108 protein-coding genes, 1 pseudogene and 1 riboswitch (1 of these 110 cut by a window edge) are annotated in these 114,818 nt (G+C 61.4%); of the genes and pseudogenes, 40 read left to right on the forward strand and 69 right to left on the reverse strand.

What is annotated here, in order from left to right; genetic code table 11:
* Positions 1 to 57: 57 nt before the first annotated feature.
* The gene (locus AB8A33_RS21550) at positions 58 to 453 is read right to left on the reverse strand and encodes an META domain-containing protein (RefSeq protein WP_439096003.1); all 396 of its coding nucleotides are present in this window, start codon (positions 451 to 453) and stop codon (positions 58 to 60) included.
* A 167-nt stretch (positions 454 to 620) separates the two neighbouring features.
* On the reverse strand, positions 621 to 2,288 hold the full coding sequence (locus AB8A33_RS21555) for an L-lactate permease (protein ID WP_439094637.1): 1,668 nt from the start codon (positions 2,286 to 2,288) through the stop codon (positions 621 to 623).
* 277 nt (positions 2,289 to 2,565) lie between these two features.
* Between AB8A33_RS21555 and AB8A33_RS21560 the strand changes: the two genes are divergently transcribed.
* Positions 2,566 to 4,311, forward strand: a complete 1,746-nt coding sequence (locus AB8A33_RS21560) for an ABC transporter ATP-binding protein/permease (protein WP_439094638.1) — start codon at positions 2,566 to 2,568, stop codon at positions 4,309 to 4,311.
* Between the two features lie 14 nt (positions 4,312 to 4,325).
* Here AB8A33_RS21560 and AB8A33_RS21565 read toward each other — a convergent pair whose 3' ends face one another.
* From AB8A33_RS21565 to AB8A33_RS21590, 6 genes are all read right to left on the reverse strand, one after another.
* Entirely contained in the window at positions 4,326 to 4,838 is a 513-nt protein-coding gene (locus tag AB8A33_RS21565; protein WP_439094639.1) for an HPP family protein, read from the reverse strand.
* A gap of 69 nt (positions 4,839 to 4,907) precedes the next feature.
* On the reverse strand, positions 4,908 to 5,912 hold the full coding sequence (locus AB8A33_RS21570; RefSeq protein ID WP_439094640.1) for a TorF family putative porin: 1,005 nt from the start codon (positions 5,910 to 5,912) through the stop codon (positions 4,908 to 4,910).
* A gap of 466 nt (positions 5,913 to 6,378) precedes the next feature.
* Positions 6,379 to 6,978 carry a hypothetical protein gene (locus AB8A33_RS21575; RefSeq protein WP_439094641.1) on the reverse strand — a complete coding sequence of 200 codons (600 nt, stop codon included), beginning with the start codon at positions 6,976 to 6,978 and terminating at the stop codon, positions 6,379 to 6,381.
* A 100-nt stretch (positions 6,979 to 7,078) separates the two neighbouring features.
* The gene (glcF, locus tag AB8A33_RS21580) at positions 7,079 to 8,392 is read right to left on the reverse strand and encodes a glycolate oxidase subunit GlcF (protein WP_439094642.1); all 1,314 of its coding nucleotides are present in this window, start codon (positions 8,390 to 8,392) and stop codon (positions 7,079 to 7,081) included.
* Positions 8,393 to 8,404: 12 nt separating this feature from the next.
* Positions 8,405 to 9,643 (reverse strand): FAD-binding protein, encoded by a 1,239-nt coding sequence (locus AB8A33_RS21585; RefSeq protein ID WP_439094643.1) that lies wholly within the window; start codon positions 9,641 to 9,643, stop codon positions 8,405 to 8,407.
* 12 nt (positions 9,644 to 9,655) lie between these two features.
* Positions 9,656 to 11,149, reverse strand: a complete 1,494-nt coding sequence (locus AB8A33_RS21590; RefSeq protein ID WP_439094644.1) for an FAD-linked oxidase C-terminal domain-containing protein — start codon at positions 11,147 to 11,149, stop codon at positions 9,656 to 9,658.
* A 203-nt stretch (positions 11,150 to 11,352) separates the two neighbouring features.
* Here AB8A33_RS21590 and cycA point away from each other — a divergent pair, with 203 nt between their 5' ends.
* Positions 11,353 to 11,748, forward strand: a complete 396-nt coding sequence (gene cycA, locus AB8A33_RS21595) for a cytochrome c-550 CycA (protein ID WP_439094645.1) — start codon at positions 11,353 to 11,355, stop codon at positions 11,746 to 11,748.
* 69 nt (positions 11,749 to 11,817) lie between these two features.
* On the opposite strand, the gene AB8A33_RS21600 is transcribed toward cycA, so the two are convergent.
* The 21 genes from AB8A33_RS21600 to AB8A33_RS21700 form a co-directional block, all read right to left on the reverse strand.
* Positions 11,818 to 12,492, reverse strand: coding sequence for a TetR/AcrR family transcriptional regulator (locus tag AB8A33_RS21600; RefSeq protein ID WP_089261951.1), 675 nt, complete (start codon positions 12,490 to 12,492; stop codon positions 11,818 to 11,820).
* A 172-nt stretch (positions 12,493 to 12,664) separates the two neighbouring features.
* Positions 12,665 to 12,982, reverse strand: coding sequence for an AzlD family protein (locus AB8A33_RS21605; protein ID WP_068733575.1), 318 nt, complete (start codon positions 12,980 to 12,982; stop codon positions 12,665 to 12,667).
* Entirely contained in the window at positions 12,979 to 13,728 is a 750-nt protein-coding gene (locus AB8A33_RS21610) for an AzlC family ABC transporter permease (RefSeq protein ID WP_439094646.1), read from the reverse strand. Before AB8A33_RS21610 ends, AB8A33_RS21605 begins: the two co-directional genes overlap by 4 nt.
* 112 nt (positions 13,729 to 13,840) lie before the next feature.
* Positions 13,841 to 14,965: a ribonucleotide-diphosphate reductase subunit beta gene (locus tag AB8A33_RS21615; RefSeq protein WP_439094647.1), complete on the reverse strand. Its 1,125-nt coding sequence runs from the start codon at positions 14,963 to 14,965 to the stop codon at positions 13,841 to 13,843.
* A 161-nt stretch (positions 14,966 to 15,126) separates the two neighbouring features.
* Positions 15,127 to 18,060 carry a ribonucleoside-diphosphate reductase subunit alpha gene (locus AB8A33_RS21620; RefSeq protein ID WP_439094648.1) on the reverse strand — a complete coding sequence of 978 codons (2,934 nt, stop codon included), beginning with the start codon at positions 18,058 to 18,060 and terminating at the stop codon, positions 15,127 to 15,129.
* A 119-nt stretch (positions 18,061 to 18,179) separates the two neighbouring features.
* Positions 18,180 to 18,396: riboswitch (cobalamin riboswitch) on the reverse strand.
* 49 nt (positions 18,397 to 18,445) lie between these two features.
* A complete protein-coding gene (locus AB8A33_RS21625; protein ID WP_439094649.1) occupies positions 18,446 to 19,693 on the reverse strand; it encodes a glycosyltransferase family 87 protein in 1,248 nt (415 codons plus the stop codon).
* A 165-nt stretch (positions 19,694 to 19,858) separates the two neighbouring features.
* Positions 19,859 to 21,775, reverse strand: a complete 1,917-nt coding sequence (gene ftsH, locus AB8A33_RS21630) for an ATP-dependent zinc metalloprotease FtsH (RefSeq protein ID WP_439094650.1) — start codon at positions 21,773 to 21,775, stop codon at positions 19,859 to 19,861.
* 233 nt (positions 21,776 to 22,008) lie between these two features.
* On the reverse strand, positions 22,009 to 23,040 hold the full coding sequence (gene tilS / locus AB8A33_RS21635) for a tRNA lysidine(34) synthetase TilS (protein WP_439094651.1): 1,032 nt from the start codon (positions 23,038 to 23,040) through the stop codon (positions 22,009 to 22,011).
* Positions 23,041 to 23,138: 98 nt separating this feature from the next.
* Positions 23,139 to 24,158, reverse strand: a complete 1,020-nt coding sequence (ybgF, locus tag AB8A33_RS21640) for a tol-pal system protein YbgF (RefSeq protein WP_439094652.1) — start codon at positions 24,156 to 24,158, stop codon at positions 23,139 to 23,141.
* Between the two features lie 164 nt (positions 24,159 to 24,322).
* Entirely contained in the window at positions 24,323 to 24,817 is a 495-nt protein-coding gene (pal, locus tag AB8A33_RS21645; protein WP_068733555.1) for a peptidoglycan-associated lipoprotein Pal, read from the reverse strand.
* Positions 24,818 to 25,088: 271 nt separating this feature from the next.
* Positions 25,089 to 25,826 (reverse strand): N-acyl amino acid synthase FeeM domain-containing protein, encoded by a 738-nt coding sequence (locus AB8A33_RS21650; RefSeq protein ID WP_439094653.1) that lies wholly within the window; start codon positions 25,824 to 25,826, stop codon positions 25,089 to 25,091.
* Between the two features lie 164 nt (positions 25,827 to 25,990).
* A complete protein-coding gene (locus tag AB8A33_RS21655; RefSeq protein ID WP_439094654.1) occupies positions 25,991 to 28,318 on the reverse strand; it encodes a putative bifunctional diguanylate cyclase/phosphodiesterase in 2,328 nt (775 codons plus the stop codon).
* Between the two features lie 186 nt (positions 28,319 to 28,504).
* Positions 28,505 to 29,854, reverse strand: coding sequence for a Tol-Pal system beta propeller repeat protein TolB (tolB, locus tag AB8A33_RS21660; protein WP_439094655.1), 1,350 nt, complete (start codon positions 29,852 to 29,854; stop codon positions 28,505 to 28,507).
* Positions 29,855 to 29,898: 44 nt separating this feature from the next.
* On the reverse strand, positions 29,899 to 30,924 hold the full coding sequence (gene tolA / locus AB8A33_RS21665) for a cell envelope integrity protein TolA (RefSeq protein ID WP_439094656.1): 1,026 nt from the start codon (positions 30,922 to 30,924) through the stop codon (positions 29,899 to 29,901).
* Between the two features lie 52 nt (positions 30,925 to 30,976).
* Positions 30,977 to 31,450: a biopolymer transporter ExbD gene (locus AB8A33_RS21670; protein ID WP_439094657.1), complete on the reverse strand. Its 474-nt coding sequence runs from the start codon at positions 31,448 to 31,450 to the stop codon at positions 30,977 to 30,979.
* A 37-nt stretch (positions 31,451 to 31,487) separates the two neighbouring features.
* Positions 31,488 to 32,201 (reverse strand): protein TolQ, encoded by a 714-nt coding sequence (tolQ, locus tag AB8A33_RS21675; RefSeq protein WP_068733549.1) that lies wholly within the window; start codon positions 32,199 to 32,201, stop codon positions 31,488 to 31,490.
* A gap of 392 nt (positions 32,202 to 32,593) precedes the next feature.
* The gene (locus tag AB8A33_RS21680; protein ID WP_439094658.1) at positions 32,594 to 33,073 is read right to left on the reverse strand and encodes a DUF2852 domain-containing protein; all 480 of its coding nucleotides are present in this window, start codon (positions 33,071 to 33,073) and stop codon (positions 32,594 to 32,596) included.
* A gap of 107 nt (positions 33,074 to 33,180) precedes the next feature.
* Positions 33,181 to 33,885: a TetR/AcrR family transcriptional regulator gene (locus AB8A33_RS21685; protein WP_309947441.1), complete on the reverse strand. Its 705-nt coding sequence runs from the start codon at positions 33,883 to 33,885 to the stop codon at positions 33,181 to 33,183.
* Positions 33,886 to 34,044: 159 nt separating this feature from the next.
* On the reverse strand, positions 34,045 to 34,470 hold the full coding sequence (locus tag AB8A33_RS21690; RefSeq protein WP_115034017.1) for a YciI family protein: 426 nt from the start codon (positions 34,468 to 34,470) through the stop codon (positions 34,045 to 34,047).
* Positions 34,471 to 34,513: 43 nt separating this feature from the next.
* Entirely contained in the window at positions 34,514 to 34,930 is a 417-nt protein-coding gene (locus tag AB8A33_RS21695; RefSeq protein ID WP_439094659.1) for a YciI family protein, read from the reverse strand.
* A 268-nt stretch (positions 34,931 to 35,198) separates the two neighbouring features.
* On the reverse strand, positions 35,199 to 36,140 hold the full coding sequence (locus AB8A33_RS21700; RefSeq protein WP_439094660.1) for a LysR substrate-binding domain-containing protein: 942 nt from the start codon (positions 36,138 to 36,140) through the stop codon (positions 35,199 to 35,201).
* Positions 36,141 to 36,216: 76 nt separating this feature from the next.
* Here AB8A33_RS21700 and AB8A33_RS21705 point away from each other — a divergent pair, with 76 nt between their 5' ends.
* Both AB8A33_RS21705 and AB8A33_RS21710 read left to right on the forward strand, forming a co-directional pair.
* On the forward strand, positions 36,217 to 36,810 hold the full coding sequence (locus tag AB8A33_RS21705) for an isochorismatase family protein (RefSeq protein ID WP_439094661.1): 594 nt from the start codon (positions 36,217 to 36,219) through the stop codon (positions 36,808 to 36,810).
* A 35-nt stretch (positions 36,811 to 36,845) separates the two neighbouring features.
* Entirely contained in the window at positions 36,846 to 37,607 is a 762-nt protein-coding gene (locus tag AB8A33_RS21710) for a pirin family protein (RefSeq protein WP_439094662.1), read from the forward strand.
* 47 nt (positions 37,608 to 37,654) lie between these two features.
* On the opposite strand, the gene AB8A33_RS21715 is transcribed toward AB8A33_RS21710, so the two are convergent.
* Together AB8A33_RS21715 and AB8A33_RS21720 are read right to left on the reverse strand one after the other, a co-directional pair.
* Entirely contained in the window at positions 37,655 to 37,987 is a 333-nt protein-coding gene (locus AB8A33_RS21715) for a nuclear transport factor 2 family protein (protein ID WP_439096004.1), read from the reverse strand.
* 37 nt (positions 37,988 to 38,024) lie between these two features.
* On the reverse strand, positions 38,025 to 38,672 hold the full coding sequence (locus AB8A33_RS21720; protein WP_439094663.1) for a glutathione S-transferase family protein: 648 nt from the start codon (positions 38,670 to 38,672) through the stop codon (positions 38,025 to 38,027).
* A 331-nt stretch (positions 38,673 to 39,003) separates the two neighbouring features.
* Between AB8A33_RS21720 and AB8A33_RS21725 the strand changes: the two genes are divergently transcribed.
* The 3 genes from AB8A33_RS21725 (at position 39,004) to AB8A33_RS21735 (ending at position 44,532) form a co-directional block, all read left to right on the forward strand.
* The gene (locus tag AB8A33_RS21725; RefSeq protein ID WP_439094664.1) at positions 39,004 to 41,199 is read left to right on the forward strand and encodes a TonB-dependent siderophore receptor; all 2,196 of its coding nucleotides are present in this window, start codon (positions 39,004 to 39,006) and stop codon (positions 41,197 to 41,199) included.
* Between the two features lie 98 nt (positions 41,200 to 41,297).
* Positions 41,298 to 42,101: an SDR family NAD(P)-dependent oxidoreductase gene (locus AB8A33_RS21730; RefSeq protein ID WP_439094665.1), complete on the forward strand. Its 804-nt coding sequence runs from the start codon at positions 41,298 to 41,300 to the stop codon at positions 42,099 to 42,101.
* A gap of 184 nt (positions 42,102 to 42,285) precedes the next feature.
* Complete coding sequence (locus tag AB8A33_RS21735; protein WP_439094666.1) at positions 42,286 to 44,532, forward strand: TonB-dependent siderophore receptor; 2,247 nt, start codon at positions 42,286 to 42,288, stop codon at positions 44,530 to 44,532.
* Positions 44,533 to 44,565: 33 nt separating this feature from the next.
* On the opposite strand, the gene AB8A33_RS21740 is transcribed toward AB8A33_RS21735, so the two are convergent.
* The 7 genes from AB8A33_RS21740 to AB8A33_RS21770 all read right to left on the reverse strand — a co-directional run bounded on the left by AB8A33_RS21740 (position 44,566) and on the right by AB8A33_RS21770 (position 49,889).
* Positions 44,566 to 45,048 (reverse strand): anthrone oxygenase family protein, encoded by a 483-nt coding sequence (locus tag AB8A33_RS21740; protein ID WP_439094667.1) that lies wholly within the window; start codon positions 45,046 to 45,048, stop codon positions 44,566 to 44,568.
* 40 nt (positions 45,049 to 45,088) lie between these two features.
* Complete coding sequence (locus AB8A33_RS21745) at positions 45,089 to 46,288, reverse strand: multidrug effflux MFS transporter (RefSeq protein WP_439094668.1); 1,200 nt, start codon at positions 46,286 to 46,288, stop codon at positions 45,089 to 45,091.
* Positions 46,289 to 46,540: 252 nt separating this feature from the next.
* Positions 46,541 to 46,948 carry a VOC family protein gene (locus AB8A33_RS21750; RefSeq protein ID WP_439094669.1) on the reverse strand — a complete coding sequence of 136 codons (408 nt, stop codon included), beginning with the start codon at positions 46,946 to 46,948 and terminating at the stop codon, positions 46,541 to 46,543.
* A gap of 15 nt (positions 46,949 to 46,963) precedes the next feature.
* Positions 46,964 to 47,365 (reverse strand): DoxX family protein, encoded by a 402-nt coding sequence (locus tag AB8A33_RS21755; protein WP_439094670.1) that lies wholly within the window; start codon positions 47,363 to 47,365, stop codon positions 46,964 to 46,966.
* 78 nt (positions 47,366 to 47,443) lie between these two features.
* Positions 47,444 to 48,745, reverse strand: coding sequence for an RNA polymerase sigma factor (locus AB8A33_RS21760; protein ID WP_439094671.1), 1,302 nt, complete (start codon positions 48,743 to 48,745; stop codon positions 47,444 to 47,446).
* A complete protein-coding gene (locus tag AB8A33_RS21765) occupies positions 48,742 to 49,107 on the reverse strand; it encodes a YciI family protein (protein WP_092139199.1) in 366 nt (121 codons plus the stop codon). The genes AB8A33_RS21760 and AB8A33_RS21765 overlap by 4 nt, the downstream gene beginning before the upstream one ends.
* A 122-nt stretch (positions 49,108 to 49,229) precedes the next feature.
* Positions 49,230 to 49,889, reverse strand: coding sequence for a TetR/AcrR family transcriptional regulator (locus AB8A33_RS21770; protein WP_439094672.1), 660 nt, complete (start codon positions 49,887 to 49,889; stop codon positions 49,230 to 49,232).
* Positions 49,890 to 49,989: 100 nt separating this feature from the next.
* Between AB8A33_RS21770 and AB8A33_RS21775 the strand changes: the two genes are divergently transcribed.
* Positions 49,990 to 50,640, forward strand: coding sequence for a glutathione binding-like protein (locus AB8A33_RS21775; protein ID WP_439094673.1), 651 nt, complete (start codon positions 49,990 to 49,992; stop codon positions 50,638 to 50,640).
* Here AB8A33_RS21775 and phnE (AB8A33_RS21780) read toward each other — a convergent pair whose 3' ends face one another.
* The 4 genes from phnE (AB8A33_RS21780) to phnC form a co-directional block, all read right to left on the reverse strand.
* Complete coding sequence (phnE, locus tag AB8A33_RS21780) at positions 50,641 to 51,489, reverse strand: phosphonate ABC transporter, permease protein PhnE (RefSeq protein ID WP_439094674.1); 849 nt, start codon at positions 51,487 to 51,489, stop codon at positions 50,641 to 50,643.
* Complete coding sequence (gene phnE / locus AB8A33_RS21785; RefSeq protein WP_439094675.1) at positions 51,486 to 52,370, reverse strand: phosphonate ABC transporter, permease protein PhnE; 885 nt, start codon at positions 52,368 to 52,370, stop codon at positions 51,486 to 51,488. Before phnE (AB8A33_RS21785) ends, phnE (AB8A33_RS21780) begins: the two co-directional genes overlap by 4 nt.
* Before the next feature lie 80 nt (positions 52,371 to 52,450).
* Complete coding sequence (phnD, locus tag AB8A33_RS21790) at positions 52,451 to 53,389, reverse strand: phosphonate ABC transporter substrate-binding protein (protein WP_092139207.1); 939 nt, start codon at positions 53,387 to 53,389, stop codon at positions 52,451 to 52,453.
* 111 nt (positions 53,390 to 53,500) lie between these two features.
* A complete protein-coding gene (gene phnC / locus AB8A33_RS21795; protein WP_439094676.1) occupies positions 53,501 to 54,310 on the reverse strand; it encodes a phosphonate ABC transporter ATP-binding protein in 810 nt (269 codons plus the stop codon).
* 224 nt (positions 54,311 to 54,534) lie between these two features.
* Here phnC and AB8A33_RS21800 point away from each other — a divergent pair, with 224 nt between their 5' ends.
* The 3 genes from AB8A33_RS21800 (at position 54,535) to AB8A33_RS21810 (ending at position 57,151) form a co-directional block, all read left to right on the forward strand.
* A complete protein-coding gene (locus AB8A33_RS21800; RefSeq protein WP_439094677.1) occupies positions 54,535 to 55,185 on the forward strand; it encodes a chloramphenicol acetyltransferase in 651 nt (216 codons plus the stop codon).
* Positions 55,182 to 56,369 carry an alpha-D-ribose 1-methylphosphonate 5-triphosphate diphosphatase gene (locus AB8A33_RS21805; protein ID WP_439094678.1) on the forward strand — a complete coding sequence of 396 codons (1,188 nt, stop codon included), beginning with the start codon at positions 55,182 to 55,184 and terminating at the stop codon, positions 56,367 to 56,369. The genes AB8A33_RS21800 and AB8A33_RS21805 overlap by 4 nt, the downstream gene beginning before the upstream one ends.
* Before the next feature lie 80 nt (positions 56,370 to 56,449).
* Positions 56,450 to 57,151: a DUF1045 domain-containing protein gene (locus AB8A33_RS21810; RefSeq protein ID WP_439094679.1), complete on the forward strand. Its 702-nt coding sequence runs from the start codon at positions 56,450 to 56,452 to the stop codon at positions 57,149 to 57,151.
* A gap of 4 nt (positions 57,152 to 57,155) precedes the next feature.
* On the opposite strand, the gene zigA is transcribed toward AB8A33_RS21810, so the two are convergent.
* Complete coding sequence (zigA, locus tag AB8A33_RS21815; RefSeq protein ID WP_439094680.1) at positions 57,156 to 58,367, reverse strand: zinc metallochaperone GTPase ZigA; 1,212 nt, start codon at positions 58,365 to 58,367, stop codon at positions 57,156 to 57,158.
* Between the two features lie 181 nt (positions 58,368 to 58,548).
* Entirely contained in the window at positions 58,549 to 59,631 is a 1,083-nt protein-coding gene (locus tag AB8A33_RS21820; RefSeq protein WP_439094681.1) for a diguanylate cyclase domain-containing protein, read from the reverse strand.
* Positions 59,632 to 60,092: 461 nt separating this feature from the next.
* On the opposite strand from AB8A33_RS21820, the gene AB8A33_RS21825 reads away from it, so the two are divergent.
* Positions 60,093 to 61,595: a sensor histidine kinase gene (locus tag AB8A33_RS21825; protein ID WP_439094682.1), complete on the forward strand. Its 1,503-nt coding sequence runs from the start codon at positions 60,093 to 60,095 to the stop codon at positions 61,593 to 61,595.
* A gap of 4 nt (positions 61,596 to 61,599) precedes the next feature.
* Here the strand turns inward: AB8A33_RS21825 and ggt are convergent, their stop codons facing one another.
* The 8 genes from ggt to AB8A33_RS21865 all read right to left on the reverse strand — a co-directional run bounded on the left by ggt (position 61,600) and on the right by AB8A33_RS21865 (position 71,881).
* A complete protein-coding gene (gene ggt, locus AB8A33_RS21830) occupies positions 61,600 to 63,177 on the reverse strand; it encodes a gamma-glutamyltransferase (RefSeq protein WP_439094683.1) in 1,578 nt (525 codons plus the stop codon).
* 9 nt (positions 63,178 to 63,186) lie between these two features.
* Entirely contained in the window at positions 63,187 to 63,489 is a 303-nt protein-coding gene (locus tag AB8A33_RS21835) for a hypothetical protein (RefSeq protein ID WP_439094684.1), read from the reverse strand.
* Positions 63,490 to 63,513: 24 nt separating this feature from the next.
* Positions 63,514 to 65,532, reverse strand: a complete 2,019-nt coding sequence (locus tag AB8A33_RS21840; protein ID WP_439096005.1) for a primary-amine oxidase — start codon at positions 65,530 to 65,532, stop codon at positions 63,514 to 63,516.
* A gap of 73 nt (positions 65,533 to 65,605) precedes the next feature.
* A complete protein-coding gene (locus AB8A33_RS21845) occupies positions 65,606 to 67,216 on the reverse strand; it encodes a dipeptide ABC transporter ATP-binding protein (protein ID WP_439094685.1) in 1,611 nt (536 codons plus the stop codon).
* Positions 67,213 to 68,103: an ABC transporter permease gene (locus tag AB8A33_RS21850; protein ID WP_439094686.1), complete on the reverse strand. Its 891-nt coding sequence runs from the start codon at positions 68,101 to 68,103 to the stop codon at positions 67,213 to 67,215. The genes AB8A33_RS21845 and AB8A33_RS21850 overlap by 4 nt, the downstream gene beginning before the upstream one ends.
* The gene (locus tag AB8A33_RS21855) at positions 68,100 to 69,050 is read right to left on the reverse strand and encodes an ABC transporter permease (protein ID WP_439094687.1); all 951 of its coding nucleotides are present in this window, start codon (positions 69,048 to 69,050) and stop codon (positions 68,100 to 68,102) included. Before AB8A33_RS21855 ends, AB8A33_RS21850 begins: the two co-directional genes overlap by 4 nt.
* A gap of 4 nt (positions 69,051 to 69,054) precedes the next feature.
* Positions 69,055 to 70,647, reverse strand: a complete 1,593-nt coding sequence (locus AB8A33_RS21860; RefSeq protein WP_439094688.1) for an ABC transporter substrate-binding protein — start codon at positions 70,645 to 70,647, stop codon at positions 69,055 to 69,057.
* Positions 70,648 to 70,681: 34 nt separating this feature from the next.
* Positions 70,682 to 71,881 (reverse strand): serine hydrolase domain-containing protein, encoded by a 1,200-nt coding sequence (locus AB8A33_RS21865; RefSeq protein ID WP_439094689.1) that lies wholly within the window; start codon positions 71,879 to 71,881, stop codon positions 70,682 to 70,684.
* 206 nt (positions 71,882 to 72,087) lie between these two features.
* On the opposite strand from AB8A33_RS21865, the gene AB8A33_RS21870 reads away from it, so the two are divergent.
* Entirely contained in the window at positions 72,088 to 72,858 is a 771-nt protein-coding gene (locus AB8A33_RS21870) for a hypothetical protein (protein ID WP_439094690.1), read from the forward strand.
* Positions 72,807 to 73,091, forward strand: a complete 285-nt coding sequence (locus AB8A33_RS21875) for a helix-turn-helix domain-containing protein (protein WP_439094691.1) — start codon at positions 72,807 to 72,809, stop codon at positions 73,089 to 73,091. Before AB8A33_RS21870 ends, AB8A33_RS21875 begins: the two co-directional genes overlap by 52 nt.
* Here the strand turns inward: AB8A33_RS21875 and AB8A33_RS21880 are convergent.
* Both AB8A33_RS21880 and AB8A33_RS21885 read right to left on the reverse strand, forming a co-directional pair.
* A complete protein-coding gene (locus tag AB8A33_RS21880; protein ID WP_439094692.1) occupies positions 73,088 to 74,110 on the reverse strand; it encodes an NAD(P)H-dependent flavin oxidoreductase in 1,023 nt (340 codons plus the stop codon). The genes AB8A33_RS21875 and AB8A33_RS21880 overlap by 4 nt on opposite strands.
* Positions 74,111 to 74,244: 134 nt before the next feature.
* Positions 74,245 to 74,453: pseudogene (locus AB8A33_RS21885) on the reverse strand (efflux RND transporter permease subunit); the annotation flags it as partial.
* A 72-nt stretch (positions 74,454 to 74,525) separates the two neighbouring features.
* On the opposite strand from AB8A33_RS21885, the gene AB8A33_RS21890 reads away from it, so the two are divergent.
* Complete coding sequence (locus AB8A33_RS21890) at positions 74,526 to 74,948, forward strand: hypothetical protein (RefSeq protein WP_439094693.1); 423 nt, start codon at positions 74,526 to 74,528, stop codon at positions 74,946 to 74,948.
* A gap of 10 nt (positions 74,949 to 74,958) precedes the next feature.
* Here the strand turns inward: AB8A33_RS21890 and AB8A33_RS21895 are convergent, their stop codons facing one another.
* Positions 74,959 to 76,170 carry a glycosyltransferase gene (locus AB8A33_RS21895; RefSeq protein ID WP_439094694.1) on the reverse strand — a complete coding sequence of 404 codons (1,212 nt, stop codon included), beginning with the start codon at positions 76,168 to 76,170 and terminating at the stop codon, positions 74,959 to 74,961.
* Positions 76,171 to 76,434: 264 nt separating this feature from the next.
* Here AB8A33_RS21895 and AB8A33_RS21900 point away from each other — a divergent pair, with 264 nt between their 5' ends.
* The 8 genes from AB8A33_RS21900 (at position 76,435) to AB8A33_RS21935 (ending at position 84,957) form a co-directional block, all read left to right on the forward strand.
* Positions 76,435 to 77,373, forward strand: coding sequence for a LysR family transcriptional regulator (locus tag AB8A33_RS21900; protein ID WP_439086373.1), 939 nt, complete (start codon positions 76,435 to 76,437; stop codon positions 77,371 to 77,373).
* 104 nt (positions 77,374 to 77,477) lie between these two features.
* Positions 77,478 to 78,368 carry a shikimate dehydrogenase gene (locus tag AB8A33_RS21905; RefSeq protein WP_439094695.1) on the forward strand — a complete coding sequence of 297 codons (891 nt, stop codon included), beginning with the start codon at positions 77,478 to 77,480 and terminating at the stop codon, positions 78,366 to 78,368.
* A gap of 61 nt (positions 78,369 to 78,429) precedes the next feature.
* A complete protein-coding gene (locus AB8A33_RS21910) occupies positions 78,430 to 79,572 on the forward strand; it encodes an ABC transporter substrate-binding protein (RefSeq protein ID WP_439094696.1) in 1,143 nt (380 codons plus the stop codon).
* 168 nt (positions 79,573 to 79,740) lie between these two features.
* Entirely contained in the window at positions 79,741 to 80,616 is an 876-nt protein-coding gene (locus AB8A33_RS21915; protein ID WP_439094697.1) for a branched-chain amino acid ABC transporter permease, read from the forward strand.
* A complete protein-coding gene (locus AB8A33_RS21920; protein WP_439094698.1) occupies positions 80,613 to 81,608 on the forward strand; it encodes a branched-chain amino acid ABC transporter permease in 996 nt (331 codons plus the stop codon). Before AB8A33_RS21915 ends, AB8A33_RS21920 begins: the two co-directional genes overlap by 4 nt.
* Positions 81,605 to 82,348: an ABC transporter ATP-binding protein gene (locus tag AB8A33_RS21925; protein WP_089262045.1), complete on the forward strand. Its 744-nt coding sequence runs from the start codon at positions 81,605 to 81,607 to the stop codon at positions 82,346 to 82,348. The genes AB8A33_RS21920 and AB8A33_RS21925 overlap by 4 nt, the downstream gene beginning before the upstream one ends.
* 12 nt (positions 82,349 to 82,360) lie before the next feature.
* On the forward strand, positions 82,361 to 83,101 hold the full coding sequence (locus tag AB8A33_RS21930) for an ABC transporter ATP-binding protein (RefSeq protein ID WP_439094699.1): 741 nt from the start codon (positions 82,361 to 82,363) through the stop codon (positions 83,099 to 83,101).
* On the forward strand, positions 83,098 to 84,957 hold the full coding sequence (locus AB8A33_RS21935) for a bifunctional sugar phosphate isomerase/epimerase/4-hydroxyphenylpyruvate dioxygenase family protein (RefSeq protein WP_439094700.1): 1,860 nt from the start codon (positions 83,098 to 83,100) through the stop codon (positions 84,955 to 84,957). Before AB8A33_RS21930 ends, AB8A33_RS21935 begins: the two co-directional genes overlap by 4 nt.
* Before the next feature lie 15 nt (positions 84,958 to 84,972).
* On the opposite strand, the gene AB8A33_RS21940 is transcribed toward AB8A33_RS21935, so the two are convergent.
* From AB8A33_RS21940 to mnmA, 3 genes are read right to left on the reverse strand one after another with little or no spacing between them, the layout of a single operon-like run.
* A complete protein-coding gene (locus tag AB8A33_RS21940; protein WP_439094701.1) occupies positions 84,973 to 85,344 on the reverse strand; it encodes a hypothetical protein in 372 nt (123 codons plus the stop codon).
* Positions 85,345 to 85,395: 51 nt separating this feature from the next.
* The gene (locus AB8A33_RS21945; RefSeq protein ID WP_089262053.1) at positions 85,396 to 86,034 is read right to left on the reverse strand and encodes a class I SAM-dependent methyltransferase; all 639 of its coding nucleotides are present in this window, start codon (positions 86,032 to 86,034) and stop codon (positions 85,396 to 85,398) included.
* Between the two features lie 17 nt (positions 86,035 to 86,051).
* Positions 86,052 to 87,248, reverse strand: a complete 1,197-nt coding sequence (mnmA, locus tag AB8A33_RS21950; RefSeq protein WP_439094702.1) for a tRNA 2-thiouridine(34) synthase MnmA — start codon at positions 87,246 to 87,248, stop codon at positions 86,052 to 86,054.
* Between the two features lie 319 nt (positions 87,249 to 87,567).
* Between mnmA and AB8A33_RS21955 the strand changes: the two genes are divergently transcribed.
* The 8 genes from AB8A33_RS21955 (at position 87,568) to flbD (ending at position 95,546) form a co-directional block, all read left to right on the forward strand.
* On the forward strand, positions 87,568 to 89,094 hold the full coding sequence (locus AB8A33_RS21955) for a flagellar hook-length control protein FliK (protein WP_439094703.1): 1,527 nt from the start codon (positions 87,568 to 87,570) through the stop codon (positions 89,092 to 89,094).
* A 10-nt stretch (positions 89,095 to 89,104) separates the two neighbouring features.
* Positions 89,105 to 89,818 (forward strand): flagellar hook assembly protein FlgD, encoded by a 714-nt coding sequence (locus AB8A33_RS21960; protein ID WP_439094704.1) that lies wholly within the window; start codon positions 89,105 to 89,107, stop codon positions 89,816 to 89,818.
* A gap of 145 nt (positions 89,819 to 89,963) precedes the next feature.
* Positions 89,964 to 90,239, forward strand: coding sequence for a CtrA inhibitor SciP (sciP, locus tag AB8A33_RS21965; RefSeq protein WP_002714638.1), 276 nt, complete (start codon positions 89,964 to 89,966; stop codon positions 90,237 to 90,239).
* Positions 90,240 to 90,410: 171 nt separating this feature from the next.
* A complete protein-coding gene (gene fliF, locus AB8A33_RS21970) occupies positions 90,411 to 92,024 on the forward strand; it encodes a flagellar basal-body MS-ring/collar protein FliF (protein WP_439094705.1) in 1,614 nt (537 codons plus the stop codon).
* A 5-nt stretch (positions 92,025 to 92,029) separates the two neighbouring features.
* The gene (gene fliG / locus AB8A33_RS21975; protein WP_439094706.1) at positions 92,030 to 93,121 is read left to right on the forward strand and encodes a flagellar motor switch protein FliG; all 1,092 of its coding nucleotides are present in this window, start codon (positions 92,030 to 92,032) and stop codon (positions 93,119 to 93,121) included.
* Positions 93,121 to 93,741 (forward strand): FliH/SctL family protein, encoded by a 621-nt coding sequence (locus AB8A33_RS21980; RefSeq protein WP_439094707.1) that lies wholly within the window; start codon positions 93,121 to 93,123, stop codon positions 93,739 to 93,741. The genes fliG and AB8A33_RS21980 overlap by 1 nt, the downstream gene beginning before the upstream one ends.
* A gap of 21 nt (positions 93,742 to 93,762) precedes the next feature.
* Positions 93,763 to 94,107 (forward strand): flagellar motor switch protein FliN, encoded by a 345-nt coding sequence (gene fliN / locus AB8A33_RS21985; protein ID WP_439094708.1) that lies wholly within the window; start codon positions 93,763 to 93,765, stop codon positions 94,105 to 94,107.
* A gap of 53 nt (positions 94,108 to 94,160) precedes the next feature.
* The gene (flbD, locus tag AB8A33_RS21990; RefSeq protein ID WP_439094709.1) at positions 94,161 to 95,546 is read left to right on the forward strand and encodes a sigma-54-dependent transcriptional regulator FlbD; all 1,386 of its coding nucleotides are present in this window, start codon (positions 94,161 to 94,163) and stop codon (positions 95,544 to 95,546) included.
* 57 nt (positions 95,547 to 95,603) lie between these two features.
* Here the strand turns inward: flbD and AB8A33_RS21995 are convergent, their stop codons facing one another.
* Positions 95,604 to 95,759 carry a hypothetical protein gene (locus tag AB8A33_RS21995; RefSeq protein ID WP_439094710.1) on the reverse strand — a complete coding sequence of 52 codons (156 nt, stop codon included), beginning with the start codon at positions 95,757 to 95,759 and terminating at the stop codon, positions 95,604 to 95,606.
* Positions 95,756 to 96,142 (reverse strand): DUF4345 domain-containing protein, encoded by a 387-nt coding sequence (locus AB8A33_RS22000; RefSeq protein WP_439094711.1) that lies wholly within the window; start codon positions 96,140 to 96,142, stop codon positions 95,756 to 95,758. The genes AB8A33_RS21995 and AB8A33_RS22000 overlap by 4 nt, the downstream gene beginning before the upstream one ends.
* A gap of 174 nt (positions 96,143 to 96,316) precedes the next feature.
* On the opposite strand from AB8A33_RS22000, the gene AB8A33_RS22005 reads away from it, so the two are divergent.
* The 6 genes from AB8A33_RS22005 to AB8A33_RS22030 all read left to right on the forward strand — a co-directional run bounded on the left by AB8A33_RS22005 (position 96,317) and on the right by AB8A33_RS22030 (position 100,386).
* On the forward strand, positions 96,317 to 97,426 hold the full coding sequence (locus AB8A33_RS22005) for an ATP-dependent DNA helicase (protein WP_093759443.1): 1,110 nt from the start codon (positions 96,317 to 96,319) through the stop codon (positions 97,424 to 97,426).
* A 119-nt stretch (positions 97,427 to 97,545) separates the two neighbouring features.
* Entirely contained in the window at positions 97,546 to 97,935 is a 390-nt protein-coding gene (locus AB8A33_RS22010) for a BA14K family protein (protein WP_439094712.1), read from the forward strand.
* A gap of 217 nt (positions 97,936 to 98,152) precedes the next feature.
* Positions 98,153 to 98,869, forward strand: coding sequence for a peptide-methionine (S)-S-oxide reductase MsrA (msrA, locus tag AB8A33_RS22015; protein WP_439086383.1), 717 nt, complete (start codon positions 98,153 to 98,155; stop codon positions 98,867 to 98,869).
* Between the two features lie 41 nt (positions 98,870 to 98,910).
* Entirely contained in the window at positions 98,911 to 99,324 is a 414-nt protein-coding gene (gene msrB / locus AB8A33_RS22020) for a peptide-methionine (R)-S-oxide reductase MsrB (protein WP_439094713.1), read from the forward strand.
* A gap of 150 nt (positions 99,325 to 99,474) precedes the next feature.
* Positions 99,475 to 99,855 carry a hypothetical protein gene (locus tag AB8A33_RS22025; protein WP_439094714.1) on the forward strand — a complete coding sequence of 127 codons (381 nt, stop codon included), beginning with the start codon at positions 99,475 to 99,477 and terminating at the stop codon, positions 99,853 to 99,855.
* Positions 99,856 to 100,101: 246 nt separating this feature from the next.
* A complete protein-coding gene (locus AB8A33_RS22030) occupies positions 100,102 to 100,386 on the forward strand; it encodes a hypothetical protein (protein WP_068733430.1) in 285 nt (94 codons plus the stop codon).
* A 38-nt stretch (positions 100,387 to 100,424) separates the two neighbouring features.
* Here AB8A33_RS22030 and AB8A33_RS22035 read toward each other — a convergent pair whose 3' ends face one another.
* Entirely contained in the window at positions 100,425 to 100,943 is a 519-nt protein-coding gene (locus tag AB8A33_RS22035; protein ID WP_439094715.1) for a DUF4112 domain-containing protein, read from the reverse strand.
* Positions 100,944 to 101,116: 173 nt separating this feature from the next.
* Here AB8A33_RS22035 and AB8A33_RS22040 point away from each other — a divergent pair, with 173 nt between their 5' ends.
* Entirely contained in the window at positions 101,117 to 101,629 is a 513-nt protein-coding gene (locus AB8A33_RS22040) for a PAS domain-containing protein (RefSeq protein WP_439094716.1), read from the forward strand.
* A gap of 5 nt (positions 101,630 to 101,634) precedes the next feature.
* On the opposite strand, the gene AB8A33_RS22045 is transcribed toward AB8A33_RS22040, so the two are convergent.
* Positions 101,635 to 102,864, reverse strand: coding sequence for a GGDEF domain-containing protein (locus AB8A33_RS22045; protein ID WP_439094717.1), 1,230 nt, complete (start codon positions 102,862 to 102,864; stop codon positions 101,635 to 101,637).
* 271 nt (positions 102,865 to 103,135) lie between these two features.
* A complete protein-coding gene (locus AB8A33_RS22050; protein ID WP_439094718.1) occupies positions 103,136 to 103,963 on the reverse strand; it encodes a lytic murein transglycosylase in 828 nt (275 codons plus the stop codon).
* 1,005 nt (positions 103,964 to 104,968) lie between these two features.
* Between AB8A33_RS22050 and AB8A33_RS22055 the strand changes: the two genes are divergently transcribed.
* Entirely contained in the window at positions 104,969 to 105,205 is a 237-nt protein-coding gene (locus AB8A33_RS22055; protein WP_068733419.1) for a hypothetical protein, read from the forward strand.
* Positions 105,206 to 105,347: 142 nt separating this feature from the next.
* Here AB8A33_RS22055 and AB8A33_RS22060 read toward each other — a convergent pair whose 3' ends face one another.
* The 6 genes from AB8A33_RS22060 to dnaG form a co-directional block, all read right to left on the reverse strand.
* On the reverse strand, positions 105,348 to 107,441 hold the full coding sequence (locus AB8A33_RS22060) for an AAA family ATPase (protein WP_439094719.1): 2,094 nt from the start codon (positions 107,439 to 107,441) through the stop codon (positions 105,348 to 105,350).
* A gap of 166 nt (positions 107,442 to 107,607) precedes the next feature.
* Positions 107,608 to 108,015, reverse strand: a complete 408-nt coding sequence (locus AB8A33_RS22065; protein WP_439094720.1) for a DUF4345 domain-containing protein — start codon at positions 108,013 to 108,015, stop codon at positions 107,608 to 107,610.
* 331 nt (positions 108,016 to 108,346) lie between these two features.
* Positions 108,347 to 108,694 (reverse strand): hypothetical protein, encoded by a 348-nt coding sequence (locus AB8A33_RS22070; RefSeq protein ID WP_439094721.1) that lies wholly within the window; start codon positions 108,692 to 108,694, stop codon positions 108,347 to 108,349.
* Entirely contained in the window at positions 108,691 to 109,626 is a 936-nt protein-coding gene (locus AB8A33_RS22075) for a non-homologous end joining protein Ku (RefSeq protein ID WP_315840697.1), read from the reverse strand. The genes AB8A33_RS22070 and AB8A33_RS22075 overlap by 4 nt, the downstream gene beginning before the upstream one ends.
* A gap of 257 nt (positions 109,627 to 109,883) precedes the next feature.
* Positions 109,884 to 112,016, reverse strand: coding sequence for an RNA polymerase sigma factor RpoD (gene rpoD / locus AB8A33_RS22080; protein WP_439094722.1), 2,133 nt, complete (start codon positions 112,014 to 112,016; stop codon positions 109,884 to 109,886).
* Between the two features lie 250 nt (positions 112,017 to 112,266).
* Positions 112,267 to 114,300, reverse strand: coding sequence for a DNA primase (gene dnaG, locus AB8A33_RS22085; RefSeq protein ID WP_439094723.1), 2,034 nt, complete (start codon positions 114,298 to 114,300; stop codon positions 112,267 to 112,269).
* Between the two features lie 425 nt (positions 114,301 to 114,725).
* Between dnaG and AB8A33_RS22090 the strand changes: the two genes are divergently transcribed.
* On the forward strand, positions 114,726 to 114,818 hold the 5' portion of the coding sequence (locus AB8A33_RS22090) for a chlorite dismutase family protein (protein WP_439094724.1). It continues 465 nt past the right edge of the window; 93 of the gene's 558 nt are visible here — the first part of the coding sequence; it begins with the start codon at positions 114,726 to 114,728; its stop codon lies beyond the right edge, outside the window.

Raw genomic sequence — 114,818 nt, forward strand, 5'->3', positions numbered from 1 at the left:
ATCCACCCTCTCCCGCAAGGGAAGAGGGGAAGTGGAGCGCCTGCGCAGCTCGAGCTATCAGTTCGTATTCAACCGAAACCGCAGTGACTTCGGACCGACGAACGTCACACTGTCACCCCGCCGCTGCCAATTGGTGGCCGCGCCGAGATCGACAAGTAGCTGATCATCCAGCGTGGCCTGCGCATCTGAACAGCTGCGATTATCCATCGCGCCGGCCACGAAGACGACCGTATTGCCGGCGACCGAGAACTGGCCCTTTCCGCCCTTGCACCACAACTCCACGCGCGCCTCGCCGGCGTCGCCGATTTCCAGATTGGGAATCCGCTTCGAGCCGGGCTGACGCTGCGCATCCAGGGTCATTTCCATGCCGAATGGAAACTCGTCGGCGGCATGCACAGGGACGGCAGTCAGAAACGCAGCACCGGCAAGAGCGGCCCGCAGTAAAGTGGTCATGGCAGTCATATGAATTCTCGGCGTGATGGGATCGGCGACAATGGCCGCGGTTCTACGCGCGGCCGCGCTGGTTGACCAGAACCGTCGGGAAACAATATGGCGCGACAACGAAAAATCCCCGCGGCCTTGCAGCCACGGGGATTCGTCATTGTGACGTTGCGTGCGCCCTACGGCGCCAGAACCATCAGCGTAAACGGATAGACATAGGCCTGCAGCATCACGAACAGGCCGACCATGCAGGCCAGCACGATCGAGTGCCAGAACACGAAGCGCAGGATTGTGCCCTCATGCCCGAACCAGTTGGTCGCGGTGGACGCCACAACGATCGATTGCGCGTCGATCATCTTGCCCATCACGCCACCGGACGAGTTCGCCGCGCTCATCAGGATCGGCGACAGACCGAGCTGTTCGGACGTGATCCTCTGCAGGTTGCCAAACAGCACGTTCGACGCAGTGTCCGAACCGGTGAGCGCCACGCCGAGCCAGCCAAGCAGTGTGCCGAAGAACGGGTACAGCACGCCGGTCGCGGCGAAGGCCAGACCGAGCGTCGCGTCGACGCCCGACAGGCGCGTGAGCGTGCCGATGGCCAGCATCGCCGAGATGGTGATCAGCGAGTAGGCGCAGATCTTGATGGTGCGGCCATATTCCACAATCATCTTCGCAGGCGAGAAGCCCATGATGAAGCCGGAGATGATCGCAGCCAGCAACATGCCGCTGCCGGTATAGGAAACGTAAGTGAACGCGAACACCGCGCCTTCCGGCGTCGGCTTGGCGGCCACCGGCGGCACCTTGTTGATCATGTTGTGCAGCTCAGGCACTGGAAAATTCCAGGAGAAGATCGGATTGACGATCCCCTTGAACCAGTTGGTGCCCCAGACCAGCAGGATAACGCAGAGGATGATCCACGGGGTCAGTGCACTCCAGACCTGAGCCGAGGTCAGCTTCTCCGTGCTCATCGGCTTCACCGGCGGCACAGTGGATGCGGAGTCGTCGTGCTGGCGCAACGCAGCCGAGGTCCAGATCGTTTTGGGCTGCCAGACCTTCAGGAACAGGATCAACGCGCCCATCGAGATCAGCGAGGCGCCGATGTCAACGATCCACGGATTGATGAAGTTCGAGATCACGAATTGCGGGATCGCGAAGGAGAGCGCGGTGACGAGGATGGCGGGCCAGACTTCCTTCATGCCCTTCCAGCCGGCGAAGGCCCAGACCACCCAGAACGGGACGATCATCGAGAAGACCGGCAACTGCCGACCGACCATCGCACCCAGAACGAAGGGATCGAAGCCGGTGACAGTGGCGAGGCCCTGGATCGGCGTGCCGAGCGCGCCATAAGCGACGGGCGCGGTGTTCGCGATCAGCGACAGGCCCGATGCTGCCAGCGGCGAGAAGCCGAGGCCGATCAGCACGGCACCGGTGACGGCCACCGGCGTACCGAAGCCCGACGCGCCCTCGAAGAATGCGCCGAACGAAAACGCGATCAGCAGGATCTGCAGGCGGCGGTCATTGGTGACGCCGCCGATGGCGCGCTGCAGCACCTCGAAGCGACCGCTATCGACCGTGAGGCGATACATGAAGATGACGTTGAGGACGATCCAGCCAATCGGGAAGAAGCCGGTGACGATACCGAGCGCAGATGCGCGAAGCGACATGTTGGCAGGCATCGTGAATGCGTAGATCGCCACAAGATTGGCCAGCACCAGCGCGATGATCGCAGCGATATGCGCCTTGACCTTGTTGGTGGCGATTAGCACCAGCAGGACGACCACCGGTATCGCGGCTACAAGCGTCGAGATCGCGGAGCTATTGAATGGATTGTAGACCTGATTCCACATGGTCGTTCTCCCCCTTTATATTATTGCAGCGGCTCGATCGTTATCGATCGGCAAATTGCTGATTGTTCACTTGCGAGGGCATCCACGATCGGTCAAAGCCGATAGCGCCCATAGGCTACGCGAAGGCGAGGCCCCCATGCTTCGCTTTTGGTCATGCTAGGGTGAATCACAGTTTCGCGACAAGGTGCCGCAGGCCATCAAACCAGCTACTTTAGTCTAAACGCTGGAATTCATTTCTGATCTTAAGGGCTTAGGGCCCTCCTTCCGGAGACGACCTGTGAATAACATCCGCTCCACGCTCGCGACCGTCTGGCGGATCGCGGTTCCTTATTTTCGTTCCGAGGATAAATGGGCGGGACTCGGACTCCTCACGGCGGTGATCGCCATCGAGCTGGCGGTGGTCGGTCTCAGCGTTCTGTTCAATCGCTGGAACAACACCTTCTACAACGCACTGCAGGACAGAAACCTCGACGTCTTCACCTATCAGCTCGCTTACTTCAGCGTGCTTGCCGCGATCAACATCGCACTCAAGGTCTATCAGCTCTACCTCAACCAGTGGCTCCAGATCCGCTGGCGGCGCTGGATGACCGAGCGCTATCTCGGCAACTGGCTCGCCGATGCCAACCACTATCGCATGCAGCTGCAGGGCGATGCTGCCGACAACCCGGATCAGCGCATCGCCGAAGACGTGAAGCTGTTCGTGGAGAAGACGCTCGACATCGGCATCGGCCTGCTGAGTTCGATCGTTACGTTGGTCTCCTTCGTGATCATCCTGTGGGGCCTGTCCGACGCGGCGCCGCTGCATATGTTCGGTCGGGATATCCCGATTCCCGGCTATCTCGTCTGGGGCGCGCTCGTCTATGCCGTGATCGGCACCGCGTTGACGCACTATATCGGCGCCCCATTGATGGCACTGAATTTCCAGCAGCAGCGCTATGAAGCGGACTTCCGCTTCAATCTGGTGCGTGCGCGCGAAAATGCCGAGCAGATCGCTCTGCTGCGCGGCGAACCGATCGAGCGCCAGCGACTCTCGACCCGCTTCCAGCTGGTCGTCGGCAACTGGATCGACATCATGCGCCGCACCAAGAAGCTGACATCCTTCACGGTCAGCTATCAGCAGATCGCGATCATCCTGCCATATGTTCTGGTCGCGCCAGCCTATTTTGCGGAAAAGGTTCAGCTCGGTGCCGTGATGCAGACCGCGGATGCGTTCGGCACCGTGCAGGGTGCGCTATCATTCTTCGTCACAGCCTATCGCACACTGGCGGAATGGCAGTCCGGCGTGATGCGCCTTGATGGCTTCGAGACAGCCATTGCCAACGTACAGGCGCTGACGACCAAGGCTGATATCGTTCACGCCACTGAGACCGGCACCAGTGACATCGCGCTGAGCGATCTGACGCTCACCCTCCCCAATGGCACTCCCATGGTGCAGACGCCGGGTTTCAGCTTCCGCCGCGGGGAGCGCACACTGTTTACGGGCCCATCGGGCTCCGGAAAATCCACGCTGTTTCGCGCCATCGCCGGCATCTGGCCCTTCGGCAAAGGCAAGATCTCCATCCCCGCGGATGCGGCGATCATGATGCTGCCGCAGCGGCCGTATTTTCCGGTCGGTACATTGCAGGATGCGGTGGCCTATCCTGCCGAGACCGACGCCTTTAGCCCACAGGAGGTCGCCGATGCCGTCAGGGCCGTGGGTCTGCCTGCACTGGCGACCCGGCTAGACGAAGATGGCCACTGGAATCGTATGCTGTCGCTCGGTGAACAACAGCGTCTCGGCGTCGCCCGCGCGTTGCTGCAAAAGCCGCAATACCTCTTCCTGGATGAAGCTACCGCGTCGCTCGACGAACCCTCGGAAGAAGCACTTTATCGGCTGCTCGAAGACAAACTACCGGGCACGACCATCGTGTCGATCGGCCACCGCAACACGCTCGATGCCTTGCATCAGCGCAAGGTGTCGCTAACGCGGTCCGGCGATCACTTCGCGCTGGGAGATGCAAAGACCAGGGCGGAAACCGCCTGAGGAATGGCGCTCCTCTAAAGCCAGTGCCGCGGCCAGTCCCGGCCTGCCGCATAGCGATGCCACACAAAGGTGAAGCTCGCGAGCAGCAGCGCGCCGACCAGCACCGGCGCGAGCAGGAACGTCCACGGTAGTGCGTGAGACACGACAAGCAACGGGTTGATCCCGGCAGGCGGGTGGAATGTGCCGGTGACATACATCGCCAGCACGGCAAGACCGACTGCCATGGCGGCCGCCCAGGCATGCGGCCCCGTCAGTTTGAGCACCGCCAGCCCCACCAGCGTCGCGATCAGGTGTCCTCCGATCAGCGCGCGCGGCTGTGCCGGTTCGGCTTCCGGAGAGCCGATCACGAGGACGATCGAGGTCGCAAAAGGGATGATGACCAGCGGATAATGCGCAACTGCCGAGAAGAACTCCATCACACCGATGGCAATTCCCGCCCCCAGCCCGGCAACGGCGCCGGCCAGCGCATTGCGATGATTATTGCGACGGATCGTCTTCGCTGCGCGCCGCAACCAGTCCCGATTCATGGAAGCTCTGTCCCAAAAGAAAAGGGGCGGCAGATTGCTCTGCCGCCCCTTCGATCTCAGTCGAAGTTCTTACTTCAGGTTCGACATCGCGGTCAGGTCAGCCGAGAGCTTGACGATGCCGGTCGCGCCGCACCAGTTTGAGCCAATGCCAGGAGCCGGATTGATGGCAGTGACAAAGCCGGTCTGGCTTGCAGTGAAGTCGCCGGTGAATGCGTTACAATCACCCTTCGACATGTTGGTGTCGCTGTAGCGCAGGTCGAGCGTGAAGACCTTATAGGTGAAGCCGATGCCGACGTTCCAGGTATTGTAATCCGGATACTTGATGCCGCCGTTGCCGAGGCCGAGCGGGATCGAATAGAAGGCGTCCGTCACGCCCAGCCACTGACGACCAAATTCACCCGACACATACATGCCGACGCCCGACGAACCGAACCAAGTCGACGGAGCGATCGCCTTACCGGTGATCGAAGCGTAGGTACCGTCAGCACCCGAATTCAGGTAGCTCGGGGTGTAGTAAGCGTTACCGCCGAGCGAGAAGTAGTCATTGAAGGTGTAGTTGAGCTTCGCATAGGCTTCATAGAAGCTCACATCCTTCTTGAGGACGTTGCCGTTCAGCAGCGCATTGGCACCCGAGTTCGCGCCGCAAACACCTGCCTGGCCACCCTGGACGGAGTCGATGCACTGACCGCCGGGATAACCATAGTACCAGAAGCCGAAGTCAAACGCGGCCGCACCCCAGGTCGGGCGGATACCGACGTAGCCGTCGAGTTCCATCGAGGCGCGGTTGGTGAACGAAATGCTCGAACCCGACACACCTGCGTAGAGCTGGACATCCTTAGTGACGTTGTAGCGCGGCTCGAAGTAAGCGGTGACCGACGGTTTGTGGTTCGACTGGGTGATGCCACGGAAGACGTAGTCGTTGGTGATCGACGAACCGAACGCGATGTCCCAAGGATCGAAAGCGGCCACAATCGGAGGCGCCTTCTTGTACATCTTCGCGCCCAGATCGGCTGCGGAAGCCGCGCTCATCCCCATGGCGAGCACCGCAGCAGAGGCGACAACAATCTTCTTCATGACATTCCCCATCACTTTTGAAACCAGAGGCAGTTCCGTGTCCGAAAGACGGCGAGACCGCGAAATTCATCGACTGAACGCAACTTTGAGGCGCAAAGCCGGAGTGGTGAAGGAAAAAAAACGAGCAAGTGCCGCCTTAATAGGCGTTCTGACGTTTCCGTGAGAGGTTGTGGCGCGGTGTTGCAAAAGCACAACGGTTTTGGAGGGATTCCAGTCCAAAAATACCGCACAAAGGAATTATCAGTGGCTGGGAATTGCGGATCTCCGCTAGGTCGCAAGCAGATTGATCCCCCTTCAGGGCTTGTTAGACAGGATCGTTCGAATCGCCCGCAAATTCGGGACACCCGGCATCGGTTGAGACACGCTATGCGGACAGAGCCAGACCAAGCAAAAAACCGCAGCGGCGAGCGCTGCGGTTTTCCGGAGTCTATCGGCGAGTCACGAACGCGGACTTAATCCGGTTCGACTATCTGGTTTCGTCGTGATCGGGCGACGTATCGCCGGGAGATTCGATTGCCGTCGTCTCGTCGGACGAGTGCCCTTCGACCGGTGACGGATCATGCTCCGGCGTCGCCCAGCTCGGTGTCTCAGCGATTGCCGGTGCGACCGGCTTGGGCTTGGGAGCACGCGGCTTGCGCGGCGGCTTCGGCGGCATGGCAACCGGTGCGGAAGCTTCGACCACGGCCGGCGCGGGCGCCGTACTTGTCAGGAGCGCGGAAGGAACCTTTACGGCCTTCTTGGCAGCTTTCTTCGGTGTCGCTTTCTTGGCAGCCTTTTTCGGCGCCGCCTTCTTCACTGCCTTTTTGGCGGAAGCTTTCTTCGGCGCCTTCTTGGCAGACTTCTTCGCGGCTTTCTTAACGGTCTTCTTGGTGGCTTTCTTGGCCGCCTTCTTCACCGTCTTCTTGGCTGATTTCTTCGCAGCCTTCTTGGCCGCTTTTTTCACAGTCTTTTTCGCAGATTTCTTGACTGACTTCTTGGAGGACTTCTTCGCGGGCTTCGCCGCCGTCAGAAGCTTCTTCTTTTTCTTGTCCTTCTTGTCTTTCTTCGACTTCTTGCCTTTAGCCATCGTGGTCCTCCTGTTGGCGCCGATCCAAAAGGGACCAGCGTTTCAAGTCTTCCGCGCCAGCGCGGGGCCAGTTTAACGCGGGGCCAATGTCACAATTAGATCAGTTCAATCCTGGCCTGGGACCGCCTGTCGCCCAATCGAGTAGCTCAATCGTATGTACGACCGGGACTGACGTCCCTCCGGCGATCTGAACCATGCAGCCGATGTTGCCGGCAGCGATGATATCCGGCTTGACCATCGCGATGTTGGCGACCTTTCGATCGCGCAACCGACTCGCAATATCAGGCTGGAGAATGTTGTACGTCCCCGCCGAACCGCAACACAAATGGCTCTCTGGGATATCTTTCACCACGAATCCATTCTTGGAAAGCAATTCTTTGGGAGCCTGTGTGATTTTCTGCCCATGCTGCAGCGAACACGCCGAGTGATAGGCGACGACGAGGTCGCTTTGTTTGTCAGGCTTTGGCAGATCCATAGCGCTGACATACTCGCTGATATCCTTCGCCAGCGCAGAGACCTTGGCGGCCGGCGCGGCAAACTCCAAGTCCTCGCGCAGCATGTAGCCATAGTCCTTGATGACGGTTCCACAGCCGGACGCCGTGACCAGGATGGCGTCGAGACCGCCCCGGTCTGCCTCCCCGAGCCAGACGCCGATATTGGCCCTGGCCCGCGCCAGCGCATCCCCGTCGCGGCCGAGATGATGGGTCAGCGCACCGCAGCACTGTTCGTCCCGGACCAGCACGACCTCCACGCCATGGCGGGTCAAAAGGCTGATGGCGGCCTGGTTGATCCGCGGCGCCAGCACCTGCTGGGCGCAGCCCTGCAGGAGTGCGACACGGCCACGGCGAGCGCCGATAGCAGGAAAGACGCTGCCGCCGGACGGGCCAGCGGCGGGGAGCTGTGCCGGCGCCATGGTCAGCATCGCCTTTACGCGGCTAAGCAGGTTCGGGTTGGATTGCTTGCTGGTCGAGGGCAGCAGCACCGCCAGCGGTCGCGCCAGCCGGGCCATGATCATGCTCAGGCGAAACAGACCAGGACGCGGCAGCACCCAGGCCAGCACGTCACGCAGCAACCGCTCGGAGAGCGGCCGGGTATAGTCCTTCTCTATCTTGACCCGCGCCTGATCGACCAGATGCATGTAGTTCACGCCGGACGGGCAGGTCGTCATGCAGGCGAGGCAAGAGAGGCAACGATCGACATGCTTGACCACCTCCTGAGTCGGCTTCTGATCCTTTTCCAGCATCTCCTTGATCAGGTAGATGCGGCCGCGCGGACTATCGAGTTCGTCGCCGAGCAGCACATAGGTCGGACAGGTCGCCGTGCAGAATCCGCAATGTACGCATTTGCGCAGGATCTTGTCGGCCTCGGCAATATCCGGATCGGCCAGCTGGGTCGGAGTGAATTCGGTCTTCATGCCACAAGTCTTTCAAGTACCAAGTCCACGCGACATCCGGCCGCGATTGAGAATGTTTTTTGGATCGAAACTGTTGCGCACTCGCTCGCCGAGCGCAGCAATGCCCTGGGGCTGCGGGTGAAACACGTCGACCGCACGGCGCACATCTTCCGGCGCGCGGATCAGCGTCGCATGGCCACCGGCTGCATTGACCAGCTTGCGGAGTTGCACTGCCTGCGCATCGGCCGATGGCGGTAGTGCAGCCCAGATCAACCCGCCGCCCCAATCATAGAGGACCTCGCCTTGCGAGCCCTTGGCGATAGCTTGGCCAAGCGCACCGCCGGATGCCGGCGGCGTCACGATGCGCCACACCGGCCACATCGCACGGGGCCCGCTTGCCGCAAACGGCGTCACGTCACGGACAGCCGCCCACAATACCGCGGATGCAGCGTCTTCAAGTATCTCGGCCACGCCGAAGGACTTCAGCGTCGTGCTCAGTGACACCGCGCGCTGCGACGCGGACGCGGTGATACCTTCAAGGCGGATCAGCGTGACCGACTGGTCGGGCGACGCGATCTCGCCAAGCGTCCCCTGCGTAGTGCGCAACGCCGAGCCCGGCAGATGCGCCGCACCCGACACATCGAATGGCGACCCCAACGCCACGGTCATCGCCTTGTTGGCTGCGATATCATCGAGCCCGCACAGCACCAGCGTGCGCTCGCTCTCCGCCCGCGGCATGACCTTGAGGGTCACCTCCGTCATCACGGACAGCGTGCCCCACGCACCGGCAAGCAGCTTGCAGACATCGTAGCCGGTGACGTTCTTCACCACCCGACCGCCAGCCTTGTAGCTGTCGCCGAAGCCGGACACCGCATGCACGCCGAGCAGATGATCGCGCGCGCCGCCGGCCTGAATGCGCCGTGGCCCGGCGAGCCCGACCGAGATCATGCCTCCGATGGTGCCTATATCCGGCGTGCCCAGGAGCTGTGACGTGTTCATCGGCTCGAACGAAAACTGCTGATTCTTGGAATCGATCAGTGACAGCACGTCGGCCATGGGAGCGCCGGCCTGTACGGTGAGGATCAATTCGTTCGGCTCATAGGACGTCACCGCGTTCAGCGCTGACACATCAAGCACCGCATTGGTCGCCACCGGCTGGCCGACCATGCGCTTGCTGCCATGACCGACAATCTCCAGCGGCTGCTCGCTGGCGATCGCCGCGCGCACCGCCTGCTCGACGTCCTGAGCGTCTCTGACTTTCAAAATATCCACGGAAACGTCCAACTAAAATCGCGGCAAATCAGGAAAAGCGAGCTTGCCGCCATGCACGTGCACACGGCCAAGTTCCGCACAGCGATGCAATGTCGGGAACACCTTGCCGGGATTGAGTAGACCCTGCGCGTCGAACGCGCATTTGATGCGTTGCTGTTGATTGAGATCGACCTCGCTGAACATCTCCGGCATCAGGTCGCGCTTTTCGATGCCGACGCCGTGTTCGCCGGTCAGCACGCCGCCGACCTCGACGCACAGCCTCAGAATATCTGCGCCGAAATCTTCCGCGAGTTGCAACTCGCCCGGCTTGTTCGCGTCGTAAAGGATCAGCGGATGCAGATTGCCGTCGCCGGCATGAAACACGTTGGCGACGCCGAGGCCGTATTTTGCAGACATCTCCTTCATGCGGCGCAGGACGAGCGGCAAAGCCGCGCGAGGAATCGTGCCGTCCATGCAGAGATAATCCGGCGAGATACGACCGACGGCAGGGAATGCCGCCTTGCGGCCGGACCAGAACAGCAGGCGTTCCTGTTCGGAGGTCGATATCTGGCAGGTGGTCGAGCCGCAGCCGAGCGCGATCTTCTCGACGCGCTTGATGAGTTCGTCGACCTCGACACTAGGGCCATCGAGTTCGATGATCAGCAGCGCTTCGACATCGAGCGGATAGCCTGCATGCACAAACGCTTCCGCCGCATGGATCGCCGGCTTGTCCATCATCTCCATGCCGCCGGGAATGATGCCGGCGCTAATGACATCGGCAACGCATTGGCCGGCATGCTCGACCTCGGCAAAGCCGATCATCAGCGCACGCGCTGTTTCCGGCTTCTGCAGGATGCGCACGGTGATTTCGGTGATGACACCCAGCAGACCTTCGGAGCCGGTAATGATCCCCATCAGGTCGTAGCCCGATGTCTCTGCGGTCTTGCCGCCAACGCGAATGACTTCGCCCGACATCAATACGATCTCGCAGCCGAGCAGATTGTTGGTGGTCATGCCGTATTTGAGGCTGTGCACGCCGCCGGAATTCTCCGCGACATTGCCGCCGATCGAACAGGCGATCTGGGACGATGGATCCGGCGCGTAGTAGAAGCCTGCATGCGCCACCGCCTGACTGATGGCGAGATTGGTGACGCCGGGCTCGACGACCACGGCGCGGTTGTCGAAATCGATCTCGCGCACGCGCTTGAACTTGCCGAGACCAAGCAGCACCGCGTCGGCCAGCGGCAGCGCGCCACCGGATAGTGACGTGCCGGAACCGCGCGGCACGACCTTGATGCCGTTGTCGTGACAATATTTCAGAACTTTGGAGACTTGCTCAGTCGTATCCGGCAACACGACGACCATCGGCGGCTGGCGATAGGCCATCAGCCCATCCGACTCATAGGGCAGCATTTCCGCAGCACTGGAAATCACGCCCTCACCCGGCACCAGCTTTCGCAATGCAGCGATAATGGCCTCGCGCCTTGCGAGGACAGCCTGATCCGCCGCAGGCATCATGATGGTCATTGAACGCGCACTCCCGAAGATCGCAGCGATCGCTCGGCTGCCTTGCAATGAATCAACCACGTCCGGGCGGCTTTGGGTAGCTTACCAAAGCATGACGCGTCACATGCGCCGGAACGCGCGACGGCCGCCATCGCACTTGTGGACTACTCGGGGCGTGTGCAACAAACTAAACTGGAAAGCCAACAAACAAAAAAGAGCCATCCATGAAGTCTGTCACGTTCGGCGCCCTGATCGTCCTCGCCGCCTCGACCGCCTCCTCCTTCGCACTTGCACAGGACGTCGCCGCCGGGAAATCCTCCTTCAACAAGTGCCTCGCCTGCCACGCCATCGGCGAAAACGCCAAGAACAAGGTCGGTCCGGAACTCAACGGGTTGACCGGCCGCAAATCCGGCACCGCTGAGGGCTATTCATATTCGGACGCCAACAAGAATTCCGGCATCACCTGGGATGAAGCGACATTCAAGGAATACATCAAGGACCCGAAGGCCAAGATCCCGGGCACCAAGATGGCCTTTGCTGGCATCAAGAAGGAAACCGAGGTCAACGACCTCTGGGCCTTCCTCGCGCAGTTCGACAAGGACGGCAAAATCAAGCCGTAGGCGCTGAAGCCTTTTGTTTTGACGCGCTTTCTTGACGCGAACCGGCCCCCCACTTCGCTTGAAAACGCGCTAGGCGCCGGCCGCCATCTTGGTCGGCAACACGGCCTGCACCACGAGGCCGCGGGCACGGGCATCCATCACGCCGACGGCCCGCAGCGCCAGCAGCGTGACGGTCTGCACCGCGTCGCGCAGCTTGGCCTGATCCTCCAGATTGTCCGGCGCCATCGGCCCGACCAGCGCTTCATGTAACGCGCCGAGCAGTGCGGCGGCTGCGAGCGCCGTGTCCTGCGCCGGCAAATGGCCGGCGCGAATGGCGGCTGAAATGCGGGATTCGATTTCGCCGGCGATCTCGCGGCGACTGGCCAGTCGCGACTCCGTCACATCGACCTCGACCGGCTCGGCCAAGATGCCCCACGACAATTTGCGGTGAGAGACGACATGCACGGCCACCGTGGTCACCGCAGCAGCGAGCGCCGATGACGGTCCCGGCGCGGCATCCGCAGCCCGGCGGATCGCGGCGAGTTCGTCGCGCGACACGTCAGCGATAAGTTCAGAAATCAGATCGGCCTTGGACGGGAAATAACGGTAGACCGTGCCCGCCGCGACGTTGGCGCGAACCGCAACCGGCGCGATCTGGACCGCCGCCATGCCACCTTCGGCACAGGTTTCGCGCGCCGCCGCCAGAATGGCGCTGCGCCGCGCCGCAAGCCGCTTCACGACTTGATGGGTCCGTCGGTAAACCATGAGCGTTCTCGTCCCCGGCACCTCTTGGCCAACCTGACGGCTGTCACAAATAAGGTGCGTAACTTCAAGGTTTTGAGCGAACTCCGAGGTGCTCGCGATAAGAACTGAACACTAGTTCAGACTCATTGACAAGGTGTTTTGCGCATGGCGGGATTCAACTTTTCGGGTAGGCCTAGCCGCCAAATCCGAGCGCGCGGGCGGCCGCAGCCACGGCCATGCCGGTGATGACGGCAATGAAGTCGTTGCGGCGGATGATGGTCACAGCCATGGCGGCCAGAATGGCGAATACCACCACCGGCCCGCCGTTGACGGCCACTGGCAGCGCGGCAGCAACGATGATCGAACCCGGCAATGCGTCGAGCATCCGCCGCACCCGCGGCGTCACATTGACGTAACCCATGAGCCAGTAGCCACCGAGGCGCGAGGCCACCGTGACCGCCGTCATGACAGCGAAAGCGATCATGACATCGCTGCGCAAGAATTCCGTCATGCGGGTACATCCGTCGGACGTTGCGGCTCGGGCTCATCCATCAGCCCGGCACTGATCGCACCTGACAACGCACCGGCGATGATGAACCACCAGCCGGGCACCAACCAATGCACCGCGAGGGCAACGACGCCCGACACAACCCAAGGAATGGCACAGCGGGGACCCTTCCATGCGGGCACCAGCATCGCGGCATAGAAGGCCGGCATCACCAGATCGACGCCATACTTTCTCGGGTCAGTGAGTTGCTCGGCGAGCAAGAAGCCCGGGATCGCCGAAAACAGCCAGGTGAAATACAGCACGATACCGCCGCCGAGATAGAACGACGCATCGGCCCCGCCATGATCGCGATAGCGCATCGCGGCGAGCCAGCCGCCGTCGGTCACCAGCAGCATCGACGGATAGGCCTGCCAGGCCGGCAGCGTGCCGAACCACGGGCGCAGCGTCGCACTCATCAGGAAGAAGCGGATGTTCACCGTGAGCGTCAGCAGCGCCAGCGTCGCGATCGCGCCCGGCGTCAAAACATCAGGCCATGACTGCACCGCAACAAATTGCGATAGCCCGCCATAGACCGTCGCCATCATCACTTCGACTTCGACGAGCGAGAGGTTCTTCTGCGCACACAACGCACCGAACGCCATGCCGAAAGCGAGCGTGCCGGGCAGCATCGGCCCGATAGCGATGATGCCGGGCACGATAGCAGCCGTCGACCAATAGGCTGGTGCTTTAGGGATGTGGGTGGCGTGCATCGACTGATCCGCGTGATGCCGAAAGGCGAGATCATGCCTGCGGGCATCACGCGATCAGGTCAAGCGATGCGGATTCATATGCGCCATGCAGCGGCGGATATGAGACCAAAGACTACTCCCAGTTCAGCGCGCCACCATTTTGGTATTCGATCACCCGGGTCTCGAAGAAGTTCTTCTCCTTCTTCAGGTCCATGGCTTCCGACATCCACGGGAACGGATTTTCCGTCTCGTTGAACACCGGCGCGAGGCCGATCTGGGCGCAGCGACGGTTGGCGATGAAGTGCATATAGGTCTCGCACAGCGCCGCATTCAGTCCGAGGAAGCCACGCGGCATGGTATCTCGACCATAGGCTGCTTCAAGCTCGGCGGCCGTGCGGATCATGTCGCGGATTTCCTCCTGGAACGCCTTGGTCCAGAGATGCGGATTCTCGATCTTGATCTGGTTGATGACATCGATACCGAAGTTCAGGTGAATCGATTCATCGCGCAGGATGTACTGATACTGTTCGGCGATACCGACCATCTTGTTGCGGCGGCCGAGCGACAGGATCTGCGCAAAGCCGGTATAGAACCACATGCCTTCGAAGATCACATAGAAGGCGACAAGATCGCGCATGAAGGCCTGATCGGTCTCCGGTGTACCGGTCTTGAAGTCGGGATCGTCGAGATGCTGGGTGTGCTTGAGAGCCCAGGCCGCCTTCTCGGTGATCGACGGCACCTCGCGATACATGTTGAACAGCTCGCCCTCATCGAGGCCGAGACTCTCGACGATGTACTGGAATGTGTGGGTGTGCACGGCTTCCTCGAACGACTGTCGCAGCAGATATTGCCGGCATTCCGGATTGGTGAGGTGACGATAGATCGCCAGCACGATGTTGTTGGCGACAAGACTTTCCGATGCCGCGAAGAAGCCGAGATTACGCTTGATCGCGCGGCGCTCGTCCTCGGTCAGGCCATCGCGTGACTTCCACAGCGCGATATCGGCCTGCATCGAGACTTCGGTCGGCATCCAGTGATTGTTACAGCCGGCGAGATACTTCTCCCACGCCCATTTGTATTTCAGCGGCAGCAGTTGGTTGACGTCAGCACGGCAATTGATCATGCGCTTCTCGTCCACCGAGACGCGGCCGCCGGAGCGATCGATGGTGCCGAGACCGGTTTGATCGATGGGTGTTTCCGGGAGCGGGATGAAGGCGGGCGCCTTGGAGGCGGATGAAGTGTCGGACCAGTCGAGCATAAAAGATATCCTTGGAAATCGGTCGCGCCGAGCGCGGAGAGAGCGAAATGTTTTGTGCCGTGATTGCGAGCGAAGCAAAGCAATCCAGACGCCTCAAGACGAAAGACTGGATTGCTTCGTCGCCAAGAGGCTCCTCGCAATGACGCTGAGTGAAGCGTGCCTTACTGGCACGCCTCGCATTCGGGATTGTCGATCGAGCAGGCCATTGCGACGTTCAGCTCTGGCGCGGTGACGGCAGACGGCTGAACGAGGATCGGCGCCCCCGCCGTCTTCGCTGCTGCGACCGTTGCTGACACGGCATTGAGCTTGCCGTCGGTGCCCTTCAGCGTCGACTTCTCCACATGCGTGGCACTGCGCGAGCGCAGGTAGTAGGTCGTCTTCAATCCCAGCGTCCAGGCCAGGCGATAGAGCTGGTCGAGCTTCTTGCCGGATGGGTTGGCAATATAGAGATTGAGCGACTGCGCCTGATCGATCCATTTCTGCCGGCGCGAGGCCGCCTCGATCAACCATGCACTATCGATCTCGAACGAGGTCGCATAGAGCGCCTTGAGGTCATCGGGCACGCGGTCGATCGACCCGACACTGCCGTCGAAATATTTCAGGTCGGAGACCATGACTTCGTCCCACAGGCCCCTCTTTTTCAGATCGCGCACAAGGAAGGCGTTCACCACCGTGAAATCACCTGACATGTTCGATTTGACATAGAGGTTCTGATAGGCCGGCTCGATCGACTGCGCGACGCCGCAGATGTTGGAGATCGTCGCCGTCGGCGCGATCGCCATCACGTTGGAATTGCGCATGCCGGTGTCTTTCACCCGTGCACGCAGGCCGCTCCAGTCGAGCGTGATCGAACGATCCATCTGCACGCCGCCCCGCGCCTCCGCGAGGATTTCTATGGAGTCGATCGGCAGGATGCCGCGGCTCCACAGCGATCCGTCGAAGGACGGATAGCGACCGCGCTCGGCGGCGAGATCGACCGAGGCCGAGATGGAATGGAAGGCAATCGCTTCCATGCTGGTGTCGGCAAAGGCCACGGCCGCGTCCGACGCCATCGCGATGCCCTGGACCTGCAGCGCATCCTGGAAGCCCATCAGGCCAAGACCCACCGGACGATGCTTGAGGTTCGAGCGGCGCGCTTCCGGGATGGTGTAGAAATTGATGTCGATGACATTGTCGAGCATGCGCATCGCGGTCGTCACGGTGCGCTTGAGCTGCGCATGGTCGAGACCATCCTTGCCGATGTGATTGAGCAGGTTCACCGAGCCGAGATTGCAGACGGCGACTTCGTCGTCCGACGTGTTCAGCGTGATCTCGGTGCAGAGATTCGACGAATGGATCACGCCAGCATGCTGCTGCGGCGAACGCAGGTTGCAGGGATCCTTGAAGGTGATCCAGGGATGGCCGGTCTCGAACACCATGGTCAGCATGCGGCGCCAGAGATCAGTCGCACGCACCTTCTTGAACACGCGGATCTCGCCGCGCGCAGCCTTCTCCTCATAGGCCGCATAACGTTCGGCAAAGGGCTTGCCATAGAGGTCGTGCAGCTCCGGCGTCTCGTCGGGCGAGAACAGTGTCCATTCGCCATCAGCTTCGACGCGCTGCATGAACAGATCCGGCACCCAGTTGGCGGTGTTCATGTCATGGGTGCGGCGGCGATCGTCGCCGGTGTTCTTGCGAAGATCCAAGAACTCTTCGATGTCGATGTGCCAGGTTTCCAGATAGGCGCACACCGCGCCCTTGCGCTTGCCGCCCTGATTGACGGCGATGGCCGTGTCATTGGCAACCTTTAGGAACGGGACCACGCCCTGGCTCTCGCCATTGGTGCCCTTGATGTGGGCGCCGAGACCGCGCACGCGCGTCCAGTCATTGCCGAGACCACCGGAATATTTCGCCAGCAGTGCATTGTCCTTTACCGACTTGAAGATGCCGTCGAGATCGTCGGCCACCGTGGTGAGGAAGCAGGACGACAGTTGCGGCCGCTGCGTGCCCGCATTGAACAGCGTTGGCGTCGAGGCCATGAAGTCGAACGACGACAGCAGATTGTAGAATTCGATGGCGCGGGCTTCGCGGTCGATTTCGCGCAGCGCGAGGCCCATGGCAACGCGCATGAAGAAGGCCTGCGGCAATTCGATGCGATTGCCCTGCACATGCAGGAAGTAACGGTCATAGAGCGTCTGCAAGCCCAGGAACTGGAACTGAAGGTCCCCATCCGGCTTCAGCGCGGCGGCGATTCGCTTGAGATCGAAACGCGCGAGTTCAGGATCGAGCAGCTCGGCCGCAATGCCGGTCTTGATATAGGCGCCGAAATATTCGGCGTAACGCGTCGTCATATCGGCCTGCGACGCGTGCGTCGGCGTGCCTCCGACAAAGGACAGGACTTCCGTGCGCAGCTTGTCGAGCAGCAGGCGGGCGCTGACGAAGGTGTAGTTCGGCTCCTGCTCCACCAGCGTGCGCGCGGCCATGATGCCGGCCAGCGCCAGCTCATCCAGCGTAATGCCGTCATAGAGATTGCGGCGGGTTTCCTCCAGCACGGGCGCAGCATCGACGCTGTCGAAGCCGGCGCAGGCTTCGTTGACGATCAGCGCCAGACGCGCCGAATCGAGCGGCGCGCGGGTGCCATTCGCGAGCGTGACATGCAGCACCGGGGCAGTGGAGACGAGCGCCGGCTTGGCGGCCAGTTCCTCGGCGCGGGTACGGGCGCGTTCCTCGCGATACAGCACATAGGCGCGGGCCACCTTGTGGTGCTCGCTGCGCATCAGCGCCAGCTCGACCTGATCCTGCACGTCCTCGATGTGGAAGGTGCGGCCTTCACCGACGCGGCGCGTCAACGCAGCCACGACTTCGCCGGTCAACTGTTCCACCGCCTCATGGACGCGGCGCGATGCGGCCGCCGTATGGCCCTCGACTGCCAGAAAGGCCTTGGTTATTGCGACGGAAATCTTGCTGCCGTCGAACGGCGACACCGTGCCGTTGCGGCGGATGATCTGCATCGAGGGTTCGCGCGCGGGCGCAGCGAGCGTTTCCGGCGACAGTTGAATCAGCGGCGCATGAGCCGCATCGCGGCCATTGGATAAGACGGAAGATGAATTAGGCATCGGCAAGACCCCGTGTGATGCATCAAGCAATGGGGGCTGGGGCCGAAAGGACGCTGCAAAATACACGGCGGAAATCCGCCGGCATTGCCTGCAAGCGACCGCTGGGACACCCCGCCCATAGACGTTCTGGTGTCGCGGCAGGTCTCCTGGCTCGCAGGTCAATGTCTGTTTTCAGCCTTCCCGATGCTTACGCATCAGTGACTTCAATCGAAACAGACTCACTGCTTACAGTTGCGGGGGCAGCGCCGGAATGTGACGCAAAAACAGCGTCTTCACCGACTTCCCTCTTAGCCACCAAATCTTGCGACATGGCGGACCGTGACGTCTACATTTGGTGTGATCCGCGGCGAGGTGTCAAGCGAGCATTCAGAGTCACGACAACAAATCAGGCCGGGCTGTTGGTACCGTGGACAACTCCTGATCCAGCGACGGTCGAGATCATGGCACCGTTGGCGCCGAGTGAATCGCGGATGCGAAGTCCGATCAAGACGACCACGAGCAACATCGCGGCCAAGCCAGTGGGCGAAACGGCAAATTGATAGGCAATGAGCGCCACCGTCGCGAGACCGAGCATCGGCAATTCGTAGCCGAGGAAGCCCTTCGACAGGCCGACGCGGACGATGAAGCCGAACGCGATCGCGAGAACCATCACGTCGTAGAGAAACAGATAGGGCGTCGCCAGCAGAGTCGCCGTCGCCAAGGCTGCCGCCTTCCACTCGTAGCGCACGCGGCTGCGCCACAGCCAGGCAAGCGATACCGCGAGGGACGCGATGAGCATCCATTGCAGCGTCCAGGCCAATCTCTCGCTGCCATCGAAGAAGCGCACCAGCGCGAACAGGCTCTGCATCTTGCCCCACGGCGCGCGGCCTTCGACCAGAAAGGCCTGCGAGAACATCGGAATCCAGTGGAAGAAAGCCTGCCAGCTCTCGGTGCCAAAAGCGAGCCACGAGGCACCGGCAAGCGCGACCGTGGTGACACCTGCGCTAATGAACGCGCGCCACTGCGCGGCGGCGATCAGCGCCAATGGGTACAAGAGGCCATATTGCGGCTTGTAGCTGAGCAGACCGAGACAGATGCCCGACAGCACCGGCCGCGTCGGCAGCAGCACCAACATGCCGCCGACCAGTGACGCAGTGAGAAAGCCATTCTGCCCGACGAGCACATTGGCGAGCACGACAGGAAAAGCGGCGGCGAGCAGCAGGCCAAAGGGGCGACCAACGATCGCGCGCATTACAAGCAGATAGGGCACGGCGCTGGCGACGACCCATGCGATGAAAGCGACCGGATAAGGCAGCTTGGCGAGTAATCCTGCGATGAACAGGAACGGCGGTGGATAATGCCAGCCGAAATTGCCGGGATAGGTCTGGCCGAGCACGGCGACCTGGATCTTCTTCTGGATGTCCCAGTCATAAGCCAAAGCCGGCAGGCCATCGAGCACCGAGCGGCCCGCGGACCAGACATTGACGAAATCGGTCGGCTGACCCAGCCCATCCGCCTCGATGATCCAGCCGCGGCCGAAATACATCGGAAAGAACAGGATATGGACGGCGGCGAGAGTCACACAGACGATCAACAACGCGGACGGAATCGGCCCACGTCCCGGCTCTGTCAGGTTCAACTTCGTCGTCGTCATGCGGTCCCCGAAGCACGATCTATGTGGCGCTACGGTGCCTGCGGAAGCTTGAGGAAAGCTTAAATGGTGTAGATGCGTAGTCCGGTGCCGTGCACCACGATCCGAGGCAGAAACAAAAAAAACGCGGCCTTTCGGCCGCGTTTTGCATGTTTACGTGTGACGACTTTACGCCTGCGGCTGCGGCTCCAGTCCACCATCCGGACGCGGACGGGGCTTGCCGGCGGGCGGCACGGCGGAGGTGCGCGGACCCGACGGCTCGAGCACCGACTCGCGGTTCGGCTTCTTGCCGTTCAGGAGATCGCCGATCTCGTCGCCCGACAGGGTTTCGAATTCCAGCAGACCCTTGGCCAGCGTTTCCAGGTCTTCGCGGCGCTCGGTGAGGATCTTGGTCGCCTCGTCATAGCCTTCCGCGACCAGACGCTTCACTTCGGAGTCGATCTTTTGCGCGGTCGATTCCGAGACGTTCTGCTGGCGACCCATCTGCATGCCGAGGAACACTTCGTCATTGTTATCGCCATAAGCGACCGTGCCGAGTTCTTCCGAGAGACCCCAGCGGGTGACCATCATACGAGCCAGCCGCGTTGCCTGCTCGATGTCCGACGATGCACCAGAAGTGACCTTGTTGCGGCCGAAGATCAGCTCTTCAGCGACGCGGCCGCCCATCATGATCGCGAGACGCGAGGTCATCTGCTCCAGCGACATCGACATCTTGTCGCGCTCAGGCAACTGCATGACCATGCCGAGCGCACGGCCGCGCGGAATGATCGTTGCCTTGTGGATCGGATCGGTGGCGACGACGTTAAGGCCGACGATGGCGTGACCGCCTTCGTGATAGGCCGTCAGCATCTTCTCTTCCTCGGACATCACCAGCGACTTGCGCTCGGCGCCCATCATCACCTTGTCCTTGGCCTCTTCGAACTCGCTCTGCGTCACCATGCGCTTGTTGCGGCGCGCGGCGGTCAGGGCAGCTTCGTTGACGAGGTTCATTAGATCAGCGCCGGAGAAACCCGGAGTGCCGCGTGCGATGGTCTTGAGGTTGATATCCGGCGCCAGCGGCACCTTGCGGACATGGACCTTGAGGATCTGCTCGCGACCGACGACGTCCGGATTCGGTACCACAACCTGACGGTCGAAACGGCCGGGACGCAGCAGCGCGGGATCCAGCACGTCCGGACGGTTGGTAGCGGCGATCAGGATCACGCCTTCATTGGCTTCGAAGCCATCCATCTCGACCAGCAACTGGTTGAGGGTCTGTTCGCGCTCGTCATTGCCGCCGCCGAGACCGGCGCCGCGATGACGACCGACCGCGTCGATTTCGTCGATGAAGATGATGCATGGCGCATTCTTCTTGGCCTGCTCGAACATGTCACGCACACGGGACGCGCCGACGCCGACGAACATTTCGACGAAGTCCGAACCCGAAATGGTGAAGAACGGCACATTGGCTTCGCCCGCGACCGCACGCGCGATCAGCGTCTTACCGGTACCGGGAGGGCCGACCAGCAGCACGCCGCGCGGGATACGTCCGCCAAGGCGCTGATACTTGCCGGGGTCGCGCAGGAATTCGACGATTTCCTGCAGATCCTGCTTGGCCTCATCGACACCGGCGACGTCCTCGAATGTGACGCGGCCGTGGGCCTCCGTCAGCATCTTGGCGCGCGACTTGCCGAAGCCCATCGCCTTGCCGGCGCCGCCCTGCATCTGGCGCGACAGGAAGATCCACACGCCGATCAGCGCGATGAACGGCAGCCATGACACGAGCAACGAGACAAACCACGGAACGTTGTCGCCCGGCGCCTTGGCAGTGATCGACACCTTGGCGTCATACAGACGCTTGATCAGGCTCGGATCGCTTGGTGCATAGGTCTGGAAGCTAGAGCCGTTGGTGAAGGTGCCGTGAATCTCCGGCCCTTGGATCACGACGTCACGGACGTGGTTTTGATCAACTTCGGTGAGGAGCTGCGAGAACGAGATGTCCTGCGAGGCCGTGCGCTGACCGGGATTCTGGAAAAGCGTGAACAGCGCCAGCAGCAGCAAAACGATAATGACCCAGAGGGCAAAATTGCGCAGGTTCGCGTTCATCGATCTTCCTTCGTCGCCGCGCGAAATCGCGGCCTTATTCCCTTGTGAGTCGCCACAAGGGTTCACCCTGGGTCGGTCGGATACAATCTAGGTGCGACCGAGGGCGCTGCCAAGGGAACTGGGATGGACTATTTAACGCATCTACGCGCATTTCCGGTTCAAATAATGGCAGTGCTGACAGGGTTTTCCCACGGTGGTTAAGGTACCGTGGGGCAACAGGTACGTCTTTGCACTCAATCGGCGCGGCGACGCCTGGGCGGCGCCGCAACGATTCTCAGGCGGTCCTGCGTCAGCGTGATCATGGCACCGGCGAGCGTCTGCTTCAGCAGAATACCTCTCCCGCCCGATCGCGTGGCCTGGACTATCGCGAATACGAGCGTTTCGACCTTGCCGAGCTCGGCCGGCCCTTCGTGCCCGACCTGATCGATCATCCGCAGCAACAACCGGACGCGAATTTCCTCCGCCAGCCCCGCAAATGCTCCCGCATCGATGGTTTCAGGCACCCTGCCCGGGCTGTGCAGTGCCAGAAAACGCTCTGCTCCATCGACCATCAGCTCCAGCGCCGCATCGGCACGCCGCAACCGCGTCGCCAGCCGGGCGAGGTTGCGCGAATCGAAGCCCTCGGACGCCAGCGCCGGCATCAGAGCCCGCAGCCGCGGACGGGCGTAGCTTGGATCGGAGTTACTCGGATCGGTCGCGAAGTCGATTTTCGCTTTGGTCAGCGTAGCAACAAGTTGCACTTTCGCGATGTGCAAAAAAGGACGCGCGAGCTGGATGCCATCACGCTCGGTCAGCCGCGCCATACCCGCGAGGCCGGCGATGCCGCTGCCGCGCGCCATCCGCATCAGCAGGGTCTCGGCCTGATCATCGCGGGTATGGGCAGTCAGTACATGGAATGCTCCGACGCTGCGCGCGGCCTTGGCGAGCAGAAGATAGCGCGCATCGCGGGCCGCGGCAGGCAGTCCGGTTTTCGGCTTGGCGCCAGTCCAGCGGAGAGTGCGGTGAGGAATATCGAGAGATGCCGCGAGCCGTTTCACGTCGCGGGCCTCGCGGGCCGCTTCAGGCCGCAAACCATGGTCGATGGTCACGGCAATAAGGTCGGGGCCGCGTTTGAGCGCATGCCGCCAACGCGCGGCGAGCCACATCAGGGCGACGGAATCAGGACCGCCGGACACGGCAAGGACCAATGCAGGCGCGGACGCCCAGTCAGCGAATAGCTGTTTCGCCATCTGGGCCGAAATCGGCGACTGGTCGTCGTCGGACATGCGCGTCAGAACCGGTTGCGACCCAGCTGATTGTCAGGGTCGATCTGCCAGGGCGTGATCTAATCCGAAAACCGGGCTCCACTTCTCGGGATCACGCCTTAGCACTTAACGCGTTTTTGCTCGCGGTCCACGCCCTGTTTCACGCCGGCCGAGGCACGGGGATATTTCCGCGTCACTTCGCCGAATGCGGCACAGGCCGCTTCCTTTTCCTTCAGCGCGGCCAGCGACTGGCCAAGCCGCAGCAACGCATCGGGCGCCTTGGCGGAGGTGTCGTATTTCGTGGTCACGCCCAGGAATGTCTCGGCGGCATCGCGATATTTCTGGCGCTGGAAGAAGCTCTCGCCGAGCCAATACTGCGAATCCGCAATCATTGGATCACCGGGGTATTTCTGGGCGAAGTTGCGCATGGTCTCTTCGGCGAGCGCGTAATCACGACGCTGCATATAGCCGATGCCGAGATCGAACTCGTCTTTCGGGGTCGCGCCCGGCGGTAAGGTCGTCAGTGCTGGCGGTGCTCCGCCCGGGGCGGCATTGCCCAGCGGGAGCGGCTCTCCAGCGGCACGGCCACCCTGTGCGCCGACTGGCGCGTTGGCCGGCATCGGCTGTTGACCACCGCCAAGTGCACGCGGCGCGCCCGGCGCGTTCGGGTTCGCATTGGGATCGAACGCATCGTTGCGGCGCCCGCCGCGCGGTGCCGGCGCAGGATCCTGGGCAATTGGGGCCGGTGCCGCGATCTGCGGCTGTTGCTGGTTGTAGCCGGGCTGCTGCACCGGAGCCTGCTGCATCGGCGGCTGCTGGACCGACGCGGCAGCGACATTGGGACGGCCGCCTGCTGCGCCCGCTGGGGCACCGCCAGCCTGCAGCTGCCGAAGCTGATCTTCGAGCTGGCGGTTACGGAACTGCAGCTCCTCGTTCTGGCCGGTGAGCTGCCGCAGCTGGTTCTGCAGCCGCTCGATCTGCATGCCCTGATCGGCATCGTCGTCGCCTGACTGCTGCTGGCCGTAACCCTGCTGACGCGGAGCCGGCTGACCGAACAACTGCGCGGATACGGGCGATGCCGTCACGAGCAGAACGGACAGAAGCGCAGCGCCGGCGAGCGAATGAGATCTGGATGACATTTGAGCCTGAAAATGACCGGTTTCGCGCCCCATTGGCGCGCATCACGATGAGGATTTCACTACGCCAAAAATGTGACTTTCGACAGCGACAAAGGCGCCCGTTGAAAACAAAAACGGCGCCTGCCCCGGGGGCAGACGCCGTTTTGTTTGATATCAGACGTCGCTTACGCGCCGGCGTTCAGCACGGTGACCGCACGGCGGTTCTGCGACCAGCACGAGATGTCGTTACACACCGCGACCGGACGTTCCTTGCCGTAAGAGATGGTGCGCATCCGGCTGGCATCGATCCCGCGCGAGGCCAGGAAGGTGCGAACCGACTGGGCACGGCGAGCGCCGAGGGCAATGTTGTATTCGCGGGTGCCGCGCTCGTCCGCATGACCTTCGATGGTGAAGGAATAGCGGTTGTACTGCTGCAGCCACTGCGCCTGCTTGTCCAGGGTCGCGATCGCCTGCGGCGACAGTTCGGTCTGATCGCTCTCGAAGAACACGCGATCGCCGACATTGACGACGAAGTCCTGCTGGCTGCCCGGCGTGGCGGCATTGGCCATCGCGCCATCGGCACCCAAACCATTCTTGTTGGCGCAGGCGCCCATCGACAGCGCCACGGCCAGCACTGCAGCCAGTTTTAATCCCTGGAGGATACGCATCTGATGCTTCATTCCCGGAGCCTCCACGCTCACGCTTTACCCAACTGTCATTCGGTCTACAGGGCGTTGGTTAAGCGAACGTTCCGTCAACCTTGATGAGGTGTTGCCAAAACCGATCAAAAGCCACAGGCCGCGAAAAAGCAACGACGTGGTTAATGGTTGGCAAATGTGGCGCGACGGTGAAGGTTCTGAGAAAGCAGCTGGTTTTAGGCAGAATCCCACTGCAGGGACTGCTGAGAAAGTCAGCAATGGCTAGCGATGGGACCGTCGCCGCCCTTCGCCCTCAGCTGCGGGGCAACACCGCGGCCTGAGCGATATGGAACTCGGATGAATGAAGATCCGGCGCCAGGGGTTCGCTCTTGCGCTCGAACAGAGCCCGCTGCTCGAAGAGACTGGAGCGGAAATGCGGGTAACGCATGAAAATGCGTTCGCGCACCGAGACGTAGTCGGCCGCCATCAGGCATAGCGGCTTGGTCAGCGTCGGATAGGGCCGCGGCTCGCACATCGGCGTCTGCAGGAAAACCTTGCGATAGAATGCACGATGCTCGGCGCGCACGGTCGCCGTCCCGATATCGGCTTTGAAATAGCCGCAGGCGACATAGCCTAGCCGAACCGTCATGTAGGGCAGTTCAGGAAACTTGGTACGGTTGTTCGGGTCGGCCACGAAGCGGTTCGGGTCGACGATGATCTTCCCTTTGTCCAGCTCGGGACGCAGCAAGTCTCCGAATGCATCGACGGCGGGCGTTTCCGGATTGTCCGGCGTCGCTACGCTGACGCGCAGCGAACTGGCGAGCTCGCCATCAACGAATATCCCGAAAGTCCATGAATTCGGCAAATCGTCGAAACGGTCGGCGAGACGGCGATCCGCGCGAGGCTCGATGGCCCCCTCATGGAGATAGGCTCTATAGCGCAGGCTATAGATCGCCTCTTTCTCAGCTTCGGTTTCGGCAAGACGGTAGTCAACCCGGTCGAGAATATCGCTGCGCTTCGAAGCTTCAGTCGCTTGATCGGCCGAAGCCATCATTCCGTCTCCTACGCACCAACGCCATGACTACGCGAGTAAGGAAAGGTTAAAGCTTTCTTAAAAGTTGTCAAAGGTTCTGCCACAATGTGGTTAACCCTTTTGGCCTATTCGGCGCGTGAAACGAATGGAAATGGAAATTCGAGAGTGTGGCCCGCGGCTGGTCAGGCCGGCGCGCGCGTGGCCTCGACATTGGCGCCGGGCTCGATCACGCGACGTCCGTGGGACGCGTCCAGGAGCTGCCTGATCCGGGTCGCAGGCACCGGGCGGCTGAACAGATAACCCTGGGCCTCGCTGATCGTGCCGTCGGCACTGATCAGCTCGAGTTGCTCGTTGGTCTCGATGCCTTCGACGACAACCGTCATTCCCAGATCGGCACTGAGGCGCGCGACGCCGCGCAGCAGCGTCAACGGACGGTCCGTATCGATCCCTTCGAGGAATGAGCGATCGATCTTCACCTTCTGCAGCGGGAAATTGTGCAGATAGCTCAGGCTCGAATAGCCGGTACCGAAATCGTCGAGCGAAATCCGGCAACCTGCTGCGTGAAGCTGCGCGAGGGCATCGTGGGTCCACTGCGTATTACGCAGCAGGGACGATTCGGTGATCTCGATCTCGAGACGGCGCGCCGGCAACCCGGACACGTCGAGGGCGTAGCGTACCTCGCTCAACACATCGCGCTGATGAAACTGCTGTGACGAGAAGTTGACGGCGACGCTGACCGCGTCGGGCCACTTCATGCATTCGATACAGGCCTTGCGCAAAATCCAGCGGCCAAGATCGACGATCAGGCCCATGTCTTCTGCGACGGGAATGATATCGACCGGCGAAACAGTCCCGCGGACAGGATGATTCCAGCGCAGCAGCGCTTCGCAGGTCGAGATGCGTCCCGACTTCAGATTGACCAGTGGCTGGTAGTAAATCTCGAATTCTTCATTGGCGAGCGCCTGGCGCAGATCCAGCTCGAGCACGCGGCGCGCCTCGACCGTCTGGGCCATCTCGTCGCGGAAGAAGCAGAAGGTACCACGGCCGGAGGCCTTCGCACGATACAACGCCATATCGGCGTTCTTCAAAAGGTTGTCAGCGCTGACGTCGGGTTCCGTCAAGGCGATGCCGACGCTGGCGCCGATTTCGACCTGATGATTGTCGACCTCGTAGCGCTCACTGAGCCGCTCGACGATGCGGCGCGCCAGATCGGCTGCATCATGATTTGTCTTGATGGCACGCTGGAACACGACAAATTCGTCACCGCCAAAACGAGCCACGAAGTCATCCGCACGCAACATTTCGCGCAACCGGTCGGCGACCATGCACAACAGCTGATCACCGCATGGATGACCAAGCGTATCGTTGACCTGCTTGAACTGATCGAGATCGACGAACAGCAGGGCCGACAGCGTGGATTGGTCCGAGCTCTTCAGCATGCGGCCTATTTCGTTCCGGAAACTGACCCGGTTCGGCAGCCCCGTCAATTCGTCGAAACGCGCCATGTGGCTGATACGCGCTTCGGAATTGCGGCGCTCGGTAATGTCTTCAAGCAAAACGACCGTGCCACCGCCGATCATCGGCTGAAACTTCCACGACAATGCGCGTTCACTCTCGTGGGCATGATCAAGAGTCGTGATTTCGGCTGCCTTCGAGCTTTCAATCTCGGTGATGATGGTCATCGCGCTGGTCGACGACACCGTCCCCGCATTGACGCAGAGCGAGACGACTTCGCGAGCAGTCACGCCGCGCTGCACGAGATCCTCTGAAATTTCCATCATCGCGGTGAAGCGATTGTTGAGCACCGCTAACCGACCATCGGCGCCGAACATGCACAGGCCGTTGGGCATATTATTCAGCGCCGTATCGAACTGGCCGGCGATGGAGCCGACCCGCTCAGTGGCCAGCAGCGCCTTGACGTAGACGTCATGCAGACGAAGCGTGATGCGGCGCAGGCCGACAAAGAACAGGACGTTCAGAAACGCAAAGCCGATATAGTAGAAGTCACCGTGGATAATCAGCGCCAGCGCCATCGGGCCGCACGCCAGCAGCACCTGCAACTGCGCGATCTTCGGACGGCCATAGGTTCGGCCGGCACCGGCCGCGATGTAAGCGACGGTCACTGCCGTACCCAGCATATGCGCGACCGGATCATCGCTGCCGAGCAAAACGACCCAACACCACAGGCCCAACGCGGCTGCATAGAGCGAGCCGCCAACCATGTAATTGAATTCCCAGCGGATCGCCTCGTCAGGCGTCAGCGCGGTCTCGCGCTTTTCATAGCGGCTAAGCTGAAGGGCCCGCAAAGCGCCAATGACGATGATCAGGGCGGCGCATGGCCACAGCAAAGGATTGCCGGTCTTCACCGCAGTCATGACTGCGCCGGTTCCGGCGCAGACCGCACCGGCCAGCATCGGAATCGGGTTCTCGAACAATGAATCGACGAGCGCCGTGTAGATCGACGGCGACATCGATTTGCTGTTCGTCCGGTTGTGGTCGGCGAGCTGCATCGGGCGTAAATGCGTCCTGTTCAGGCGCACATTGGTACCGGGTCCTGATGAAGTCTTTCTGAGGGAACATCGTTAGCGAACTGTTTACGCATTCGCATAAACAGCAAATCTGCTCGTGATTTCAGCGCGGTGGGCAAAGTTTGCCGGGAATAGCCGGTAATCCGCCCGTCGCCGCCAATCGTTTGTTTACGATAGCAACGGCGACCAGGCCGGGTCGGACGCGAAGCCAGGCGTCGGGACCTTGAGCTCGTTGCGGCCGGACACGTCGACCGTAAAGAGCGACGGCCCTCCTCCCATATCGCGGAAGAACATGATCACGCGACCATTGGGCGCGAAGGTCGGACCTTCGTTGTGATAGCCCGACGTCAGCAGCCGCTCACCGGAGCCATCGGGCTTCATGATGCCGATCGAGAACTGACCACCACCCTGCTTGGTAAAGGCGATATAGTCGCCGCGCGGCGACCAGACCGGGGTCGAATAGCTGCCTTCGCCGAACGAGATGCGCTGAGCACCGCCGCCCGTGGCCGCCATCGTATAGATCTGCGGTTTGCCGCCGCGATCCGATTCAAAGCAGATCTTCGAGCCATCCGGAGAATATGACGGCGAGGTATCGATCGCCGGCGTATCAGTCAGGCGCGTCGTCGACTTCGACCGCAGATCCATGACGAACAGGTTCGAATTGCCGCCCTGCTGCAGGCTCATGATGACACGCTGGCCATCGGGTGAGAAACGCGGCGAGAACGACATGCCCGGAAAGTTGCCGACAACCTCACGCTGGCCTGTCTCGATATTGAAGAGATAGACCTTGGGATCGCCCTGGCCGAATTCCATATAGGTGATCTCTTGCGTCGACGGCGAGAACCGCGGCGTCAGCACCAGATCGGCACCACGCGTCAGGTAACGTACATTGGCGCCGTCCTGATCCATCAGCGCCAGTCGCTTGACGCGGCGCTCCTTGGAGCCCGTCTCGTCAACGAAGACCACGCGGCTATCGAAATAGCCCTTCTCGCCGGTCAGGCGCTCGTAGATCTGGTCGGAAATGATATGGGCGATACGACGCCAGTATTCCGGCGAGGTGAAATATTGCTGGCCTGCCAATTGCTGACCGGTGGCGATGTCCCACAGACGAAATTCGGCTTTCAGGCGACCGTCACCCTGACGGGTCATGCGGCCGGTGACCAGCGCCTGTGCATTCACGGTCTTCCAGTTCACGAAGTTCGGCGGCGCGTCGATGTTGACGGCCTTCTCGACGAAGGCGGCCGGATCGATCGGCGCGAACAGGCCGCTGCGCTTGAGATTGTTGGTGATCACCTGCGAAACGCCGACGCTGACTTCGTTGTCGGCGCCGGTGCCGGCATTGAAATTCGGAATCGCGATCTGCATGGGCGCAACGTCACCGCCGGTGATCGTCACGCGGGCTTGACCGAAAGCGGCGCGTTGACCGCCGATGATCAAACCGGCCGACGCGGCGCCGGCAATGAACTGGCGGCGGCTGGGCCGCAGCAGCGCCCCTTCGAGTTCATTTTTAAAAATCATTTGTACCGGGCTTTTCATGTTGCGGTCTTCGTTGCAGCGCGAAGTCACGTTATTTTTTCAGTGAAATAAGGATTGAACGACTTCCATTCGTCGAACATCTGCGGCGGCAGCTTGTAGGGCTGGCAATCGATGATCGCACGCAGGCCGCTCTCCTGATAGACCCGTTGATAAGGCGTGGTCGGCCGTCCGATCGCCACCGGGGTCGCCTCCAGCGTGCCGTCCTTCTTCAGTGCGATGCTGAACTCCGCTTCGACCTGCTGGGCTTCGATGCCGCCATACGGCTTCTTCCAGCAGCGATCCACCTGCTGCTTGAACATGGCGCCCCAGGTGGCGACGTTGCTGCCGGCTTTGCCTTTTGACGTGCCGAGCGCCTCGTTCGGATTAAGGTCCGAGCCCGTCACCGAATTGCGGGTCGGATCGCGCTTGTCGATCAGTGCTGCGATTTTCGACTGGTCAAACACACGCTCAGCCTTCTTGGTCTCTTCGGCCTTGGCTTTTGCTTCAGCCTTGGCTTTTGCTTCGGCGTCAGCCTTGGCTTTGGCCTCAGCCTTCGCTTTGGCTTCGGCTTTCGCCTTGGCCTGCGCTTCGGTTTTTGCCTTGGCTTCCGCCTGCGCCTTGGCGTCAGCTTCCGCTTTCGCTTCAGCTTCCGCCTTGGCGTCGGCGACTGCCGCGGCTTTCGCCTCCGCCTTGGCATCGGCCGCGGCTTTGGCTGCGGCTTCGGCTTTTGCGGCTGCCTCCGCCTTTGCTGCTTCGGCAGCGGCCTTTTCGTCGGTCTTGGGCTGTTCCTTCGGCGCCGTCTCGGTGATCACCGGCGGCTTCTTGTCGTCAATCTTGCCGACAGTGTCCTCGGCCGGTGGCTTGGCCTCGGCGATCTTCTCCACTTTCGGCTTCGTCGTTTCCTTCTTGCCAGTCTTCTGCCCGGCCATGGCCTGGCTTTCAACGCTGATATCGACGCCGACGGAATCCTCCGGCATCACTTCCAATGCCTTGGAAGAGAACGTGAGAAGTCCCCACCCGATCACGATGACGTGCAGGGCTACCGATGCGATGAGTGTCTTGTCGACCTTCACGATCAGATTTCCAATCCTGCTCCTGCCCAGATCAACCGGCTGTTCCACGAGCTTACGTCCCCTGCTCCGGCAGGATCACGATATTGGCCTTGAATCCGGCAGAGCGAACGGTGCCGAGCAATTTCATCATGTCCGTGTAACAGACGTCCTTGTCACCACGGAGAAACACGGTGTTGTCTGTCTCCGAACGCGTCGCCCGGATCGCCTTGATCTTGGCGTCGAGCTCACTCACCGGCACCAGGGCGTCGCCGACATACATTTCGACCGCCGAATTACAGCCACCGCCGGTGCGCTTCACCGACACGGTAAGCGGCGGAGCATTCTGCGATATCGACTTGCCGCCGCTCGCGATCGGCAGGTCGATATCGATGGTCGAGGTCATCAGCGGCGCCGACACCATGAAGATGATCATCAACACGAGCATGACGTCGACCATCGGGGTGACGTTGATCTCGGCCATGACGGCAGCACGCCGGCGCCCGCGCCGACCTCCGCTACCACCGCCCGAGCCCACATTCATCCCCATGACAGGGTGCTCACTTCAAGGTTCAATTCGTCACCCATCAGACGCGCTCGTCGATCTGGCGCGACAGAATCGCTGAAAACTCGTCGGCAAACCCCTCCAGGCGCTGGGCCTGTTTGTTCACTTCTGACGTGAATTTGTTGTAGAAAATAGTCGCCGGGATGGCGGCGATAAGGCCGATGGCCGTGGCGAACAGCGCTTCGGCGATACCAGGCGCGACCACGGCGAGCGACGTGTTCTTCGAGGCGGCAATCGCCTGGAAGCTCGACATGATGCCCCAGACGGTGCCGAACAGGCCGACGAAGGGGCCGGCCGAACCGACCGTGGCCAGCACCAGAAGGCGGCGCTCAAGGCGCTCGACCTCGCGGGCGATGGAGACGTTCATCACCTTGTCGATGCGCATCTGCAAGCCGGTGAAGGAGCGCGCCTGGCTTTCGAAAGACCGCTTCCACTCGCGCATGGCCGCCACGAAACACGCCGCCATCGACTGCGTCGGCTTGGCGGACAGCGCGCGGTACAGATCCTCGATGGACTCGCCGGACCAGAAGGCCTGCTCGAACCGGTCCATGGCGCGGCGTGTGCGCGAATACAGGAACATCTTGTCGATCGCGATCGCCCAGACCCACACCGAACAGCCCAGCAGTCCCAGCATGACCGCTTTCACGATCCAGTGAGCCTGCAAGAACAGCGCGATCAGCGAAACGTCGGATGAAGCCAGCGGCAGGGCTGACTGCGCCACATCGGCCGGATTCATGAACGGTATCCTCTCAACGCAAAAATCCTCAATTTGCCAGCGACTTGCTCATCGCTGGTGCCGCGGCCACGCATCGCGCGCGGCGCGGCGCGGAACGCCAGTGCAATGTTCTTGTTGTGTCGCATGGAGGGCTTGTCCGAAGCCGAGCCCTAAATTCCCTGCCAACATGTCAAAACAAGGGCTTGCACGCGTTTCTGCGGCTTTTACCAGACGCCAGTCATGGTTAATGCGGAGTTACCAAAGCGTGTTTTGGCCGAGAAATGAAGCGGTATTCGCTTGTTCGTGAAGGGCCCGTGACAAAGCAAAACCGCCCGCCTGAATGATCAGACGGGCGGCGATGTCGGCATCGGCGAAGGGGGCGCTACCGCCTGACGCCTATCAGTTTCGGGCTGTTAGCCCTGCGGCTGATTGTTATCCGATGGCGGGGTCGGCTTTGGGCGGTGCTGCGCCATGAACTGGTCGAACTCTTCCTTGTCCTTGGCGTGACGCAGGCGATCGAGGAAGTTCTTGAACTCGTGCTGTTCTTCCTCAAGGCGGCGCAGGGTTTCGACGCGATATTCGTCGAAGGCGCGGTTGCCCGAGGTCGGCGGGCCGAAGCCGAAGCCCGATCCGAAGCCTGAGCGCTCCATGCGGTTGCGCATGCGCTCCATCTTGTACTGCATCCGCTCCATCTTGTTCTCGAAACGGCCGTTACGATCCCAGCAACCCATTTTTCTGCTCCCGAGTGTGAAGAAGAGAAGTGCGAGGCCAACCGGCCACCAGATGATAAAACCGAGCACGATCAGTATGATGTGCCATGGTGAGCGCATCTGGTAGGACACCCGATCATCGGCGGGCGGACCCCATCGATTGTAATCTGCAGCGTTGGCCATCTTCCTCTCCATCAGCGGCACCATGCCGCTTGTGAATGTAAATAACATTTACATACCTAGCTCACGGCCGGATTTTGTCAAGACGACCGCAAGGGGAGCGCCGCGAATTATTTTGGGGCGGTTCCCCAGGGACCCGATTTGGGCGCCGTGGATGTGTCGGACTTGTGGACGTTTTGGTCGGTTGGAAAGCCCAGCCCGCGCAAATAAATCAGCGCGCCGGCCTCCAGCAGATCTTCCGGCGACATCGGCAGTTTGCGCCGCGCGGCATCGCCGCGGCCGAACAGCGAGGCCACGCCGTGCGCCAGCGACCAGATATGCAGCGCCATCATCATCGCTGGTGGACGCGTCACACCGGGCGGCGTCAAGGCGGCCAAACGTTCTGCCGCCGCACGGATCACACCGAAGGCACGCTCTCCCGCCGCGGCCAGTTCAGGACTGGAATCTACGGGGATTCCGGATTCGAACATCGCCGAATAGAAGGCCGGTTCAGTGCGGGCGAAAGCGAGATACGCCTTGCCGATCCGCTCGAAGGCCGTGACCGTATTCGGCCGGCCATCGTCCCACGCCGCCGTCAGCACCAGCTCGAACTGCTCGAAGCCACGCTGCGCGATGCTGGCGAGGAGATCGTCGCGATCGCGGAAATGGCGATAGGGCGCAGCCGCGCTGACGCCGGCCGTGCGCGCGGCATCAGCGAAGGTAAAGCCCGCAGGCCCCTTCTCCGCAATCAGCCCGAGCGCTGCCTGCAGCAGGGCCTCTTTCAAATTTCCGTGGTGATAACCGCGCTCGCCGCGGCTGTCTTTGCGCCAGCTCATGTGAAGAGCTCTTACATGAGCTGGGTCAAAAGGTCACTGCAAAACGCGGTGACGCGCCGGCGGCAAACCTGCGATTTCGCAAGTTTGCCGCAAGAAGGTCGCAGGATTTTCGCAAGAAAACGCCCCGAATCCTGCGTTTGAGCCCGGTTTTACGGCAATTCAGCCGAGCCGCTTCGCGGTGGTCTGCATCTCCTCAAATCCCGAGGCGACGGCCTGCACGTCCTCCGGATAATCGGCCATTTCCTGCACTTGGCGGATCTCGATCACCTCGTTGGGCGTCGCGGGGCAGCGGCTGGCCCAGGCGATGGCCTCGTCGCGCGAGGCAACGTCGATCATCCAGTAGCCGCCGAGCACTTCCTTGGATTCCGCAAACGGCCCGTCGGTCACCACCGGCTTGCCGGATGGAAAGGACACCCGCGCGCCCATCGATGGCGGGTGCAGTCCGTCGCAGGTGATCAGCACGCCGGCATCCAGCAGCGCCTTGTTATAGGCCATCATCGACGCGACGCGCTCGACATCCTCCGGTACCGTGCCCGGCGCCGCAGTCTCATAGCCGCCGGGAATCATCAGCATCATGAATCGCATGGTCGTGGTCCTCGTTGATCTCGATCCTCTTTGATCTCGTCGCTTATTTCCTGGCGGCTTGCGCGCGCAGGCGCTCTTCCTTCTCGCGCAATTCGGGTGTGAGGGCGTCGCCGAAATCCTCGGCCGCAAACACCTGACGGATCTCGATCTCGTCGCCAGCTGCGAAAGGCGCGCGCTTCATCCACGCAATCGCCTCGTCCCTGGAGGCCACATCGATTAGCCAGAAACCGGCGATCAGATCGCGCGTTACATCGAACGGCCCCTGCTTCACCGTCGGCTCACTGCCGGTAAAGGTGATCCGCGCGCCTTTCGACGTCGGGTGCAGCCCCTCGCCGGCCTGCATTACGCCGGCATTGCACATCTCCTCATTGAACTTGCCCATCGCCGCAAGCAATTCCGTCGTCGGCATCACCCCTGCTTCGGTGTCCTTGTTCGCATGCACGATTACCATGAACCGCATCGGTCTCTCTCCGTTTGAAAGTCTGGCTGCAAGGATGACGAAGCAGCTTTTGCCAGTCCGACATGATCGGTGAAATTATTTCAGACGTCATGACCGATGGATTTTTTCCTTCAACCATGGTCAGCGGCAATCCCGCTGCAAAGTTGAGCCATGCCGCTGCGCAATCGGCCTGGTCCAGACTTCTACAATCAGCAGATCACAACTGGACCGCCCGTGCGTGCCCTCCCGGAAACGCAATCATCCTCCAACCAGCATTTCGAATGATCGACTAGCGCGACGCCCGATCATCTTTCAGCGCATCTGCGAATTCGGTCACGATTGCCTTTATCAGGCGACCGCTGAATCTGTCCTTTTGCCACAGCGCCGTCATCTCGACAGGAGATGGCTCCCACCCCGTCAGGACGCGGACAAGCGCGCCGGATTTCAGTGCGGCTTCAACCAAAAAGAATGGCAGGTTGGCAATCCCGAGGCCCGCAATTGCGGCGTCCACCAATATCGTCTGCCGGTTGACCGCAAAGCCGATTTTGGGATGGACAGTCGCAGTCACGCCTTTGGCGTTTCGCAGGTCCCATTCGACCAGATCGCGACGGATCGCAAGTGCGGGAATTTCCTTGACGTCCTGCGGCTCGTTCAAACCGGGGTGTGCCGATAAAAAGCCCGGACTCGCGACCAGCACTCTCGGCAAGGTGGCAATTCTCCTGAAGATGAGTTCGGAGTCCGCGACCGGCCCCATCCGAACCACCAAATCGTATCCTTCCTCAATCAGCGAAACTCTGCGATCGGCAAGGGTTATTTCAATCGTGACATCGGGATGTCTGGCCCCGAACCGGATCAAGACAGGCGCAAGCACTGCAGTGGCGATATCGGGCGGCAAGGAGAGACGAATGTTGCCCGACAGTGCGGCGCGTTCATCCTGAACTTCGGCTACCGCCTCTTCAGCGAGCGAGAAGGCCGCACGGCTTCGTTCGAAAAGTTGCTGCCCCTGCTCTGTGAGCACGACGCCCTTCTTCGTTCGCCGGACGAGTCGAACGTTCAAGGTATTTTCCAGCGCCGAGAGTCGCCGGGACAGCGTCGCTTTCGGAATGCCCGTCGCGCGCTCGGCCGCCGCGAGCCCTCCCGCCTGGACAATGCGGGTGAACAGCGCAAGGCCGTCGAAATCTCCGAAGACCGTCATGTTCCATTTATGAAACATAATGAGGTCATTTTTCAAGCCTGCCCCAGGCTTTGTTTCATTTCTACACTTATGGGCGAGCAATGACGCTCTTTGAGCCAAACGAGGTCAGATCATGCCCAATTACTTCACCCCAGAAAATTCCGCGCTTCTGCTCATCGATCATCAGATCGGCACGATGCAGTTGATCAAGAACATCGACGTCGCCAGGGCCAAGCGCATGTCGCTGGCACTGGCGAAAACAGCGAGCATCCTGAACATTCCGACCGTCTTGACGTCGAGCCAGGAAGATCGCCTGCAGGGGCCGCTGTTGCCGGAGCTGCAGGAGATCCTGCCAGACGCCTTCAAAGCGCGCGTCAAGCGCGAAGGCATCGTCAATGCCTGGACCGACGTCAACTTCAAGGCGGCCGTGAAAGCGACGGGACGAAAGAATCTGATCATGGCCGGTGTCACGACCGACGTCTGCCTCGTCTTCCCGGCGATCGATGCGGTGACCGAAGGCTACAGCGTGCAGGCGGTCATGGACGCTTCGGGGTCTCCATTCGAGCTTTCCGAGGATATGTCCCGCCGGCGCATGCAGGATGCTGGCGTTGTTTTAACAGCGACCAACACGATGATCGCCGAGCTCGCTCAGAACTGGGGAACGCCCAATGGGCAAAAGCTCATCCAGTTGCTGTTCACCGAAGTGCTTCCGCCGATCAATCCGTAACGCCATCGCGCCCGCCGAAGCCAAGGAGAAAAAACATGACCTCAGCACCAACCATCGAAGGGATCGGCGTCGTCTCGCCCGAAAGCCATCAGGTGCGGTCGCAAGGGCCATTCCAGTTGCGTCGAATCCATCCCGGCATCTCTCTGGGACAGCCCAATGACGCAGGCTTCGGCGGGCTTGGCGTTATCGACCACGCCCGGCTGCAACCCGGCCTCGTCGTGAGGATGCACGAGCATCGCAATGACGAGATCATAAGCTACATGCGCGCAGGCCGCATGCAGCACACCGACTCCGCCGGAAAGAGTGAACTTATATCGCCCGACCGGTTGATGGTGATGAACGCAGGCCGCGGCTTTCATCACGAAGAACGAGTCGTCGGAGACGACCAGATCGAAATGCTGCAGATTTTCGTTCGGCCTGAGGCCGCAGACGAAGAGCCAATCGTTCAATTTGTCGAACTCGATGAAATCAAGCGCAACGATCAATGGCGGTTGCTGACCGGACCGAAAGGATCGGGCGCGCCGACCTTCGTACGTCAGGCCATCTACTTGTACGATACCCACCTATCGGCGGGTCGAAATATCGACCTTCCGTCCAAACCCGGGTTTGATCGTTGGCTATATGTTTTTCGGGGCAGAATATCTGCGGGACAGCACGAAGTCGGAACACATACCGCGCTGATGCTTGCCGCGGATCAGGCCGATATGAATGTTACCGCCGTCCTGGAAACCGACCTCGTTGTTTTCCTCGTTGATCGGAACGCGAAGTTCTCGCGTGGAGGAACTATCAGCGGTTGATCCGAACGGATGGTTCGAATCTTGTCCGCACTCATATGATTACGCCCTTACGACGCCTGCTTCTGAAACGCTCCATCCCTGTATGTCGCGCCGAAATACACATCGATCGACCGGATGAGATCGCCCTCGAAGCCGAAGACTTCTGCGTTGCGAAAACTCTTGCCGTCCTTGGCCACGCAACGATAGGTCACGAAAGCCACATCGCCATCGACGGCGATACGCTCAAGATCATGCTGCGCGATCCAGTCGGCAACACGCCAGCAGCGGGCGAAATAGGTCCCCTTGTCGATCCTGTCGTCGAACGGGCTCGTAAAGGTGAAATCATCCGTGAACGCGTCTTTGACGGCCTTGCGGTCATTGCGCAGATAGGCTGCAAACAGGTCTCGATAATCCCGGCCTTGTCGGCACTCACGATGCTTACTCCTGCGGAAACATGTGCGCGTACGGCTCCGCCTCCTTCACCACCCGTGCGAATGACGGACGCGCCAGCAGCCGGCCCAGATAGGCCGAGACGTTGCGATGCGCGTCTCCGAACGGATGCACCTTGTTCGCGTAATAGAGCGCCGGCGCAGCTGCACAGTCGGCGAGCGTGAACGCTGCGCCCATCGCCCATGCGTTCGTCGCCATCTGCTTGTCGATCATGTCGTAGGACTTGGTGAGCTGCGCCCGCGCCATGGCAACACCATGCGGATCCTTCTTGTCCGCCGGCACCAGACGGTCGCCGACGATTTTCTGGGTCGGCGTGTGCACATAGAGATCATAAAAGCGATCGCGCAGCCGCGTTTGCAGGCCGAGATTGCCGTCGGGGATGAAACTGGTGCGGCCGGGGAAATGCCGGTCGAGATACTCGATGACGATGGAGGACTCCGGGACGATCGCGCCGCGCGCATCGTCCTGCAGCACGGGGAATTTTCCGATCGGCCACAGTTTCAACAGCGCCGCGCGCTCGCCCTCGTCGCCGAGATTGACCATATGCGGCGTGAACGGCGTGTCGTTCTCGTACAGAGCGACGAGCGTCTTCCAGCAATAGGACGACAGCGGATGGAAATGCAGTGTGAGGGACAAGGGAACCTCCTGTCGGGATGGATGAAATGCATCGCCATTGCATGAGCCTGGCGAATGACGTCGACCAAGGACGATTGGGCTCTACGCTTTCCGACACGCATCGGCCCATTTTCGCGACAGAGGAGCCAAAATCCTTCCATACGGGCCTTGGACATTTTCAGAGATCGAAAAGTAGAACGATACTAAGCTGGCAACCTGTGGAAACGATGGTTTGCCGTTCACACTGCCTCATGCGCGCGTTACCGACTTAGCTGAAAATTAGCTAAGGAGCGTAAGCGTGGCCAGTTCCCAAACCTCACAGCGACTCTTCGGAGCGTCAATCGCAGTTCTCATGACCTTCGCGATCGAAGCTCCGGCGCAGGCGCAGAGCCAGCTTCCGCCCGTCGTTGTCGAGCAGGCCAAGCCTCGTGCCACGCCGGCACGTCCGCAGCGGTCGCAGGCGGCACGATCATCGGCCAGCCGTCGGACTGCCGCCCGGGGGCCGACGACGCCGGCCGCAACCGCCGCTCCGGCTGCCGCGGCCTTTGAATCCGGCACCGGCCCTGTGCGGGGCTATCTCGCCGGGCAGAGCACCACCGGCATGAAGACCGACACGCCGCTGCGCGAGACGCCGCAGTCGATCACGGTGGTCACGACCGATCGCATGGCCGATCAGGGCGCGACGAGCGTTCAGGATGCCCTGCGCTATATCCCGGGCGTCTTCGCCGACGCCTACGGTGTGGACTCACGCGGCGACTATCCGCGCATCCGCGGTCAGGACCCCAATATCTATCTCGACGGTACGCGCGCGGCGGACGCCTATCGGTTCAACGAATGGCGGCCCGATCCCTATACGGCCGAGCGCATCGAGGTGATGCGCGGACCGGCGTCCGTACTGTACGGCGACACATCCACGGCGGGCCTGATCAACCTGATCTCGAAGCGCCCGCAGGCGGAAGCGGCGAGCGAGATCGGCGTTCAATTTGGCAGCTTCAACCGCAAGCAGGTGCAGATCGATACGACCGGCAAGCTGACCAAGGATGGCGAGTGGTTGTATCGCTTCGTCGGCGTCTTCCGCGACAGCAACATGCAGACCGACTTCACCAAGGACGACCGCATCGTGCTGGCACCGTCGCTGACCTGGCGGCCGACCAACAACACCAGCTGGACTGTGCTCGGCACCTATCAGAAGGACACGAGCGGCAGCTCTACGGCGTTCCTGCCGCATGAAGGCACGCTGTTCGCGGGGCCGAACGGCTTCATTCCGGTGAATCGCTTCGCGAGCTATCCCGGCTACGACAAATACCAGACCGAGACCGGTGCTTTCAGCAGCCTGTTCGAACACAGCTTCAACGATGCCGTGAAAATCACCCAGAACCTGCGCTTCACGCATGTCGAAGGCATCTATCGGACGGCCTACCCGGATTCCTACTCAAATCCCTCGAATCCGTTTCTGGATCCCGAGCACCGAACGGTGGCGCGCTACATTTCCAGCCAGGAAGTGGCCAAGGACAGCCTGACCATGGACAACAATGTCCAGCTCAAGCTGCTGACCGGACCTGTTTCACACAAGATGCTGTTCGGTCTCGACTATCGCGACCTGAACCAGCGCACACGTTCAGGCGGTGGCTTTGATCCAACACCGTTCGATCTCTATGCTCCCGTCTACACCAGTCTTACGGCGCCTGTGTTGTCCGACACCCCCGCGGTGCGGCAAAGCCAGCTCGGCCTGTACGCGCAGGACCAGATGCGGCTCGGCCCCTGGCTCGCCACGGTCGGCGTTCGACAGGACTATGTCAGCAACCGCGTCGCAGGCAGCCCCGACGAAGACACCAAGGCCACAACGGGCCGCGTGGGCCTGATGTATGAAACGCCTGTTGGCTTCAACCCCTACGTCACCTACGCGCAGTCGTTCAATCCGATCTTCGGCGCCAATGTCTGCGCCGAGATCTGCAAGGCGCAGCGCGGCGAGATCTACGAGGTCGGCTTCAAGTACAATCCATTCCCGGGCACCGCGATCAATGGCGCTATTTTCGACACCGTCGAGAAGAACCGGCTGGCCTCAGGATCCGTGCCCGATGCAAATGGTTTCATCGCTTCGATCCAGACCGGACAGGTGCGTATCCGTGGCGTGGAGCTCGAGGTCATCACCCAGGTGACGCCCGACCTCAGACTGATTGGCAGCTACTCCTATCTCGATGCCAAGGTTGAAAGCGGCGACAATGTCGGCAAGCATGTGGAAACCGTGCCGGATCATCAGGCATCGCTGTGGGGCACCTATCGCTTGACGTCGCTGGGTCTGCGCGACGTCACCCTCGGCGGCGGCGTGCGTTATATCGGCGGGTCCTGGGACGGCACGGATACGCTCCGCACGCCGGACTACACGCTGTTCGACGCCATGATCAAATACGAGACAGGCCCTTGGCGTTTCCAGGTCAACGCCAGCAACATCACCGACAAACGGCACCTCGCCACCTGCCTCGCGCGTGGCGACTGCTTCTACGGCATCGGGCGCACAGTGCTGGGGTCAGCGACCTACCGATTCTGAGCGGGTCAGACCTGCCACAACCAGATCGCGGCCGGGCTTGTCCCGGCCGTTGTCGTTCTCTAAACAGCCCTGCAACGATCAAGACGATAGGGCAGGACATGACCAAGGCTGACGGCAAGGAACAGATTCGCAAGGTTGCACTCGTCACGGGCGCCGCACGCGGCATTGGCCTTGCCGTGGCCAAGCGTTTTCTCGGCGAAGGCTATCGTGTCGCGCTGCTGGATATCGAACGCGAGCTGCTCGACGCCAGCGTCAAGGCGCTGAACGATCCCGACAACACGCTGGCGCTGCATACGGATGTCTCCGACGCCACGGCTGTCGATAAAGCCTTTGCCGCCGCGCAGGCCCGCTTCGGCCGGCTCGATGCGCTGGTCAACAATGCCGGCATTGCGAATTTCAAGCCTCTGCTCGAGACGACACTGGAGGAATGGGAACGCATCATGGCCGTGAACCTCACCGGCCCGTTCCTGTGCACCAAGGCGGCGGCTCCCTTGATGCGCGAGCATGGCGGCGGCGCCATCGTCAACATCGCCTCGATCTCGGCGCTGCGTGCGTCCACCCTGCGCGTCGCCTACGGCACCAGCAAGGCCGGCATCATTCACTTCACCAAGCAGTCGGCTGTCGAGCTCGCGCTGCTCGGCATCCGCGTCAACGCGGTCGCGCCGGGCCCGGTGGAGACGGCGATGGCCAAAGCCGTGCATACGCCGGCGATCCGCGCCGATTATCACGATGCGATCCCGCTCAATCGCTATGGCGGCGAGGACGAGCTCGCGGACGCAATCTTCTTCCTGTGCAGCGACCGGTCGAGCTACATCACCGGCCAGATGCTGGCAGTCGACGGCGGTTTCGATGCCACGGGCATTGGCCTGCCGACGTTGCGGCGCGAGGGCATCAACGGCTAGCGAAGGTCAGTGCCCGGATGACGCGCAGCATCATCCGGATTGCACTGCTGCCGATTCCATCGCGCACCTCCGCCATCTTAGAGAAATACTAGTTCCAGACTAAATGTATGACGCCCCCGACGTCTTCCGGGCGCGTCGCTGCGTGATAAGTCGCCTGCATCACTTGGTAATGGGGTGCGGGCAAATGAAATTCAAATCTTCCACTCATCTGGGATCGCTTGTCGGAACGGCGCTGCCGATGCTGGCGCTGCTCACGACGCCATCGCAGGCGCAATCGTCGCAAGGCAGCACGGCATTGCCAGCCGTGGTGGTAGATCAACCCGTTCGACCGGCCGCGCGTGCGCGTGCGACCCGCCCATCGACGGCACGCTCACGTGCAACGCGCCAGGCTGCGGCGCGCAACAATGCGCCGGTTGCGGCTGCCACCGCAGCTCCCGGGGCTCGCGCGGAAACTGCCACCGGCCCGGTGCAGGGCTATCTCGCCAATCGCGGCATGGGCGGCACCAAGACCGACACGCCACTCCGCGAGACGCCGCAGTCGATCTCGGTCGTGACCGCCGATCGCATCACTGACCAGGGCGGCCTGTCTGTCCAAGAAACCTTGCGCTATGTGCCGGGCGTGACCGCCGATCCGTTCGGCGGCGATGCCCGCGGCGACTACACATTGATCCGCGGCCAGGAGCCGAGCCGCTATCTCGACGGCATGCAGGGCTCGCGGCTCAGCCAGGTGCTGGAATGGCGCCGCGATCCCTATGCGCTGGAGCGCATCGAAGTGCTGCGCGGGCCATCGTCGGTGTTGTATGGCGGCTCGTCCACCGGCGGCGTGCTCAACGAAGTGTCGAAGCGCCCGCAGGCCGAGTCCCGCAACGAGATCGGCGTGCAGTATGGTTCCTTCGACCGCAAGCAATTGCAGATGGACTCCACCGGCAAGCTGACCAAGGATGGCGAGTGGCTATATCGCTTCGTCGGCGTGCTACGCGACTCCAACTCGCAGGTCGACTACGTGCCGAACGACCGCATCCTGCTGGCACCGTCGCTGACGTGGCGCCCGACCAATGACATCTCCTGGACCGTGCTCGGCAACTACCAGAAGGACAAGTCCAGCTCGTTCAGCGCCTTCCTGCCCATCGAAGGCGTGCTGAAGCCCGGCCCGAACGGCTATATCCCGGTTAACCGCTTTGCCGGCGAGCCGAATTACGATCGCTACAACATCACCACCGGCGGCGTCACCAGCCTCTACGAGCAGAGCTTCGGCGATGCGCTGAAGATCAAGCAGAGCTTCCGCTACAGCCACACCGACGGCGATTACGCCATCATGTATCCGGACCTGTATTCCAACCCGACCAATCCATTCCTCGACGCCAGCCGGCGTACCGTGCAGCGGATCTATTACGCCCGTCAGGCCGCCAAGGACGCCTTCACCTCCGATAGCAATGCCGAAATCAAGCTGCAGACTGGCACGGTGTCGCACAAGGTGCTGGTGGGCATCGACTATCTCGGCTTGCACGAGAAAACCCGCAGCGGCAGCGGCCTTGATCCGCGGTCGTTCGATCTGTATGCGCCGGTCTATAGCAGTTTCTCCGCGTCGCTGACCGACGATCCCCAGGCGCAGCAGGGCCAGACCGGCTTCTATGCCCAGGACCAGATGCGGCTGGGCCCGTGGCTGGCGCTGCTCGGCGTGCGGCAGGACTATGTCAGCTACAGTGTCGAGGGACTACCGACCCAGAACGACAGGGCCACCACCGGCCGCGCCGCGCTGATGTATGAGCTGCCGTTCGGCGTGACGCCCTATGTGTCCTGGGCGCAATCGTTCAACCCGGTATTCGGCGCCAACACCTGCGAAAGCGGGTTCTGCAAGCCGGTGCGCGGCGAGCAGTATGAGGTCGGCGTCAAGTACAATCCGTTTGCCGGCACCGCGATCAATGCGGCGATCTACGACACCACCGAGCGCAACCGGCTGTCCTCCGGACCTGGCGTCTTCTCGATCCAGACCGGCCAGGTGCGGATCAAGGGCGCCGAACTGGAAGTGCTGACAAGCGTCACCCCCAATCTCGACCTGATCGGCGCCTATGCCTATACCGACGCGCGGATCGAGTCCGGCGACAATGCCGGCAAGCGCGTCGCCAGCGTGCCGCAGCAGCAGGCCTCATTGTGGGGCAAATATCGCCTCGCCTCGCTCGGCCTGCCTGACGTTACCGTCGGCGCCGGCGTGCGTTATATCGGCGAGTCCTGGGACGGCATCGACGTGCTGCGCACGCCCGACTACACGCTGTTTGACGCCATGATACGCTGGGACAATGGCCCGTGGCGGCTGCAGTTCAATGCGACCAATATTGCCGACACCCGCAACATCGCCACCTGTCTGTCGTTCGGCGATTGCTTCTATGGCATGGGCCGCACGCTGCTGAGCACCGCGACCTATCGGTTCTGAGGCGAACCGGTACCCACTTCGCTCGAAAACGCTCTAGAGAACGCGGAGCCCCAGTATAAAAAAGGCCAGCGCGCCGATGGATGCCGCCGTGCGCACGTGATTCCAGCCGGTCCAGACCGACAGATAGCGCGTCCACAGACTTGCCGCCTCGGCGCTGTCGGCGGACGCAACTGCGAGCGCGTCGTTCAGCGGCACGTTGAAGACAACCGTGACGAGGAAGGTGCCGACGGTATAGAGCAGCGCGCCCGTGACGAGGTAGGGTGACGCCGGATGCGACCAGTTCAGCACCGCGATCACAGCGATGATGACGCAGAGCAGCACCGTGCCCATGAAAGCGGTGAGAAACAACGGACTGAGAATCGTGCTGTTGATCGACTGCATCGCGGCAATACCGGCCGGCGCCGGCAACTTGCCGAGCGCGGTCATCACCGTGACCGAGAATACGAAGAACAGCCCCGCCATCAGGCCAGAGCCTATCGCTGCCGCAAATGTCAGGCCGAACGACATACGTCCCATCCTCACCTCGACCCTGTCGGTGCTCAGCCTAGCAGTTTTACTACTCCGCGAGCTGCGGCGAAAGTTCGCGCGGGCGTAGCGTGGCGATACTGACGGCAAGCGCACCAACCGCCGTGCAGGCGATGGTCGCGACCATCAGCAGCGAGGTGCCATCGAAGAACAGCCCGGACACGCCGATCATCACGCCGCCACTGACCATCTGCAGCGTGCCGCCCAGGGCGGAGGCGATGCCGGCGATGGGGCCATGGTTCTCCAGCGACAGCACCATGGTGGACGGGATCACCAGACCAAGGAAGGCGAAGGACACGAACAGCAGCGGGATCAGCACGGCAAGGCTGCTGAAGCCGGCCAGTGTCAGCGCCAGCAGCACGGCTGCGAAAAACGCATAGGCCGACACCGCCGCCATCACCACGCGGCCCATGCCGAAGCGGCCACCGAGGAAACCCGCAAATTGCGAGGCGCCGATGAAGCCGATGGCATTGACCGAGAAAGCCAGGCTGTATTGCGTCGGGGTCAGGCCGTAGTGCCCGATATAGACAAAGGACGATGTCGCGAGGAATGCGAAGAAACTCGCCATGCCGAGGCCACCGATGAAGGTGAGCCCGAGGAAGTGCCAGTCGCGCAAAAGTTCGCCAAAGCTGCCGAGCACATTGCGCACACTGCCCGAGATGCGCTCATGCGCAGGGCGCGTCTCCGGCAGCAACGCGGCCACCAGCACAAGGGCAATGACGGCTGCGATGGTCGTTGCAACGAACACTGCGCGCCAGCCGAACGGCGCGATCAGCGCGCTGCCGCCGAGCGGCGCGAGGATCGGCGATACCGAGAATACCAGCATCACCAGCGACATCAGTTTCGTCGCTTCGACGCCGGTGTGCAGATCGCGAATGATGGCGCGCGGAATCACGCCCATGGCGGCGGCGCCGAGACCCTGGACGAAGCGGAACGCAATCAACCAGGCCACACCCGGTGCCAGCGCGCAGCCGATTGAACCCGCGATGAACAGCGTCAGACCCGCATAGAGCGGCGCCTTGCGGCCATAGACGTCGGACAGCGGGCCATAGGCGATCTGGCACAGGCCAAACGCGATGAAGAACGCGATCAGCGTCATCTGCGTCGCCGAGGTCGTGGTGTGCAGATCGGCCGTGATCGCCGGTAACGCCGGCAGATACATGTCGATGGCAAAGGGACCGACGGCGGAGAGCAGGCCGAGCACGACGGCGTTGCGGGTAAAGGCGGACATGGGGAAATCTTTTTCTTTTCAGAATCTATGCAGTGACGCGCGGACCGCGCACTCGTTCTCCCCGCACCCGTGCGGAGAAGGTCGGGATGAAGGGCCGGACATGGCGCACCCACAACCATAATTTATCGGATCGCGCTGTGAAACGCGACCCTTGTCTGCAGCGTCTGCGATCAGCTTCACCCGTCGCGAAGACGCGGCGACCTCTCCCTGCGCAAGTGCGGGGAGAGGTCAGAAAGCGGCGTACGCCTCACATCACTCCATCGCGCAGTTGATCATCCAGGGCGCGCCGAATCTATCGACACACATGCCAAAGCCCTTCGACCAGAACGTGGGGCCGAACGGCATCTTGATGGTACCGCCTTCGGACAATGCCGCGAAGACCTTGGCCCCATCTGCAGGATCCTTGATCTGCAGACAGACCGTCATGCCCTGCATCTTCTCGAAATAATCCGGCGGCGCGTCTGACGCCATGATGATCGCGCCATCGACCGAGATCTGGCCATGCAGCACCTTCTTGGCCATCGACGGCGGCATCTGTTCCTCCGCGGGCGAGCCTTCCACATGCATGATAACGTCGATCTTGGCACCGATCGCCTTCACATAGAAATTGAGGGCCTCTTCGCAATTGCCGTTGTAGTTAAGATAGGGATTGACCTGCATCGTTCTTTCCTCCGGTTAAAGACTTTGGGGACGGATCGGGATCATCGCGCGCAAATGGGGATCGCGCAGGTACAGCCCGCCCCATGCCATCACGCCGATGTAAAAGCCAAACAACAGATGCGTGAACAGCGGGCTGTCGACGCGCAGATGCGTCGCCATCGCTCCACCGAGCAGCCCGGTGAGCAGGATGGCGCCGAGGATCGACGTTTGCGGCAGCGCGTAGAGCAATGCGCAGAGCAGCGTGATGATGCCCAGCAGACGCGCCTCATTGACGCTGCCGCTATAGCCGAGCTGCTGCATGGTCTCGGTGACCTCCTTGATCGGCACCAGCTTGATGCCGCCGTCCATCACGAGAAAGAGAATGACGAGGCCGCTGAGAACACGGCCGATCCAGAGTGAGGCACGGGAGATGGGCATCAAATGGTCCTGCGGTTCGAATGGTGGTATTGTCTCAAAGACGAACGGCGTTGGCGCCATCCGACACGGCCATGAAAATTATTTCGGACCGGCCGCCTTGTTCTTGGCCTTGATCGCAACCTTCGCCCGCGGCTTGCTCTCCAGCATCAGCCGGTCGAGATGCATCCGGATGTGATCGGCCTCCGCCGACGTATTTGCCAGCGCGATGGCGCGGTTGAAGCTCTCGCGGGCTTCGTCATTGCGGCCGAGCTGCATCAGATAGGCGCCCTGCACGCCGAAAAAGTGGAAGTAATTTGAAAGTTTCGCGGCCAGCGGTGCGATCATCTCCAGCGCCGCTTCGGGGCCGCGCACTTTCGACACCGCCACCGAGCGATTGAGCGTGATCACCGGCGACGGTTGCAGGATTTCCAGCGAGCCATAGAGCAAGTCGATCTGGGTCCAGTCGGTATCTTCCGGCTTGGCCGCGCGGGCATGCAACGCGGCAATGGCCGCCTGGATCTGATAGGCGCCGGTGCGGCGATGGCGCATCGCCTTGTCGATCAGTGCCAGGCCTTCGGCGATCATCTTGCTGTTCCACAGCGTGCGGTCCTGATCGTCGAGCAACACCAGCGCGCCATTGGCATCGAAGCGCGCCGCCGAGCGGGCATATTGCAGCAGCATCAACGCTACCAGGCCCATGATCTCCGGCTCGGCGGGAAACAGCTTGAGCAGCAACCGGCCCAGGCGGATCGCCTCCTCGCATAACGGCGCGCGCAGATCGATACTTTCGCCCGACGCCGAATAGCCCTCGTTGAAGATCAGATAGAGCATGGCGGCCACGGCAGCGAGACGCTCGCTGCGCTCCGGCGCGCCGGGCGTCTCGAACGGCACATTGGCCTTGGTCACGGCAGATTTGGCGCGGGTGATGCGCTGTTCCATCGCGGCATCCGAGACGAGGAACGCGCGGGCGATCTGCTTCACCGTCAGGCCCGAGACGATCCGCAGTGCCAGCGCGATTTGCTGCGTCGCCGGGAGCTGCGGATGGCAGCAGATGAACAGCAGCCGCAGGATATCGTCGCGATAATGCGAGCCGTCGAGCCGGTCGGCGAGCTCGCTTTCGGCATCATCCAGATCAGATATCGCATCGTCGTCGTCCGGCAGCGGCTGCTGTTTCGCACCGCGGCGGATATCGTCGATGGCGACGTTGCGGCCAACCATGATGAGCCAGGCCGCCGCATCGCGCGGCGGGCCGTTCTGCGGCCAGGTCTTCAGTGCGCGCAGGCAGGCGTTCTGGAACGCCTCCTCCGCAGTGTCCAGATTGCGGAAATAGCGCAGCAGCGCGCCGAGCGCCTGGGGACGCGCCGAGGTCAGCGCCGCATCGATCCAGGCGACATCGGTCATGGCTGGAACGCTCCGTGAAATACGCCAATGGGTCGGATCTCATAGGCACCGCCGGGATTGGCGCGGCCGAGGTCCTGCGCGATCTCCAGCGCGCCATCGAGGTTTTCTGCCTCGACGACATAGAAGCCGAGCAACTGTTCCTTGGTTTCAGCGAAGGGGCCGTCCAGCACCACCGGCGGCTCGTCCTTGCGCAGCGTGGTCGCCGCGGTGGTCGGCAGCAGGCGCGCCACGGGGCCGAGCCGGCCCTGCTGCGCGAGCTTGCCGTGCACGACGGCGAGCTTCGCCATCACGGCGTCGTCTTCGTCTTTCGACCAGCCGCCGACAACGGCTTCATCATGGTAGCAGAGGATAGCGTAAAGCATGGGGTCTCCTTGGATAAAAGACGGTCGGCTTCGTGCGATGCCGACAGGTTAGCGGAAATTATTGTTGGGAGCGCGGCGGATGCTGCAGCAAGTTCCGCAAACGCGCCAGCGCGCAGAACCGATCAGGCCGCAGCCTGACACAGGATGCTCACCGCACCGTTGGCAATGGCCTGCAATTCGGTGCGGGGAACGCCAGCTCGAGCGCGAACTGCCAGCGAATATAACGTCGCGGACGCCATCTGCGAGAGCACGTCGATATCGGTTGCTTCAGGCAGCTCGCCACGCTTCACCGCAGTGCGGAAGCACCAGCCAAAGGCGTCATCGACATCTGCAAAGCCCTGATAGACGAGTGCACGAATCTCAGGATCGGCGATGGCGTCCGACGCCACCGTCATCACGGTAAAGCAGCCGCGCGGCTGTTCGCCCGACAGATAAATATCAAGCGCGACATCGAAGAAGCGCCGTAACCGTTCGCGAATGTCGATGTCGGCCTTGAAGATATCAACCATCGGCGCCGTGTAGTCCTCGCGATAGCGCTGGTAGCTCTTGATATAGAGCGCGCGTTTGTCGCCGAAGGCGCCATAGAGACTCGGCCGGTTCATTCCAGTCACAGCACTGAGATCGTCGAGCGACGTCGCGGCATAACCATCCCTGCGAAACAGCGCCAGCGCCTGCCCTAGCGCCACGTCCGGCTCATAGGCGCGCGGCCTCCCCCGTCGCTTCGGCTCGGCGGCGGGCTGCGGTGCAGCCACGACAACGGGCACTTTCTTTTTTTGTACCATTTCGCATTAAATCCCTTGACCGGGTTTATATTATGCGAGACGGTATGAAAATCAATCAACGGATCGACCACAACGGTCCGTCAGCTCAAGGAGACTTCCAATGGATCTTTATTTCTCGCCGATGGCCTGTTCGATGGCCACACGCATTGCGCTCTATGAGGCAGAAGCCGGCCGTGCTGCGCAATTCCTCGAGGTCGATCCGCTGAGCAAGGAGGTCCTGACCGATGGTTCGGATTTCCGCAGCGTGAACCCGCTCGGGCTGGTGCCAACGCTGCGCACCGACGATGGCGCGATCCTCACCGAGAACGCCGCGATCCTGCAGCATGTCGCGGAGCGATTCCCGCAGTCGCCGATCGCGGCTGGCTCAGGCCTGGAGCGGAGCCGGCTGCAGCAGTGGCTCTGCTTCATTGGCACCGAATTGCACAAGGGATTTTTCGTGCCATTGCTCGCCAAGAAAGCGCCGGCCGAGATGAAGGCCTATACGCTGCAGAACGGCCAGTCGCGGCTGACCTATCTCGAGAATCACCTCACCGGACGTGAGTTCCTGCTCGACAGGTTCAGCGTCGCGGACGCCTATCTCGTCACAGTGCTGAACTGGACGATGGTATTGCCGGAGGTGGATCTGAAAAACTGGCCGGCGACCAAGGCCTATCACAAGCGCCTGCGCGAGCGGCCGAGCATCGTGCGCGCCGTCGCTGAAGAGTTCGAACTGTTCAAGGCTGAACAGGAGCGCCACAAGGCGGCGGCGTGATCACGCCACCGCGCGGCGGCCGATGATGGCAAAGCGCAGTCGGCTGGAGATCCAGTCGATTGCCGCCACCGCGACGAGGATCATCAGGATCAGGAACGAGACCTTCTGCCATTCCAGCACGCGGATCTGTTCGGCGAGCTGAAGACCGATACCACCCGCGCCGACGATACCGATGATGGTGGCGGAGCGGGTGTTGGACTCGATGAAATACAGCACCTGACCGGCAATCACCGGCAGCACCTGCGGCATCAGGCCGAAGCGAATCTCATGCAGCGCGCTGCCACCGGAAGCGCGGATACCTTCGACCTGCTTCTTGTCGGCGGCCTCGATGGCCTCAGAAAACAATTTGCCGAACGCGCCGAAATCCGAAATCGCGATTGCCAGCACGCCGGCGAACGGGCCAAGACCGACGACATTGATCCAGACCAGCGCCCAGATCAGCGTGTCGACGCCGCGGATCGAATCCAGAAAGCGCCTGACCGGAAAGCGCATCCATGCCGACGGAATGACGTTCCGTGCGGCGAGCAGACTGACCGGCAGCGCGAACACGGCTGCGAGGGTCGTGCCGAGCAGCGCGATCGACAGCGTCTCCCCCATCGCGTGCAGATAGGCAGGCAGCGACGAACCGGGATTTGGCGGGATCATCATCATGGTGATCCAGCCGAGTTCGCGCAGGCCGGTCCACATCCGCGCCGGCGAGAAATCGAGTTCATTGAGCCCGAAGATGAACAATGCCAGCGCCGCGACCAGGATAGCGGGCACACCGGCGCGCGACGCCATCGGGCGGTTGAAGACATCTGGATAGCGCCCGCGCAACGCGGGGGTGTTGATATCAGGCTGCCGGCTCATGACCTGGCTTCCTTGCCGAACAGACGGCCGCGCAACCAACCGGTCCCGATGTCGATGACGAAGACCGCGACGATGATCATCAGCAAGATCGCACTGACGTCGGAATAGTAGAACTTTCTGACGGCAACGACGAGTTCCTGACCGATGCCGCCGGCGCCGACGAAGCCCATGACGGACGCACCGCGCACATTGATCTCGAAGCGCAACAGCGTGTAGCTGGCAAAGCCGGCCGCGACCTGCGGCAGCACGGCAAAACGCATGCAGTCGACCCAGCCAGCACCGGTCGAGCGAATGCCTTCCACCGGCTTCATGTCGATATTCTCGACGATCTCTCCATAGAGCTTGCCGAGCGCCCCAACGCAGTGGATCGCAATCGCCAACACGCCGGCCATCGGGCCGAGGCCGAAGGCGATGACGAAGATCAGCGCGAACACGATGTCCGGCACGGTGCGGCAGAATTCCATGAAGCGGCGCACGGCAAAGCGCAGTGGCACCGAGGGCGCGGTGTTCTCGGCCGCGAGAAAATTCAACCCAAAGGCCAGCACGGCACCGATCAGCGTGCCGACATAGCTGATCAGCACGGTCTCGCCGAGCAGCGACAGCCACTTCTTCCAACCCCAGAACCACTCATTGACGTCGGTCCACACCCGGGTGCCAGCCTCGAGCGTGAAGATACGATCGAAATAGCTGCCGAAATTGCCGATCTTCTCGACGAAGGTCCTGAGATTGACCTCGGCCCCCAATGCCGCAACGAACAGCGCCGCAAAGCAGGCCACGACGACAAGCGTCGTGCGTAACCGCCGGCGCGCGACCGCCTTGCGATAGGCGTCGTTCAGCGCGGCGAGCTGCGGAGCCGGAAGGATGGAAACGGCGGCGGACATGATGTGCGGGCCTATCTGGGATCAGACACAGAAAAGGAGCCGGACCATTTCTGATCCGGCTCCCTTCAATGATCAGGCGATCAGGACGCCTTCTTCTTGCGAAGTGCGTCGACGAACTTGATCAGGTCGATGGTGGCGTCCCAATCCTTGGTGGTCGCGGCGTGGAAACCCTTCTTCTGGCCATCCGATAGCTTGTCGAATGCGGCCTTGTCCTTGGTCGGCGCGTCGGTGAAGGCCTTGGCGATAGCAACCTTCAGCTCTTCCGGCAGGTCCGAGCTATAGGCATAGGGACCGTTGATGATCGGGGCCGACTTGTGGATGATGCGGAAGTCTTCCTTCTTCATCGCCGAGCCGTCGGCATTCTTCAGCATGCCCTTGGTCAGCATCTGCTGCAGTGTCGAGTCGTTGTCGTTGGTCCACTGGTTGGCGGCGACATCGACGGTGCCCTGCGACAGCGCGAGCATCGCGTTTTCATGGCTGCCGGTGAACACCACTTTGCTGAAATAGGTGTCGGCATCGGAGATGCCCATCTTGTCCAGTTCGAAGCGCGGTACGTTGTTGCCCGAGGTCGAGTTCGGATCGACGAGACCGAGGTTCTTGCCCTTCAGATTGTCGACCGACTTGTAGGGGCTCGACGCCTTGACGAAGAACACCGAGTAATAGCCAGTCGAGCCATCGATATTGATGTCGTTGGCAAACGCATCGGTCTTGACACCGGTGAGACGGGCGCGTGCGAACGAGGCCGAACCGTAGCTCGCGATATGGATATTACCGGAGCGCTGGCCTTCGATCACGGCTGCATAGTCATTGGCGATGCGCAGGTTGACCTTCACGCCGAGCTCTTTCGACAGATAGGCGACGAACGGCGCCCAGCGCTCGGTGACGCCCGAGGCGTTCTCGGCGGGAACGACGGCGAAGGTCAGTTCCGGATACTTGGCCTTGTAGTCCTGGGCCGAAGCCGAGGTGGCGGCGAAAGCCAGCGCAGCAGCGCTGAGCAGAATGGAGCGACGGTTGATCATGACAATCCCTGTTTTGATCTGAGGTGAAACGTTTTCTTGGCAGAAGGCGCGTCTATCGCGGCGATGCCATCGTTACGATGACGTCACCACGATAATTTCAACGCACTGCAATCACGCGACGGCAGCAACACCGTATTCGGGAACGCGGGTGGACGTCGGCATATGCGCCGATCCCATCACCTCGTCGGCTTCGAGATCGTAGAGTTCGCGGGCGATATGTTCGGTGAGCGCGGAGGGCGCGCCATCGAACACGACGCGGCCGGCGGACATGCCGATCAGGCGGTCGCAATAGGTGCGCGCCAGATCGAGCGAATGCAGGTTGCACATCACGGTGATGCCGAAGTGCTTGTTGATGCGCAGCAGCGCATCCATGACGATGCGAGTGTTGCGCGGATCCAGTGACGCGATCGGCTCGTCCGCGAGGATGATATCGGGCTGCTGCACGAGGGCGCGGGCGATGGCGACACGCTGCTGCTGACCGCCGGAGAGCTGGTCGGCGCGCTGCGAGGCATATTGCGCCATGTCGAACTGCTCCAGCGCCGACATCGCCAGTGCACGGTCGTCCTCGGGCCACATCTGGGTCAGCGAGCGCCACTGCGGCATATCGGCCAAGCGGCCCATCAGCACATTGGTCAGCACATCGAGACGGCCGACGAGATTGAACTGCTGGAAGATCATCGCCGAGCGCGCACGCCACTTGCGCAGATCGCGGCCCTTGAGCGCGGTGACGTCCACGCTATCGAACATGATGCGCCCATCGGTCGGCTCGGCCAGACGATTGATCATGCGCAGCATGGTCGACTTGCCGGCGCCGGAGCGACCGATCACGCCGACGAATGCGCCGGGCTTGATCTCGAACGACGCGTTATCGACGGCAGCCTTGGCGCCGAAACGGCACGTCAGCTTATCCACCACCAGCATGAGGCACTCCAATGACAATAGACATCGCCACCGGTAACGCCCGCGTTTAACAATGATGTGACATGTGCCCTGCGCATACGGGTTATCGTCATTGCGGGAAAAACAAGCCCGAATTCATGCTGACGTCACGACACCGTCACGAAACCGACCGAAGAGGTGCCCGCGCGCCAGCGCACACTCTGATATATCACCCACCGATTCCTCTTCCGTCGCACGAGCGTCACATGGCTGGAAAACAACTCTCGCTCACGCCTGCGGTCGATCCCACCGCTAAACTCGTCGACACCAAGCTCGGCGCCTATACTGAAGTCGGCGCGCGCACGATCCTCAACGAAGTGACGATGGGCGACTATTCATATGTCGTGAATGACGGCCAGATCACCTATACGACGATCGGAAAGTTCTGCTCGATCGCGGCGATGATCCGGATCAATCCTGGCAATCACCCGATGCACCGAGCGACGCAGGCGCACTTCACCTATCGCGCCAGTGCCTATTTCCCCGGTGAAAGCGACGACGCCGACTTCTTTGCCTGGCGACGCGAACATCACTGCACGATCGGCCACGATGTCTGGCTCGGCCATGGCGCCATTGTGCTGCCCGGCCGCAGTATCGGCACAGGTTCTGTGATCGCCGCCGGTGCCATCGTGACCAAGGACGTCGCCCCCTATACGATCGTTGCTGGCAATCCGGCGCGGCCGGTGCGGCGGCGATTTTCGGAAACTGTGGAAGACGGGCTGATGGAGCTCGCCTGGTGGGACTGGGAGCACGAGATGCTAAGACAGGCGCTGCCGGATTTCCGCAAGCTCCCGGTCGAGGATTTCTTGAGCAAGTATAAAGGCGTCAAGGCGCCCAGGCAGATGGCAGTGACATGACGGATATCTTCATCGACGGCGGACGCACTTTACTCGGCCAGGACATCGCCGAGACCTCGCTGCAGATTGGGGGTGGCGTGATTGCGGACATCGGATCGGATGCGCCCCATGGCGCGCTCGGCCTCGATGCGTCCGATCTGCTGGTGCTGCCGGGAATCGTCGACCTGCATGGCGATGCCTTCGAGCGGCAGTTGATGCCGCGCCCCGGCGTCGACTTCCCGGTCGATGTTGCCTTGATCGACAGCGACCGGCAGGCCATCGCCAACGGCATCACCACGGTGTTTCACGGCACCACATGGTCCTGGGAGCCGGGCCTGCGCGGCGCGGAGAACGCCCGCAAGCTGCTGGATGCCATCGAGATGCTGCGGCCGCAGCTCGCATCGGATACGCGCTTCCATCTGCGGCAGGAGACGTTCAATCTCGACGCCGAAGATGAGATCGTTGGCTGGCTGCAGGCCGGCCGCATCGATCTGCTCGCCTTCAACGATCACATGGACATCGCCGGCATCTCAAAGCCGGCGAAGCGCGCGCGGATGGTGGAACGTACCGGGCTCAGCAGCGATGCCTTCGATCAGCTGGTCGATCGCGTGCTGTCGCGCACCGATGAGGTGCCTGCCTCGATTGCCCGCCTCGCCAAAGCGGCGAACGCTGCCGGCGTGCCGACGCTTTCGCATGATGACGCAACCCCTGCGATGCGCGACGACTTCCGCAAGCTCGGCGTCAATATCGCCGAATTCCCGATCAACGTTGAAACCGCACAAGCCGCGGCCGCGGCCGGCGACTTCATCGTATTCGGCGCACCCAACGTTGTGCGCGGCGGCAGCCACACCGGCTGGACCAAGGCATCCGACATGATCGCCAAGGGCCTCTGCTCGATTCTCGCCTCCGACTATTACTATCCCGCGCAACTGCTGGCCGCGTTCCGGCTGCTCCATGACGGCATTCTGTCGCTGCCGCAGGCTTGGGCACTGATCTCGTCTGCACCAGCGAAAGCTGCCGGTCTCACCGACCGTGGCGAGATCATCGAAGGACGCCGCGCTGATTTGCTGCTCGTCGATGACAGCATCGCAATGCGTCCGCGCATCGTCGCCGTGATCGCGCAGGGCAACCTCGTGCATCTGACCGATGCCACAAGGCTTCAGCCGGCGCGTGCCATACACCGCAAAGCTATTGCAGCGGCGTAACGCGGCTCCTCTCTTACTTGAGCATGATCGTTCCCGAAAACCGGCATCCACTTTTCGGGATCATGCTCTATGGTGCGGCCATGAATGAATTCCCGCGCTACGCACTCTATTACGCCCCCGACGCCGACAGTGCCCTCGCCCGCTTCGGAGCCGAGACCCTCGGCTACGATCCCTTCACCGGCAATGACGTGCTGGTGCCCGCCGATCTCATCAGGCAGGCGCCGGACTGGCCGGCTGTCATCAAGGACCCACGCAAATACGGCTTTCATGCCACGCTGAAGGCGCCGTTCTCGCTGGCGCCGGAAGCTACCGAAGCCGACCTGATCGCGACCTTCGATGACTTCGCCCGGATGCCCCGCGCTATCCCGAAAATCTCACCGGTGGTTCGTATCATCAGCGGCTTCACGGCTGTCGTGCCGGATGGGCCCTCCCCTGAGCTCGCCGCATTAGCGCAGACTTGTGTCGAAGGATTCGAGGTGTTCCGCGCACCGATGACGCCGGAGGATCGCGCACGGCGCAAACCGGAGAACCTAACGCCGCGACAGGTCGAGCAGCTGGATCGTTTCGGCTATCCCTATGTGCGCGACGACTTCCGGTTTCACATGACGCTGACCGGACGGCTTCCTCCCGAACGCAGCACAGCGGTGCTGGCGATGCTGCAGCAGCGGTTCGCGACACTTGATCTCACATCACTGCGGATTGACCGCATCGGCCTGTTTCGCCAGACATCTGCGACGTCGCGCTTCCAGGTGCTGTGCCACGCGCCGCTGACGGCGACTTGACGCGTCACGAGGACGCCATCTCGTCGGCCCGTTTCCAGGCCGGAAATGGATCGGCGAGCCCGGCCCAGCCGGCGATATCCATGCCGGGCTTACCGGACACGAGGCAGGCATCGAGCCGACGGCGGATATCGCTCTCGTCCATGTCGGAACCGATGAAGACGATCTCCTGCCGCCGGTCGCCATAGATCTCGTTCCAATTCTTCTTCAGCGCCTGCCGCCAATACGGATCGTCCGGCCAGCGATCGGCAGGCACATTGGCCCACCAGAAGCCCATCCCTTCCGTGCGCACGATGGCGCCGGCCTGGCTGAGTTCGCCGACCCATTGCGGCCGTGTCGCCAGCCAGAAATGCCCCTTGCTGCGGATCACGCCGGCCCAGCTCTCGCGCAGGAAGGCCTGAAACTTCACGGGATCGAACGGCCGTCGCGCGCGATAGACGAAATTCGTCACGCCGTATTCTTCGGTCTCCGGCACGTGGTTGGTAAAACCATACAGCTCCTTGTACCAGAGCGGATGCTGCTGCGCCTTTTCAAAATCAAAGCGTCCGGTATCGAGCACGCGGTCGAACGGCACATCGGCAAAGTTTGCTTCGATAATATCGGCGTCGGGATTGAGCGCGCAGATGATCTTGCGCGCGCTGTTGCATTGCTCAAGCGTCGCGTCATTGACCTTGTTGAGCACGATGACATCGGCGAATTCGATCTGCTCCACCAGCAGGTCCACCAACGTACGCTTGTCACCGTCGAGCGCCTCGCCGCGATCCTGCAGGAAGTCGGTGGAGGAATAGTCCTTCAACAGGTTCACCGCATCGACCACCGTTACCATGGTGTCGAGCTGTGCCACATCGGAGAGGCTGTCGCCGTTCTCGTCGCGGAAATCGAAAGTCGCGGCCACCGGCAGCGGCTCTGCAATTCCGGTGGATTCGATCAGCAGGTAATCGAACCGCCGGCTCTCGGCGAGCGCGCGCACCTCCTTCAGCAGATCGTCACGCAGCGTGCAGCAGATGCAGCCATTGGTCATTTCGACCAGCTTCTCATCCGTCCGCGACAGATTGGCACCGCCATCGCGAACCAGGTCCGCATCGATGTTCACCTCGCTCATGTCGTTCACAATCACCGCCACTTTCAGGCCATGACGGTTGTTCAGCACATGGTTCAGCAAAGTTGTCTTTCCAGCCCCGAGGAAGCCGGACAAGACTGTGACGGGGAGTTTTTGCATCGAGATCAAACAGTCTTTTGAGGGTACGGGACATTGGGCTCTTCTTATTTGTAATGTTATAACATTACATTTCTGGTGCCTGTCAACCCACTCGCACCGATCCTGTCGATGCGCTGTCAGCTTTTCTGATCTGCAGGAAATCTCATCTGGCGCGGGTCAGCCCACGCTCATTGCCTCGACGCTAGCCTGCCCGCGCGATTGTCTCGGCATCCACCGGCTTGGCAAAGGTCACGCGGTTTCGGCCGCTGGCTTTCGAGGCGTAAAGCGCCCGGTCCGCAGCAGGCGTGAGATCGCAGGGATCGTCGCCCTCGCGGCCGATGGCGATCCCGACGCTGGCGCCGACGGTGAGCTCAAGCCCATCGACAATGAACGGCTCGGAGAGCGTCCGAATGATGCGGCGGCCCAGCAACATGGCCTCCTCGCGATTGCCGACGACGGATTGCACCACGACGAATTCGTCACCGCCCATGCGCACCGCGAAATCGCCGTCGCGCAAAATTCCGCTGAGCCGGCTCGCAACTGCCTGTAGCAGCGCGTCGCCCGCCGGATGGCCATGCACGTCGTTGACCTCCTTGAACCGATCGAGGTCGACGCTGTGAACGGCAATGAGACAGCCCGTCGCTCGGGCACGCGCAGCGATGATCGCGAGACGTTCCTGAAAACCAAGCCGATTAGCCAAGCCCGTCAGCGCATCGTGCCGCGCGAGGGTCGAGAATTCGTGCTTGAGCGAGATCTGCTCGATATTCTGCCGATAGATAAAGCGCACGGTCTCGAAGCTGCCGAGCAGGAACGCGAGCAGGATCACGGCATAGAAAGCCAGATTGCTATCGACGCGGGCCAGCGCAGAAAATGCCGTCGGCAAGGCAACCAGCATCAAGGCCGGAAGCGCAATCCCTGGGCGAACAGAAATTCGGCAGACGATGCCGGCCGCATAGCCGAAGACCAGCGCCGTTGCGAGGAGTTGATGCGCAGGATTCTTCGCCCAGAAAGTCGCCGCGCCAAGCAAACCAATCAATCCTGCAAAGACGTAGCTGCTCCACGCGTAAAGCCGCTCCCATCGCTCGGCCGCCGCGATGGTGAAGCTGCGTTGACCTTTACTGCGATGATAGACGCCTTCGGTGGCCACGCGGAAGATCGTGACGATCGCTCCGGCTGCACTCAACCCGTAGAACCATGGATTTGCAGAACTAATGGCGACGTGACACGAGACGATGGCCAGTGTGAAGCCGGCGATCGAAAGCGGCACACGCGTCTGGAAGAGCATGTCAATGAGCTCGATCCGGACATGGTCCGGAACGCCTACGAAAATTGATTTCCAGAATCTGACCACGTCGCCTCTCCCCGAAGCACCCGATACCGCCAAAGTCTGAAATTTTCATCGGCGAACTCGCTCAAAATCTAACTGAGTTAATCGGCGGTTACCAAACCTACCGCTTGCCTCGTCGCATCCCCCAAACCTGTGAGCCAGACGGCTGACCCAGCAATGCACGAGCTGGCCATTTGCCCACTGACGACGCCAACCATCCCTTGTATCCCTTGGCGCCTGCACTCCCAGCGTCCTTGTACTGCCGCCATCAGCAGTCCTGAGCCGTTTCAAACGTTCCAAATTCTGGTAGATGAAGCCGTCCCGGCAACCAGCCGAACGACATTCCCCCAAATATCCACCCGTCCCGGCCCAGATTTCTGGCGCCGATTAAGTGCAGACGACCGGGCACAGTTGGCCTCATGAACGACCTGTTGATCAAATTCGGTCTGCGCTTCGAGAACGCTGAACAGGAAGCTGGCTTTGTCCGAAGCTTTGCGCTCGGAGAGCTTCGCCGCGCACAGGCCGCGATGGTGCTTGGTGCAATCGTCTATTGCGCTTTCGCCATCTGGGACCGGATTCTCGATCCCCTCGCATGGACCACGACATTCGCCATCCGCGCTGCGGTCGCCGCCATCGTTCTGCTGCCCCTCACCGCAGCGCTGTTTCTGCCGCGTGCACGCCGCTGGGCCGAGCCGATCTATCTGCTCTATTGCGTCGTGCCGGGCTGTGTCCTCAGCATCATCTATCTGTTCATCGACCGCGGCTTCGAACATTCCACGGCGGGAATGATCATCGTGATCCTGTTTGTCTCGACTCTGCTGCCGCTTCGCCTCCCCGCACTGACGGTTTTCTGCATCACCACATGGGCGTGCTTTATCTATTGCCAGACCTTCGCGACCTATCTGACGGACGGCCTGCGCTTCATCAATAATTTCGAGATCGGCTTTGCCTATGTGCTCTCGCTCTACGCGGTCGGCGCACGGGAATTCCAGGCGCGGCGCCAGTTCCAGACATCGCAAGCCCTGCAGGACGAGAAAGAGCGCTCCGTTGCCGCGCTTGTTGAACTGCAAAACACGCAGGGACAGCTGGTGCAGGCCGAGAAGCTGGCGTCGCTCGGTCAATTGGTCGCCGGCGTTTCACATGAAGTCAGCACACCGCTTGGCGTCGCCCTGACCACCGCGACAGTCCTCGAAAGCGAGCTGAAGCTGCTGACCGCCACGATTGAATCCGGTCAGGTGCGGCGCTCCGCACTCACGCGGAGCATCGCGCGGCTCAGCGAAGGCATGAAACTGCTGTTCGACAATCACAGGCGGGCTGCGGACTTGATCCATAGCTTCAAACAAGTCGCAACTGACGAAGCCAGCCAGGAACGCCGCGCATTCGAGATGCGCGGCTGGCTTGGCGAAGTCATGAGCACGCTGCAGCCGCTGCTCGGCCGCCGAGGCCACACGGTTCGCGTGATATGCGAGGATGGCATCGTGGCCGACACTTATCCCGGTGCTCTCGCGCAGGTTATTCGAAATCTGGCGCTGAATGCAGCGGTGCATGGCTTTCCTGATGGCCGCGCTGGCGTGATCGAGCTGACCGTCTCGCGGCTGGACGATGGCAACATGCGCGTCGTCGTGGCCGACAATGGCAACGGCATTCCGCCAGACGATCTGCCGAAAGTTTTCGATCCGTTTTTCACGACACGGCGCGACAAAGGCAGCACCGGCCTCGGCCTGCACATCGTCTTCAATCTGGTCGTATCTACCCTGAAGGGGCAAATCGATCTGGCCAGTGAACCGTGGCAAGGGACACGGTTCACACTGGACTTGCCGCTAGATCCCGAGAACCCGAGCTCACCGGCGTCGAAGACCGGCGAGTTCCAGGTCAGTCATGGCGCGACCGGACCTGAAGCTCGCCATAGCGTCTTGTCCTGATCGATCAAAAGCCGAGTGCGAGGCCATCCTTGCGATGGTCCGAGGCGCCGAGCAGCACGCCGCGCTCATAATCGATCTGGATGGCCTGGCAGCCGCCGATGCCGGTGTCCATCATCTGCAGCGTATGGCCGCGGGCGGCCAGATCGTTGCGCACCGCTTCCGGGATGGTCTTTTCAAGCTGCAGCAGGTTGTTGGTCGCGAACGAGCGCGGCGCCTCGGCAGCGGCCTGGATGTCCATCTTGCGGTCGATCACATCGGAGATGAACTGGGCATGGCCGGTGGCCTGATAATGCCCGCCCATCACGCCGAACGGCATGACTGCGCGACCGTTTTTCATCAGCATGCCCGGGATGATCGTGTGCATCGGACGCTTGCGCGGGCCGAGCGAATTCACGTGGCCCGGTTTGGCGCGGAAGCTCCAGCCGCGATGGTGCAGCAGCACGCCGGACTTCTTCGCATAGATGCCGCTGCCGAACGGGCCGAACAGCGAATTGATCAGTGACACGGCATTGAGATCGCGATCGACCACGGTCAGATAGACCGTGTCCTTGTGGATGACCGAGTCCCAATGCTCTTCCGGCGAAGCGTGCTTCATGTCGATCTTGGCACGAAGGTCGCCGATGAACTTGTCCGACAGGAAGCGCTCGACATCGACCTGGCCATAGGCCGGGTCGCAGAAATAGGCATCGCGGGTGCGATAGGCTGCCTTGGTCGCCTCAGCGAGAACGTGGATGCGGTCGGCCTCGCTGAGATTGGCGATATCGTAGCCGGCCAGCACGCGCAGGATCATCAGTGCGGCGAGCCCCTGGCCGTTCGGCGGGCATTCGGCGACATCGTAGCCGTGATGATTGGCCGAGATCGGCGTCACATAGTCGGAGCGCTGCTCATTGAAATCATCGGCCTCGTGCACGCCGCCGACAGCGCGCAGCGTGGTGATGATGTCGTCAGCCACCTGGCCCTGGTAGAAGCCGTTGCGGCCCTCGCGCGCGATCCGGCGCAGCGTGGCAGCGAGCGCCGGCTGGACGCGCTTGTCGCCGACCGCGGGGGCATGGCCGCCCGGCAGGTACTGCGCGGTCGCGTCGGGATGCAGTTCCAGCTTGCCGCGCCATTTGGCCCAGTCGGCGGACACGCGCGGCGTGATAAGGAAGCCGTTCTCGGCGGCATCGATGGCTGCGGCGAACACGTCGGCCAGCGGCTTCGAGCCATGATCCTTGCTGAGCGTGCACCATGCATCGATGGCGCCGGGCACGGTGACGGTCTCGACACAGGTCTCGGGAATGTCGCGGGCGCCGGACGCCGCATATTTCTCGGAATCGATCTTGGCCGGGGTGCGGCCGGAACCGTTCAGCGCGATCGGCGCGCCGCCCTTCGGCGAATAGAGGGCAAAACAGTCCCCGCCGATACCGGTCATGGCAGGATCGGCCACGCATTGCACGGCGACCGCCGCCAGCGCCGCATCGATGGCATTACCGCCCGACTTCAGCATCTCCACAGCAGCCAGCGTCGCCAACGGATGCGAGGTTGCGGCCATCCCGTGCTCGGCAACGGCGACGGAACGGGCAACGGCCATGAAATCACGCATAAGAGTCCTCTATCGGTACGAAGCCGCCTGGCGCAGATTGCGCGATGAGGCGGGAGAGATGCGGTCGAGCGCCGAGCAGATCGGCCCCCAGGCGCGCGGGGATGGCGTGTGGTTTAACGTGTGAATCGGCATTGCGGTAGCCGTTAGCGCAATAATGATACCGGCAGTCGCCACCGCGAACGCGATATCGCGCCGCAACCCAACCGTGCAGATCGGCACGCAGTTCCCGCGCACCCCGCGCTCCGCCTGCAGCCGGCGGATCAGGGAAACGCCGGGCAATGCGGCGAACAGGGCCAGGAGACAGCAGATCATGTTGCGTTCCTCCCGGCCCTGGCCTCAGGACTTGTGGCAACAAGAGCTGGCGGCGGCTCCCGTCGACGCATCGCTGCTCAGCACGCTGCGGCCGTTGCGCTCCGGCGCGATATCCTGCGCCGGATTGGCTGCGAAGAAGCCGTTCGGCTTCAGCATGAAGCCCGCATATTCCACCGGCATCACGGGGAAGTCCTCTGGCTTGCAGACATGGGTGTGGCCGAACGAGTGCCACAGCACGATATCGGTGTTCTCGATGTTGCGGTTCTGCTCGATATAGCGCGGCAGGCCATCGCCGCCGGCATGGACGTTCGGGTAATCGCCGCTAGCGTATTTTTCGGCCGGATCATAGGCGGTGACCCAGATATGCCTGGTGGCGAAACCGCCGCGCTTGCGCACGAAGCTGCCTTCCTGCGCCAGCATCAGCGGGCTCGGCATCACCGAGAGCTTGTAACCGGTGGGATTGCCGACGCTGTTCTTGCTGTTCGGGTTGGTGACCTTCCAGTAACGGCCGCTCTGCCCGTCCGCGATCGCCGCCGCATCGCGCTCGCGGGACAGCGTGCGGCTCTTGAGATCGAACGCATTGCCATGCGGATTATCTGTTCCCCACGGACGCTGCGCAAATTCGTGCTCGGTGACGGTGTTGCCGCCGCCATCGAGATCCATATGCATGCGGACATTGAAAAAATGCTGGTGCGTCGGGCCGCCCAAATTCTCGTCGACCATGCCGCCCCAGGCATATTTCTGGCCGGGTGCGACTGCCGCCGTCTGGATGATGCCGGTGAGCTTGGCCTCGAGCTGGATCGTGCCGTCCTGATAGAGGTACCAGTAGAAGCCGTAGTCGTAGTTTCCAACCGTCGCGAAGAAGCTGATGACGAGGCGACGCGAGCGACGCACTTCGAACAGCCCGTTGCGGAATTCGTGGTGCTTCCAGAGGATGCCGTAATCCTCTTCATGCATGCAGACCGCATTCTTCATCGTGAACGGCTTACCCTGCTCATTCGCCGCCGGGATGTCGAAATAATGGATGTTGCCGAGGCAGTCGCAGCCGAGTTCTAGCGCGTTGGCGAGCATACCCAAGCCATATTCACCGGCATCGAAAGCTGACTTCCAGTAATGATTGGCGCTCGGGTCGGCGTAAGGCACCACCATTTCGGTGACGCTGGCGCGGTGGATGATGGAGCGTTTTCTGTCGCCGTCCTGATAGGCAAGCTGGTTCAGCACCAGACCTTCGCGCGGCGTGAAGCCGACACGAAAGCTCCACTTCTGCCATTCCACGTTCCAGCCATCGACCTTGAAGCTCGGCCCTTCCGGCTGCTCGATGTTCAGGGGCTTGATGTCGGTGCGCGGATTGGTGTTCTCGTGCGCGCCGTAATTGCGCTTCTTCTTCGGGATCGGAATGACGACCTCGTCGTCGAGCAGATCCACCACCTTTTGATGGATTAGATCGACGACGGCCACGACACCCTCGACTGGATGCGCATAGGCGTTGTCCTTGATGTCCTCGCGGAAGAACGTGACCGCGCGTACGATGCGGCGGCCGCGCTCGAAATCGCGGTCGAAGAAGCCCGACGAGAACGGATCGACCTGCGCCATCTCCATGTCGTTATCGGACATGCCACGGCGGCGCATGGCATTGCGCCAGCCTTCGTCGGACTTGACGATCTGCTCGCACAGCATGAACTCGCCGATCATCACCGGCGGCTGGCCGTAAGGCGCTTCGGAATTCGGCAGCAACTTGGTATCGACGATCTTGCTGGCGGTCAGATCGACGATGTATTCGGTCGATGCGCCGGTTGCGGAGTCCAGCACCACGATGAAGGCGAGGCGCGGAAGCCGCGTGCCACTGGCATAGGCGCGTAGATCGGCCTTGCTCGGCTCTTCCAGCCGCACGATGGGAAAGCGGGCCCGCGCCGACAGTTTGGCGTCTCTCCTCACGAGATCGCAGGCCGCACCGATTTCATCCAGCGACAGCGGATTGAGCGGATGGAACGGCACTGGCGCAGCCGTCGGCTGAACGGTCGCATCGCTCTCGATCTTGGTCATGACCGTCATAGGCAAAACTCCTGAAGGCGCTTGGCGCCGCGAGGGATTGGAAAGCGTCGAGGGTTAAGGGCTTTCATCGAAGGCGCTCGCGACCGGGAGCCGCTGAAAACAAGGCCTGTGTGTAGGGATGCTGCGGATTGTCGAAGATCTCGGCGGTCGGGCCGCTTTCGACTATCTCGCCGGACTTCATCACCATGATGCGATCGCACAGCTCACCGGCAACGCGGAGATCATGGGTGATGAACAGCATCGCGAGACCAAGCCGGCTGCGCAGATCGGCGAACAGTTTCAACACCTGCGCCTGCACGGTGACGTCGAGCGCAGAGACCGCCTCATCTGCGATCAGGATTTGCGGCTCCGAGGCCAGTGCGCGCGCAATGCAGATGCGCTGGCGCTGACCGCCGGAGAATTCGTGCGGAAAGCGATCGAGGATCTGGGTGTCCATGCCGACGAGTTCCAGCAACGTCGCCACCTTGGCACGCGCCGCTTCGGGCGTCGCACCGAAATTGACGACGCCTTCGATCAGGGACTGCCCGATCGACAGGCGCGGATTGAGCGAGCGATACGGATCCTGGAATACGACCTGAATGTAGCGGCGATGCGGACGCAGCGTCTCGTTCGAGGCACGGGCGATATCGGTGCCGAGCAGACTGATCTGGCCTGATGTCGGCTTCATCAACCGCGACACGCAACGCGCCAATGTCGACTTGCCGGAACCAGACTCGCCGACCACGCCGAGAATTTCACCGCGGCCCAAAGTGAATGCCGCTTCCTTGACCGCCTGCGTCACTCGGCCCCGGCCGAAGAAGCCGCGATGACCATAGGTCATCTTCAGCGCCTTCACTTCCAGCACCGCCGGCGAGGGTTCACGCATCTCGGCGGACTTGCGAATGCCCTTGGGCACGGAATCGATCAGCAGGCGCGTGTAAGGTTGCGCGGGATTCTTCAGGACCGCATCGGCGCTCCCGCTTTCGACAACGACGCCCTTCTGCATCACCACGACCTGATCGGCGATATCGGCAACGACGCCAAAGTCGTGCGTGATGAACAGCACGCCGATATTCTTGCGCTTCACCAGATCCTTGATCAGCACCAGAATCTGCTTCTGCGTCGTGACGTCAAGCGCCGTGGTCGGCTCATCCGCGATCAACAGGATCGGCTCTAGGAGCATGGCCATCGCGATCATGACGCGCTGGCGTTGGCCGCCGGAGAGCTGATGCGGATAGGCCTGCATCATCTGCGCGGCATTCGGCAGCAGCATATCTTCCAGCGCCGCGAGAACGCGCTTGTCGACCTCGGCCTTGGGATGCCGCTTTTCGGAATGCCATTCGATCAGCTCCGCAAGCTGCTCACGCACAGTCATCACCGGATTGAGCGCCGTCATCGGCTCCTGAAAGATCATGCCGATGAGGCTGCCGCGTAGTTCGCGCATCCGGTCGTCCGTAGCCCCGATCAGCTCTTCGCCGAGCAGCTTGATCGAGCCGGTGACAGGCTTCAGCCCTTCAGGGAGCAGGCCCATCACACTGAAAGCCGTAACTGACTTGCCGGAGCCGGATTCACCGACGACGCAGACGATCTGCCCGAGCGGCACGGTGACATTGATATCTCGGACGATACGGCGTGCCTCGGCATCATGCGTCAGCCCGACAGTGAGACCCGCGACTTCCAGGACGGCCTCGCTCATTTGACGCCTCCCACCGAACGCGCCAGACGGGGATCGAGCATATCACGCAGGCCGTCGCCGAGCCGATTGATGCCGAGCACGGTGAGCGCAATGCAGATACCGGGGAACAGCATCAGGCCGGGCCTGATCTGAAAATACAGCCGCGCATCGGCCATCATGTTGCCCCAGCTCGGAATCTCGTCGGGCAGCCCGATGCCGAGGAAGGACAGCGAGGCCTCGATCAGAATCGCCGACGAGGCGATGTAGGTCGCCTGCACGATCAGGGGGGCGAGGATGTTTGGGACGATGTGTCTGATCACCAGCACCGGCAACCGTGTGCCCATGCTGACCGCAGCCTCGACATAGGCCTCCTCGCGCACCGTGAGCACCACGCTGCGCACCATCCGGGCAACGCGGGGAATTTCGGGAACAGCGATGGCGATGCAGATAGTGACGAGATTGGCGCCGAGCCCGCCGATCAGCGCGATCGCCAGCAGGATCGCGGGAATCGCCATCATGCCGTCCATCATGCGCATCAGCACATTGTCGATCCAGCGCACCATGCCGGCGGTCAGGCCGAGCGCGCTGCCGGCAATCACGGCAATGATAGCCACCACTGCGCCGACGATCAGCGACACACGGCTCCCATAGATCAGCCGGCTCCAGATATCGCGGCCGAGATTGTCGGTACCGAGCCAGTTCACCGCGCTCGGCGGACGCAACCGCAGGCGCGGCTTGAGCGCAGCCGGATCCACAGTCCACAAGACGCTGGCAAAGATCGCGACCAGTGCAAGCAGGACGAGAACGCCGAAGCCGAACAGGATGGTTCGGTTGCGCAGCAGCTTGCGGGCGAAGCTCCACACATCGACGGACGAAGATGCGGGCGCGATGACGGTCGTGGCGGTCATTGTGCGCTGATCCTCGGGTCGAAGAACGAATAACTGATATCGACCAGGAGATTGATCGCCACGTAGGCGCCGCCGAACACCATGATGATGCCCTGGATCACCGGATAGTCACGCGCCAGAACCGAGTCGACAGTGAGACGACCGAGGCCGGGCAGATTGAACACGCTCTCGGTGACAACGACGCCGCCGATCAGCAGCGCGACACCGATGCCGACGATAGACACGATCGGCACAGCCGCGTTGCGCAGCGCATGTTTGAACACGACGATGCGTTCCGGCAGGCCCTTGGCGCGCGCGGTACGGACGAAATCCTCGTTCAGGACTTCGAGCAGGCTGGTACGTGCCACGCGCGCGATCAGCGCAACATAGACGAGACTCAGCGTCAGCGTCGGCAGCGTCAGATGCCAGAGAAACCGGCCAATGCCTTCGGACAGCGGCGCATAGCCCTGCACCGGAAATAGGCCGAGCTGCATCGACAGCAGATAGATCCAGAAATAGCCAATCGCGAAGGTCGGCACAGCGAAACCGGTGACCGAGGTCCACATGGCGAAGCGGTCGAGCCAGCCGCCGCGGCGCCAAGCCGCGAGCACGCCGATCGGCACCCCGACAAGCACCGAGAAGACGATCGTGGTGATCGAGACTGCCAGCGTCGGCCCGACGCGCTGCGCAATCAGCGTCGAGACCGGCTGGCTGGAGACAATCGACGTCCCCAGATCGCCCTGCAGCAGTCGCCATAGCCAGTGCAGGAACTGCACCGGCAATGGCTGATCGAGGCCGAGCCGCGCGCGGATCGCTGCGATCGCCGCCGGGTCGGCGTTGTCGCCGGCAAGCTGCGCCACGGGATCGCCGGACGAGAAGCGCAAAAGCAGGAACGCAATCAGCGCGACCACCGCTAACACGGGGACGACCGATACGGACCGCTTCAGGAGGACGCCGGCGACCGTCATGACGTTATGCCGTCTTCTCGACGTTCCAGAACAGCGGTGCAGGCGCGTGGACGATGTTCTTCAGCGCTTTGCTGTGTGACACCGGCTGACGGAACTGGCCGCCCGGTATATGCGTCATCACATCATAGGCGCGCTTCTGTATCGCCTCGGCGACGGCCTTCTGCGCATCGGCAGATGGCTCCAGCGCGAAGGTGTTGCGCAGACCCTCGATCTCGGTGTCCTCCGGCCAGCCGAAGAAGCCGCCATTCTTCCCGCGGGTATCAAGCACCGTGCTGGCCAGCGGGTTCATCAGTTCAGTCGTGGTGGTGACCCAATGGGTCATCGACCAGCCGCCATTGGCGGTTGAATCCTGCTTGACGCGGCGCGCCAGGACCGAGCCCCAGTCCATGGTCTGCACCTCGACATTCATGCCGATGGCACGGAGCTTCTGCGCGGTGACGGTGCTGGAGCCGGACAGCAACGGCGAGTCCGTGCCCTGCAGCATCACGACCTTCTCCCCCTTGTAGCCGCCCTTCTTCAGGAGGTCCTTGGCGCGTGCAATATCCGGCTTGGTGTTCCAGCCAACCTCGCTCGCCAGCGGCGTAGTGACGCCGAACATTGCAGCGGAAGCCTGATAATATTCGGGATTGCCAACCTGCGCATCAAGCCAGTCGGCCTGGTCGCTCGCATACATCACGGCCTGCCGGATTTCCTGCTTGTTGAACGGCTCGGTCTGCCAGTTCATGCGCACCACCGACATGAAGCCGAGTGGATTGTAGTCGGCGACGGTAATGTCCTTTGCGGCAATCAACGACGGCAGGATGTCGTGCGGCGCGGCTTCGAGGAAATCGATCTCCTTGTTGATCAGCGCATTGGCTGCCGTCTGGAAGTCCGGCATGCTGATCCACTCATAACGGTCGATCTTGACGATCTTGCCGCCAGCGAGGCCGTCGGACGGCTCGTCACGCGAGACGTAATCCGCGTTACGCTCGTAGACGGCGCGGTTGCCCGGACGAAACTCCGACGTGACGAATTTGAACGGACCGGAGCCGACGAATTCTGTCACTGGCTGGTCCGGCGCCTGCGCGGCAAGGCGGGCCGGCATGATGAAGGGCATGATGCTGGACGGCTTGGCGAGCGTCTGCAGGACCTGGCCATAGGGGGATTTCAGCACCATCTGGAAGGTGCGTTCATCGACGGGCTTCAACTCGGCGACAAACGTCATCATCCGCGCGCCCATGGTGTCGCGCTTGGCCCAGCGCTGCAGCGAAGGGATCACGTCCGCCGACGTCACCGGAGCGCCGTCATGAAACTTGAGCCCGGAGCGCAGCCTGAACGTATAGGTCAGCTTGTCGGCGGAGACCTCATAGGCCTCGACCATCTGCGGCCGGACCTGGAATTTCGAATCAGTGGAGAACAGCGTGTCGTAGATGTTCAGACCGTGGTTGCGGCCGGTCCATGCAGTGTTGATCAGGGGATCGGTGGCGCGCAGCGGCGCATGCATCACGGCGCGGATGATCTTGCTCGATTGCGCGCGCGCGATGCGTGGCATCATGCCGGCGGCGAGACCGGCAGCCCCGGCCTTGAGCAGCGAACGACGGCTGAAATCATTGAACATGGCGGTCTCCAGGCAATGAGAGTGATGCGAAACGTCAGACGGAAGATTTGGACAGCGCTTCCCCGATGGCGCGGAACGCCGCAAGCCAGCGATGGTCGATGGCGATATCCATCGGTTTCGGCTGTGCCGCGACCTTGACGATCACCGTATCAGTGGTGGGGTCGATGTAGATCCACTGGCCATGGATGCCGACGGCGGCCAGATCGAGACGCGCGGGATCGATGGTGTACCAGCAGGCGCGATAGCGACCGCTTGGGAAGACGAAAGCGAGGTCCCCATTGGCCCAAGCCTTGGTATCCCCGTTGAGATGGATGTCGTCGATCCAGCTACCGGGCACCACCTGCGTGCCATTGGCGAGACCGCGATTACGGATCATCTCGCCGAAGCGGGCGAGATCGCGCACCGTCGCGCAGATGCCGCCCGCAGAGCGCGAGGCGCCATGCGTGTCTAGCGTGATATAGGCGTCGTCCTCGGCGCCCATCGGCGCCCAGATGCAATCGGATAGGATCTGCGCATAGGGCTTGCCACAGGCCTTCTCATAGACCCAGCCCAGCACGTCGGTATTGGTCGACACGTAGTGGAACACCTTGCCATGCGGTCCACCATTGGGCCGCAGCGTCGCAAGGAAGCTGCGCTGGTCACCCTGCGCGGTGCCGTTCGGCAGCACGTCCCAGCCGTTGCAGAGACGATATTTGACAACATCACCTTCGGGGTCGTCGTAGTCCTCGTCGAACTTGATCGCAACGGTCATGTCGAGCAGGTTGCGGACGGTGCAGCTGCCATAGACCGACGTCGCGACTTCCGGAACGTAGTGGGTGACCGGCTTATCGGGATCGAGCAAACCGCACTCGACCAGCACACCTCCCAGCGTGCCGCAAATCGACTTGCTGACCGAGCACACCAGATGAGGCGTATGCGGGGTCATGCCATCGCCGTACCATTCGCTGACGATCTTGCCGTGCTGCATCACCAGCAATCCGTCGGCGTAGGTCTGCGCCAGCGTTTCGGCGACCGTCGTCTGCTTTCCGTCGGCAACAAAGGCCACCGTGGTGAGATCGCGAACCAACGACGTCAAGACGCTCGGCGTTGAGGAGCGTCGGATATCCGCCGTCGGCAGGACCTGCCGCGTATTACGAAAGCTCCACCGGCTGTACGGATAATTCCGCCAGTTGAAGCGGGTTACCAGCGCTTCGGCCGAAGGAGGCGCACCCTTCATGATGTCACTTGGCTTCATCTCGACCTCGCATGGCACCGCAGCATGATGGCGAGCGGCCGTTGCGGGCTGCTCGGATGCGGGATCATCGGCGGGGGTCGGTTCGGCCGTTATCAAGAATCGGCAATTCTTCCGAAAATCAGCACATGCCTTTCCGGCGGGACTGGCATAGGCTTTGCTTAGATCGACATCTGCACCCTGATTGATCGGCCAAGAGTGAATCCGGCATGTTGTTGTCTCCTGATGTCTCTGCCGGTGGAAGCGCCGGAATAGCTGCGGATTCCTGGCTATTCGACGCCGCGAGCGATGACGTCGATACGCATTGCGCCAATCTCGGCCGCTGGCGGCTGGACTACGATCAGATCAGCAGCGGCGCTTTTCGCGGCACTTTCACCGAGGTACGGCTCCCCGGACTTCAGGTGTTTAGGGAAACCACAAGCCAGAAAGTGCGCCAATACGGACTGCTCGGCTCCGACAGTTTCGGCATCGCGCTACCGTGGAACACCCAGACCGACATCAATTTCAACGGCGCCTGCATGTCGCCGGGCAATGTGATTGCGTGCTTCGATGCAGAAGTCGACATGTGTACGCCGCCGGAATTCGAACTGCGCGGTGTGGTGATGGACGCCGCGCTCATGGAAAAAACGCTGGCGGCCTTGCAGATCGAACTGCCTGACGGTCTCTGGCATCAGCTCAGAGAATTGAAGACCGACGCCGGTGCCATCGACCGCGTCCGGCAGTTACTGATCTATGTGCACCAGATCGTCGCGCAGACACCGCAGATTCTGGGCGACATCGCGGCCCGCCAGCACCTCGAAGACAATTTGCTGTCGGAGATCATTGATCTGTTGCCAACGTTGCAGCCTTGCGACGACCTGCGCGGCGGCAATGCACGCAAGCGTCTGGTCGAACGCGCCTGCGCCTGCTGGCCCGACCGGACGAGCCGATGTCGATCCTCGACGTCTGCAAGGGCGTCGGCGCCAGCCGTCGCAAGCTGAACTACTGTTTCCAGGACGTGCTCGGCAGCAATCCTATCCACTATCTCCGCGCCGTCAGGCTCAATCGCGTGCGCCGGGAACTGAAGCAATGCACCGATGAACAGATCGGCGTGTACGACATCGCGGTGAAATGGGGCTTCTGGCACTTCAGCCAGTTCTCGCTCGACTACAAGCGCCACTTTGCGGAATTGCCGTCCGAAACCTTGCGCCGGGCGCGCATACTTCACTCCTAGCGCGCCGCCCCCGGAGGCGAACGCCGTGTCGTTGAGCGCGCAGTCTCATATTCATCGCGCGTGCGGGCGACCAGCGTCGCTACGGGCTCGATTGTAGCAACACCTGAGACAGAGTGACCTGCGCTCCAGACATCGCGCCATCGCTTGACCCCGGACGTCGCTTGCCGGCCATAGAGCGCATCGGCGCGTTCTTTGGTCATGTCAGTCGGCAGATCTTTCGGATCAAGGCCCGCCGCGACAATCGAGGGAACCAGCGTATTGGTTTCCAGCCCGGTGAAGGCCCGTGACAGCAGGACATCGTCGAGCTCGGACGTGACGAGCATCTGCTTGTACTCGTCCACCGCCATGCTCTCCTCGGTGGCAATAAACTTGGTGCCCATATAGCTGAGATCACAGCCCAGCACCTCGGCGGCAAACACCGCCTGCCCGTCCGACACGCCGCCGGCCAGCACGATCGGCCCTTCATAGAAGGAGCGAACCGCGCGGACGAAGGAAAAGCCGTTGACCCACCCCGTTTGCCCGCCGGCACCAGCGGTCAGCAAGACGAGACCATCGACTCCCGCTGCAATGGCCTTCTTGGCATGACGGATCGAGGCGACATCGGCAAACACCATGCAGCCTGCCTCATGCAGCGGAGCGACGACCGCATCCGGCGGTCCGACGCTGGTGATCACCATCTCGCAACCATGCCGGATCACCGTCGCCAGATCATCCTGCAAGCTCTCGCGGCGAATGATGAGATTCGGACAGAACGGCGCGTCGTCCGGCCCGAGGGCGCCGAGAATGCGCGCTATCCAGCTATCGAGTTCGTCGTCCGTTCGGCAGTTGGCTGTTGGAAACGAACCGATCACACGGGCCTTGCATGCGGCAATGACGAGTTCCGGGCCTGACACGCGAAACATCGGTGCTGCGACCAAAGGCACCGACAGTCGCGGCCGGATTGTTTCCGCAAAACGCGCGGCACTTGCTTTGCCGCTGGAGTCGTCGATCACGCGGCGGTCACCCGAAGGCAGCGGCATCTGTTTCCATCCCTCATATTTTTCGGGAGGATAGCCGGAATTCCCTGACGACCGCTATAAGTCGGACGAAATGTCCGACATGACGGGACTACTCCGCGGGCGATGCCGACTGCATGCTCATGCGCCCGGCCCTTTTCGTCCTTCTTGCGACCCGGAAACAGGCGCCGCACCAGCCCGTAAAGAACCGCACGAAGAAGATGCCGAGCGCCGTCGCGGTGACCATGCCGCCCGCGACGGCGATGCCGATGGCATTCTGGCTGGCCGAACCTGCGCCGGTCGCCATCGCCAGGAGCAGCACGCCGAGAACAAAGGCCGCCCGATCACGCATCCGATTTCTTAACCGATTGATCACCATAATCGGCCAAGCTGCGCCATTGCGCGGCATGCCGCCGCGCGCGCTTGGACCGGATACGGCATGTTCCAGATGTTCCTGCGGGCCCGTGCCCAGAACTATCTTCGCAGCCTTGTCGGCGAGCGTGAGTTCAGGGCTCGCTCCGCCGAGCGCGACGCCGAGACCGATCGCGAGCGGCTGGATTTCGTCCTTTCGGCCCTCGATAGCGCGCTCAGCAATGCCGAAGCCGAGCAGGCCGGCCTCACCCGGCGCGTCGACGATGTGCTGGCGCGCGCGGCGGTGACCTTCGGCAACGGGGACGATGAGTATCTGACCCGGGAGAAGCTTGACAGCGATCACCTGGACCTGTTCGAGACCGAAATTTCAAACGGCCAGCGCCGGTTGCGCGACCTTGCTGTCAGCATCTCGCATTTCAAGTTCCTGAAAACCGCCATGTTGTCGCGGTTTCCGGATTACAAAGCCCCCGCGTCGCGGACGCCATCGTAACGGCAGACGCCTATTCGCTTCTGGCGGAATCCTTGGCATCGCTCCAGCGCCGCTTGAAGCCCGCCGGATCCGGCGAGCTGCCATCGCGGTTACGCCGCCGCTCACCGCTGAATGTCCGCATGTGATCGTTCACGAACGACATCAGTTCGTTGCGGAAACGCTCAGCCGAGAATTTCTCGGCTTGCATCCGGCAGTCGGCACGCGAGAACGAACTCTCATTGGCCACGAAGGCACGGACGCATTCCGCAATCGCTTTCGGCTCGTTGGAATCGAAAAACATGCCGGTGCGCAATTCGGGAGAGGCCGAGACCGTCTCGCGCGCACCGCCGCGGCCGAACGCTAGGACCGGGGCGCCCTCGGACTCAGCTTCGACCACGATGATCCCGAAGTCTTCTTCGGCGGCAAAGACGAAGGCACGCGCCGTCGCCATCAATTCGCGCAACTTCTCATCACTGACGAAGCCGACAAACGTCACGTTCGGGCCGGCGATCGCCTTCAGCCGCTCCGCATCCGGCCCGTCGCCTGCAACGATCAACTTCTGATCCGGCAATTCAGCAAAGGCCTGAATCACCGCCTCGATTTTCTTGTAGGGCACCAGACGACTTGCCGCGAGGAAGTGGTCTCCGGTAGGCAGATCAGGCGGCAGCTTCGACATGGTCACCGGCGGGTAGATGACCTTGGCGTCGCGGCCATAGACCTTCTTGATCCGCTTGGCGACGAAATTAGAATTCGCCAGCATGGCGTCCGGCCCATGGGCCGTGCGTACGTCCCAGATCCGGATCCGGTGCAGCAGCGCCCGCGCCAACGCGCTCTTGATGCCAGCGGTGTAGCCGCTTTCATTCAGGTAAGCGTGCTGCAGATCCCACGCATAACGCATCGGCGAATGCACATAGGACACGTGAAGCTGGTTCGGGCCGGTGATCACGCCCTTGGCCACCGCATAACTGCTGGAAATAACCAGGTCGTAGCCCGACAGATCGAACTGCTCGATCGCGATCGGCATGAGTGGCAAATATGACCGATGACGTTTGCGGATGAACGGCATCTTCTGCAGGAAGCTGGTACGCGCCTTCTTGAAGCCAATCTTGGCGCGATCTTCCGGCGTCAGCACATCGAACAGCGTGAACACATCCGCTTCCGGATAGCACTGCAATATCTCGCGCAGCACCTGCTCGGCACCGCCCAGCGTGTAGAGCCAATCGTGGACGACAGCGACGCGCATAGGACCTCAGCGGCGGAAACGACGAATGTGGGCTGACCTGAAAATAGACCAATGTGCCCCTTCTACAATCCACTCCTACAACTTGCGTTAATTCGATTGCGAACTGTCGGTAAAAATTGAATCAATTCAGATGTGTTCTGATAATCTCTGGGGAAGATGCTACCCGGTTCGCAGGACGCGGTCGGCACCATATCCATCCAGGGCAGAAGAGCACGCATTCTGGCGCACCATCCGCGCCATTCAGCATAACGAGAGTTTTTGCGCATGATGACGTTACGCCAGGTTGAAGTGATCCGCGCCGTCATGGTGACGGGCACCATTGGCGGCGCTGCCAAACTCCTGAATGTGTCTGCGCCCGGCATCAGTCGGCTGGTCAAATACACCGAGAAGTCGCTCGGCATCCGCTTCTTCCAGCGCCAGAACGGACGCTACTTCCCGACGCCTGAAGCGCAGAATATTTTCGAGCAGATCAACGGTGTCTACAAGAAAGTCGACGACCTCACCGAGATCATCTCCAAAATCGGCCACGGAACACTGTCGGAATTGCGCATCGGATCGGTTCCCAGTATCTCGCAGGTGATGGTGCCACGCGCCATCGAGCAGGTGCGGCGTCGTTATCCCGGCCTGCGGATCGACATCAACATTCTCAAGCTTGAGGAGGCGATCGACTATCTGCTCCTCGGTCGCGGCGACTGCGTCGCCATGAGCTATCGGCTCGAACATCCCGGGCTCGACTTCATGCCGCTGGCATCCGGCGAATTGTTCTGCATCGTACCGGAGGGACACGAACTCGCAGGTCGCAAGCAGGTGTCGGCCAAGGAGATCATCCGGTATCCCCTCATCGGCATCGACCCCAATGATCCCTACGGTCGGATCATGGCGGAGATTTTCGCCCGCAATAAACTCAAGTACGACATCACCATCCGGGCGAGATTTGGCACCACGGTCTGTGCCCTGGTGAAGGCAGGGTTGGGCATCGCGGTCATCGACCAGTTCACGGTGGCCCATGGCGGCTATCCCGGCGTCGAGGTGATCCGCATCGTCGAACCCACCCGGTTCGATACCTATGTCGCCGTGAAACGCGGCGCGCCGCTGTCGCTGCATATCGAGCATTTCATCGACTGCCTGCGCACCGAGATGCGCGCAGTCGGCTCTCACAAAATTGCCGCTGCAAAGCCGGCCGCGCGCGTCCGTAAAAAATAACATCATGTTATGTTTGTTGTATAACAGGGTAATTGTGTTAGATCGCCGCCGCGCTATCTTTCTTTCCAGTTTTCCGATGACCGACTGACAGTGACCTTCGATCCATGACCTCTGCGACGCCCCATATCCCGGCGACGGGCCAACGCTTCCTCACCGGCTTGCTTGGTGCGCCGATCGCCCATTCGGCGTCGCCGGCGATGCATGAGCGGGCCGCCGAGGCCATGGGCGCGCGCTGTCACTATCAGCTGATCGAAATCGCCGGTGCCGACCGTAGCGAATTACGCATTATTCTCGACGGCGTCCGTCGCCTCGGCTTTGCCGGTATCAATGTGACTTTTCCCTATAAGGAAACGGTGGTCGACCTACTGGATGATCTATCGCCCGGGGCCAAGGCCATCGGCGCCGTCAACACTGTCGTAGTGCGCGACGGCAGGCTCACTGGGCACAACACCGACACCACGGGCTTTGCCCGCGCAGCCAGACAACTGGTCGCCAATTCCAATCACGGCCCGGTCGCGGTCATCGGCACCGGCGGCGTCGGCAAGGCCATCGCCTTTGCATTGGCCGATCTCGGCGTTTCGGAGATCCGGATTTTCGATACTGACACGGCCAAGGCCCGGCATCTCGTCTCCCTGCTCCAGAACAGGCAAAGCATCCGCGTGGCGGAAAGCGTCGATGACGCTGTTCGCAGTGCAGTCGGCATCGTCAACGGTACACCCATCGGCATGTTACCCAACCGCGGCACGCCGGTGCCCGATGCGCTGCTGCACGCGGAAGCGTGGGTTGCGGATGCTGTGTACTCCCCACTGTGGACGCCGCTGCTCAACGCGGCAAAGGCCAAGGGCGCGCCGGTCATGACAGGGCGCGATCTGGCGATCTACCAGGCCGCCGATGCCTTTGAGTTGTTTACAAGATTCGCGCCTTCACCAACTGAAATGGGAATTGCTTTCGACGCCGTCATGGTCAAAAGGTACCCGACACCAAACGCAGCCTGAATGAAGCGGCCGCTCATAAGGCCGCATAGATAACCACAACAATTAGCAACAGGAGGATTCCATGAAGCCAGTGTTTTTGGCGAGCGCCCTGCTCGCGACTGTATTGACCGGTGCTGCCATCGCGCAGTCCGGAGCCCCTATTAAACTCGCCAATGTCGCCGAATTGTCCGGCGGCGGCGCCACCGTCGGCACCAATTGGAAGAACGGCATCGATCTCGCGATCGAGGAGATCAACTCCAAGGGCGGTGTACTCGGCCGCAAGCTGGAAGTGACCCACGCAGACTCGCAGTCCAACCCGGGTGTTGCCCGCGCGCAGGTTCAGAAGGCACTGGACGCCGAGCCTTATGTGCTGCTCGGGCCCGGCTATTCCGGTTCGGTGAAGGTCACCGCGCCGCTCGCCGCCGAAGCCGGCATCGCGCAGATCATGGGCGGCGAAGCCGCCGAACTGACCCAGGCCGGCAACAAGTTTCTGTTCCGCACCTCGTTCGGCCAGCAATCGTCGATGCCGAAGGTCGCCAAATACATCAATGATGAACTGAAAGCGAAGTCGGTCGCCATCGTCTGGGTCAATAACGACTTCGGCAAGGGCGGGCGCGATTCCATCAGCAAGGAATTCGCCAAGTACAATATCAAGGTCGCGGCCGATCTCTCCACCGAAGCCGGCCAGGCTGACTTCGCGGCCGACGTCAGCAAGATCAAGGCAGCGGCGCCAGACGCGGTGTTCGTCTATGTCAACGAAGAAGAGAGCGCGCGCATACTCAAGGAACTGAAGCGCCAGGGCATCACCGTGCCGCTGGTCGGCGAAACCACGCTGGTCGGACAGAAGGTCGTCGAACTCGCTGGCGACGCAGCTAATGGCGCCCGTGGCCATGTCGGTCTCACTACCGACGCGCCAGTCGAACTGATCAAAGCGTTCCGTGACAAGTTCGTGAAGAAGTATAACTACGTCCCGGACCATAATGGCCTCAAGGGCTGGCTCGCGATCCATATGATCAAGGCCACCACCGAGAAGATGGGCAAGGTCGATTCCAAGGGCTTCGCCGACGCCCTGCACGGCTTCACCATCACCGCTGCCAAGGAGCCAGGCATCCTGATGGACGCAACCTTCGACGCCAATGGCGATATCGATCGCCAGGGTTTCCTGGTCGAGATCGTCGAGGGCAAGCAGGTCGTCAAGCAGGTGCTGCCAAAGCTGAACAACTGACGAACCATCAGCCGTCATTGCGAGCCCTGACGAAATTGGCAACGCCAGTTTCGTTTGGGCGAAGCAATCCAGATGCCAGGAGCGAAGGCTGGATTGCTTCGTCGCTTCGCTCCTCGCAATGACGACCGATAGATCATTCCCATCCACGCCACGCGTGGGAGACACACCATGTCCAATCTCCTCGACCTCTTGATCGCAGGCCTTGCCACCGGAGCGATCTACGCCATCGTCGCCGTCGGCTTCACGCTGCTGTGGCAGACCTCGCAGACCATCAATTTCGCGCAAGGCGAATTCGTCATGCTACCGGCCTTCCTGATGCTGGCGGTGATGCATGCTGGCGCGCCATTTTGGCTGGCGATCCTGATTGGCATCGCGCTGTCGCTGCTGCTGCTGGGCCTCGGCTTCAAGATGCTGCTGGTCGATCCGATGCTGCGCCATGGCGTGCTGCCGCTGGCGATCGCGACCATGGCCCTGGCCATCGGCATCAAGGAAGCCGCCAAGCAATTCTGGAGCGCCGAAGCCTCACCATTTCCATCGATCATCCCGGGCGGTGACGTCACGATTTTCGGCCGCGTCGTCGCCCTGCAGAGCATTGGCGTGCTGGTGCTGGCGATTCTCGCTGTGCTCGGCCTGACGATGTTGCTGAACCGCACCTCGATCGGTCACCAGATGCAGGCCGCCGCGCAGAACCCGACCGTCGCGCGCATCATCGGCGTGCCCGTTGAACGCATGATCCTGCTGACCTTCCTGATTAACGCGTTTCTGGTCGCGCTGGCCTCGCTCCTCATCACACCGATCTATCTCGCTAAATTCTCCAACGGCGAAGTGCTCGGCCAGGCAGCGTTCATCGCCGCCATTGTGGGCGGTTTCAATCAGGTCCGCGGCGCCATTGCCGGCGGCCTGCTGATCGGCGTCGTCGACAATCTGTCAGCCGCCTATGTCTCCACCCAATATCGCGCCGCCGTGCCATTGATCCTGCTGATCGCGATCATTCTGTTTCGCCCGCAAGGCATGCTTGGCCGGCCTGAGGAGCGCACCGTATGACCGCGGCGAAGTACCTCAAGATCGGCTTAGGCATCGTTGTCATTGCCGCGCTGATCATCGTTCCGATGAATTTCAACCGCTACGGTCTGTTCATCCTGAGCCAGTGGGCTGTGATGACCATCGCCGCCATGGGGCTCAATCTCACGCTGGGCTATGCAGGACAGGTCTCGCTGGCGCAAGGCGCCTTTGTCGGCATCGGCGCTTATACTGCTGCAATCATGACCACCAGCGGTATGCCGCTGATCGCGGCACTCGGCGTCGCCATCGTGCTGTGTTTCGCCATCGGCTGGATCCTCGGCTATCCCGCGCTGCGCGTACAGCACCACTATCTGGCTTTCGTCACCCTCGCCTTTTCGACGCTGGCCTTCCTTGTCTTCCGCAACGAGGATTGGCTGACCAAGGGTATCTACGGCATCAGCAACATCCCTCGCCCGGAAATCTTCGGCTATCCAACGCGACGACCGTTGCCATTTTATTATGTCTGTCTGGGGTCGCTCGGGCTCGTCTCACTGGCCGTCTGGTGGCTGATCCGTTCGCCCTGGGGCCGCGCTTTCATTGCGCTGCGCGAAAATCCCGTTCGCGCGCTCTCGCTCGGCATCGACACACGGCGCTATACGCTGATGGCCTTTGCGATCGGCTCCGCACTCGGCGGCGTTGCCGGCACGCTCTATGCGCCGCTGACCCAATATGTCGATCCCGTGCCGTTCCACCTGTCGCTGTCCCTCGATCTCTTGATGATGGTGATCGTCGGCGGCTCCGGTTTCTTCTTCGGGCCCTTCCTCGGCGCGATGATCGCCGTGCTGCTGCCGGAATGGCTGCGCTTCACGCAGGGCTACTATCTGATGCTCTATGCCATCGCGGTGATCCTGCTGCTAATCTACTCACCCACCGGCATTCTCGGCATTCTCGATCGTTACATCTCCGAACGCCGCACCAAGGCAGCGTCCGCATTGCGTGCCGTCGCCAAAGCGAAACTGGAAACGGCGCCATGACCGCAGTTCTCGAAGTCAGCAACATCCGCAAGAGCTTCGGCGGCATCACCGCCGTGAACGGCGTCTCGTTCGATGTGCAGGAAGGCGAAATCCTCGGCCTGATCGGCCCCAACGGCTGCGGCAAATCCACGCTGTTCAATTGCATCCTCGGCCAGCTCACACCAAGCGCCGGCGAAGTGAAGGTCGATGGCAAGGTGGTCACCGGCATGCGGCCGTCGGAGTTGAACGGCCTCGGTGTCAGCCGCACGTTTCAATTGCTGCAGGTATTCCCGAAGCTGTCGGTGCGCGAAAATCTGATCCTCGCCGGTCAGGAACACCAGGGTAACATGCTGTCACGCCTGCTCGGCCCATCCGATGCCGGTCTGACGGAGGCCGCCAACCAGATGATCGGCTTCTTCAAGCTCGACCATCTCGCCGATGAGCCCGCGGGCGGCCTATCTTATGGCCAGCAGAAACTGCTCGACGCAGCGATGGCCTTCATGGGCGGACCGCGCCTCGTGCTGCTCGACGAGCCTGCCGGCGGCGTCAACCTGACCATGCTCGCGGATCTCAAGGACCGCCTCGCGGCGATCAACCGGGAGAAGCGCGCCACTTTCGTTGTCATCGAGCACAACATGGAATTCGTGATGTCGCTCTGCACACGCGTGATGGTGATGGCCGAAGGCAAGGTTCTTGCGGTGGGGCGACCGGACGAAATCCGCGCCAATCCTGCCGTGATCGAAGCCTATCTGGGACATTGAGGATATAACGCTATGAGCGATGCGATCCTGGACGTTCAGAACCTTGTCGGCGGCTACGGCAAGATGACGATCTTGAATGGCACTACCTTCTCGGTGCCGGCTGGGTCGATCACCACCGTCATCGGGCCAAACGGCGCCGGCAAGTCCACGGTGTTCAAGGCGATCTTCGGTCTGCTGAAGCTCCGCGAAGGCAAAGTCACGTTCAAAGGCAAGGACGTCACCGGTCTCAGTCAGCGCGCATTGCTGACGGCAGGCATCTGCTATGTTCCGCAGGGACGCAACATCTTCCCGGAACTTACGGTCCGTCACAATATCGAACTCGGTGCCGTCGCTGCCGGTCGTGACATCACCGATCTGCCGGCCCGTATCGAGGCCGCTCTCGACAAATTTCCCGTGCTCCGCACCAAAGCCAAGCAGCAGGCCTCGACGCTGTCCGGCGGCGAGCAGAAGCAGCTCGAAATCGCCCGCGGCCTCCTGCTCAATCCGCAGCTGGTGCTGATCGACGAGCCTTCCATCGGGCTGTCGCCGCTGATGGTGTTGCAGACCTTCAATATCCTGAAAGAGCTGCGTGACCGCGGTGTCTCGATCCTGATGATCGAGCAGAATGCGCGCTCGGCGCTGGAGATTTCCGATTTCGGCATCGTGCTCGAACTCGGCCAGACCCGCTTGATGGACAAGGCTGACCGTGTGCTCAACGATCCACGTATCGGACAGTTGTTCCTCGGCGGTGCCATGACGGAGACCGCGGCATGAACAAGCTCTCGATCGCCACCGTCTCGCTATCAGGCGCACTGGATGAGAAACTCCGCGCCATCGCTGCAGCCGGCTTTGACGAGGTCGAGATATTTGAAGCGGACCTTCTGTCCTTCAATGGAAGCCCCAGGGATGTCGGCCAGATGTGCCGCGACCTCGGCCTGACCATCTGTGCTTTCCAGCCCTTCCGCGACTTCGAGGGCATGCCGGAGCCACAGCGCAGCCGCAACTTCGCGCGCGCGGCACGCAAGTTCGACCTGATGAAGGAATTGCAGACAGATTTGATGCTGATCTGCAGCAACATCTCGCCGGCCTCGCTCGGCGGTATCGACCGTGCGGCCGCTGATTTTCGCGAGCTCGGCGATCTTGCCGCAAAGCACTATATGCGCGTGGGTTTCGAAGCACTCGCATGGGGCGCTCATGTCAACGACTATCGCGATGCCTGGGAGATCGTGCGCCGCGCCAATCACCCGTCCATCGGCGTGATCCTCGATAGCTTCCATGCGCTGGCCCCGGCATTTCCCGTCAGCGCCATTGCATCGATCCCGGCCGATAAAATCTTTCTGGTGCAGCTCGCCGACGCGCCGAAGCTGGGCCTCGATGTCCTGTCGTGGAGCCGGCATTTCCGCTGCTTCCCCGGTCAGGGCGACCTGCCTGTGGCCAAGTTCATGGAAGCCGTGCAAGCCACCGGCTATAGCGGCGCGTGGTCCCTCGAGATTTTCAACGACCAGTTCCGCGCAGGCTCCGCGGTTCGCACTGCCACGGACGGGTTGCGCTCACTGATCCTGTTGCAGGATCAACTGGCAAAGACACCGGCCGACGCGCTGCAGCCAAAGACATCCACCCGCGGCGTCGGCTTTATCGAATTTGCCGTCAATGAGACCAAGGCGACAGACCTCGCAACTCTGCTCAGCCAGCTCGGCTTTCGCAAGACCGGCGCCCATCGGAGCAAGGACGTCGAACGCTGGTCGCAGGGCACCATCGAACTCGTGATCAATTCTGAGCCGGACGGTTTCGCGCATTCGCATTACGTGACGCATGGCCCCGGCGTGTGCGCCATCGCACTGGACGTGGGCAATACCAAGCAGGCCATGGCGCGCGCTGAAGCATTGCAGGCGCGAACATTCTATCAGCCGGTCGGACCGGGCGAACTGGAAATCCCGGCGATCCACGGCGTCGGTGGCAGTCTTCTCTATTTCCTGGAAGCGGCCGGCAAGAACTGGGACGTAGATTTCGAGCCGCTCAAGAGCGATGCCGGTACAGATCATCTCTCCGTCGTCGATCACATCTCGCAATCGATGCCCTATGACGAGATGTTGTCGTGGCTTCTGTTTTACACCGGCATTCTCGACCTGCAGCGCCTGCCGCAGATGGAAATTCCCGACCCAGTCGGCCTCGTGCAAAGCCAGGCGCTGATATCAGCCAATCAGTCGCTGCGTATCATCCTGAACGGATCATCCGCAACGCGCACACTGTCGAACCGCTTCATCTCGGAGTTCTTCGGTTCCGGCGTGCAACACATCGCGTTCTTGTGCGACGATATCTTTGCTGCGGTGGCCGATATGCGCAAACGCGGCGCTAAATTCCTGCGCATTCCCGACAATTATTACGATGACGTGGAAGCCAAATACGGGCTCGACGCCGAGCTGATGGCTGCGCTGCGCGACAACCAGATCCTGTATGATCGCGAAGGCGACGGCGAATTCTTCCAGATCTACACGCCGAGCTTTGATGAGCGCTTCTTCTTCGAGATTGTCGAGCGCCGCAACTATCAGGGATTTGGTGCGGCCAATGCAGGCATCCGGCTCGCCGCGCAAACGCGTGACGCGCGGCCTGTATCCGTGCCGCGCGTCTGACGAACTCGTTAAGACTTACTTCGGCCGAACGCTTTGATCGCCACCGGGACTGCCGGGTGGCGAAATCACCGGCGTATTGCTGCTATCCGAATTCGGCGCGGGTGCCCGCATCGCGGGATCGACATTGCTCGGCGGGCAAAGAACACCATCTGATTTCGCAAGTTTATCGCCCAGCGGTTCCGGGCTCTGGCCCGTTGTCGTACCGCTTGGAGCTATCGTCCCCTGCGGGGTCGTTTGTGTCGGCGCACAATTGGCATTTGCACGCTCGGCCGCCGGCGGCGCGGTCTGTGCGGGAGGCGTGGCAGGCGTCGGCGGCGCCTGCGCGAAGGCGGCGCTGGAACCGGCGATGACAAGACCTGCGATGACGAGCGACTGTTTGATCTGCATCCCGAGCAAACCGCGGGCGCCATTGGAGGTTCCGGCCTCGCGCTGCAACAGTCAGGATTTAATGTAGCGGATCAGCGAAAAATGCCCCATCGGCGGCATAGGTCGGCGCTCGGCCAGCGTGATCCCGCCGTGGACCGTTGCCCAGTCCACCAGCCGCTTCCACGGAAATTCCGGTCGCCAGCCGAGCCGGCGTGCCAGCGGCGCAAAGGCCAGTTCGAAAATCTTGCGCGGACCGCTTTCGGCGCCGATGTGATTGACGAGAATGAGCTCGCCGCCTGGTTTCAAGACGCGGATGAAATCATCCAGCGTCGCTTCCGGATCGGGTACGGCTGTGATGACATATTGCGCCACCACAGCATCGAAATGATTGTCGGGGAATGCGAGATTCTTCGCATCCATGACCGCCAGCGTTTCGACATTGGTGAGATTGTGGGTGCGGACGCGCTCATGCGCCTTGCGCAACATCGGCTCGGAAATATCGACGCCGCAAATTTTCGTGGTGCGAGCATAATCGACCAGCGACAGACCTGTGCCGACACCGACATCCAGGATGCGGCCGCCAATGCGATCGGCCTCGATGATCGTCGATTGCCGACCGCTATCGAACACCTTGCCAAAAACGAGATCGTAAATCGGCGCCCAGCGCCCGTAAGCCTTCGCGACCCCTGCGCGGTCGATATCGCCAGCCATGCCCCTACCCTGAACTCTTACACACGCATCGCTGCGACGGCGGGGACATTAGCATCGCGGGGGGAGGTGCTGACAGGGCTTTTCGCCGCAGCGCTCTTGATGAAGCCGCCGCCGAGCACCCGGGCCTGACCGTCCGGCGCGTCGTAGAACACACAGGCCTGACCGGGCGACACGCCCTCTTCGCCGCCGACCAGTTCGATCTCGTAGCCGCCATTCACAGCACGCAGCCAGGCCGGCTGTGGTCCACGGGTCGAGCGCACCTTGACGAACAGTTCGAGACCACTGCCCACGGCGCTTTCCAGCGAGCCGCCACCGATCCAGTTGACGTCGCGCAGCACAATGCGGTGCATCCGCAAGGCCTCGCGCGGGCCGACGACCACGCGCCGGGTGACGGCGTCGAGCTTGATCACATAGAGCGGCGCGCTGGCCGCAATACCGAGGCCGCGGCGCTGGCCGATGGTGAAATGGATAATGCCGTCATGGCGGCCGATGACATGGCCATCCATATCGACGATCTCGCCCGGTTCGAGCGCATTCGGCTTCAGACGCTCGATCACATCGGTGTAGCGGCCGGACGGCACGAAGCAGATGTCCTGGCTGTCCTGCTTGTCGGCGACCGACAGATCGAACTGCCGGGCCAGTTCGCGGGTCTGCGGCTTGCTCATGTCGCCGAGCGGAAAGCGGAGATAATCGAGCTGTTCCTGCGTTGTGGCGAACAGGAAATAGCTCTGGTCGCGATCGGCATCGGCAGCGCAGACCATGGCACGCGAGCCGTCAGCAAGGCGGCGCGAGGCCACATAATGACCGGTCGCCAGCGCCTGCGCACCGAGATCGCGCGCGGTCGCCAGCAGATCGCGGAACTTGACCGAACGATTGCATTCGATGCACGGCACCGGGGTTTCGCCGGAGGCATAGCTCGCGGCGAAATTGTCGATGACGGACTCGCGGAACCGGCTTTCGTAATCCAGCACGTAATGCGGGATCCCGATCCGCTCAGCCACGTCGCGGGCATCGTGGATGTCACGACCGGCACAGCAGGCGCCCTTGCGGTGGGTGGCGGCGCCGTGATCGTAGAGTTGTAGCGTAATACCGACGACGTCGTAGCCCTGCGACTTCAACAGCGCAGCCGTCGCCGAGGAGTCGACGCCGCCGGACATGGCGACCACAACCCTGGTGTCCTCCGGACGGCCTTCGAGATCGAGACTGTTGAGCATGGTTTCGGTCACTGATGCGACCGCGCTGGCTGCAAACCGTCGCGATCAGGAAAACGGAGCCAAATCCCGGAACTTAAGGTCGGTCCGACAATGGTTGGGATATGGCACTTTAATATAGGCCACCTTGCGCTCAATCAATCACGGCGCCTCGCCCGGAACGGCAATTCTTGCCGCCGGGCAGAAAAGATAATGCCGCGACGGCCCCCAAGCGGGCTCTCTCCGAATTTCAACATACTGATTTATATGGATATTTTCATGAAACGAGACATGGCCCGGTCCTTGCTGAAAGGAGGATAGAACTCTTCTGGAAAGGCCACCCGTGGTTAGCGTTACGCAGGATATCGCCTCAACCGTCTCGTTTCAGACCGCACGATCGAATTCGTCCCGCGACGATCAGCGGTCGAACGCCGACAGCTTCGGCTCGCTTGTCGACAGCAACACCGTTGCCAGCGCCAATAGCGACCGCGCCGCAGCCGCCCAGCCTGATCTGCCAGCACCCGCACGGCGCGACGACACGCGCTCCTCGAGCAATGACCGCACACGGCAGTCCGATGATCGCGCCGACACCGCGGCCGCCAATGCGAGCGACCGTGATACTCAGCCAGCCGATGCCGCTCAGGACTCCCGCAAGGCGACGAAGAGTGACCAGAGCGACACAAAGGCCGATTCCAAGGCCGACGCGAAGACGGGCGACAAGACCGATACCAAGGACGCCTCGTCCAAGGATACCGACAAGACCGCAACGACCGATGTCGATGCAACGACCTCAACCGAGAAGCCCGTCGCAGTCGCCGCCGTCGCAGTCGCGATCCCCGTGCCAGCGGCCACGACCGATGTTGCAGTAGCTCCGACAGCGCCCGAAACCACCGGCGTTGCACAGCCTCTCGCCATCGCTGCAGCCGTTTTAAAAGCCCAGACGGCCGTGACTGAAGCTGCAACGGCTGACGCCGACGCCGCGCCTGCAACGACGCCCCCGGAAGCCGAAGAGAATTTCGCAGCACTTATCGCATCCGCGACACCCGCGGGCGGCAAAGCCGGCGCGAAGAAGACCGGCGCAGCCGATGCCACAACGGCATCAACGGCTGAGGTCAAATCAGAAGACAAGACCAAAGCGACCACGACGACGTCCGCGCAGCCAGTCGACGCAGCCGCAGCGGCGACAGTCGGCAAAGACACCAAGCCGGGCGACAAACCCGTAGATGGCGTAGCAACTGACGCGACCGCCGTCGCACCGGAAGCTGCAAAGCCCGCGACTGGCGCTGGTCATGAGCGTCGCGCCGAACACGTCGCGCAGGCTGCAGGACCGGATGTGATTGCGCCGGCCACCAATAGCTTGCAGCAGCAGCAGCCGTTGCAGACCGCTCAGACGCCGATTGCAGCTGCGACCCCGCAATTGACCGCTACGGTCGCGACCAATGCGCCAGTGCCTTTGAACGGCGTCGCCGTCGAGATCGCGCAGAACGCCAAATCAGGAAAGAGCAGCTTCGACATCCGGCTCGACCCTGCCGAGCTCGGCCGTATCGATGTCCGGCTCGAAGTCGACAAGCATGGCAATGTGACCTCGCATCTCACCGTCGAGAAGCCGGAAACCCTGACCATGCTGCGCCAGGATGCACCGCAACTGCAACGCGCGCTCGAACAGGCCGGCCTCAAGACTAACGACAGCGGACTACAATTCAGCCTGCGCGATCAATCGCAAGGTCAGCAACAGAACAGTGGCGATAATTCGGGCCGCAACGCCCAGCGCCTTGTGATCCACGAAGACGAGTCCGTGCCTGCCATTGCTGCGGGCCGCGGTTATGGCCGCATGCTGGGATCCAGCAGCGGCGTCGACATCAGTATCTGAGGAGTGAACCATGGCAGTTGACGCAACGACTCCAACCCCTGTCGTTTCCGGTACCACACAGAACTCGAACTCGAGCAACAACTCCAGCTCGACGACCACCGGCATTGCGGATAATTTCCAGACGTTCCTGACGCTACTAACGACGCAGTTGCAGAACCAGAACCCGCTCGACCCGCTCGATACCAACCAGTTCACGCAGCAGCTGGTGCAGTTCGCGGGCGTCGAACAGCAGCTCAAGTCGAACGATCAGCTGAAAGCCCTGGTCGATCTTGGCAAAGCTACGGAAGCGACGCAGGCGCTCATCTATGTCGGCAACAACGTCGCCGTCGATGGTAGCACGGCGCAATTCAAGACGTCGGCGACATGGAATCTGCTCGCCGACAAGGACTCTACAGCCACCGTCAACATTACGAACGCCGCTGGTAACGTTGTCTACACCGGCAAGTATACGTTGAAGTCGGGCAACGGCACTTTCGTGTGGGACGGCAAAGGCAATGACGGCGTTCAGTATCCCGAAGGGGCCTATAAGCTGACGGCAACGGGCAAGGACGACAACGGTCGCGACGTCGCCATCTCCACGGAAGTCCAAGGCGTTGTCGATTCCGTCGATCTGTCAGCGAGCCCCGCCCTGCTCTCGATCAACGGCAGCAACTATACGGTCGACAAGATCAAGCGTGTGGTGCGTCCGACGACTCCAACGACGCCAACCACACCGACAACCTGACGCTGCGCCGCATCATCTCCTCGGGACAATATTTCGAACCAAATCCAGTTCTATTCGCATTGGAGTTGTAGGCTTAGGCAAATTTTAAGTCGCTGGGCGTAGATTGTTGAAGTGAGTTCAGTGGTTGAGAGTTTGTGAGTACGCCATGACAGAACCCCATCGCCCGAGGGTCAAATACGTCATCGGGCCTGACGGCAGTCCGTTAACAATTGCGGATCTGCCCGCGCCCGGAACCAAACGGTGGGTCATCCGCCGCAAAGCCGAAGTTGTCGCCGCCGTCCGCGGTGGCCTTCTGTCTCTTGAGGAAGCCTGCAGCCGCTATACGCTGACAGTCGACGAATTCCTCTCCTGGCAGTTCTCGATCGACCAGCACGGTCTGGCAGGACTGCGGACCACCCGCATCCAGCAATATCGTCAGTAAACGAATCGTTAATATCTCCAATTCGATGAAAACCGGCTCCCTTATGGGAAGCCGGTTTTCGTCATTTGGCCATATTTTTGCCACCCGTTAACCGCCGTTAACCATATCGAAACCATACCCCGGCAAAATTTGCCCAGTCGGTCGCTGAGACCGAATCTCAGGGGCTGGTTCGTGCAGAGTCTTCTAAGTTTCCTTAAAGGTCTCGGCGCGGCGCGCCTCATGGCGATGGTTGCGGTCACCGCCGCACTCATCGGCTTCTTTGCCTTCGTCATCATGCGGGTCACCACGCCCCAGATGACGACCCTGTTCACGGACCTGAGCGTCGAGGACTCCTCGGCGATCATCAAGGATCTGGAACGCCAGGCTATCCCCTATGAGCTGAAGAACGACGGCGCCGCCATCATGGTGCCGAAGGACAAGGTGACTCGACTCCGCATGAAGCTGGCCGAAGGCGGCCTGCCCAAGGGCGGCGGCGTTGGCTACGAAATCTTCGACAAGTCAGACGCTCTCGGAACGACAAGTTTTGTCCAAAATATCAACCACTTGCGTGCTCTCGAAGGCGAATTGGCGCGAACCATCCGGGCGATCGACCGGGTACAGTTTGCCCGCGTCCACCTCGTCCTGCCGGAACGCCCCCTGTTCTCCCGCGAAGCGCCTGAGCCTTCGGCCTCGATCGTGGTCCGCGTCCGCGGCGCCCTCGACCCACAGCAGGTCCGGGCGATCCGCCATGTCGTCGCCTCAGCCGTCAACGGCCTGAAGCCTGCCCGGGTCTCCATCGTCGACGAAGCCGGACAGTTGCTCGCCGACGGCGCCGCTGACCCGACCATGGACGGCGCCACCGGCGACGAGCGCCGTGCCGGCTTCGAAAAGCGGATGCGCAGCCAGGTAGAAGCGATCGTTTCCTCGGTGGTCGGCGCAGGCCGGGCCCGGGTCCAGCTCACAGCCGACTTCGATTACAACAAGGTCACGCAGACCTCTGACAAATTCGACCCGGAAGGCCGGGTTTTGCGCTCCAGCCAGAGCCGGGAAGAGTCCTCCGCAGTCGGCGAGCGGGATGGCCAAGTCACCGTCAACAACGAACTGCCAGGCAATCAGGCGGCCGGCAATACGGGGACGGCGAAGGATCAAAGCAAGAAGTCGGAAGAAACCAACAATTACGAAATCTCCCGCGTCACGAAGACCGAAGTGACCGAAGCGGGCCGTGTCAATCGCATCTCGGTCGCGGTACTGGTCGACGGCAGCTACAGCAAGAACGAGAAGGGCGAGCAGATCTACGCCCAACGCCCCAAGGAAGAACTCGATCGTATCGCGGCGCTGGTCCGTTCGGCCATTGGCTTTGACCAGAAGCGCGGCGATCAGGTCGAGGTCGTCAACCTGAAATTCGCCGAGGGCCCAACTGTCGTCCCGACGCCGGAGCCGACCGGTCTGCTCGGCATGATGCAATTCACCAAGGATGACGTGATGCACGTCATCGAACTCGCGGTCATGATGCTCCTCGGTCTGGTCGTGATGTTCATGGTCATCCGCCCGCTGGTCCGCCGCGTCCTCGCCTCTGAGCCCGTGCCGGCGCTCCCTGCAGCCAACGCCCTCGTTCTTCCCGACGGTGTCGCCCTCAGCGCAGACGGACAGACCGTCATTCCCGCCAGCGGCCCCAACATGATCGACGTCGCTACTATCCAGGGTCAGGTCCACGCGCAATCCGTGCATCGCGTGGGCGAACTGGCCGATCGTAACCCCAACGAAACCGCAGCCATTGTTCGCGCATGGCTGCAGGAACCGGCGTGATCTGAATGGCATCCGTTCCGCAAACCACTGGCGACAACAGCAGCGACATCGCCAGCGTCGTAGCATCGCTCGCACAGCGCCAGGGTGGCCGCGCGCCAGCGAAGCCCCTGAGCGGCCCGAAGCGCGCAGCCATCCTGATGCTGGCGCTGGGTGAGCAATATGGTGGCAAGGTGTGGGCCCAGCTTGACGACGACGAGGTGCGCGAGCTTTCAGTTCACATGTCTTCGCTCGGCACCATTGAGCCTGAGACAGTCGAAGATCTGCTGCTCGAATTCGTGTCACGGATGTCCGCCTCCGGCGCCTTGATGGGCACTTTCGATGCCACCGAGCGTCTGCTGACCCAGTATCTGCCGTCCGAGCGCGTCAGCGGTATCATGGAAGAAATTCGCGGCCCTGCAGGCCGCAACATGTGGGAAAAACTCTCGAACGTGCAGGAAGAGGTTCTCGCGAACTACCTGAAGAATGAATATCCGCAGACCGTCGCGGTGGTGCTGTCGAAGTTGAAGCCGGAGCATGCAGCGCGCGTACTCGGCATCCTGCCCGAGGATCTCGCGCTCGACGTCATCAACCGCATGCTCAAGATGGAAGCGGTGCAGAAAGAAGTCATCGAGCGGGTCGAACAGACGCTGCGCGTTGAGTTCATGTCGAACCTCTCGCAGACCCGTCGTCGCGACGCGCACGAAGTCATGGCGGAAATCTTCAATAACTTCGACCGCCAGACCGAAACGCGTTTCATTACCTCGCTGGAAGAAGACAATCGCGAAGCGGCCGAGCGCATCAAGGCGCTGATGTTTACCTTCGACGATCTGATCAAGCTGGATGCCGGCTCGGCGCAGACCCTGATGCGCAGCATCGACAAGGACAAGCTGGGTATCGCGCTGAAGAGCGCCAATGAGGAAGTTCGCGCCTTCTTCATGGGCAACATGTCGTCGCGCGCTGCCAAGATGTTGACCGACGATATGGCCGCGCTCGGCCCGGTCCGTCTGCGCGACGTCGACGAGGCACAGGCACTGCTGGTGAATTTGGCCAAGGATCTCGCCGCCAAGGGCGAGATCGTGCTGACCAAGAACCGCGCCGACGACGAGCTGGTGTATTGATGGCCGCCCCCGCAAAATTCCTGTTCGATATGGACTTCGCAGCGCCCGATAAGACGCGTGCGCCCGCGATCACGCCTGCGGAGATCGCAGAGAAGGTCGCCAACGCCGAAGCCCAGGCCTATCGCGCTGGCTTCGATGCTGCCCAGCGCGAGGCCAAGGCCGAAAGCGACCGTCGCGCCGCATTGGCGCTGGAACAGATCGGCGTTGCGATCTCCTCGATTTCCTCGCGCTTCGGGGCCATCGAAGAAAAGATGGAAACCGAAGCTGTCGATGTCGCGGTGTCAGTGGCACGCAAGCTGTGCAATGAGCTGATCGCCGTCGAGCCGCTCACGGAAGTCATGGCCCTGGTCCACGACTGTTTCAAAAATCTGGTGTCGACGCCGCATCTGGTGGTGCGCATCAACGACCAACTCTACGACGAAGCGCGCGAACGCATCGAGAAGCAGGCCAAACAAAGCGGCTTCGCCGGCCGCCTCGTCATTCTCGCCGAGCCGGATATCGAAAACGGCGACTGCAAAATCGAATGGGCGGACGGCGGCGTCGTGCTCGAACGCGCAACCATCGACACCAAGATCAACGAACTCGTCGGACGCTACATGGCGTCGCGCAATCAGGCCTGACAGGGCTGTGAGGACTAGAATATGAGCGATCCACAGGTTCCGCTTCCCGATCTCAATGCCACCGATCCCGGCGCAATGGGCGACGTTGGCTATGCCGATGAGGATCAGGTCACGCGCATTGCCGCCGATCTCGAGGCGGTCTTTGACGTTCCGGTACAGGTATCGGCCGTGCTCGGACGCTCGAAGATGGGTGTCGGCGAATTGCTGAAACTCGGGCCCGGTACCGTGCTCGAACTCGACCGCCGCGTCGGCGAAGCGATCGACATCTATGTGAACAACCGCCTCGTGGCACGCGGCGAAGTCGTGCTGGTCGAAGAGAAACTTGGCGTGACCATGACTGAGATCATCAAGGCTGAACGCAGCTAACACCAGATAAACGGCGCCTCAACGGCGCGATGACGAGATAACAGGAGATCACCATGCGGCTTCTCATCGTTGGCACCTTGAAGGGTCAGCTTACCACCGCCACCAAGATCGCCATGGATAACGGCGCCTCCGTGGTTCATGCCGAAGGCCATGATCAGGCGATGGGCGTGTTGCGTGGCGGCAAGGGCGCGGACCTGCTGCTGGTGGATGTCGCCCTCGACATCCGCGACCTCGTGATGCGGCTGGAAGCCGAACACATCCATGTGCCGATCGTCGCCTGCGGCATCACCACCGATGCCCGCGCCGCGGTCGCGGCGATCCATGCCGGCGCCAAAGAATACATCCCGCTGCCGCCGGATCCGGAACTGATCGCCGCCGTTCTCGCCGCCGTTGCCAATGACAGCCGCGATCTGATCTATCGCGACGAGATGATGGGCAAGGTGGTCAAGCTGGCGCAACAGATCGCCGGCTCCGATGCGTCGGTGATGATCACGGGCGAATCGGGTACCGGCAAGGAAGTGCTGGCGCGCTACGTCCACACCCGCTCCAACCGCGCCAAGAAGCCGTTCATCAGCATCAACTGCGCTGCAATCCCCGAGCATCTGCTGGAGTCCGAACTGTTCGGCCACGAGAAGGGTGCCTTCACCGGCGCGATCGCACGCCGCATCGGCAAATTCGAGGAAGCCACCGGCGGCACGCTCTTGTTGGACGAAATCTCGGAAATGGACGTGCGGCTACAGTCGAAGCTGCTGCGCGCCATCCAGGAGCGCGTCATTGACCGCGTCGGCGGCACCAAGCCGGTGCCGGTGGATATCCGCATCATCGCAACGTCGAACCGCAATCTCTCCGACGCCGTGCGCGAAGGCACGTTCCGCGAAGATCTGCTGTTCCGCCTGAACGTCGTGAATCTGAAGATTCCGCCGCTGCGCGATCGCCCGGCCGACATTCTCGAACTGGCGCAACATTTCGCCAAGAAATATGCCGACGCCAACGGCGTGCCGGTTCGCCCGATCTCCGCTGAAGCGCGCCGCGTGCTCACCGCCAATCGCTGGCAGGGTAATGTCCGTGAACTCGAAAACACGATCCACCGTTCGGTGCTGATGGCCAACGGCGACGAGATCGGCGCGGATGCCATCCTGACCCCGGATGGCGATCGTCTCGACCTCGCCAAGACCCCGCCTGCCGTCGCGCACGCCACCATGGCAGCAGAAACCGTGACCCGCGCCCTCGTCGGCCGGACGGTGGCCGATGTCGAGCGCGATCTGATCCTGGAGACGCTGAAGCACTGCCTCGGCAACCGCACCCATGCGGCCAACATTCTTGGCATCTCGATCCGCACTCTGCGCAACAAGCTGAACGAATATGCCGATGGCGGCCTGCCGATCACCCCGGCCGGAGCAGGCACCGGCGATTATCGCGCGGCAATGGGTGCTATGTAGTCAACACCGTCATTCCGGGACGTGCGAGCGCAGCTCGCGCGAACCCGGAATGACGAGCTAGGAATAGCTCGGCGCGTCGGGCTTCCTGAATATCTGGATCGGATCGCCCGGCGTCAGCTCCTGCCGCGTGAACATCGCATAGGCGTAGAGCGCGAGATAACCGATCGAAATCGCGCCGATCACGTAGACAATCCAGGTGCCGATCCGCTTCATGCGGCCGCACCACGCCGCACGAGATGGCGGTGCCACAGCCAGATCATCGGCACAACCACGAGTTCGCCGATCAGGCTGATCAGCAATCCCACGGTCGGAAAGCCATGACTGAGCACCGCCAGCAAACGTGCAGCGGCGCCGAATACGAGGATGAAGGTCAAGATCGAAATTCGTTCGCCGCGCTTTTCGATCTGCGGGATCGCCGACCAATAGATCAGTCCGACCGCCACCAGCACACCCTTGATGAAGCGCACATAGCCCTCCATCGTCACGCCGAGCCTGACGCCCGAGAGGCTGGTGCCGAACAGCACGCCGGTCAGGCCGAACAGGATGGCCACGAGGCCGACAATCGCCAGTGCGATCTGAAGCAGTCTGCGTTCCAAAATGGGCTCCCTGGGCTCAAGCAGCCTAATAACTGCGTCATGGAACGACAATGAGCAACCGGCCACGTTGGCGCACACGACTTGGGGGTCTCCCGCTTGCGTCAGACGCCTGAATGGTTAGCTTTCCCCGCTGAGTCGCGGCAAAATGGCTGCGCACCGCTTTCCAGAGACGAAATGCCGACCTTTACCCCGCATCAGGATGCCGCGCTGAAAGCCGTCGACGACTGGCTGAAGGCGAAGCCAGGCCGCAACGGCACACCGCAGGTGTTCCGGCTGTTCGGCTTTGCAGGTACCGGCAAGACGACATTGGCGCGGCACGTCGCCGACAATGTGGACGGCGAGGTGAAATTCGCGGCCTTTACCGGCAAGGCTGCGCTGGTGATGCGCAACAAGGGCTGCGACGGCGCGTCCACGATTCACTCGCTGATCTATCGCGCCCGTGAGAGCGGCGAGGAGCAGCCGAATTTCGAACTGTGGGACGACGCACCGGCCTCGAAGGCCAAGCTGATCGTCATTGACGAATGCTCCATGGTGGACGCCGAACTCGGCCGCGATCTCCTGTCCTTCGACTGCCCTTTGCTGGTGCTCGGCGATCCCGCGCAGTTGCCGCCGATCCAGGGCGGTGGCTTCTTCACCGAGACCGAGCCCGACGTAATGTTGACCGAAGTGCATCGTCAGGCCGAGCACGATCCGATCGTGCGCATGTCGATGGATGTCCGCGAGGGTCGGTCGCTGCAGCCCGGGCAATATGGTTTGAGCGAAATCGTGTCGCGCAAGGCACTCGATCCGGACCGCGTGATGGCCGCGGATCAGGTACTGGTCGGCCGCAACAACACGCGCCGCGCGTACAACATGCGTGTGCGGCAGAAACTTGGCATCGAGGACCTGCTGCCGGTGGCCAATGACAAGCTGGTCTGCCTGCGCAACAACCGCAAGAAGGTGCTGTTTAACGGCGGTCTGTGGCGCGTCAAAGCGCGCGCCGCGTCGAAATCGCAGATCATTACCATGCGGATTTCACCGGACGAAGACTTCGGCGGCAAGGTCACCAAGGTCTCCGTGCGCGCAGATTGTTTCTCCGGTGGAGTTGAGACGCTGCCATGGGAGCAACGCAAGCCTTACGATGAATTCGACTACGGCTACGTGCTGACCGTGCACAAGAGCCAGGGCTCGCAATGGGACGACGTCGTTCTGTTCGATGAGAGCTTTGCATTTCAGGAAAGCCGCGCCCGCTGGCTCTATACGGGCATCACCCGCGCCGCGAAGCGCTTGAGCATCGTGGTGTAACGCCCGCGTTTTACAATTAATCGCATGGGTTGATCTGACGCATCCCCGATCATTGTGCATTATGGAACCATAAGGCCGCCCGCACGTTTCGGCCACTTACGCATAATAAGGAGCTCGATATGCATCCCGCGAAAATCCTGACGATGGCCACGATGATCGGCGCAAGCGCGCTGGCGTTTTCGGCGCCTGCGACATCTGCCCCACTGGTTAGTCAGCCCGGCCTCGCCAGCGTCGTACCGTCGGCCACCGAGAACGTGCAGTATTATCGCCGTTACGGATATGGCCCGCGCTATGGATACGGTCCTGGCTACTATCGCCGGGGACCCGACGCCGGTGCCGTGATCGGCGGCCTCGCAGCGGGTGCCATCATCGGCGGCGCGATTGCGGCCAGTCAGGCCAACGCGGCAGCCCAGCAGAACGCAGCCTATTGCGCGCGGCGCTATCGCTCCTACGATCCAGCGTCAGGCACTTATCTGAACAACGACGGCAACCGTTACCCCTGCCCATAAGCCCTTAGCGTCATAGTCAATTAGAAAGCCGCGGGACACATGTCCCGCGGCTTTCTCGTGCCTTGGTCAAATCCTCACGAACTCGTGTCCGGTATCGCGTAACAAGCGAGATCCTTCTCCGTATCTCCGATATGCCGGCCGGAAATGCCGATTGCGAACCACGGTCTCCGGTCTAGACTGCCGATATCCGGCCATCGATCATCCAAGAGGACCTGCTATGCGCCGCTCCCTGTTCAGCCGCCTCTCGCTCTGCGCCGTTGCCGGCGCATTGGCGATTTCGACCGCCCTCGTCGCTCCCACTTTTGCTGCTGAGGAGGCTGTCATCATTCCCGCACCCGCAGCGGACACGCCGGCCGCGACCGGCATTCAGACTGCGGTGATTGCGGGTGGGTGCTTCTGGGGCGTCCAGGGCGTGTTCCAGCACACAGCTGGCGTCGTCAACGCTGTGTCAGGCTATGCCGGCGGCTCGAAGAGCTCTGCCAATTACACAGCGGTGAGCACTGGCTCGACCGGACACGCCGAAGCGGTTGAGATCAAATACGATCCGGCAAAGATCAGCTACGGCAAGATCCTGCAGATCTATTTCTCGGTGGCGCATGACCCAACCCAGCTGAATCGCCAGGGTCCGGATTCGGGTACGCAATATCGGTCGGAAATTTTCGCGACGACGCCGGAGCAGAAGAAAGTGGCGGAGGCCTACATCGCCCAGCTCAACGCTGCCAAGGTCTACAAGAAGCCGATCGTCACCAAGCTCGGAATGCTCGAAGCCTTCTATCCGGCGGAAGCTTATCATCAGGACTACCTGACGCTGCACCCGAACCAGCCCTATATTGCCTATAACGATATTCCGAAGGTCGAGAACCTGAAGAAGATCTTTGCCCAGAACTATATCGAGAAGCCGACGCTGGTGAGCGCGTCGAAGGTCACAAATTGACCTGAGCGCTCGCAGCCACGGCCGATCGGGAAGGAGAAAGAATGACCGATATCAAGACCACACCCGGCAAGGTCGAAAAGAGCGAAGCCGAATGGCGCCGCGAACTGACCCCGATGCAGTATGCAGTGCTGCGCGAAAAGGCGACGGAGCGTCCGTTCACCGGCGAGTACGAACATGACCATACAGCGGGCACCTTCGTCTGCGCAGGCTGCGGTCAGACCTTGTTCGAGTCCGATGCCAAGTTCGATTCCGGCTGCGGCTGGCCGAGCTTCACGCAGCCCTCACGAGAAAGTCATATCGACGAAGAACGCGATGTGACCCACGGCATGATCCGCACGGAAGTACTGTGCTCCAAGTGCAATGGTCATCTCGGACATGTGTTCGACGACGGCCCCGGACCCACGGGATTGCGATACTGCATCAACTCTGCGGCCTTGAAACTTCAGCCTAAATAAATAGGTATCCCGTATCGAACTGTTTCCATGCCTCGCGCGACTCATCGAAGTCTCGCGGGGCATTTCTGTCAAAGCTTTTGCCTTCTGCCTGTTACTTGAACATGCCTCAGCGGCATGCACGTTTGCGAAGAAGAATAAGAAAGTACCAAGATGTCTACCCGTTCAAACCGTTTGTTGCTCGGCATTGCACTTGCGGGTCTCATTCTCGAAAGTTTGGTGTCCCACCCCGCACTGGCGACCGACAAGGTGTCGCTGTTCAAGGTGATCACGGCCAAGGACGAGATCATCATCGGCATTAACGATGACCAGCTTTCCACTTTCGAAGCCAAGAACGCCGGCGGCGTCGCCAAGCATTTGGTCCAGAAGGGTACGCTGACGGCTTGGCAATACGCCGTGCGCAAGGCTGAGGCGGGGGCGCTGGAGCAGGCGCCTTTGCGGCAGGTGGGGCTTATGTCGACTGAGGCGCTGCGGGTGGAGCCTTATACTACCCCCCTGAAAATCGTGCCGCTGCCGGACAAGACCGGACAATAGGCAAATATTGCGCTGCGCGCGCCGCTGCCCATGCTTTGAGCGAGCGCTAAGCTCTTAAAATCACAACGCTATTACGACCATACCGCCGGCGACCCGCGATTCATCATGCTGTATCGCGGGTGTCGCAATTAGCCAAAACGTGCTTATATTGGGGTCTGTCCTGAAATGATGTTCCGCGCGCCGCCGGATCGGCTGCATTGCGAATGAAGCGTCGTTTCGTTGCGTATTCAGATGAGGTCCCCGACCATGGCAGCTTTCAGCTACAACACCGCAGCCGAACTCTTCCCCGCCGCGATCCGTAAGAAAAAGCGTGCCGGTTTCGCCTATCGTCGTTTCGATACGGCCGCCGCCGCCGTCCAATTCGCGATCGAGGAGCTGCCGGCTGACTCGCTGAACGGCGCCTATCTGCAGGTCGAGGAAGCCCGTTTCGACCAGAGCGGCATTCGCTCGCTCTATGAGAGCCAGGACTTTCCGCTCGAGCGCCGCGTGCGCGCCGAAGAGCCTGCGACCGACGACGCCGACGCAGCTTGAGCTTTACGGATTGAGACGATCGCAGCCCAGACTCTGAACTAGAGTCTGGGCTGTTTTTCGAGCCACTTGCGCAGCATTCTGACGTTGCGGACATTGGCCCGGAACATCACGTCGAACGCATCGCCGACAAACGGCACGATGCCGATAGCACCGTCCACCGCAACATTGCCCAGCATGCGCGCCGTCAGATGCCACGGCGCGCCAAGAGCCCGTGCCTCGCGCACCACCCATAGCGAGATCGCCGTGGTGATGATGTCGCCCACGATCGGAATCAAACCGATCAGACCATCGATGCCGTAGCGGATCTTGGTGCCCGGCACGACGAAAGCGACGTCGAGCAGTTTCGCCAGCGCATCCAGCCGCGCCAGCCGTTGCTCGCGCGTGAGATTGGCAAACGGATTGGCGCCCGCTCCGAAGTCGAACCGAAAGCCCTGCACATCCGGCCGCAACTGATCGGGCCGAACCTCAAAACCATCCTGATCGATGATCGGACCATGCGCGGACGCCGGCTTGCGCGGGCGGCCGCCATCGTAAGTGGTTGATTGACCTGTGCTCATCATGGCCATGACATGGGGGACACACGCCAACTCTGCAAGCGGCATCGCGTCACGCCTCATCGGCCTGTCCACCGCGATCCCCATGTTTGCCGCGCAGAAACTCTCCAACCCCCGGTTGAATTGCGGGGAACCCGCTGTATTCTCCCCCGCCGAGAACGGACGGGGGATGGACGATGCGACGACCCTTGGGTGACGTGTGCCTCGATATCGCAAGCTTCGCCCGGGAGCGTAAGCACGAGTTTCTCTCCTACATCCTGCGGCTCGCGGCAGCAGAGGCCTACAAGACCACGGCCGAAGACGACGCGTTCGAGATGCCGATGCCGCGAAGGCTGGCCGCCCGCGAACTCATCGTCGGTTTCTGGGACTGGGACATCAGCAACGACCGCAACTATCTTGATGCCGAGGCTGCCCGCTTCTTCAATGTCGATCCCGACAAGGCCGCGCGCGGTCTGCCGAACACGGCCTGTCTCGCAGCGATCCATCCCGATGACGTCGCCCGGGTGCGTGCCGCAGTCGCGGCCGCGATGCGATCGGGCGGCGTCTTTGAGTGTGAGTATCGCCTGATCAGGAACGATCGCGTCAGCTGGATTCTCGCGCGCGGTAGCTGCACGCTGGACGGACACGGCCGCCCTGTGCGCCTGCCCGGCGCAATCATCGACATCACCCACGACAAGATGCTGAACTGAGGCGATCAGGCCAGCTTGCGGGCGCGGTCGATCGCGTCGTCCATGTTGAGATCCGGCACCATCGACGGCGCTTCGAGATCGCACAGGGCGAAGCGGTTCTTGCCGTCGTTCTTGGCGGCATAGAGCGCCTGGTCCGCAGCCGCGATCAGCCGCTCCGGATATTGCCCGACCTGCGGCTGCCACTGCGCGACGCCGATGGATGCCGCAATCGGAATCTCACCGGGCGCACAGCCCGCGGCATCGATGCGGCACACATCCAGAATGCGGCGCGCGATGGCGGCGGCTTCATGCAGCGTGGTGCACGGCAGGATGATGCTGAACTCGTCGCCGCCGGAGCGCGCGAGCAGATCGCCGGGGCGGAGTTTGCTCTGGGTCATCAGCGTGAAGTGACGCAGGCAATCGTCGCCGGCCGCATGGCCGTGGCCGTCATTGATTTCCTTGAAGCCGTCGAGATCGATCGCCAGCAGCGCGAACGGCTTTTGCGTGCGGCGCGCCAGCGCGCATTCCTCGGTGAGACGCTGCACCAGGTGACGGCGATTGGCGACGCCGGTGAGATCGTCGACCAGCGCGAGTTCGGCGACTTCGCCGCGCAGGCGATCGATGGCCATCAGGAGGAATCCGAAATTCCATGACATCGCCAGGAACACCAGCACCAGCACCATCATGGCCTGGAGATTGTTGAAATCGGCAAAGGTCATGTTGCCGCCGATATTCGCCAGCGCCGCGGCCGAGCGCACGGCATGCACAGCAACGAGCGTGATCGCGAGCCAGCCGGCGAGACGGGCACCGGCATTGCCGCCGCCATCCTTGCGCGACAACAGCAGCGGCACGGTCATGGCAACGGTGACCGACTGGCCGGCGGAATAGATCAGCACGCGCATCGCCATGTTGTCGTGCCACAGCGTGAACAGCAGCAGGCCGGCCAGGCTGGCGGCGATGATGACGGCTTGCGCGCGCCATCCGGCCGCGCGGCCGTAGAACTGGTTCATGCCGATGGCGGCGAGGCTGGTGGCCAGCAGCAGCAGGCCGTTGCCCAACAGGATGGCGATCAGCGGATCGACGCCGACGCCGCGCAGCACCGAGATGCTGTTGCCGAGCGCCGCGGCGAACGCAGCGGCTGTCCAGTAACGCGCGGCATGCAGGTTGGGATAGCTGGTGGCCACATAGGCCCAGACCACGCCGAGGGCCAGAAAGTTGACGGTGAACACCGTGAACAGCGTACCGACATTCAACATCGGCTGTTACCGCCACGCCGTACGTCACGCTTGTGCGCGCTGCTGTCGATCCCCGTCATCACTCTCACCACTCGTTCCCAGCAGGTGGTAAAATGCGTCGGCGACGCTTAACGGAATCTGACTCGCCGCGGATAATCCCCAGCGTGGTTTTGAAAGAGTGAAAGGGAATAGATTAATCCGACTTTCACCATCGGGGGTCCCCAAGTTCGCCAAGCGGGCGCGCGGCTTAACAAAAGTTTAAAACCGCGCGCGTCTTGCTCAGCTCCCTCGCCTATCGACCGGCCGCGAGGCGATCGGCGAAATAGCCGATGGTCTTGCGATAGATCGTGGCCCTGTTCCATTCGCGCATCGCCTCGAAATTCGCCGTGCCCTCGCCGTAGGGCTGGCCGCCTTTGAAGCCCGCGGTCTTCAACAGGTTCGCGGTCGAGGCCAGCACGTCCGGCACCGAATGCCTGAGATCCACATGGCCATTGCCGTCGAAATCGACGCCGTATTTGATGTAGCTCGACGGCAGGAATTGCGTCTGGCCGAGCTCGCCGGCATAGGCGCCGATCAGGTCGCGCTGCGGCAGGTCGCCACGCTGCAGGATCTTCAGCGCCGCGATCAGCTCGCCCTGAAACAGTTCCGTGCGGCGGCAGTCATGCGCCATGGTGGTGAGCGTGCGGATCACCGGCATCTTGCCGATATCGCCTTTGCCGAAATCCGACTCGAGACCCCAGATCGCCACCACGATCTGCGGCGGCACGCCGAAGCGCGCCTCGATGCGCGACAGCAGCGAGGCGTGACGCTGCATCATCTGCAGGCCCATCGAGATGCGGCCCTGGCCGACGCGGGTCGAGACATATTGCTCGAAACTCTTGTTGAAGGTGCCGCGCTGGCGGCGATCGAACGACAACACCGCGGGATCCTGTGTCACGCCGGCAAAGGCCTGCGAGATCACGCCCTGCGACACGCCGGCGGCGGCCGCCTCCTGCGACATGGCCGCGATGAAACCCTGGAAGTCGCCGCCGCATTTGGCGGCCTGCGAGGATGTGGCCGTCAGCGCAACCGAGACGAAGGACACAGCGGCAATGGCAATGGCGGTGATACGATTGGTCATGAAAAACCTGTTGGGTTGGCGATACCGGAGTGTGGCATGACCGGTGTGTCCGAACAACGGCGCGCCTCTTGTCCCTCCCTCAAGCGGCGAAGCCGCGCAGTGGGGAGGGTGGCTGGCCGAAGGCCAGACGGGTAGGGTGGTGCAATAAGCTCGGAGTGTGCGGAAGCACCCCACCCCGGCCTCCACTTCGAACGAAGCTTCGCTTCGTCCTCGTTTGGCCGACCCTCCCCACTGCGCAGCTTCGCTGCTTGAGGGAGGGATATCGCGACCGCCTGCGCGTCTCAGCGTCTTCGAATATCAAACAGCCACTCCACTGTCCTTCAGACATGCGTCATCGCCCCCATTGTTTGCGGCGCGGGGGCGCCGTCGTGTTTCGCATTCCCGCCCCCCTTTGAGAGGGCGTGCGGAACGCCGGGTGCCCGTTGCACCCTTGGGCCTGATGCCATGCGGTCTTCCGCAAGGGTAATGCATCAGGACTTTCGGAGGCGCCGAGCAAGTGCCCGGCGTTCCGCATACGGTGTTTTTTCGGTTGCTTGCGCTTCGCCATGGCGAACGATCCCATCACCAAAATTACAGTCCCAAGGCGAATGGGACAGGGTGCCTCAAGCGAGTAAGCCGAACGCGTTTCGAGTTGGTCGTCCGTCACACTGTCCAGGGGGTTGTCGATCCGAAGGTCGGCCGTCTCCTTGCCAGTGGCAGTGCTGGCGCAGATCCGTCCTGCCCGAAGACAGACGTCCCCCCATGAACCGCGTGACGCCGCATCTCCGGCGTCCACCGCATCCTGCCCCGCGAACGTGACGATCGCGATCGCCCCTCTCGGTGGGGCAGGACGGAGGGGATAATAATCCTCATTCCGGAATCGTCAAGAACAAAAAGTGAACATTTTAGCCGCGGACCGGGCAGCGCGTCCGGCCGGTAACCCCTGCCCGCTTTTGCCCACAACCGCATGCATGCCCCGCGCCGATTGGCTTTGACTTCGCCCGCGCCATCGCCCACTTAACCGCCATGGCCAAGAAACCCGGTACCAATCCCAAAGGCGAATTCGCCTTCTTCAACGTCTTCTATGAAGACGGTTCGCAGCGCTCCAACCGCCGCGTGCCCTCCGAATTGCTGGGCGGCCTCGACGGCGACGAGCCGGCCAAAGCCGCCATCGCCGAGCAGGACCGCGAGATCGCCGAAAAGTCCGGCCGTCCGGCGCTGGAGATCAAGAGCGTCGAGCGCGTCGGCGCGAAGAAGAAGTAGGCGACACTCAATCAGCATCTGAATTTGGAATGGCCGGGCTTGTCCCGGCCATTTCCGTTTAGCGAGACTGTGACTAGGAAACACGCTGCCCCGAACACGCCGCGCGACGCCGCATCTCCAGCGTCCATCGCCATTCAGAATTCTAAGCTGTCTTGAGGAGCCTACTACACTCATCGACAACATATTCAGGAACGCCCTCAAATTTGTGAGGATTTAGCTGCATCACATACTCGTTTTCAATGTGGTACGACTCATTGATAAATTTCGAGATGACGTCGTCCTCATGCTTTCCTCTAATAATGCGGAACAGTTGTATTTTTTCATAACCTACTTCGGTCGCAAAGAACTTCGCTTTCATAGCGTTGTCATCGCTTACCGTGTTCACCAGAGCGTCGTAATCGAACTCTGCGATGTGTTTCTTGATCTCCGCCACCGCTTGAGACTTTTCGGACCCAGTCATATCGCGACTTTCCGTCGCCGACTGAACGGTTGGGTTTGCCCGTTTTTTAAATAAACTGGCAAGAAGATTATACGCCAAACCCACGTTGTCCATTATCTCAAAATAGCGCCGCAAATATATTGACTTGATCAGAGTGTCACCCGGAGCTGACAGTATTTCCGTACAGATTTTCGCGAACGTATGGATCTCGTCAGGCTTGATCTGCACTTCGGTCACGATCCCTCCCTTAGATGACAGGAAAGTTGCGGAAGGGCTGGCTCCTTGAAATGCTGACGCCTTGCTCTTGATCACATCGATTGCTGGCTCAATATCATGAGTGAGCATAAGTGTTGTGCGATCTCGTAAACTAGCCTTGCCCCTGAAAAGCTCATGCAGGATTGCGAATTTTTTATTCTTATCGAACGACGATATGGGGTCATCGAGAACAATGATGTCAGGATTGTCGCTCAGAACTTGATGCATAAAGAGCACCAGCGCAAATGCGTTCTTTTCGCCGTAGCTAAGATGCTTTGATGCCGAGTCGATATGGCCGGCCAGATCCTTATGCAAGAGCTTCATTTTATACGAGTCTGGCTCAGGGATAATGACCACAGAATACTTATATCCAGCAGACTTCAAGAAGCTATTGATGCTGTCTTGATTCTCCTCAATCGCCTTCTTGATCTTAGCTTTATGTTTATTGATGCTACCCTTCAGGGCACCCACTTGCTTGATAAGCTCTTCGAGTTGCGCGTTGATCGGCTCAGTTACTTTGCGGGTTTCAACTGAGTCCAATTTCTCGGTCATACCGAGATCGATCTTCAACAACCGAATCTTATCGGCGATCTCGTCAACATCTCGCAAAGAATAGAATGAGATCGTTCGGAGCCCTTCGAGCATCGCAATGAGCGCTTCAATATCGGTCTTGAGGCCACTCAGAAAACTTTTCTCGGGCGCTGTTAGTTCGAGCTTGGCCTTGGTGATCTTTTCAAGGTTCTCTTGGCCTTTGGGACTGAAATACTTCCCAAGACGTTCGATAACAGCCTTAAGAGTGTTGAGGTGTGCAATAGCGTTTGCATCATACTCTTTTGCAACAGCAAGCGGGATGTCCTTTTGTGGCCCATCCGGCAAGGCTGTTGAGCAATATGGGCATGTATCCCCAAGCTTCAGGAATTCATTGCCTTTGATCTGCCATCCAATCCATTTCGATGGATCTTGGCTTTTGATGAACGATTCAAAAGGTTTGAGAACTTCCGGTATATTCTCGATTTTATTTCCTGAGCCATAAGCCTTCAGCAGCTTACTCGATTTCGCAATTGAGCCATCCGCGTTAGTTTTTCCGAAAGCGTCGCGGAGCTCTTTCAGGTCTTTCGTCGTCTGTTCTATTTCCACGTTATCCGAGAATGCTTTTTTGATGCCCGCAAACAGGGCTTCAATCTCAAGCATCGTTTTCTCATACTCTGCAGTTTTAATGAAAATATCAAAACTGTTCTTGACCACTTCATCCTGTTGAAACGCAAATTGATTGACATACCCTTCGTCGAACACGAGAGCCGATGCTATGCCATCGATACCGCTCACTTTTGGTTGGCCTGCCCCAGCCTTGCCCCGACCTTTGAAAGGCGCCAGCAACTCAAGACTTCCATCATTACGGGCTTGGCTTACTATTGCTCTAGCAATAGTACTCTTGCCTAGCCCATTAGGGCCGTACTTTATGTTCAGGCTGCCTTTCTTTATAAGAATATCAGCACAATCTATGCTGTTGCAGTTTTCAATTTTTATCTGATAGTCGACCATGAAACCCTCTTACTTGCGTTGACTTATTATTCTGATGCGCACACACGAGCGTCATGAAGGCAATAGGCTTTGAACGTTTCCGATCGGCTCAGGAGGGAGACGTAGGATAGCGCAGGTGCACCGAACTTCGGTCCGTATCGGTAGCTGCATCCACGCGCAATTGGCCTCACCCCGCCCCGCCCGCTATCTGCCTGTTCGTCATCACCTGCGCTGCGATGATGATCCACGGGATCACCAGCTCCGGCACGAGATAGGTGATCCACAGCGCGTGCGGTTCGGGCAGGCCGACCTTTGATATCGACAGCACGCGGCCGAGACCACCGACGAACACCGTCGCCGCCATCAAAAAGATCAGCGTGTTGTGCTCGCGAATGGTCGAGGCCGCCCACAGGCCCATGACGCCCGACATCAGATAGATGCCGCCCATGAAGCGATGCACGTTGTCGAGCCGCGGCGCGGTCTCGGGCTGGCCGAGATACATCTGCAGCGAGCCGCCGAAGATGGCGATGGCGCCCACCAGAAACAGGCAGACCTGGGCAACGCGCTGGCTGAGCAGCATCGGTTCGGCGGGCATAGCAATATCCCCTTTTGAAAATGCGGCGATGAAAATGGACCGGGCAATGCCCGACGCTAGCGTGGGAACGGGTGCAATCAAAGGGTGTGGCGGAGTTATCAACGTAGGCCGCGTCGTGTGCGGCGCTCCCGCGCACAGCGAGCGCGACCCGAAAGATCGTGATTGAGGCTGCGTTGGTGACGGCCTCTCACCCGACCGGCTTCGCCGGTCGACCTCTCCCTGCATTGCGGGGAGAGGTCGAGAGCGCGCACGATAAAAAAGGCGGACCTTACGGTCCGCCTTTTTTATTCGGTCACGCCCCTCGTCGCGGAAAAGTATGTCAGGCCCCGCGTCACGCCAGCCTGAGCGTGAGCTGCCGTTCGCGGCCGGCATAGCGCTGGACGAAGTCGTCGAGCGACGAGGTGACGTCCTCGTAATTGCGGTCGGCGCGGCGGCGGATCTCGCGGGCGACGTCTTCCGACACGTCGTCGGCCCAGCGCTCGGCGGTGTTGAAGGCGATCACGCGCTGCGGATCGTTGTACTGGCCGGACATCAGGTCGGCGATGACGGTCTCGCGATCGGTCGCCGCGACATCGGCCTCGCGCCAGGCGCAGCCGGCGCGGTCGAAACAATCCAGCACGAGATAGACGGTTTGCTCGCCGGCATCCGGCACCAGCGACGGGGTCCAGGCGCGCGTCATCCCGCCCTCCTGCCCTTGGTCACGCCTTTGGCCACCGGCCGCGCCGCCTTCTTCGCCGGCGCGGGCTCCTTCTTGCCTGTGATCGGCAGCAGCATTTCCTTCTGGCCGGTGGCGCGCTTCGGCGGCTTCTTCGCCTTCGGCTTCGGCGCCGCGCCGCCGCCCTTGAGGCTCTGCTGCAGGGCGGTCATCAGATCGACCACGTTGGTGCCGGGCCGCGCCTTGCCATGCGGCTTGATGGCGACGCCGCTGCGCTTCTGGTTGACGAGATCGACCAGCGCGGACTCGTAGCGATCCTCGAATTTGCCGGGCTCGAATTCGGCGGCCTTCTGCTCCACGATATGCCGCGCCAGATCGAGCATGTCCTTGGTGACCTTGACGTCCTGGATGTCGTCGAAATACTCCGCCTCGTCGCGCACCTCATAGGGATAGCGCAGCAGCGTGCCCATCAGCCCGTTCTTCAGCGGCTCCAGCGCGATGATGTGCTCGCGATTGGTGAGCACGAGCCGGCCGATGGCCACCTTGCCCATGTCGCGGATGGTCTCGCGGATCACCGCATAGGCGTCGTGGCCGATCTTGCCGTCGGGCACGAGGTAATAGGGACGAATGGCGTAGCGCGGGTCGATATCGGCCTTCGGCACGAATTCGTCGATCTCGATGGTCCGGGTGGAGTCCAGCGCGATGTTGTCGAGTTCGTCTTTCGACACCTCGACATAGGTATCGGTATCGACCTTGAAGCCCTTCATGATGTCGTCTGCCGCAACCTCCTCGCCGGTATCCGCATCGACTTTCAGATATTTGATGCGATGGCCGGTGTTGCGGTTGATCTGGTTGAAGCTGATCTTCTCGGAATCCGACGTGGCGGGAAACAGCGCGACCGGACAGCTCACGAGGGACAGGCGCAAGAAGCCCTTCCAATTGGCACGCGGGGCCATGGCAATACTCCAACTCACACGACGCGACACAATCCCGACTCAAGTGGGACCCGCCCCGATTTGTTCCCGGCGCCGGAACCATGGCTCCGCGGCGGATGAAGGACACGCGTGAAGCCTCTTGACGACAAGAACAAATCATGAACATATTTGAGCCACGCACCTAGGCAGCGCGCGCGTGAAAGCACGGCACGCACACACGAAAATGCCCGGCGCGAGGCCGGGCATCATCAGAAGGATCGCGTGATCGACAGCGACCGTTAGTTATCCAAGAACGACCGCAGCTTGCGGGACCGCGACGGGTGCTTGAGCTTGCGCAGCGCCTTGGCTTCGATCTGGCGGATACGTTCGCGCGTCACCGAGAACTGCTGGCCGACTTCTTCCAGCGTGTGGTCGGTGTTCATGCCGATGCCGAAGCGCATGCGCAGCACGCGCTCCTCGCGCGGGGTGAGCGAGGCCAGCACGCGCGTGGTGGTTTCGCGCAGGTTGGACTGGATCGCCGCGTCGATCGGCAGGATCGCGTTCTTGTCCTCGATGAAATCGCCGAGATGCGAGTCTTCCTCGTCACCCACGGGGGTTTCGAGCGACAGCGGCTCCTTGGCAATCTTGAGAACTTTTCGAACTTTCTCCAGCGGCATGCCCAGCTTCTCAGCCAGTTCCTCAGGGGTAGGTTCGCGGCCGATCTCGTTGAGCATCTGACGCGAGGTGCGCACGATCTTGTTGATCGTCTCGATCATGTGCACGGGAATGCGGATGGTGCGGGCCTGGTCGGCGATCGAACGCGTGATCGCCTGCCGGATCCACCAGGTGGCATAGGTCGAGAACTTGTAGCCGCGGCGATATTCGAACTTATCGACGGCCTTCATCAGACCGATATTGCCTTCCTGGATCAGATCCAGGAATTGCAGGCCACGGTTGGTATATTTCTTAGCGATCGAGATCACGAGACGGAGGTTGGCTTCCACCATCTCCTTCTTGGCCTGACGGGCTTCGCGCTCGCCCTTCTGCACGCCGTGCACGATCTTGCGGAATTCGCCGATCTCAAGACCCGTGAGGGCCGCGAGCTGCTGGATTTCGCCGCGCAATTCCTTGATGCGGTCCTTCTCGACGGCGACGAAGTTCTTCCAGCCCTTGGCCGAGAGTTTCGAGACGCGGTTGAGCCAGCGCGGATCGAGCTCCGAGCCCTGATAGTTGCGCAGGAAGTCCTCGCGCGCGACGCCGTGGCTGTCGCCGAGGCGCAGCAGGCGGCCTTCGAACGACACGAGGCGCTTGTTGATGTCGTAGAGCTGCTCGACGAGCGAATCGATACGCGCCTGGTTGAGGCGCAGCGACTTCACCTCGACGATGATCTCGTCCTTGAGCTTCTTGTACTTGCGCTCCTGCGACGGCGACAGCGAGGGGCCCTGTGAGGCGCTCTCGAGCTGGTTCGCGATGTCCTGTTCCTGCAGCTTGCGCAGCTTCTTGTAGCTGTCGGCGATCTTGTCGAAGGTTTCGACCACCTTCGGCTTCAGCTCGGCCTCGATGGCGGCGAGCGACATCTGGTTCTCGAACTCGTCGTCGTCCATGTCGCCGTCAGCGGCGCTTTCCGACGTGCTTTCGCCGGCGGGAGCCGCAGCAGGCGCCGAACGCGGCGGAGCCGGACGGAACGGGGTGGCGGACGGCGGCGCAGCGGGTGGCGCGGCCACGGCTTCAGCGCCGCCTTCGGCCACAGCTTCGCCATCGCCGGTGGGCGGCGCGATCAGCGCCGGGTTCATGTTGTTCTTGGCGTCGGGACCGGCATAGGTCGCTTCGAGATCGATGATGTCGCGAAGGAAGATCTTTCCTTCGTTGAGTTCATCGCGCCAGATGATGATGGCCTGGAAGGTCAGCGGGCTTTCGCAGAGACCTGCGATCATCGCCTCGCGGCCGGCCTCGATGCGCTTCGCAATGGCGATTTCGCCTTCGCGGGACAGCAACTCGACGGTGCCCATCTCGCGCAGATACATGCGGACAGGATCGTCGGTACGCTCGCCGGGCTCCGACTTCTTGACTTCGGTGACGGCCTTTTGTGTTACTTCGACGAGTTCGTTGTCGGTATCGTCGTCCTCGTCCTTGTTCTCTTCCTCGCCGTCACTGTCTTCGTTTTCGGAGACGTTGATGCCCATGTCGGAGAGCATCGACATGATGTCTTCGATCTGTTCAGGCGAGGTGGTATCGGACGGCAAGACGTCGTTGAGCTGATCGAAGGTCACGAAGCCGCGCTTCTTGGCCTGCTTGATCATCTTCTTGACGGCAGCGTCGGACAGGTCGAGCAAAGGTGACGGCGCGTCTGCGGAGTCCTTCTCCGGCGTGTCAGCTGCCTTGTCGTCTTTTTCCTTGTCCTTGGTCTGCAGCGTCTTTGCCTTGGTGGCCATTCAATGCTCCTGAAACGCGCTCACGCCGGGGGCGCAGGCGCCCCGCTTTATTCATTGTCACCGTTTGACGCACAAAGGGCGGCGCAGATTGTTCGCCACCCCGACCTCGTCTTCACGATGTTCGCAACTTAAGCCCGAGACCCTTAACGGGAGAGCCTTAAGCCCGGATTAACCCTGTTTTTGCAGCCAAACCATGGGTTTGGCGAGTCTTTTCGCGGTTTGCCCGGGCTTCATCCGCAGCAAAGTCGCGTCACTGGTTGCGCTGGAACCGGCCCGATGACTCCCCAAAGCCCTCGATCAGGGCCTCGATCCCGTCCACCTCGGCCAGCCGGGCCTTGACGTCGTTGAGCCAACCATTGTTGGCGTCGTTCGTCTCCGCACCCAGAGCAAGCTCCGCGTCTTTAAGCTCCCTAAGTAATGAGTGCCACTGGCGATGCAAGGCAACGAGCTGTGTCCAGGTCGAAAGAACGTCCTCGCGGGCCGCACCGGGCCGCGCCGCCCACACCGCCTGGGTGGTAACTGCCTGCTCAACGTGTTGTAATTGCTCGGAATATCCGGCTTTAACCAGATCTGAACGCATTTGTTCACTTTGCTCGGCCTCATCGCCGTGATGATGCTCATGGGCGAAGGCCGCGATGATCGCGGCGCGCAGCCGGTGCATCTCGGGATGGGCGAGTTCCAGCGCGGCCACCTCTTCCAGCCGGTCATGCAGCAGCCAGGGGTGGTTGATCAGCGACTGCACGATCAGCGCCTCGCGCCTGGAAATGGCGCTGCGCTGGCCGCGCATGATCGACGAGGTCGCAAGCTGCGGACTGACCACCTGATAGGGGCCCCTGTGGATGGTTTGGCTCGCCGCCGAGGCATTGCCGCGCCCGCCGCCACTGATTCGCCCGGCCGGGCCCGGCGTGAACGCCTTTGGCCCCCTAGCGAAACCACCGCCGGCACCACCGGCACCGCCACGAAAACCGCCGCCGCCATAATTGCCGCCGAAGTTGCCACCGAAGTTTCTTGGAGCGCCGCCAAAGGCGCGTTGCAGCCGCTCGGTCATGTCCTGGCGATAGTATTTCTTCACGACATCGTCGCGGATGCCGTTCGACAATTCGTTGATGCGCGCTTCCAGCGCCGCGCGGCGCTCCGGCGTCCGGAAATCACCGGCGCCGATCTCGCGCGCCCAGATCAGATCCGACAGCGAACCGGATGCCGCGATCACATCCTCGATCGCCGCGCGCCCGCCGGAGCGGGCGAGATCGTCGGGGTCCTGCCCTTCGGGCAACAGAGCAAAACGCAGACTCTTGCCGGGCTTGAGATGCGGCAGCGCCAGCTCCGCCGCGCGCCATGCCGCCTTCTGGCCGGCCTTGTCGCCGTCAAAGCAGAGGATCGGCTCGTCGGCCATGCGCCAGAGCAATTGCAGCTGGTTCTCGGTCAGCGCTGTGCCGAGCGGCGCAACCGCCCCGGCAAAGCCGACGCCGACCATGGCGATGACGTCGACATAGCCTTCGACCACCACCAAAGGCGCGCCGTCATGCGCAGCCTTTCGGGCCATCGGCAGGTTGTAGAGATTGTCGCCCTTGTGAAACAGCGGGGTTTCCGGCGAGTTCAGATACTTCGCCGGCGCATCCTTCTTCATCGCACGGCCACCGAACGCGATGACGCGCCCGCGCGCGTCTGCGATCGGAAACATCACGCGGTCACGAAACCGATCATAGGGCACCGGGATATCGTCGCCCGCGATCAACAGCCCGGCTTCGATCATATCGGGCACGGGAATGCCGGCGGCGCCGAGATATTCCTTCAGCGCAAAACGATTCTCGGTCGCAAAGCCCATGCCGAACTGCAACTGCACCGCAGGCGTAATGCTGCGATCGGCCAGATAGCCCCGCGCCCGCGCGCCATCGCGCCCCACCAGCGTCTCCGCGAAGAATTTTGCGGCGAGATCCATGACGTCATAGAGCGTCTTGCGGCGCTGCTCGTGCCGGGCCGCATCCGGCGTCGCCGCCGGCAGCGCCACGCCGGCCATCTGCGCCAGCCGTTCCACCGCCTCCGGGAAGGCGCAACCGTCAGTTTCCATCACGAAATTGATGATGTCGCCGTGCTTGCCCGACGAGAAGTCGTGATAAAATCCCTTCTCGTCATTGACGAAAAACGACGGCGACTTTTCCTGCTGGAACGGCGACAGGCCTTTCCATTCGCGCCCGGCCTTCTTCAACTTGACGCGCTTGCTCACGACTTCCGAAACCGGAAGCCGGGCGCGCAGATCGTCGAGGAATTGGGGCGTGAAGCGCATGGAGCCGTTATCGTGCGATCGGGTTAGGTAAGTGTTGCAGGCTCGGACGTGAGCCTGTGGGAGCTGTGAGGTTTGTAAGGTCTGTCAGCTTCCCAGCCGACCATGGATATAGGTCCGGCACCGAGAAATACGAACAAGCCGAAGGTTTTCCCAAATAATCACAGGGTGCCTGGCACCCTCTCGTCATTCCGGGATGACCAGAAGGCGGCGAAGCCGTCCGGCGGTCAGGCCCGGAATCCCGACGTGTTGCGCACGTGGGGCCTCGCGTGAGGTCCGAGGTGATGAACATCTGGAGATTCCCCGCCATTCCAATTGGAATGGCTGAGGTTCGCGCGAGCTTCGCTCGCGCGCCCCGGAATGACGTGTGTGTGGCAAACTTGCTTCAATTTGCTTGAACTCGCCCGGGTTCCACGCTCTCATATCCCATGTTCACGACGTTCCGCGGCGGAAATACCGGTGCATGGCAGGTGATCTCGATCTCGCCCGTCAAGGGCGAGACGCTGAAACCCGTGACCGCG

Source organism: Tardiphaga sp. 813_E8_N1_3 (assembly GCF_051811025.1).
In the GTDB taxonomy this organism is placed as follows: Bacteria; Pseudomonadota; Alphaproteobacteria; order Rhizobiales; family Xanthobacteraceae; genus Tardiphaga.

Coding starts and splice junctions, on each gene's coding strand:
- AB8A33_RS21765 (WP_092139199.1), bottom strand. CDS start 49,107: ATGCTTTACGCTATCCTCTGCTACCATGATGAAGCCGTTGTCGGCGGC.
- AB8A33_RS22065 (WP_439094720.1), bottom strand. CDS start 108,015: ATGCCCGCCGAACCGATGCTGCTCAGCCAGCGCGTTGCCCAGGTCTGC.
- AB8A33_RS21690 (WP_115034017.1), bottom strand. CDS start 34,470: ATGCGATTCATGATGCTGATGATTCCCGGCGGCTATGAGACTGCGGCG.
- AB8A33_RS22030 (WP_068733430.1), top strand. CDS start 100,102: ATGGCAGCTTTCAGCTACAACACCGCAGCCGAACTCTTCCCCGCCGCG.
- AB8A33_RS21895 (WP_439094694.1), bottom strand. CDS start 76,170: ATGCGCGTCGCTGTCGTCCACGATTGGCTCTACACGCTGGGCGGTGCC.
- AB8A33_RS22050 (WP_439094718.1), bottom strand. CDS start 103,963: ATGACCAATCGTATCACCGCCATTGCCATTGCCGCTGTGTCCTTCGTC.
- AB8A33_RS22025 (WP_439094714.1), top strand. CDS start 99,475: ATGTCTACCCGTTCAAACCGTTTGTTGCTCGGCATTGCACTTGCGGGT.
- zigA (WP_439094680.1), bottom strand. CDS start 58,367: ATGCAAAAACTCCCCGTCACAGTCTTGTCCGGCTTCCTCGGGGCTGGA.
- AB8A33_RS21910 (WP_439094696.1), top strand. CDS start 78,430: ATGAAGCCAGTGTTTTTGGCGAGCGCCCTGCTCGCGACTGTATTGACC.
- AB8A33_RS21940 (WP_439094701.1), bottom strand. CDS start 85,344: ATGCAGATCAAACAGTCGCTCGTCATCGCAGGTCTTGTCATCGCCGGT.
- AB8A33_RS21800 (WP_439094677.1), top strand. CDS start 54,535: ATGGCTGGAAAACAACTCTCGCTCACGCCTGCGGTCGATCCCACCGCT.
- AB8A33_RS21845 (WP_439094685.1), bottom strand. CDS start 67,216: ATGAGCGAGGCCGTCCTGGAAGTCGCGGGTCTCACTGTCGGGCTGACG.
- AB8A33_RS21905 (WP_439094695.1), top strand. CDS start 77,478: ATGACCTCTGCGACGCCCCATATCCCGGCGACGGGCCAACGCTTCCTC.
- AB8A33_RS21615 (WP_439094647.1), bottom strand. CDS start 14,965: ATGCTCGACTGGTCCGACACTTCATCCGCCTCCAAGGCGCCCGCCTTC.
- AB8A33_RS21870 (WP_439094690.1), top strand. CDS start 72,088: ATGTTGTTGTCTCCTGATGTCTCTGCCGGTGGAAGCGCCGGAATAGCT.
- phnE (WP_439094675.1), bottom strand. CDS start 52,370: ATGTCCGCCGCCGTTTCCATCCTTCCGGCTCCGCAGCTCGCCGCGCTG.
- AB8A33_RS21705 (WP_439094661.1), top strand. CDS start 36,217: ATGCCCAATTACTTCACCCCAGAAAATTCCGCGCTTCTGCTCATCGAT.
- AB8A33_RS21810 (WP_439094679.1), top strand. CDS start 56,450: ATGAATGAATTCCCGCGCTACGCACTCTATTACGCCCCCGACGCCGAC.
- AB8A33_RS21995 (WP_439094710.1), bottom strand. CDS start 95,759: ATGAAGCGGATCGGCACCTGGATTGTCTACGTGATCGGCGCGATTTCG.
- AB8A33_RS21655 (WP_439094654.1), bottom strand. CDS start 28,318: ATGCAGCTCGCCGACCACAACCGGACGAACAGCAAATCGATGTCGCCG.
- msrA (WP_439086383.1), top strand. CDS start 98,153: ATGCGCCGCTCCCTGTTCAGCCGCCTCTCGCTCTGCGCCGTTGCCGGC.
- AB8A33_RS22035 (WP_439094715.1), bottom strand. CDS start 100,943: ATGAGCACAGGTCAATCAACCACTTACGATGGCGGCCGCCCGCGCAAG.
- AB8A33_RS21650 (WP_439094653.1), bottom strand. CDS start 25,826: ATGGCTTCGGCCGATCAAGCGACTGAAGCTTCGAAGCGCAGCGATATT.
- AB8A33_RS21710 (WP_439094662.1), top strand. CDS start 36,846: ATGACCTCAGCACCAACCATCGAAGGGATCGGCGTCGTCTCGCCCGAA.
- AB8A33_RS21590 (WP_439094644.1), bottom strand. CDS start 11,149: ATGACCATCATGATGCCTGCGGCGGATCAGGCTGTCCTCGCAAGGCGC.
- AB8A33_RS21775 (WP_439094673.1), top strand. CDS start 49,990: ATGGATCTTTATTTCTCGCCGATGGCCTGTTCGATGGCCACACGCATT.
- AB8A33_RS21925 (WP_089262045.1), top strand. CDS start 81,605: ATGACCGCAGTTCTCGAAGTCAGCAACATCCGCAAGAGCTTCGGCGGC.
- AB8A33_RS22045 (WP_439094717.1), bottom strand. CDS start 102,864: ATGTTGAATGTCGGTACGCTGTTCACGGTGTTCACCGTCAACTTTCTG.
- AB8A33_RS21960 (WP_439094704.1), top strand. CDS start 89,105: ATGGCAGTTGACGCAACGACTCCAACCCCTGTCGTTTCCGGTACCACA.
- AB8A33_RS21680 (WP_439094658.1), bottom strand. CDS start 33,073: ATGGCCAACGCTGCAGATTACAATCGATGGGGTCCGCCCGCCGATGAT.
- AB8A33_RS21820 (WP_439094681.1), bottom strand. CDS start 59,631: ATGCTCTTCCAGACGCGTGTGCCGCTTTCGATCGCCGGCTTCACACTG.
- AB8A33_RS22010 (WP_439094712.1), top strand. CDS start 97,546: ATGCATCCCGCGAAAATCCTGACGATGGCCACGATGATCGGCGCAAGC.
- AB8A33_RS21770 (WP_439094672.1), bottom strand. CDS start 49,889: ATGGTACAAAAAAAGAAAGTGCCCGTTGTCGTGGCTGCACCGCAGCCC.
- AB8A33_RS21920 (WP_439094698.1), top strand. CDS start 80,613: ATGACCGCGGCGAAGTACCTCAAGATCGGCTTAGGCATCGTTGTCATT.
- mnmA (WP_439094702.1), bottom strand. CDS start 87,248: ATGCTCAACAGTCTCGATCTCGAAGGCCGTCCGGAGGACACCAGGGTT.
- pal (WP_068733555.1), bottom strand. CDS start 24,817: ATGAAGCATCAGATGCGTATCCTCCAGGGATTAAAACTGGCTGCAGTG.
- AB8A33_RS21750 (WP_439094669.1), bottom strand. CDS start 46,948: ATGCAGGTCAATCCCTATCTTAACTACAACGGCAATTGCGAAGAGGCC.
- AB8A33_RS21605 (WP_068733575.1), bottom strand. CDS start 12,982: ATGACGGAATTCTTGCGCAGCGATGTCATGATCGCTTTCGCTGTCATG.
- AB8A33_RS21915 (WP_439094697.1), top strand. CDS start 79,741: ATGTCCAATCTCCTCGACCTCTTGATCGCAGGCCTTGCCACCGGAGCG.
- ggt (WP_439094683.1), bottom strand. CDS start 63,177: ATGCGTGATTTCATGGCCGTTGCCCGTTCCGTCGCCGTTGCCGAGCAC.
- flbD (WP_439094709.1), top strand. CDS start 94,161: ATGCGGCTTCTCATCGTTGGCACCTTGAAGGGTCAGCTTACCACCGCC.
- phnE (WP_439094674.1), bottom strand. CDS start 51,489: ATGAGCCGGCAGCCTGATATCAACACCCCCGCGTTGCGCGGGCGCTAT.
- AB8A33_RS21625 (WP_439094649.1), bottom strand. CDS start 19,693: ATGACGACGACGAAGTTGAACCTGACAGAGCCGGGACGTGGGCCGATT.
- ftsH (WP_439094650.1), bottom strand. CDS start 21,775: ATGAACGCGAACCTGCGCAATTTTGCCCTCTGGGTCATTATCGTTTTG.
- sciP (WP_002714638.1), top strand. CDS start 89,964: ATGACAGAACCCCATCGCCCGAGGGTCAAATACGTCATCGGGCCTGAC.
- AB8A33_RS21570 (WP_439094640.1), bottom strand. CDS start 5,912: ATGAAGAAGATTGTTGTCGCCTCTGCTGCGGTGCTCGCCATGGGGATG.
- AB8A33_RS21890 (WP_439094693.1), top strand. CDS start 74,526: ATGTTCCAGATGTTCCTGCGGGCCCGTGCCCAGAACTATCTTCGCAGC.
- tolB (WP_439094655.1), bottom strand. CDS start 29,854: ATGATTTTTAAAAATGAACTCGAAGGGGCGCTGCTGCGGCCCAGCCGC.
- AB8A33_RS21620 (WP_439094648.1), bottom strand. CDS start 18,060: ATGCCTAATTCATCTTCCGTCTTATCCAATGGCCGCGATGCGGCTCAT.
- tilS (WP_439094651.1), bottom strand. CDS start 23,040: ATGTCCGACGACGACCAGTCGCCGATTTCGGCCCAGATGGCGAAACAG.
- AB8A33_RS21600 (WP_089261951.1), bottom strand. CDS start 12,492: ATGGTTTACCGACGGACCCATCAAGTCGTGAAGCGGCTTGCGGCGCGG.
- fliN (WP_439094708.1), top strand. CDS start 93,763: ATGAGCGATCCACAGGTTCCGCTTCCCGATCTCAATGCCACCGATCCC.
- phnD (WP_092139207.1), bottom strand. CDS start 53,389: ATGATCAACCGTCGCTCCATTCTGCTCAGCGCTGCTGCGCTGGCTTTC.
- ybgF (WP_439094652.1), bottom strand. CDS start 24,158: ATGTCATCCAGATCTCATTCGCTCGCCGGCGCTGCGCTTCTGTCCGTT.
- tolQ (WP_068733549.1), bottom strand. CDS start 32,201: ATGAATCCGGCCGATGTGGCGCAGTCAGCCCTGCCGCTGGCTTCATCC.
- AB8A33_RS21685 (WP_309947441.1), bottom strand. CDS start 33,885: ATGAGCTGGCGCAAAGACAGCCGCGGCGAGCGCGGTTATCACCACGGA.
- AB8A33_RS21760 (WP_439094671.1), bottom strand. CDS start 48,745: ATGACCGATGTCGCCTGGATCGATGCGGCGCTGACCTCGGCGCGTCCC.
- AB8A33_RS21735 (WP_439094666.1), top strand. CDS start 42,286: ATGAAATTCAAATCTTCCACTCATCTGGGATCGCTTGTCGGAACGGCG.
- AB8A33_RS21840 (WP_439096005.1), bottom strand. CDS start 65,532: ATGACCAAGATCGAGAGCGATGCGACCGTTCAGCCGACGGCTGCGCCA.
- AB8A33_RS21900 (WP_439086373.1), top strand. CDS start 76,435: ATGATGACGTTACGCCAGGTTGAAGTGATCCGCGCCGTCATGGTGACG.
- AB8A33_RS21880 (WP_439094692.1), bottom strand. CDS start 74,110: ATGCCGCTGCCTTCGGGTGACCGCCGCGTGATCGACGACTCCAGCGGC.
- AB8A33_RS22060 (WP_439094719.1), bottom strand. CDS start 107,441: ATGGTCGACTATCAGATAAAAATTGAAAACTGCAACAGCATAGATTGT.
- AB8A33_RS21755 (WP_439094670.1), bottom strand. CDS start 47,365: ATGCCCATCTCCCGTGCCTCACTCTGGATCGGCCGTGTTCTCAGCGGC.
- AB8A33_RS21610 (WP_439094646.1), bottom strand. CDS start 13,728: ATGCACGCCACCCACATCCCTAAAGCACCAGCCTATTGGTCGACGGCT.
- AB8A33_RS21555 (WP_439094637.1), bottom strand. CDS start 2,288: ATGTGGAATCAGGTCTACAATCCATTCAATAGCTCCGCGATCTCGACG.
- AB8A33_RS21740 (WP_439094667.1), bottom strand. CDS start 45,048: ATGGGACGTATGTCGTTCGGCCTGACATTTGCGGCAGCGATAGGCTCT.
- msrB (WP_439094713.1), top strand. CDS start 98,911: ATGACCGATATCAAGACCACACCCGGCAAGGTCGAAAAGAGCGAAGCC.
- AB8A33_RS22005 (WP_093759443.1), top strand. CDS start 96,317: ATGCCGACCTTTACCCCGCATCAGGATGCCGCGCTGAAAGCCGTCGAC.
- AB8A33_RS21945 (WP_089262053.1), bottom strand. CDS start 86,034: ATGGCTGGCGATATCGACCGCGCAGGGGTCGCGAAGGCTTACGGGCGC.
- AB8A33_RS21670 (WP_439094657.1), bottom strand. CDS start 31,450: ATGGGGATGAATGTGGGCTCGGGCGGTGGTAGCGGAGGTCGGCGCGGG.
- AB8A33_RS21825 (WP_439094682.1), top strand. CDS start 60,093: ATGAACGACCTGTTGATCAAATTCGGTCTGCGCTTCGAGAACGCTGAA.
- AB8A33_RS21550 (WP_439096003.1), bottom strand. CDS start 453: ATGACCACTTTACTGCGGGCCGCTCTTGCCGGTGCTGCGTTTCTGACT.
- AB8A33_RS21930 (WP_439094699.1), top strand. CDS start 82,361: ATGAGCGATGCGATCCTGGACGTTCAGAACCTTGTCGGCGGCTACGGC.
- AB8A33_RS21935 (WP_439094700.1), top strand. CDS start 83,098: ATGAACAAGCTCTCGATCGCCACCGTCTCGCTATCAGGCGCACTGGAT.
- AB8A33_RS21850 (WP_439094686.1), bottom strand. CDS start 68,103: ATGACCGCCACGACCGTCATCGCGCCCGCATCTTCGTCCGTCGATGTG.
- AB8A33_RS21695 (WP_439094659.1), bottom strand. CDS start 34,930: ATGCGGTTCATGGTAATCGTGCATGCGAACAAGGACACCGAAGCAGGG.
- fliG (WP_439094706.1), top strand. CDS start 92,030: ATGGCATCCGTTCCGCAAACCACTGGCGACAACAGCAGCGACATCGCC.
- AB8A33_RS21835 (WP_439094684.1), bottom strand. CDS start 63,489: ATGATCTGCTGTCTCCTGGCCCTGTTCGCCGCATTGCCCGGCGTTTCC.
- AB8A33_RS22075 (WP_315840697.1), bottom strand. CDS start 109,626: ATGGCCCCGCGTGCCAATTGGAAGGGCTTCTTGCGCCTGTCCCTCGTG.
- AB8A33_RS21875 (WP_439094691.1), top strand. CDS start 72,807: ATGTCGATCCTCGACGTCTGCAAGGGCGTCGGCGCCAGCCGTCGCAAG.
- phnC (WP_439094676.1), bottom strand. CDS start 54,310: ATGCTGGTGGTGGATAAGCTGACGTGCCGTTTCGGCGCCAAGGCTGCC.
- AB8A33_RS22055 (WP_068733419.1), top strand. CDS start 104,969: ATGGCCAAGAAACCCGGTACCAATCCCAAAGGCGAATTCGCCTTCTTC.
- AB8A33_RS21745 (WP_439094668.1), bottom strand. CDS start 46,288: ATGTCCGCCTTTACCCGCAACGCCGTCGTGCTCGGCCTGCTCTCCGCC.
- AB8A33_RS21805 (WP_439094678.1), top strand. CDS start 55,182: ATGACGGATATCTTCATCGACGGCGGACGCACTTTACTCGGCCAGGAC.
- AB8A33_RS21855 (WP_439094687.1), bottom strand. CDS start 69,050: ATGACGGTCGCCGGCGTCCTCCTGAAGCGGTCCGTATCGGTCGTCCCC.
- AB8A33_RS21860 (WP_439094688.1), bottom strand. CDS start 70,647: ATGTTCAATGATTTCAGCCGTCGTTCGCTGCTCAAGGCCGGGGCTGCC.
- AB8A33_RS22070 (WP_439094721.1), bottom strand. CDS start 108,694: ATGACGCGCGCCTGGACCCCGTCGCTGGTGCCGGATGCCGGCGAGCAA.
- AB8A33_RS21565 (WP_439094639.1), bottom strand. CDS start 4,838: ATGAATCGGGACTGGTTGCGGCGCGCAGCGAAGACGATCCGTCGCAAT.
- glcF (WP_439094642.1), bottom strand. CDS start 8,392: ATGAAGACCGAATTCACTCCGACCCAGCTGGCCGATCCGGATATTGCC.
- rpoD (WP_439094722.1), bottom strand. CDS start 112,016: ATGGCCACCAAGGCAAAGACGCTGCAGACCAAGGACAAGGAAAAAGAC.
- AB8A33_RS21725 (WP_439094664.1), top strand. CDS start 39,004: ATGACCTTCGCGATCGAAGCTCCGGCGCAGGCGCAGAGCCAGCTTCCG.
- AB8A33_RS22040 (WP_439094716.1), top strand. CDS start 101,117: ATGCGACGACCCTTGGGTGACGTGTGCCTCGATATCGCAAGCTTCGCC.
- AB8A33_RS21730 (WP_439094665.1), top strand. CDS start 41,298: ATGACCAAGGCTGACGGCAAGGAACAGATTCGCAAGGTTGCACTCGTC.
- dnaG (WP_439094723.1), bottom strand. CDS start 114,300: ATGCGCTTCACGCCCCAATTCCTCGACGATCTGCGCGCCCGGCTTCCG.
- cycA (WP_439094645.1), top strand. CDS start 11,353: ATGAAGTCTGTCACGTTCGGCGCCCTGATCGTCCTCGCCGCCTCGACC.
- AB8A33_RS21575 (WP_439094641.1), bottom strand. CDS start 6,978: ATGGCTAAAGGCAAGAAGTCGAAGAAAGACAAGAAGGACAAGAAAAAG.
- AB8A33_RS21980 (WP_439094707.1), top strand. CDS start 93,121: ATGGCCGCCCCCGCAAAATTCCTGTTCGATATGGACTTCGCAGCGCCC.
- AB8A33_RS21865 (WP_439094689.1), bottom strand. CDS start 71,881: ATGAAGCCAAGTGACATCATGAAGGGTGCGCCTCCTTCGGCCGAAGCG.